This is a genomic window from Loigolactobacillus jiayinensis (genome assembly GCF_003946445.1).
Classification (GTDB): domain Bacteria; phylum Bacillota; class Bacilli; order Lactobacillales; family Lactobacillaceae; genus Loigolactobacillus; species Loigolactobacillus jiayinensis.
The window spans coordinates 1-96,476 of the sequence record NZ_RHOF01000004.1 but is presented as its reverse complement, the minus strand read 5'-3'; the positions used below and the strand labels follow the sequence as shown (position 1 = coordinate 96,476).

The following is a 96,476-nucleotide window of genomic DNA, read 5'->3' as shown; positions in this document are numbered from 1 at the left end:
TCCAAAATCATTCATTACTGTGAAGTAGCGCCATGTTTCTTGCGGCACGGTTTTTGCCACAAGAATGGACATCGTCCGAAACATCGAAGATTTTGGCCCAAAATCATTCATTACTGTGAAGTAGCGCCATGTTTCTTGCGGCACGATTTTTGCCACAAGAATGGACATCGTCCGAAACATCGGAGATTTTGATCCAAAATCATTCATTACTGTGAAGTAGAGGTGACTATTTTGAAAAAGGTAGATCGGCAAGCAAAAATTGAAGAAATCATTAAGCAGCACACAATTGCCACGCAAGAGGCTTTATTAGCTGCGCTAGAAGCGGAAGGTATTCCGGCGACTCAGGCAACAATTTCCCGCGATATCCGTGAAATGCAAGTAGTCAAGGAACGCGATGCAGACGGTACGCTACGCTATACGATTTATCATAATGGTGAAAAAACGGAGGCTGAGCGGTTGGACGAATCGATCGCTGAAGTCGTCGCGGCGGTTAAGCGAGTGGAATTTGTCAATGTTATTCATACAGCCCCCGGCAATGGTAACTCGTTAGCGGCGATTCTTGATGACCTCGCATTTCCGCAAGTGACAGGAACGTTAGCTGGTCACGATACGATTTTGATCATTAGCCCAGATCGTGCCAGTGCGGAATACATTAATGACTACTTTACGCAACGAATGATTGTGGAATAGAATATAAAATTAGCAAAGCTGCTCACTGAGGTAGCTTTATTTTTTTGGTCAAAAAAGCGACCAACTAATAACGGTGGTCGCTTAAGGCAATGACGATAGCTTAGTCAACGTCAAAGAAGCTGGCGGGTACTGGTGCAGTCACTTCAACTGGCGTAAAACTAAATGGCAGCAGTAGCCGCATTTTGGCTGAATGTAAAAATAGACGTGGATAAGCGGCGGCCTGCGGATCATATAAAACATCGCCAACTAAGGGATGACCAAGGTAGCTAAAATGGACGCGGATTTGGTGAGTGCGGCCTGTTTCCAACTGAATGGCCAGTAACGATTTATCGGCAGTTTCTTGTAAAACGCGATAATGGGTAGTGGCAGCTAGTGCGTTAGGCCCATCGACTTGGCGCTTACGCTTATCCAGCGGGTCACGGCCAATTGGTAGACTGATCGTACCACTAGCTGGTAAATGACCATGCACCCAAGCACGGTATTGACGCGTGATGCGCTTGCTACTGATCAAGCGATTCAAAATTGGCAGCACCACTGGATTTTTGGCAACCACGATGGCACCGCTAGTATCGCGATCAAGTCGATGCACGACGTACGCTGGTGTGCCTAAATAAGCAGTGACGTGGTTCATTAGGCTATCGTGTTCGTCGGGCCGATTGGGGTGTGTTTTGACGCCGATTGGTTTATTGACGATCAATAAATCGTCATTTTCATATAGAACATGGACTTGGCGTGCATCACCGCCGACATAATGAGGCAGTGGGGTGCTAAAATCACTACTGCAAAAAGTTAGCGCCACGTCATCGCCGGTGGCCACCGCGGTATGCACGGATTGATATTGACCGTTGATCGTCACCGCGCGCTGGATTCGTAACTGGTGATAGATGGTTTTAGGCACCAGTAAATCGACCCGTAAATATTGTTTTAGTAAATGTCCTGCTTGCGCCGCGTTGACGGTACAGTGATATTGCCATGTTTGCATGAGTTTTTCCCTCTTTAAGTGCTAACTACGATTTTTCAGACTGCTTCTATTCTACCTAAAAAAGTCACGGCTGCCAAATTAGTTTTTTACTAGTGCTGATTCAAAAAGCGCAATTATTTTTCCGTCTAAAGACCGAGGTGCTGATACACATCTTCACCTAAACTTAAATCAGGCTTAATTTTTCGTGGGCATAAATATGCTACAATAAAATGGCGATTCAGTACATTAGTTAAACCACTGGACGTCTTTTCAGCCACTTTTTAAGTAAATGAGGAACAATATGCAAAACTTTTTAGCAACATTACGCCGTATTTTTAGCGCAATTGGCCACTTCTTAGCGCCATTTTTTCATTTCATTGCGCCTTATTGGCACGGCTTCTGGCACGCAGTTCGCCATTTCTGGCGCCGCTTTTTGATGACGCGTTGGCTGATTTTAGTGCTGCTGCTCATTTTTCTTGGGTTCAGCAGTTATTTAACTTTTTTGGCCAAGACCTCTGACGTTGAACATTTAAAAGCCAACTTACAGACGACAACGACGATCTATGATTACAAGAATCAAAAGGCGGGCTCGTTATACGCTCAAAAAGGAACCTACGTCAGCTATAATAAAATTTCCACGCAAATTCAAAACGCGGTGACCTCCACTGAAGATCGTACCTTCTGGACTAATCCTGGCTTCAGTATCAAGGGTTACGCCCGCGCGGCTGTTAGTTACGTGATCCATCACGGTCAGATCAGTGGCGGTGGTAGCACGCTGACGCAGCAATTGGCGAAAAATGCCTTGTTGACCCAGCAACAAACCCTGATGCGTAAGGCCGAAGAGCTGTTTTTATCCATTGAGATCAATAAAGTTTATAGTAAACAAGATATCATTACGATGTACCTGAATAACGCTTATTTCGGGAATGGCGTGTGGGGAGTGCAGGATGCGGCGGAGAAGTATTTTGGTAAAAGTGCCGCCGATATTGATACCGCAGAAGCAGCTAGCATGGCCGCCATGTTGCGTAGTCCTAGCTTTTACAACCCAATTGACCATCCCAAATATAATCTTTCGCGGCGTAATTTGATTCTCGGTTTAATGGTCGATAACGGTAAATTGACGACTAGCCAAGCCGCTACTGCTAAGCAAGAAGCGCTGAATTTACAGGATAATTATAATTCGACCAACGGCTATCGCTACCCGTACTATTTTGACGCGGTAATCAACGAAGCCATCAGCAAATACGGCTTGACCGAAGAAGAAATCATGAACAAAGGCTATAAAATCTATACGGCACTCAACCAAACTTATCAGCAAAAAATGGACGATTCTTTCGCTGACAGCACAATCTTTCCGGCCAATGCTAGCGATGGTACTAAGGTTGAAGGCGCCTCAGTGGCCATGGATCCACAAACAGGTGGTGTGGCGGCCGTGGTCGGTGGTCGTAATAGTGAACCCGTTTTCCGCGGTTATAACCGGGCGACACAGATCAAACGGCAGCCGGGCTCGACGATGAAGCCATTAGCGGTATACACGCCAGCACTGGAAAATGGGTACCACTATGATTCTGAGTTAACCGATAAAAAATTATCTTACGGTTCAAATCACTATACGCCAACTGATTACGGTAATAATTATGCCGGCAAAGTACCCATGTATAATGCCCTTGCGCAAAGCTTAAATGCCCCAGCAGTTTGGTTATTAGATCAAATTGGTGTGCAAAAGGGCGTTGAATCCGTAAAAAACTTTGGCATTACTTTACCAAAAAGTGATCAAAACTTGGCCATGGCGCTAGGCGGCTTGAACATTGGGGTTTCACCTTATCAAATGGCTGGTGCGTACGCGACTTTTGCCAATCAAGGCAAGCGTCCTAGCAGTCATTTTATTACTAAAATTGTGGACGCCAGCGGTAACGTGATCGTCGATAATACGGAAACCAGTGCTAAACGAGTGATGACAGCTACAACTGCCAAAGAGATGAATAGCATGATGCTAGGCGTCTTTGACTACGGCACTGGGACCTCAGCTAAACCAACCGGCTATGATGTGGCAGGTAAAACTGGCAGTACCGAAGTTCCCGATAGTTATGGCTTCGGTACCAAGGATCAGTGGGTCGTCGGTTACACGCCGGATATTGTGGTGGCCACTTGGATTGGTTTCGACAGCACTGATAGCAGTCATTTTCTAGCTGGGATCAGTGAAGAAGGCGTGGCGAAAGTTTGGCAGTCAGAAATGAACAATATTTTACCGGAAACTGCGGGCACAAAGTTCAGCACGAAGGACGCTAAAACGCGGGCTAGTGCAGAACAAACGACTAATTCGTCAGACGTGTGGAGTCAGGTTAAGGATGGCGCCACGAAGGCCAAAGAGAATCTAAATTCGGCGACCACTAAAGCCAAGAGTTGGTTCGATTCAGTCAAAGGTTTGTTTGGCAATTAAACGCACAGACGTTCGTTTCTGGCTAGGAAAACGGTTCAGAACATGCTATACTATTTGAAGTAATGTTACGAGTGTTTGGAAAAGCAGCTTACTTGGCTAATGCTCAGAAGCTGAACGCTTTTGCCAACACTCTGCATAATCTAAAATTAACGGAGGCCCAACATGGCAGTCAAGGTGTACGATACAGCAAACAAATTAGAAGGCGAATTACGACAGATCGATGAATTTGTTGCTTTGCAAGCAGCATACGATGCAATGAAACAAAACAAAACCGCCTACGACATGTTCAAGCAATTCCAAAAAGTTAATATTGATTTACAACAAAAACAAATGCAAGGTCAAGAATTGGCTGATGCCGATATTGACAAAGCACATGATTTAGCAGGCAAAGTCGGCGAATTCAAAGAAGTTCAAGCGTTAATGGAAAAAGAAAAAGCCATGAGCCAAATTATGGATGACTTAAACCAAATCATTACTAAGCCAGTCCAAGAATTGTACGCTAATTAATCAGTGCCTTAAAAAGTAATCTGATTGTGCCAATTCAAGGTTAAAAGAATAAGATTGGCGCAATTTAGGTCGGTCGCGCGGGACGAATAGTCGGGCAGTATGCTGACTAAGCGCTCGCCGGCCGATTTTTTTATAAGTGGTGTCGGTTGAGAAAACTCGGTAGTTTAATGCCGCGCTGAATCAACGACTTGGACGCCACAATTTTTTGAATTTTCATAGAAATACGAAAGGAAGCGCGGCAATGAAATTTATTCATGCAGCGGATCTTCATTTAGATACACCGTTTCTCGGCTTGCGCACAGCGCCGGCAGAATTATGGCAACAGATCTATGACGCTACTTTTACCGCGTTTGCTAAAATTGTCGACGCTGCGTTGGCTGAGCAGGTTGATTTTGTCTGTTTAGTGGGCGATTTATACGATCGTGCAGAGCGCAGTATTCAGGCACAACTTTTCCTGCAAAAGCAGCTGCAGCGCTTGGCTGATGCAGCGATTCCGGTGTATTTAAGTTATGGTAATCATGATTATGTGGCCGATACAACAGCGGAGCTACCTTTACCGGAAAATACACATATTTTCCCCAGTACTGGCGCCACCTTTACCTTAACGACTAAGGCTGGCCAGTCGGTGGCTTTAAGTGGCTTTAGCTATAGTCAGCGGTGGGTGGAAACGGATATGACGCCACAATTCCCCGTGAAAGCCAATACTGACTTTCATATCGGCTTACTACACGGCAGTCAAAGTGGTGTTGCCAGTGCCCATGCGGTTTACGCGCCGTTTAGCCTCACGGAATTGAACCAAAAACACTATGATTATTGGGCGTTGGGCCATATTCACCAACAGCAAATCTTGCAGGCACAGCCACCAATTGTTTACGCTGGTAATCCACAAGGGCGTAATCCAAACGAAGCTGGCGCGCGTGGTTATTATTTAGTCAGCCAAAAGGGCACGCAGTTGCAGCCCACGTTTCACGCAGTAGCGCCAATTCAGTGGCAGACCTGCACCGTTTCCGTTGCTGGGGCGGTGCGTTTGACGACGATTATTAATGCCATCGAACAAGCCGTGGCCAAATTAAAGCAGCCAGAAGCATTATTGTTACAAGTGGTATTGACCAATGCTGAGCAGCTAAGCCCAGCGTTATTAAAGCGCATCGAAACTGACGAATTATTGAGCTATTTACAAAAGCAGCCGTTAAAACAGCCTTGGCGCTGGCTCTATGCCTTGAAGCCACAAATTGCCAGTGAGCTGAATTTTAATCAGCTAGATCAAACCTACTGGCAGGCGAGTGCGCAAAAAGTTTTCTCGGCGGCGAACATTGCGCAGGTTGCGCAGCCGCTGAATCAAGCTGATTTTTTGGCAGCAGAATTGCGGCAGCCTGATTTACCTGCTAGTTTACAGGCGCAAGTATTAAGCCTGTTACAGGAAAATAAAGCGACAGTAGGTGATGACGATGCGGATTGAAGCAGTTGATATCTTCGGTTTTGGTAAGTGGTATGATCAACATTTTGACTTTGATCCACAACTGCAAGTGTTTCAAGGTGCGAATGAAGCTGGTAAATCAACGTTAAGTGCCTTTATTGACGGTGTCTTATTTGGCTTTGCCACCAAAAAGAAACCCTATGCGCAGTATCTCCCTAAAAGTGGTCACAGCTATGGCGGCCAGATCACGGTGGTGCAGCACGGCCAGCGCTATGTGGTGAAACGCGTAGCCGGCCGTGCGGGGGGCGAGGTCACAGTGACTGATGCTGCAGGGCAGCAACATGACGCCGCCTTTTTACAGCAATTATTGGCGCCAATCGATGGCCCACTTTTTCGGCAAATTTTTCGGTTCAATCAGCAAGATCTGCTGGCAATTTTTCAACTCCAGCAAGCTGATTTAAGTCGCCATTTATTGACTGTTGGGGCTGCCGGTAGTCAAGAATGGCTTGGTTTAGCTCAGAAATATCGGCGCGAAGCAGCACGCTTGTACAAGCCACGGGGGCGCGTTTGGCCATTAAATCAAGCATTGAGTAAATTAGATGAGCTTAACGCTAAATTAGCCAGTGCCCAAGCCACGTTACCTGCTTATTTGACCCAGCAGCAACAAGTTGACCGGCAAAAAGCGGCGGTGCAAACGTTAGGCCAACAAATTAGTGCCAGCCGTGCTAAGGTGAGTGCCTTAACGCAGCTACAAGCAGCGTGGCCTAATTATCAGGCTTGGCAAACGGTGCGCCAGCAAATCGCCCAACAACCTGCGGCATTATCACCGCAAGTGTATCAGGACTATCAAGCTTTGCAGCAAAAACGTGCTAGTAGTCATGCGGAACTGCAGCAATTGGCGGCTAAATTAAATGCGGTCACTGATCAGCAGCAGTTGGCGCCGGCGTTTTTATTTTACCAGCAGCATCAGGCGGAATTTGACGCGCAATTGGCGCAGGTGGCCGACGTTCAAACTGCGGTGCAAGTCAGTGCACAACTGCAACAACAGCAGCAGGATCTACAAGAAGAAAGCCAGCAGTTACAGGTGCAATTGGGGACTAAGCAAGCGGTGCAGCCGTTAAGTGAGTTGGATTTCACCCAAGCACGAAATAATCAGCAACAACGGCAAAAATTACAGCAACAAATTCAGCAACGACAACAAGCACTGCAGCAACAGACAACACAAAATCAGGTGCTAGAACAACAAGTCGCGCATCTGGAAGGGCAGTTACAGCAGCCGCAAAGGCGCAGTCAACGCTCAAAACAGCAACCGACTTATTTAGTTTGGGGCATTGTTGCGGTCATTGGTTTGTTTTTACCTGGTTGGTTGAAATTAGTGACTGTAGTTGGTTTAGCGCTAGGTGGCTGGCAATTTCAGCGGCAACAACAAGCGCCAGCAACAACTGATCCAGTGCAACAACAATGGCAGCAAGCATTGGCTGAATTGGATCAGCACCAAGCCCAACTAGCGGCATTAACCCAGCAGCAAACAACGGCGCAAGGTAATTTAACGGCGTATACGGCGGCCTGGGAGTCATTAAAAGCGCGCTATGGGTACGCTGATTTAAGTGACGATGTCATTTTGAATCATCAACACGACCTGCAACGGCTACTGGCCTGTCAGCAGCAAAACCAAGAATTAGCGCAACGGCAAAGTGACGCCACTTATCAAATTCAGCAGTGGTTAGCTGGCTTTAATTTTGCCCATGATTGGTTGCCACTGGCTGCAGCTGAACCAGCAGCGGCGATTGCGCAGGCGACTAATTTTGTGACGGCGCAACAGCAGCAATTGGCTGATTTACGTGATGGCGATCAAAATTATGCCTATTATCAACAACAGACGACGCGGGTGCAACAAGCCATTGCGGGCATTGATCAGCAGTTACATCAGCTGTTAGCCCAACATGATTTAGTCAGTGAGCATGAATTAAAACAGCGGCAACAAGCCGATCAGAGTCAGCAGCAGTTAGCTGAACGCGAACAAGTATTAGCAACGCAAATTAGTGCTGATCTACCAAATTTGCAGCATTACGCTGATTTGAATGTATTGACCACGGAATTGCAAACGCGCCAAACTGAACTGCAGCAACAACAAAGTCAGTTGGACACAGCGCAACGGCAATTAACCACTGGCCAAACGCAATTGACGCAACTAGCTAGCGATGGCAGCTATCGGGTGTTACGCCAACAAGTCGCGCAGCAAGAAGCGGAAATTAGTACTCTAACGCAGCGCTGGTTAAGCTATCAATTAGCGGCGCAGTGGATCGAACAAACTTTGAGTCAAGCGTCGCAGCAACGTTTGCCGGCAATGTTAACGCTAGCGGAAAAATATTTTGCCATTTTAACGCAACAGCGGTATGTTAGAATAAAATTAACAACCACTCAAATTACCGTAGTGCGTCAAGATAAGCAACAATTTGCCGTTGGTGAATTATCGCAAGGGACTGCGGAACAGTTATACGTGGCGTTGCGGTTAGCTTTTGCTCAAACAATTAGCGACGTGCAGCGGCTGCCATTAGTGATCGACGATAGTTTTGTTAATTTTGACGCAGCACGCCAGCAACAAGTCCTAACACTGCTAGCCGAATTAAGTCGTACGAATCAGGTGATCTATTTCACGGCGCAAACGGTGTCGCCACAAGTCGGACAAGTGACGGTGCTGACAGCGCAGTGACGCAGCACACTTAGCAGGCATTTTATGGCCCACGGCTAACCGCTAATGTTCGGCAGTAAAAATCATTTTACTGATGTCACATACTTTCTAAATGAAAAGGAGGCCATCTTGTGGCCGATAAACAGTTGTACGATTATCAAAATAATGAAGAAGTTGCTTTATTTGTGTTGATCAAAGGCGCGGAGGTTCGTGTGGCCAAAAACGGCAAGAAGTTTATTGCCTTCACCTTTCAAGACACTTCAGGCTCGATTACCGGCAAGTTTTGGGATGCCAGCGACGCCGATATTGAGTTGTTTCAAGCCGGCGAAGTTATTTTCTTAAGCGGCAAGCGTGAGCTGTACCAAGGTAAGCCGCAAATTAAAATTTATAAGTTGCGCGTGGCGACGCCGGATGAAAATGAGCATGTAGCTGATTATTTGCCTAAGGCGCCACTTAGCACCAGCGCTTTGCGTGAGGAATTAAATCAAGCTATTTTTGAGATCACCAATGCAAATTGGAATCGGGTGGTGCGCTGGATCATGGCGCGGCATCAGGAAGAGTTTTTGGAATACCCAGCCGCTAAAACCAATCATCATGCGTTTAAAGGTGGCTTGGCTTTCCATACGATCACGATGCTACACTTGGCTAAGGCCGTCGCGGATGAATATCCAGAAATCAAGCGGTCATTATTGTATGCCGGCGTCATTTTACATGATATTGGTAAAACCGTTGAGCTTACTGGTCCAGTGGCGACACAGTACACGGTGGCAGGAAATTTACTCGGTCATATTGTCATTGTGGACGAAGAAATTGTGCGTGCTTGTGTGGCGTTGAAAATCGACGCCGCTAGCGAAGATATGCTGCTATTACGGCATGTGATTCTAGCGCACCACGGCTTACGTGAATATGGTTCGCCAGTGGAACCAGAAGTGGTTGAGGCGGAGGTGCTGCATCAAATTGATAATTTGGATGCCTCGATGCAAATGATGACTACCACATTACGCCATACCGAGCCAGGCAGTTTTTCTGAACGGATTTTCGGGATGAATAACCGTAATTTTTATCAACCAAACGAAGAATAAAATGACAGTGACGTAGTCGGTCACTGTTTTTTCAATACTTAGAATAGGGTCGTGGCGGATTAATGCTTGAACATAGAATCAATTTGGCGTTGGAATGGGTGATGTTTGCTGTAATGGCGTTGGTTTTTGGTGGCGCACTGCTGTCGCCTAATTTAAACCCACAGTTATTAGCTATCAGCGTGTTAGTAGTTCTCCTTGTTGGCGGGGCTTACTGGTGGTTACGCCAGCGGCCGCACCTAAAAGCCAAGCTGAGCTGGCCTCAGGGTTGGCGCTTTTTACGGTCTAAATGGTGTTTAGCAGTGGTGGCTATCGTTTATCAAATTACGTTGGTGTACGGTTTGGCCAGCGATACTGGCTTTGATACGGGTATTGTACGTTGGGCAGCAAGCACTAAATCAATTGTTGACGGCAGTTATCTATCGAACTATTTTTCGAATAACCCTAATAATTTAGGCTTGATGTTTGCTGAACGCGGTGTCTATCATTTAACGCAATTTTTTGGCTTAACCAATTTTTTAATTGTTCTAGTCATAATCAATCTGATATTGGTTGATTTAGCAATTATTCTGATTGGTTTAACGTTACGGCATTACTTGCAGCGGCGGGTAGTTTGGCTATTATTGCCCGCAATTTTCCTGTTAACGCCGTGGATTTTATTGGTCTATAGTGATACAGTGATTCTGCCTTTTGTTGCGGGGAGTATTTTTTTACTGGATCGTTTGCTCACACAAAGTCGGACACAACAACCCTTACGCAATTCACTAGGTTTAGCGCTTTTATTTGGGGTTGTCTTTTGGGGCGCCTATATTTTAAAACCGAGCGCGTTGATTTTGGGGATCGCAGTTGCGTTAGAGTTGGCGCTAGTTGCTATTTTCAACTATCGGCGGCTTGATTTTAAGCGCTTGGCTATTTTGTTAGCCGCCGGGTTAGTCAGCTTTGGCTTATGTCAAATGGTGAGTCAACACGCTTTGCAGCAACAAACGTTTGTACCGCTGCACGATAATTTAACTGAATTACCGAGTCACTACATCATGATGGGGATGAACAAGGGGACCACTGGCTCCTATTCGCAAAGTGATTTTTTGTATAGCACTAAATTCACGACAAAAAAAGCGCAACAAAGCGCTAATATCAAAGTCATCAAACAACGATTGCATAAGTTTGGCTTTGGCGGCTATCTAAAATTTTTAGTCGTTAAAAATTATGCTAATACCAGTGATGGGACGCTGGGCTGGCTATTTGAAGGCGAGTTCTTCTCTAAACCTAATTTAAAGCAGCATGCTTTTTTGCGCAGTTTTTATTATCCATTTGGTACGCGTTTACGTTATTATCATACTTTTGCGCAATTGATCTGGATCATATTGTTGGCTGGTGTGCTGTTAAGCTTTTGGGATCAGGCCTTTTTTGCCCGCAGTTTACGCTTAGCCTTTTTTGGCTTATTGCTATTTTTACTGCTATTTGAAGGCGGCCGATCACGGTACATGATTCAATTTATGCCAGTGATTTATAGTTTAAGTGTAATCGGCTGGTTTCAATTACCACCAATGATAGCGGCGTATAAAAATAAGCGTACGGCATAATTTTACGATTCTTTCTGAAGTATGGCTGCCTTATTAACTCGTAGGCAGATTTAGTTTGGTTCCATTCCACCTTGGCAGCGTTCGAGCATTATTTTGTGAATTAGGTTAAATATTTAGATAGCTAAATTAGGATTACCTGACAACTGTTTGTAATTCGTAGTTTTAAAGTAGATTATATGCGCATAAAAACACCAGTAAAACAGTCAGAAAACTGTTTTACTGGTGTTTTGTATTCTGACTACCACTAACTCTGCCACTTAAATAATCAATAGTTGAACGCTCAACCGTTGCCTGCTGAAATGGAGTCGCCAGTGGACCAGATGTGTCGATAGTTCTTAATGGTGGGTTGTACCATTTAGAACTATGCGTGGCTGGCGAGATCCATTTTTCCGTCTGCTTTTGCTTTTTATTCAGGAAAAATTAGCTCGCCAACACGCCACTCGTTCCGTCCACTGGCGACGGAATGGAAGCTAACTTACTCAGCTTGTAGACAAAGTTCAGAAAGAACCAATTTTACTTATGTCGTACGCTTTTTTAAGCCCAGCCAAGTGCACGCACGATGGCCATAGCCACAATGCCAACCACCACGATGGCCAGCAAACTTTTGGTGACGATAGCCGTGACTAACGCCGGTAAAGTAGCGAGGGCGTTGCCAACGTTTAAGCTCGGTAGATGGCCAGGGTGGGCGTTGAACAAGTTCTCTACGACTAAGGCCGTCATAATTGCCACCGGCACGAAGGAGAGAAATTCCACCAACCAGCGAGGCAGTTCAAATTGCTTGACCAAGACAAAAGGAATGACCCGGGAAAGCCAGGTGACAGCGCCGCAACCAATAATTGTCCAAAAAACATAGCCAGTTAACGCCATTTTGCCACCACCATTCCAAAAATACAGCCCAAAATTGTGCCCCCGAGTAAAGCAAAATTAGCGGACAAGAAAATCAGGAGCACATAAACTGCGACAGCCACGAAGGCGACCACTAATAATTGCAAACTTAATTTTTTGCTACGGTCACTGACCATTTGTAAATAAAGCAGACCCAGAAACATGGCCACTAAGGCGAAATCTAAGCCGAATGCTTTAGGGTCAGTGATCAGATTACCGATCAGCGCACCAGCTACGGTGGCGGCTGCCCAAACTAAATAAGCGACCACGTTGGCGGTATTAAACCACACTGGCGTTAATTTTCGGTCAGTGTCATTGAGTTTGTTCATCCCTAAGGCAAAAGTTTCGTCTGTCAGTAGCGAGCCGATCCCCACGTTGGTCGCTAATGAATATTTTTTGAAATATTGCGCCATCGAGGTACTCATCAAAATCATCCGTGAGTTGACCAAAAAAGCTGAAAAGATAATGGCGGAAATTGGGCTGCCTGCCAGCAACATGCTGGTAATAATAAATTGTGCTGAACCTGCATAAACCACCAAGGACATCAGTAACACGGTCCACAGCGACAAATTACTGGTACGGCTGACCACGCCAAACGCCAACCCCACGCCGATATAGCCGAAAGTGGTGGGGACAACGTCATGCAAGCCACTACGAAAAGTTAATTCTGGACCCATTTTTTCACTCCTCAACAATAAATAGTTAAGTTCTAGTTTAAACTAAATTAGAAAATGATTAAAGAACTAATTGTAATTAGGTTAAGGGTAAACAAAAAGCGCGACGAACAATGACTGTTCGTCGCACTTTTTAAAGTATTAATTTGATGCACTTGAGCTAGCCGCACTTGAAGATGCGCTAGATTCACTTGAGCTTGATGCTGCGGAACTTGATTCAGATGAGCTAGACTCACTTGAGCTAGATTCACTAGAACTTGATTCAGAAGATTCGCTGCTCGAAGAAGCGGCTGAGCTACTTGAGCTTGCTTTGGTTAACTTAGTGTAACCAGATAAAACGTCTTTCAAATCGTCATCCTTGATCTGAACATTACCCTTCTTCAAGACCTTAACGATCACATTGTGTAAGACAGTGCTGTCTTGCATATCAGCAGTGTAGATTTGTGCTTTCAATGTTGCTTCGTGTGACTTCATCGTGCCTTTACCAGGGTTCTTAATCATACGGATAACATGGTAACCGTATTGTGTCTTGACTGGTGTTGCAGTGTAATCGTCTGTCTTAAGTTTGAAGGCAGCCTTCTTGAAGGTTGAATCCAAGCTCGTGTCAGTCGAATCGAATGCTGGCAACTTACCGGCGTCAGACTTAGTGCTAGTATCAGTTGAATACTTCTTAGCTAATTTCTTGAAATTAGCAGCGGAGTTATCCTTCTTCAACTCAGCAATGATCGTTTCAGCAGTGGACTTTTTAGCAACCAAAATATGTTGAACAGTGACTTTTGGTTCGTAAGATTTCCATTGTTTCTTCAACTGCGCATCGGTAACTTTGACGTTATCTTTAACAGCTTGTTCTAATAATAAGTTAGAACGTAGATTTTGCTTGAAGCTTGAAGCAGTCATATCGTTTTGCGATAAGACAGAACTGAATGATGAACCGTATTGGCTCTTATAAGAATTGTATTGTTTAGTGACTTTGGCTTTGGAAACCTTGTCACCATATTCCTTCTCCAATACTTTATTCAAAATTAATTGCTGTAAAACTTGTTTACCACTGGATGATGTCTTCATTTCATTATAATAATCATCCTGGGTAACGTTACCACCAGAAGTTGTTGCAACAGTTTTGTTACCGCAGCCCGCTAGAGTGACGGCTAGTAAAACGCCCACAATGGACAATAGCCATTTTTTCCGCATGCATAGCACATCCTTATAAAATATTTTTCTGAAACTCACAAGCCTTAATATACCATAATCATCGCCAAAATTGAAACATCGCTTGATTTCTTCATGAAAACTTCAACAAATCACAGGCAAGGCATAACTGCAACTTATAAACATGACTAAAAAATAATGGGCAGTAGCGATTTAAGCGTGGTTAAAAAAGAGTGCAAAAAAAGCTCAACGCAAAATTAATTACTTAAAATTAATTTTGTTATGGGCTTTTTTGCACTAACAATAGCGCTAATTAAACTAGCTTGATATAAATGACTAGTTAATCGGTTGGTTGCTCGGGCATAGCGGCGCCAATATCTTTTTGCAGCTGTTCGCTGGCGTCCTTAGCGCGTTTGATCCGTGAGTCGCTTTGAAAATTGAAATCGTCAAACAGTTGTTGTAATTCTTGTACCGTTTGGGCGGCATTACCACTGCCTTCTTTGGCCAGCACTTGAGCAGCCTGGCGTAGGCGCGCTAAGCTGTCGTTAACCGCTAAAGCGCCTTCGGTTACGTCGTCCACGTAATGCTTGATCTGTGCTTGGGTTTCGCGGCCACTACGTTTAGCGGTAAAAAGCGCGTAGACGCCGCCGACCGCAGCACCAAGTAATAAACCAGTACTAAAATGTTTCATCTGCAAACCTCCTTGCATGATTAAGTTGAACGTGTATTAGTCAGTTTGTAATTGTGCGCTGATCTTTGCGGCAACGGCTTGGAGCTTTTCTGATGTGTAAGCAGCGCTATTGTCCGCGAAGGTCATCCCAAAGCCTTCAGTCGCTTGATAGCGGGGGATTAAATGGAAATGGGAGTGGAAAACAGATTGAGAAGCGACTTTCCCATTGTTATTGATAATATTCATGCCAATGATTGCGGGATCACTAGCCTTGATGGCACGGGCAATTTTAGGGATGCGGCTGAACACTTGCGCTGCCAGCTCAGCGTCGTAAGCAAAAATATCAGGGACGTGGGTTTTTGGAACGACTAGTGTGTGCCCCGGTGTTGCTTGGGTCAAATCAAGAAAGGCCTTAACCACGTCGTCTTCGTAAACGACCGTGCTGGGAATTTCGTTTTGAATAATTTTACAAAAAATGCAATCTGCATCATATGCCATAAGGAAGTGCCTTCTTTCGTTATTTACCTTCATGCTACCATAATAAGCGCTTAAATTGAACCAATATCATTAGCGGTATATGCTATAATTGTTGGTAAATTAATTGCGGCGTTGTTATACAAAAAGGTCCGCAAGTAAAACGAAGGAGCCATGTTATTTTATGAGCTTAGAAGTTGAACATTTAACTGGGGGCTACTCACACGTTCCCGTTTTGAAAGATTTGAACTTTACAATTCCTGAACAAACGGTGGTTGGTTTGATTGGCTTAAACGGTGCTGGTAAATCAACGACGATCAAGCACATTATTGGAATTTTAACGCCGCAAAAGGGCACGATCAAATTAAATGGGGTCACCTTAAGTGGCGAACCAGAAACGTACCGCAAGTCATTGGCCTTTGTGCCGGAAACGCCAGTCTTATATCCAGCGCTAACCTTGCGTGAACACATTGAACTGACGATTATGGCCTATGATTTGGATACGAAAAAAGCTTGGCAGCAAGCTGGTGATTTGTTAACGCGCTTTCGGTTAGACAAGCGGCTCGATTGGTTCCCCGCCAACTTTTCCAAAGGGATGCAACAAAAGGTGATGATTGTCTGTGCATTTATTGTGCCAGCAGCGCTCTATATTATTGACGAACCGTTTACCGGATTGGATCCGTTGGCCATTCGTGATCTGTTGCAAGTGATCGAGCAGCAGAAAGCCCGTGGTGCTGCCGTGTTGATGTCGACGCACGTGTTAGCCACCGCACAGCAGTACGCTGATTCTTTTATTTTACTAAGTGATGGTGAGATTCGGGCGCAAGGGACGTTAACTGAGTTGAAGCAGCAGTTCGGTATGGGGGCTGGTAACTTGGATGATATCTACTTCAAGATGATCGATGAGGTAGCGCAATGAAACAGTTATGGCAACAGCGGGTACAGCAGCATCATAAGGAGATGCTGAAGTATTCGCGCTACGTTTTTAATGAATTTTTTATGATCGCCATTTTTATTTTTATCGGGGCGCTGGCTTACAGTTATTCCAATGTGCTGGATACGTTAACTGGGCAGTTGTGGTGGGCTAAGCCGCTGATTTTGGTGATTTTATTGGTTTTGCTGAGTTTTGGTCATTGGGCAACGTTGCTGCAGGACGCGGATACGCTCTTTTTGTTACCAAAAGAGCCACAGTTAATGTCGTATTTGTTGGCGGCGCGGCGCTATAGTTTATGGCTGCCAGCCGCGGCGTTTGCGCTTGGCCTAGGGGCGTTGTTGCCGTTTCAGGCGGTGGCAACTAACTTAGTGCCCATTGATGGTTTGGCTATTTTTGTGGTCATGGTGGCACTTAAGGATAGCCAATTTTGGTTACAGCTGTTGGCGAGTTATCAGCGTTTTCAGCGGTGGCAGGTGCCTTTTTACCTGATTGCGGCCAGCGTACTGGCGCTGAGTTTATGGTTAACACCGTTAGCTGGCGTGCTGGCAATGGTCATTATTGAAATTGGCCTACGCTGGGCGATTCCGCGCTGGTTAGCCACCGCGATTTTCCAATGGCGTGCTGCTGTGAAAAATGAAAATTCGCGAATGCTGCAGTTGTACCGGCTGATCAACTTATTTACCGATGTGCCGCAATTAAGCGGTAAGGTTCACCGGCGGGCGTATTTGGACCCACTGTTGCGGTTATTTAAAGGTAGTCAGCAGCGGACGTTCGGCTATTTGTATTTACGTGAATTTTTCCGGGGAACTGAATATCTTGGCCTATATTTGCGGTTATTAGTGCTAGGTGCGGTGATTATTTGGTTTATTCCGTTATGGTGGGTGGCGGCAATTGCTGGTGCCATTTTCCTCTATTTAGTTGGATTTCAGCTGTTACCGTTTTACCAAGTTTTTAACGAAAATTTATTAGCGCATTTGTACCCAGTACCACAGGTCAGTAGAATACGGTCATTTCAGCATTTAGTGCAAGGTTTATTATTGGTGCAAGCCCTAATTTTTGCGTTGGTAATGTTGGTTAATCACAGTCTAGTGCAGTGGTTATTGTTTACGCTTGTTGAATTGGCGGCTGTTTTCCTCTTGACCTTAGTTTATTTTCCCCGGCGTTTACAACCGGAAAAATAAGGACATCGGCGCTTGACGTTAGTTTTGCCGACCAGTAAAATAGTGAGTGGAATGATTGAACACTTCAGTCATTTTTTAACGGCAAGGTGTTTAAAAAGTCGTTTTTTTAATCTAGTGAGCTTGATTCATTATTGGTTACTGTAGTTCATAGCGGACGGCGTTTTAAACAGGCGCTTAAAAGGGGGTGTGGCGATGGATTTTGATTTAGATGCAGGCTGGCAAATTCAACCAGCTGGTGGTAGTACCGGAGCCGCCTTCATTGGCACCCGCGCTCAGGAGAAAGTTTTTCTGAAGCGTAATACGTCACCGTTTTTGGCCGCCTTATCGATGGAAGGCATTTCGCCACGGTTGATTTGGACCAAACGGATTTCTAGTGGTGATGTGTTAACGGCGCAAGAGTGGCTCAACGGGCGGACGTTAACTCGGCAAGAAATGAGTGACACTGCGGTGGCTAAATTGCTGGCGCGGGTGCACCACTCGAAACTCTTAAAAAAGATGTTACAGCGGGTTGGCGGTTTAACCGTCACCTCGGATCACTTTTTACAACAATATTATTTAAATTTATCCTCGGATCTGCGTTTACATCCGCTATTGAAGCAGGTGTTGACTTATTTGATTCAGAACAAGCCAGTATTTGATCCAGAACAACTGGAAGTCTGCCATGGGGATTTAAATCATAAAAATTGGCTATTATCTGAACAGAAACGCTTATACATTGTCGATTGGGATGATGCTATGTTTGCTGACGCGGCCTTCGATTTAAGCACGGTTTTGTGCCAATATGTGCCGCGAGCGCAATGGTCACGCTGGTTATGCGATTATGGCATGACCAGTGATAATGACATCATTCAGCGAATCGAGTGGTATGGCTTTTTAAATCTATTATTGATCGTTAAGCGTTTCTTCAATGAACAGCGTTATCATGAAATGAATCAGGCACTACTCCAACTGCGTGAGTTATTTGATGCGCGAACAGGACAATAATGGTATAGATGGGGCCGGGGCGGTAATGTGGTTACGTTCCAGCCTTTTTCTGTGACGTGCTACCGGCTGGCTTTTTAGGTGGTTAAGCACCAACTAGTAAAAAGCGACTGCACCGTGGGTTGATCAACGGGCAGTCGCGCGATTGAAAAATTTAAGCTAAACGTGGCCTAAACGGCAGGTGGTACGCAGAACGTCGGCTGCCGTTTAGGCCACGTACTAAAGAAAATGAGGTCAAGTATGCGTTTAAGAAACAAACCGCGGGCGGCAGGCGAAATTGCCGCTAATCCCCAATATATGACAACGACACCAATGGATTTTAAGGGCCAGTGGCAACGTAAATTTGCCCAGAAGCAGCCGCTTAGTATTGAGGTTGGTTCCGGCAAAGGGCGCTTCATCGTTGAAATGGCCAAAGCTTATCCTGAACGCAACTTTATTGGCATCGAGATCCAGCCGTCAGTGGCCATCATGATTTTAGAAAAGCAATTGGTTGAACAATTGCCTAACTTGTATTTGATTCAGGCTGATGGCGGCGACTTAACTGACTTCTTTGCGGCAGGCGAAGTCGCGCAAGTCTATTTGAACTTTTCGGATCCTTGGCCCAAAACACGCCACGCTAAACGACGGCTGACACATCGCTTATTTTTAGCTATGTACCAGACAATTTTGCAGCCAGCGGGGCAATTACAATTTAAAACTGATAATCGGGGGTTATTCGAATTTTCGTTAATCAGCTTTAACCAGTTTGGGATGCAATTTAATGAGCTATCGTTAGACTTGCATGCTGACGACGCCCCCGATAATATTGAGACAGAGTATGAACAACGGTTTAGTCAAATGGGTCACCCGATCTATTTGATTCAAGCACAGTTTAAAGCGTCAACCAGTGACCAGCCAGCAACTGACCGTTAGTGGCGATCACAAAGCGGTATTCGTGATCGGCTTGGCGGATACCGCCGCGATAGGCCCAGTGCTGCTGGTAGCGTTGCGGCTGAAAATCGATCCAAGAGCCGCTGATCGGTGCTTGCTGACTAAGTTGGTGTTTGACCTTTTTTAACAGTTTGTCAGGTTGTGCACCGCGGTAACGACGCCAAAGTAGTCGGCTGATGACGCTGCTGGTAAAGAGCAAGGCACCTCCGGCAACTAATTTTGTGGTTGTTTGATTGGACATAAATGAACCTCCGTTGATTTTTGGGATTTAGTCAAATTATAGGCTGGAGATGGAAGCGGTGCAACAATATCAAACCATTTTAGTTGGGCTGGACGGTAGCCAACCGGCAGCTGCAGCCTTAACTAAGGCAATCACGCTTGCTAAACGTGAGCGGGCAGGGTTACATTTAGTGCATGTGATCGAGTATTCACCGCAAGTTGGGGGAACGGCTGCCTTAGTTGCTCAGGCGCACGCCAAAGAGCAGGCCACCTTTACCCAAGTTTTAGCAACGGCGCAGCAACAAGCATTGACCGCTGGGGTTGAAAAAGTGACCACCGCAATGCTGACTGGCAGTGCGCGGACGCTTTTAGCCACCCAGACGGCGACTTTGATCATTGTCGGCCAATCGGGGCAAACCGCCATCGACCGTTTTATGCTAGGGTCGTTTGCTGAAACCATCGTCCGTGAAGCAACCGGCGATGTGTTAGTGGTGCGCAATCAAGCCACCCATAAAATAAATAACTAGTGACAGTGAACCGTGAGAGGAAGAGCAATGTTAATTTCAAGTTTGAATTCGGCAGCTTTTGCTGATACGTTAATTTTAATCACCGCCGCAGATACGGCTAATAATCAGGCTACCAAGCAACAAGGCGATGTGGTGCGCATTTATGATGAAACAACGGACCAAACGTTAGGCTATAATATTTTTCATATTAGCCAATATTTACCTGGTTTAACCGGTAACGGCCAAGTTTTCTTGAGTGGCGCGCAAGTGAGTCAGTTGAATCAATTATTGACGACTAATGGTTTTGCTGCTGATTTAGCTGCGGATCTAAGTCCTAAATTTGTCATTGGTTACGTTAAAACGTTGACGCCACATCCTGATTCTGATCATTTGAGTGTCACTGAAGTTGACGTGGATCATGGCCAAACGTTGCAGATCGTCTGCGGCGCACCCAACGTTGCTCAAGGTCAAAAAGTGGTTGTCGCCAAAGTTGGCGCGATGATGCCGAACGGGCAGATTATCTGGCCTGGTGCCTTACGTGGTGTGACCAGTGACGGCATGATCAGTGCTGCTCGTGAGTTAGCTTTACCCAATGCACCTAAAAAACATGGCATTTTAGTGATGCCTGCAGACATCCCAGCGGGAACGCCATTTGATTTTGACCAAGCAGCCAAAGTGGTTGCGGCACAAAATGCGGCAGAATAACGTGACTGACTTAATGACGTGCGTACAATTAGGCACGTCGCTACATAGAAGAAAGGGGTAGTTGTGTGGAACATTATGATGGACCTGTTTTTTTACGGCGCCAGCAAAAAGCTAGCTCAGTTAAGGTACCCCAGCGGCAACAAACGGCGCGGGTAGCTGCAGCACCAAGGCCAGTAGTGGCACCAAAACGCCGTGCAGCACAAGCGCATCCAGTCCAGCGACCAACAGTTGACACGCATCGTTTTACACCGAAGTATATTCCACAGCCGCAACAGCCACGCCAATCTAGTGATGAGGAGCTGCGTTTAGCACAGCGTGTGCAAGCGCTAGCGAAAACAACGGATAGTTACTTACTATTTAGCACAGCGGCGCCGGTTGAAACAGTGGCGGCACCTGAAGTTGCGGCGGCGCCAACCTTTTTGCTTGCTACCGAACCAGAAAGTACGCTGGCAGTAACTGCAACCGCAGCTAGTAGCGATGCGGCAGCGGTGACTAATCCTAGCCAGTCAGTGGCAGTAGGGGAGCGCACCAGCACTGAAGCTAGCGCTGAAGTAGAAGCTAGTACTGAGGCTGAAGCCAGTAGTGCTGTAGCAGAAGCTAGTACTGAGATTGAGGCTAGCACTGTAGATGAAGCTAATACTGAAGTGGAAGCTAGCACTGCAGACGAAGCTAATACTGTAGACGAAGCTAGTACTGAAGTAGAAGCTAGTACTGAAGTAGAAGCTAGTACTGAAGTAGAAGCTAGTACTGTAGACGAAGTTAGTGCTGAAGTGGAAGCTAGTACTGCAGACGAAGTTAGTGCTGTAGCAGAAGCTAGCACTGAGGTTGAACCTAGTACTGAAGCAGCATCTAGTGCTACTCCTGAAGGCACTACGGCAACTAATTTCGCTGAAGTAGATACAGAAGCGGTTAATTTAGTGTCCCCTGAATCTGCTGCCGTAGCCGAAATAGATAGTGAAGCAGCAAGCACGACGACTGCCGCCACCAGCGAAACACCAAGTTGGCGCCATGTGGTCGCTGCTGTAGTTGCTAATACGCCACCTAGTGCGCCAATCAAGCCAGCGTCACCGGCAGCGGCTCAAACTGCTTCAGCGGCGCCGGCACCGACGATGCATCAAGCCGCCAATACCGTTGGCGACAGTCATGATGCAAAGCCGCAATTGACGATCAAGGAACAAGCACCGCTGGACGATCAGCATTATCAGTTGCCGCCATTTTCCCTTTTGCCGGAGCCGGTGAAGGACAGTAGCAGTGAAATGAAGGCGTGGGTCGAGCAACAGCGTGTGGCGTTAAATGAGACGTTAAAAGCGTTTAACGTGCAGGCGACGGTTAGCCGTTGGAGCATTGGTCCTGCGGTTACCCAATTTGAAATCAGCTTATCGCGTGGCGTTAAAGTCAGCAAAATCACCAATCTAAGTGACGATTTGAAGTTAGCATTAGCGGCCAAAGATATTCGAATCGAAGCGCCAATTCCCGGTAAATCGACCGTTGGGATTGAAATTCCTAATTTGAAATCACGGCCGGTGATGTTGTCTGAAGTGGTGGAATCTGCTAAGTTCCAAGAAAGCAAATCACCTTTGACCGTGGCGTTAGGCGTCGATTTGTTTGGTCAACCGATGATCACCAATGTAGGTAAAATGCCGCATGGCTTGATCGCCGGGGCAACAGGCTCTGGTAAAAGTGTCTTCATCAACAGTTTGTTGTTGTCGATCTTGTTTAAAGCCAAGCCCAGTGAGGTCAAACTGTTACTGATCGATCCTAAAGCTGTCGAATTAGCACCTTATAATGGCTTGCCGCATTTGTTATCGCCAGTGATTTCAGATCCTAAAGCGGCGGCGGCAGCGTTGAAGTGGGCCGTCGATGAAATGGAAAATCGTTATACGAAATTGGCGGCAGCTGGTGTCCGTAATTTGGAGCAATTTAATGCGAAAGCGGACGCGCGCAAGGAATACGGCTTGAAAATACCATATATTGTTATCATCATTGATGAATTAGCTGATTTGATGATGGTTGCTTCCAGTGAAGTGCAGGATTATATTGTCCGCATCACCCAAAAGGCGCGGGCAGCTGGCATTCATTTGCTAGTGGCAACGCAGCGGCCTAGTGTTGATGTCGTCACGGGGACAATCAAAAATAACATTCCGACGCGTATCGCCTTTATGGTTTCCAGTCAAATTGATTCACGAACGATTATTGATCAAGGCGGCGCTGAGCGGCTATTAGGTCGCGGTGACATGCTGTATTTAGGCAATGGCCAAAGTCAGCCAATTCGGATTCAAGGGACGTATGCGGAAAGTGAAATCGACCCAATTGTTGATTTCGTGAAGCAACAATTACCACCGCATTATTTATTTGAACCTGATAGCTTGCTGGAAAAAGTTGAGGCCACCGAGAATCAAGATGAGCTGTTTCCAGAAGCACTAGCCTATATTGCTGATGAAGCGCAAGTTTCAACCTCAAAATTGCAGCGGGTGTTCTCTATCGGTTATAACCGTGCGGCTAATTTGATCGATACGCTGGAGCAACGCAAGTTAATTTCACCAGCTAGTGGATCGAAGCCGCGGGATGTTTATTTTACACCGGAAGATTTAATTAAATATCAAGAGAGTAAGCAAGCAAATTAAAGTTGATCATGATGAAAAAGGGGATTTTTGTAGTGGATAACAAGACGATTTATCATTTTGTCGGAATTAAAGGTTCAGGCATGAGTGCTTTGGCCATGATTTTGCATGACCAAGGCTATCAAGTTCAAGGTTCAGATATCGAGCAATATACATTTACGCAACGTGATCTGGAAAAGGCTGGCGTTAAAATGATGCCGTTCGCTGCGGAAAATATTCATGCCGGCTTGACCATCGTCGCCGGAAATTCCTTTGAAGATACGCATCCTGAAATTCAAGCAGCCAAAGCGCTCGGCTTGCGCATTCTCCATTATCCTGAATTGTTAGGCGAATTATTGGCGGGCCATACTAGTATTGGTGTTGCTGGCGCTCATGGTAAAACCAGCACCACTGGGTTATTAGCCCATGTGCTTGGTGGCATTGCGCCAACTAGCTTTTTAGTTGGTGATGGTACTGGTAAGGGGATCAAAAACTCGCAATTCTTCGTGTTTGAAGCTGATGAATACCGGCGTCATTTTCTTGCGCAGGCACCAGATTATATGATCATGACCAATATCGACTTTGACCATCCAGATTACTATCATGGTATTGATGACGTTTTTGACGCTTTTCAAACTGAAGCTAACCAAGTTAAAAAGGGCATCTTCGCTTGGGGTGACGATCCAGAATTGCGCAAGTTAAATGCTAAGGTGCCGGTTTATTATTATGGCACCAGCGAACGCGATGATTTCCAAGCGCGGCATATTCTGCGGACAGTTAAGGGCTCTGAATTTGACGTTTATTATCATGACGAAAATCTTGGCCATTACGTGATCCATTTATTCGGCGAACATAACGTTTTGAACAGCTTGGCGGTCATCGCTGTCAGCCATATGGAAAATATTGCTCATGCAGAAGTTGCGGCAGAATTATTATCGTTCCAAGGCGTTAAACGGCGTTTTTCCGAACGTAAAATGGCGGATATGACCATTATTGACGATTACGCGCACCATCCATCTGAAATCAAAGCTACTTTGGATGCGGCCCGGCAGAAATATCCTGACAAAAAAATTATTGCCGTTTTCCAGCCGCATACGTTCTCACGGACAATTGCCTACATGGATGACTTTGCCACTAGCTTAAGCTTAGCTGACGTGGTTTATTTAACGGAAATTTTCAGTTCGGCGCGCGAACATGAGGGTAAAGTTTCTAGTGCTGATTTAGGGGCCAAAATTACTAAAGGCGGCACGGTGTTACATTTGAACAATATGTCACCATTATTGGAATACCACGATGACGTGGTGGTCTTCATGGGTGCCGGTGATGTACAAAAGTATGAAAAAGCTTATGAATCCTTGTTAAGTGATTCGAGTTTGAAGAATAACTAGCGCTAAAGTGTTCGCCTAACAAATTAGTGGCTGAATTCGCACAATTTGTTATAATGTTGATTAAGGGATGGTGAATAGTGGATGAGTGTAGCTTACCCAATTGGTAAAACAATGGCGACAATCAAGGAAGGCGACAGCTTAACGGTGACGCAAGCCATTGAAGAGCGTGATATCTTTTTGTACCTTGGGTTGACCAATGATAATAATCCGTTATTTACCCAAACCGATTACGCTGCGCAAACGGATTACCAGCAAACGGTGGTGCCGCAAATTTTATTAACGGGGATCATGACCAGCGCGATTTCCAAGCATTTGCCGGGGCCTGGTAGTAATATCGTCAATATTTCAGTTAACTTTATCCGGTCGGTGCAACATGGCGCAACGCTAACTTTTAGTTTTAACGTCATTCGGGTGGATCAAGCGCGAGAGTTGGTGACCATCGCGATCGCAGCGGAAAACGTTAAGCAGCAGCGGGTATTAGACGCTGTGATTTTAGTGGCACCACCTAAAGGTGCGGCCACTAAGTAAGTGTGAGGTCACTCAGAGAGGGAGTATACAATGCAAGAACAACCAAGAACTGTGATTGTTAATGAAGCCAGTCTCGGCCAATATTTGACCAAAGTTTATGGCTACATGAGCCTAGGCGTGGCCGTTTCTGCTTTAGTTTCATTTTTAGCACTAACGATTTATCGGGTGCAATTTGCGACTTTGATCGGGAATAATCCGCTAATGTTATATGCGCTGATTTTTCTTGAATTAGCCTTCGTAATGGGGACTAGCTTTAAGGCCAGCCGTGGCGGTGCATTGTCCTTTGTTCTATTCATGGCGTTTGCGGTGGTCAATGGCCTGACGCTGGCCTTGACCTTGTCCTATTACAGTGTTGCCAATATCACCACTGCATTTGTGGCGGCGACGGCAACCTTTGGCGCAATGGCGCTGTATGGTTCGCTGACCAAACGGAGCCTAGCCGGCATTGGCCAGATGGCGTTTGCCGCGTTGATTGGGTTATTGGTGGCCACGTTAGTTAACATCTTCTTGCGCAATCCAATGGTCGATTACATCTTTTCCTTTATCGGTGTGATCATTTTCATTGGTTTGACCGCTTGGGATAGCCAACGAATCAAATTAATGTATACGCAAAATGTTGGCCGAACCGACTTAAATGGGTTGGCGATCATGGGTGCCTTACAGTTGTACCTTGATTTCATTAACTTGTTCCTGTTCTTCTTACGGATTTTCGGTATCGGTGGCAGCAGTAACGATTAAAAATAATCAGAGCGTGTGTCATAAGTAAAATGCGCTTGTGAAGTATGGCTGTCCTATTAACTCGTAGGCAGGGTTAGTTAGGTTCCATTCCGGCGCTGGCGTATGGAACGCGTGCGACTTGAACTCGGCGGGTCTGTGCCGTAGTTCAATCGACAACGGGAAGTACGTTCTGTTTGGCAAATAAGTGCTAAATTCAATACTTGTCAGACAATGTTGGGAAGAACGAGCGACAGTGATAACGTCAGCGCCTCCATTTCACCTTAGCAGCGTTTGAGCATTATTTTGTGAATTAGGTTAAACATTTAGATAGCTCAATTAGGACTACCTGACAGCTGTTTGTGATTCGTAGTTTTAAAGTAGGTTGTATGCGCATAAAAACACCGATAAAACAGTTTTCTAACTGTTTTATCGGTGTTTTACGTTCTGATTCCACTAACTTTGCCACTTAAACAATCAATAGTTAAACGTTCAACAGTTGCCTGCTGGAATGGAGTCGCCAGTGGGCCAGATGTGTCGATAGTTCTTAATGGTGGTCTGTGCCATTTAGAACTATGCGTGGCTGGCGAGATCCATTTTCCCGCCTGCTTTTGTTTTTATCTAGGGAAAATTAGCTCGCCAACGCGCCACTCGTTCCGTCCACTGGCAACGGAATGGAACCAAACTAACTCTGCCTACAGCCCAACTTCAGGAAGAACCAGTGAAATTATGTTGCAGTCTTATTTTTATTGCCGAGCATTATCGCTTAAACGTGTGATATAAAACGCTATAACCCGTTCTTAACAACACTGTTTAGCAAGTATCAGCAACTAGCACTTATCTACTAAACAGTGCGTGCTTCTCGTTGTCGATTGAACTAAGCCAAAGTGCGGCAAGTTCAAGTCGCGTGCTACACGTTAAATTTAAATTCAGACTCAGCAAAGTGCGGTGATTTTTGTTAGAATATAAGGTAGCGTGAACGAAACGAATTAATGAGGAGCAAAACATGGCAGACGATAAACATTTATTACTAATTGACGGCAATAGCGTGGCTTTTCGGGCGTTTTTTGCCTTACATTCACAAATCAACACGTTTGTTAATCACAATGGCCTGCACACCAACGCTATTTATGCGTTCAATACGATGCTGGACATTGTGCTAAAAACCTTTGAGCCCAGTCATGTGCTGGTGGCATTTGACGCGGGTAAGACGACTTTTCGGACGGCCAAATTTGACGATTATAAGGGTCAGCGGGATAAAACACCTAGTGAGTTGTCGGAGCAATTACCGCGCTTACGCGATTTGTTGGCGGCTTATGGTATTTGTTCGTACGAGTTAGTCAATTATGAAGCGGATGACATTATTGGCACGTTGGCGCAAGAAGCTGCGGCGAAGGGCTTTACCGTTGATATTGTGACTGGGGATCGTGATTTGACTCAATTGGCTACGGCGGCAGTGACGGTCAACGTTACGGTTAAAGGGGTCAATCAGTTGGAGGCGTATACGCCAGCGCACGTCGCCGAAAAATTAGAATTAACGCCGCAGCAGATCATTGATATGAAAGGCTTAGCCGGTGATACGTCGGATAATTATCCGGGTGTGACCAAGGTCGGCGAAAAAACGGCGATCAAGTTGTTGAAGCAATTTGACAGCGTTGAGGGTATTTATGAAAATTTGGATCAATTGAAGCCTAGCAAAATGAAGGAACATCTGATTGAAGATCGTGAGCAGGCCTTTTTAAGCAAAGACTTAGCGACGATTCGGCAAGATGCGCCGTTGACCATTGGGCTAGCTGACTTGGTCTATCAAGGCCGTGATGTGGCGGCGTTACGTGATTTTTATACTGAAATGGATTTTAATTCGTTCTTGAATAAATTAGCTGATCCGGCGACGGAAAAAGCCCGCGCTGCAATTGAATTTCAATCGTTGACTGCGGCTGATGTGCCAGCGATTTTAGCGAGTTTTACCGGCCCAGTAACGTTCTACTTGGAAATGTTAGCCACTAATTACCACACGGCGCCGTTTGCGGGTTTTGTTATTGGCCAAAAGGGGCAGTGGTACGTTAGCACTGACGTTGATTTATTGAAGTTACCTGCGTTTGCTAAATTTTTAGCGGATCCGCAGCAGGCTAAGTTGGTATTTGACGTTAAACGCACCTATGTTGGCTTAGATCGGCTGGGCTTAACGCTTGCTGGCACCAGCTTCGACCTGTTATTGGTGTCCTATTTGTTGAACCCTAACGACAGTGGCAATGATCTCGGTAAAATCGCGCAGTTGCACCAATATCGTGAGGTCGCTACCGACGAGGAAGTCTACGGTAAAGGCGCTAAACGTGCGTTGCCTGAGGACTTACAAGTTTTGTTCCAGCATTTAGCGCAAAAAGCGCAAGCCATTGAGCAGTTGCAGCCACAATTGGACCAGCAACTAGAAGAAAACGAACAAGATGGCTTATTCACGGAAATGGAATTACCCTTGGCCATTGTTTTGGCGCAAATGGAAATCGCCGGTATTCGCGTGGATCCAGCGCGGCTGAATACGTTGCGCAAAAACTTTGCTGAACGGATCGCCACGTTAACTAAAAAAATCTACGCTGAAGCTGATGAAGAATTTAACATTAATTCTTCCAAGCAACTAGGTGAAATTTTATTTGAGAAAATGAATTTGCCAGTGATCAAGAAGACGAAAACGGGCTATTCCACCGCGGTGGGGGTTTTGGAACAATTGAAGTCCGTGGCGCCGATTGCCAGTGACGTGTTGGATTATCGGGGCTTGACTAAGCTGCAATCGACCTACGTGGATGGCTTGCTTAAAGTGATCCATCCTGACGACGGCAAAATTCACACCACGTATTTGCAGACGTTGACGGCAACGGGCCGCTTGTCGTCGATTGATCCCAATTTACAAAACATTCCAGTGCGGGATGAAGATGGCCGCCAAATTCGACAAGCTTTTGTCCCGCGTGAAGCTGGCTGGCAGATTTTTGCCGCCGATTATTCGCAAATTGAACTTCGTGTGCTGGCGCATATTTCTCATGATAAAAACTTACAGGCTGCTTTTAGCGAAGGGGCGGATATTCACGCCAGTACAGCTATGCGGATTTTCGGCTTAGCGAGTGCGGCGGAAGTGACACCCAATATGCGGCGGCAAGCGAAGGCGGTTAACTTTGGAATTGTTTACGGCATCAGTGATTACGGCTTGTCGCAAAACTTAGGCATTACCCGGAAGCAAGCACAGGCCTATATTGACAGTTATTTCCATGAATACCCTAATGTTAAGCAATATATGGAAGATATTGTGACGGCAGCTAAGAAATACGGCTATGTTGAAACGCTGTTCCACCGGCGCCGTTATTTGCCTGATATTCATTCGAAGAACTTTAATTTGCGGTCATTTGCTGAACGGACGGCGATGAATACACCGATTCAAGGTAGTGCGGCGGATATCATCAAAGTGGCGATGCTGAACATGCAAAAAGCTTTGCAGGCGCATGAGTTGCAAGCAACGATGTTATTACAGGTGCACGATGAACTTATTTTTGAAGCGCCAGCAGCGGAGATCGCAACGCTGGAGCAGTTGGTGCCGCAAGTCATGGACGCGGCGGTTAAGTTGGAAGTGCCAATGAAGGTCGGTTATGGTAGCGGGCCAACTTGGTACGATGTTAAAAAAGGTTAGGTGAGCAGATGCCAGAATTACCAGAAGTTGAAACTGTTCGTCAAGGCTTACGTGGCCTGATTCTGCATAAAACTATCGCTAATGTCGAAATTCGCTGGGGTAAGATCATCAATGGCGATAGTGCGCAATTTGCTAATGATCTAGTGGGGACAACCTTTCAGGAAGTCGATCGGCGCGGCAAGTACTTGCTGTTTCGGCTTAGCGATAATTTGACGCTGGTGTCGCACTTGCGGATGGAAGGCAAATACCGCGTGACACCACAAGCGCAACCGCTGACTAAGCACACCCACGTGATTTTTAATTTTACTGACGGCACGGCGCTACGGTATTTAGATACGCGTAAATTTGGCCGCATGACTTTAATTAAAACGGGCACGGAAAATCAAGTAGGTGGTTTGAAAACGCTAGGCCCTGAGCCCACGGCCGCTGCTTTTACCGTTGCTGACTTTACCCAGCGGTTACACAAGCATAAGAAGGCAATCAAGCCCACGCTGCTGGATCAAAATGTGGTGGCTGGCCTGGGCAATATCTACGCCGACGAAGTGTTGTGGCTCAGTGAGATTCATCCGTTGCAGCCAGCCAACACGCTGACAGCAGGTCAAATTCAAAGGTTGCACGACAACATTATTACTGAGCTGGCCAAAGCCATTCAGGCCAAAGGGACGACGATTCGCAGTTACACTGATGCGTACGGCGCAACTGGTGGTTTTCAGTTGTCGTTGCACGCGTACGGCCGTGAAGGTGAACCGTGTGAGCGCTGTGGTGTGACGATCGAGAAAATCAAGGTGGCGCAGCGTGGCACCCATTTTTGCCCGCATTGTCAAGTGTTACCAGAAAGTGTGGTCAACGCCTCATGAGCTTAATTTTAGGGTTAACCGGTGGCATTGCCAGTGGTAAATCGACGGTGAGTCGCCAATTAGCCAAATATGGGTACCCCATTGTGGACGCTGACGTGATCGCACGCCAAGTCGTTGAACCGGGCACCATTGGCTTGCGCTTACTGACGTCGCTATTTTCACCTGCTATTTTAACGGCGGACGGTGGCTTAGATCGCGCTAAATTAGGTCAAATTGTTTTTGCGGATCGGCGCCAATTAGCCCAACTAACGGCGATTACAGGGCCGCTGATTCGCCAAGTGATCAACCAACAATTGGTGGCGTTAAAGCATGCTGGTCAGCCGTTGATCGTGTTGGATGTGCCCTTGTTATTTGAAGGTCACTACCAGCAAAATGCTGACGTCACCATGGTGGTTTACGTTAACACTGCCGTCCAATTGCAACGCTTGATGGCGCGCAATCATTTAACGGCAGCAGCAGCCAAACAGCGAATCGCCAGTCAATGGCCGCTGATTGCCAAGCGCCAGTTAGCCGATGTTGTGGTCGATAACGATCAGACACTTGCCGCGACCCAGCAACAAGTGGTAGACTTCTTAACACAATATGATTTACAGAAATAAGGTGGGGCGCTGGCCTGACCTTATTTCTTTTGTGAACTTACTGGCTAAAATCGTGTTTTTAGGCAATTGAATGGTATAATTTTTATAAGCAATAACTTGTAAGCTGCGTTCTATTTTTGAAGAATATTAACGATTTGATGAACAATAAAAATAATTTAGAACTGATACAGTAAAGGAGTGTCGAAATATGCAATGTCCGCGCTGTCACCACAATAGTTCACGCGTTGTTGATTCGCGGCCGACTGATGAAGGTCGCGTGATCCGCCGCCGTCGTGAATGCGAAAATTGTAATTTTCGCTTTACCACTTTTGAGCGAGTCGAACAAACGCCATTATTGGTGATTAAGAAAAACGGCACCCGTGAAGAATTTAATCGTGAGAAAATTTTGCGTGGCCTGATTCGTTCGGCGGAAAAACGGCCGGTAACGATGGAACAAATGACGCAGATCGTTGATGACGTTGAAAACAAGATCCGCGCGTTAGGCGAAAATGAGGTAGCTTCACAAACGATTGGGGAGTACGTTATGACCTTGTTGGCCGATGTGGACGAGATCACCTATATTCGTTTTGCCAGTGTTTATCGGCAATTTAAGGATGTTAATGTCTTTTTGAAGGAATTAAATGATATGGTTGATCGCGATAAGCAAACAGGTAAGACTGACGATCAGCAAACTGGAAAATAATAAAGCATGCGCGCCGGTTATTTCAGGTGCCATGCTCGTCACAATAACACGACAAGTATTAACGGCTAAACAGTCTAACTGCGGTATGGCGTATATTTAGATACGCGCCAAGGTTTAGCTTATTGTTTAGTTAATACTGCGCAATAGTATAAGCGCCTTTTGCAGCACGCTCAAAGGAGGTGTCACTGATGCAAGACGCATTTTTTAAGTTAGATCCGCGGGATGGTTTTGCGGTTACGGCCGCTGACTATCTGTCTGATTTTGATCGGCAAGTGCTGACTTATTTGTATCAGCCGCTGATGGGGACAGGGGCGTATAGTCTGTATTTGTTGTTATGGACGCAACCGACTACGGTACAGGTGCAGCCGCACAGTGCGCTGTTAGCACTGTTAAACGTTGATCTACCAACGTTATATGACAGTCGGATTCGGCTGGAAGCGTTAGGTTTGGTCAAGACCTATCAGCAGGTCACCGCGGCGGGGCGCACTTTTACTTATGAGTTATACGCGCCGCAAGCACCCACGGCCTTTTTCACGGATGATTTATTAAGTTTATTACTTTATGATGCTGTCGGTGAGGATCGTTTTGACCAAATGAAAGCTCAGTTTCAGCTACATCCAGTCAAGGCTAGTGCTGGCTGGGAAGAAGTTAGCTTAAGCTTTTTAGATGTTTTCCATGTGAATTCACAGTTATTAGCGCAACCACCGGCAACAATTGCGGAGGCAAAGTCAACGTTTCAAACGACCACCCAAGCAAATCAGCCACAATTAGATCAGCGGGCGACTGCCGATTTTGATTGGCCTTTTTTCAAGCAACAATTGCAGGCTAGCTTCGTTTCGGTGCGTGAGTTGGATCATTATCATGATCAATTACTAACACTACATGCGTTGTACGGCTTAACTGAGTTGGAATTAGCGCGGTACGTTAATGAAAGTATTGATCTGAATACCAATAAGTTGGATTGGTCGGCGTTGAAACGTTTAGTGGCGCGGCAACCAACTAAGGTGGCACCCACCACGGCACCGGCGGCTACTAATGAAGCTACAGCCACAACCACGACGCAGACTGATTTGTCCAAAAACGATCAGCAGTTGATCGCGGTGAGCCGCCAATTAGCGCCGGTGACCTTTTTGACGCAATTGAAGCAGCAACAAGGTGGGTACGTCACCGATAGCGAGCAGCGGGTGCTGGAACGGTTGACGAGTCGGCATGTGTTCGCTGATCCTAGCATTATCAATATTTTAAGTCATTACGTTATTAGTGTCCGCAAAATGCCAACACTGACGCAAGCGTATGTGGACGGTGTGGCCAATGGTTGGTTGCAGCATCATGTGACCACGCCGGAAGCCGCGATGAAAGAAGTGAAGTCCTTTTACCGGCAGAAGCAAGCGCCGAAACGTAATAGTCGCACCAAGCAACCACTGCGTAAGGAAACACTGCCGGATTGGGCTAAAGATGGCTATCAGGCGCCGAAGCAAAAGGTAACGGCGGCGCAACGTGCAGCGGTGCAGAAGCGTTTGGCAGCATTACAAGACAATAAGGATGGTGAGTAGCGATGGAAGATATGGGCAAAAATTTGCGTATTTTAATGGATAAGAAGGACTTAAATCGGCATTATGATGAGCTGATGGCTAAAGTCATGCGTGATCCTGCGGTACAACAGTTCATCGCCGCTCATCGTGAGCAACTTGATCAAGCGATGATCGATCGTTCGGCGGCTAAATTATATGAATTTGTCACCGAAAATAATAAATTTAAAGCCAAGCAAACCTCACTTGCGCCCGGCTATCAACCGCGGCTGCTGCTTAACCATCATTTTATTGATGTGACCTATGAACCAACGGCAGAACTGGTGGCGGCAGAGCAGGCTAAGGCGTTGCAGTCACGGGTGCGCTCAATCAGCATGCCGAAGAATATTCGCGACGCGCGGCTAAGTCAGTTCTACCAAGATGACGATCGTTTTGCGGCTTTGGATGCGGTCACCTTATTTTTAGATGATTACACGAAGACATCGGCTAAGTTCCACCAAGGGCTGTACTTGTACGGTAATTTTGGGGTGGGTAAAACTTATTTGTTAGGGGCGTTGGCGCATGAGCTGGCCTTACGTGGCTTTCAAACCACGCTGGTTCATTTTCCCACCTTTGCTGTGGAAATGAAAAATGCCATTGGCCAACAGGATTTGACGCCGAAATTAGAAGCCATTAAGCGGTCACGGATCTTGATGATCGATGATATCGGCGCGGACTCAATGTCCAGCTGGATCCGTGATGATGTGCTCGGCGTGGTTTTGCAATATCGGATGCAGGAAGAATTGGCGACCTTTTTCTCGTCGAATTTTTCGATGCAACAGTTGGAGCACGAACATTTAAGCGTGACCCAGCGTGGCGAGCAGGAACCGTTAAAGGCTAAGCGAATTATGGAGCGGGTGCGCTTTTTAAGTCGTGAAGTGGAATTGTTAGGCCAAAATCGACGCTTACAGCCATAATCGCGGAAAGTAGCGGCATAAATTTCCGGTAGCGACTTGAATTTTTGACAGGGATATGGTTCAATTGACTTATCAAAGCGGAAAGATACCGCGACTAAGTTTGTTTTTCAGAGAGGCAAGGGGGCTGTAACTTGCTAAACGGTTTAGGCGCGACCACTTTCCAAGAACTCTATGCAAAGTAGGGTCGGTTCGTTACCGTTAATAACGCTAATGAGGAAGTGTTGACGCACTTCAAAACTGGGTGGAACCACGAAATTTTCGTCCCTGAGGTCTATTTGATCTCAGGGACTTTTTTTGTGGTTAATATTTTAAGGAGGCCAAATTAATGGCAGAACTGAAGTTAACGTTCCCCGATGGCGCAGTCAAAAACTTCGCCGCAGGAACAACTGTTGCTGATGTTGCAAAATCAATCAGTACGAGTTTAGGTAAGAAAGCAATTGCTGGTAAGTTAGATGGTCAATTAGTTGATTTAACAGCACCTTTAGCTAAGGATGGCAAAATTGAGATCGTCACGGCTAAGGATGATGCTGGGTTACAAGTGCTCTGGAATACGGCTAGCTTAGCACTAGGCGCGGCCTTGCATGATTTATTCCCAGCCATGACTTTTGGCGAACATGCCTTAACGGAACACGGTTTTTATTACGATACGGATAACGAAGCTAAGCCAGTTTCCGTCGATGATTTAACGGCCATCAACGATCATTTGGCCAAAATCGTCGCTGACGGCGATCCAATTACACGCGAAGTTGTTGCGAAGGCTGATGCGTTGGCTAAGTTTGCCGCTGATCCTTACAAGACTAGCTTGTTAAATGCCAGTGATGCTGATGAAGTTGTGCTTTATCATTTAGGTGACTTCACCGATTTTGGCGAACAAGGCGTCTTACCTGATACGCATTTGCTGAAAGTTTCTAAGTTATTGTCTGTTGCCGGCGCATACTGGCAAGGCAAGTCCAGCAATAAAATGTTGCAACGGGTTTACGGCACAGCCTTCTTCAGCCAAAAGGAAATGGAAGCTGACGATGCACGTCGCCAAGAAGCCCATGACCGTGATCATCGAGTAATCGGTAATCAGTTAGATTTGTTCTTCGTTGACCCTAAAGTCGGCGCAGGACTACCTTACTGGATGCCAAAAGGCGCCACTATTCGGCGGACGATCGAACGTTACATCATTGACAAGGAAGTTGCCAACGGTTACCAACACGTTTACACGCCTGTTTTGATGAACTTAAACGCTTATAAGACGTCAGGCCATTGGGAACATTATCGTGAAGACATGTTCCCACCAATGGACATGGGTGAAGGCGAGCAATTGGAATTACGGCCAATGAACTGCCCTAGCCATATCCAAATTTATAACCACCATATCCGCAGTTACCGTGAATTACCATTACGGATCGCTGAATTAGGGATGATGCATCGTTATGAAAAATCTGGTGCTTTATCTGGTTTACAACGAGTACGGGAAATGACTTTGAATGATGGCCATACCTTCGTTACTTTGGATCAAATCGAAGACGAATTTAAGGCAATTTTGAAATTAATGATTTCCGTTTACGCTGACTTTGATATTAGCGACTATTCATTCCGTTTAAGCTACCGCGATCCTAACAACACGCAGAAGTACTTTGACGATAATGAAATGTGGAACCGTGCGCAGACTATGTTGAAAGCCGCTATGGATGATATGGGCTTGCAATATACTGAAGCAGAAGGCGAAGCAGCTTTCTACGGTCCTAAACTTGACGTTCAAACCAAGACGGCTTTGGGTAATGAAGAAACGTTGTCGACCATTCAATTAGACTTCATGTTGCCAGAACGCTTTGACTTGAAGTACGTTGGCAGCGATGGTGAAGAACATCGGCCAGTGATGATCCATCGTGGCTTGGTTTCAACGATGGAACGTTTCACAGCTTACTTAACTGAAATGTACAAAGGGGCCTTCCCAACTTGGTTAGCGCCAGTTCAGGCCGTTATCATTCCAGTTAAAAACGACTTGCATATGGATTATGCTAAACAGATCAAGTCGCGGATGGTTGCCCGTGGGTTACGGGTTGAAATCGATGATCGTAACGAAAAAATGGGTTACAAGATTCGTGAAGCTCAAACCCAGAAGATTCCGTATACCTTGGTTATTGGTGATGAAGAAATGAGTCACGCCAGCGTCTCAGTTCGCCATTATGGTGAAGACAAAGGTATTGCCCAAGACGCTAATATTTATATTGACGCCATGGTTGCCGAGGTTGGTAACTACAGTCGCAGCGGTAAATTAAAGGGTACCGAAGCAAATGTAGCTCAACAGCTTGACAAAGATAATAAGTAATCGTATAATTTAGCTTATTGAGAATTAAAGCAGAAGCAGCCCGCTTCTCGCCTAAGCTGACTAAAATGTCTCTGGGCAGATATGAACGGAACAAATCAACTATTGGTTTGTGGCGGGGTCTGCGTAAGTGGGCTCCGTTTTTTTCTGCATTTTTCTCGAAATTTTTGGAGGTGAATAGCCATAGCAAAAGACATGATGGTCAATGATGGGATTCGCGCACGTGAGGTTCGTTTGATCGCTGAAAATGGTGACCAACTAGGCGTTCAGAGTATGACCGAAGCATTGCGAATTGCCGACCAAGCTAATTTGGATGTTGTTCTTGTGGCCGCCAACGCTAAGCCACCGGTAGCGCGGATCATGGATTACGGTAAGTATCGTTTTGAATTGCAAAAGAAACAACGCGATGCCCGTAAGAAACAAAAAATCGTTAGCATCAAAGAAGTCCGCTTAAGTCCAACAATTGATCAGAATGATTTTGAAACCAAGTTGAAGAATGCGCGTAAATTCTTAGCTAAGGGTGACAAGGTCAAAGCATCAATTCGTTTCCGCGGTCGTGCAATCACGCATAAAGAAATTGGCCGTGAAGTACTTAAGCGCTTGGCCGATGAGACCAAAGATGTTGCAACAGTTATCGCTCATCCTAAGATGGACGGACGCAGCATGTCAATGATGTTGCAGCCAATCGCAGAAAAGCAATAGGAGTGCGTTAGGGAGCGTTCAGACTTTGAACGCTAAGTAACTCAGGCAAGCAGCTACACGCAGTGGCGGGCTTACCTGACAGTGCTAGGCAGAAAAGCCTGCTTCCTAGAACACGTTCTATCAGGTATAACTTCATCAATCATGGTGAAGCGCACCGTACTAAATTTGTTTGGAAAGACTGTGGCGACAGTTTTTCGCCACCGTCTTCTGTAGGGAGGAAGATTAATTATGCCAAAACAAAAAACACATCGTGCATCAGCAAAACGTTTCAAGAAAACCGGTAACGGCGGCTTGTTACGCCATCACGCTTACACGAGCCACCGTTTCCATGGTAAGACTAAGAAGCAACGTCGTTTCTTAGCTAAACCAGGCATGGTTTCCGCTAGCGATATGAAGCGGATCAAACAAATGCTATCCCAAATGAAGTAAGATAGCATCAACAATTTAATTTTTAGGTAACTTCGTGCTCCTAAGTTTTCACTATAGTGAAACGCCGAAGTATTTGAGGAGGAATTTCAATGCCACGTGTTAAAGGTGGAATAGTGACGCGCAAACGTCGTAAAAAGGTTTTAAAATTAGCTAAAGGTTATCGCGGTTCAAAGCATCGTTTGTTCAAAACAGCAAACACCCAAGTAATGGTTTCGTACCGTTATGCTTTCCGTGATCGTCGTCAAGTTAAACGTGATTTCCGTAAATTATGGATTGCGCGTATCAACGCAGCAGCACGTTTGAATGACATTAGCTACAGCAAATTGATGCACGGTTTGAAACTTGCAGGCATCGACATTAACCGCAAGATGTTATCTGAACTTGCGATCAGTGACGCTAAAGCATTTTCTGACTTAGCAGAACAAGCAAAAACAGCTATTGCTAAATAGTAATTGGCTATAAAAAAAGTTGTGCTCAGCGCGAGCACAACTTTTTTATTTACTTCATGACAATAATTTTGCCGGGACGATGGCGTTGTTCTAATAAACGCTGCCCGGCTTGCACGCCGGCTAGATCGAAGCCTAGTTGAGCGGCAACTGGTAACTGCAGTTGTTGCTGGCGGTACAAGGCCATTAAATAGGCTAACGCAGGGCGATCACGGAACCCTTTTTCAGGCTGAAAAGCTAGCGTGGCCACGTCAGTGTCGCTGTCCGTCAGTTGGTTGAGACTAACGTACTGGCCGGCGGTGGCGACGTGGGCGAGGCCGACTGCCTGAGCACGGCCGCCGTTCACCGCGTTGACAACAATATCAGCGCGGACAGGACTAGTGGCAAAGTCGGCGGTGCTGATAAATTGATCGACACCGAGTTGCCGCACATAAGCTGCGTTGGCTGCGCTGGCAACGCCGGTAACGTGGGCGCCGCTTGCTTTGGCAATTTGCACCAGCAGACTGCCGACGCCACCGGAAGCGCCTTGTACCAGTAAGCTTTGCGTTGGTTGCAGTTGTAACTTGACCACCAATAAGTTGTAGGCCGTGATACCGACGGAAGGTAGGCCGACCACCGCACTCAGCGGCGTTTGCGCCGGCACTTTAACGATTTTGTTATGGGAAATGGCGATTTGTTCGGCATAAGCGCCGAGATTGCTATGGCCTAAAACCACATCGCCGACTTGGTAATCAGTGACTTGTTCACCGACTGCGCGAATCGTGCCGACGACATCACTACCGGGGACGATGGGAAAAGGTAGCGGCCGGGCGGTGGCTTGCTCACCGCGGCGCAGCGCTGCATCATACGGATTAAGCGCAAAACCAGCGACGTCGACCAAAACGCGGACTGGCGTTAATTCAGGGGTTGGTTGGGTGAGGCTTTCAAAAACGTCAGCGTCCCCAAACTGGTTAAAGCCAAAACTTTGCATTAAATCAATCCTTTCTAATTTACCTGCTAACGACTTTGGCTTCAGCATACGGCAAAAGCGTGCGGGTGCAAAGAAATTAGCTTTTACGGGTCCAAATTAAGGGGATTTGCGCTGGCACTACTTTTTTCGATCTACGCGGGTGCAATTTAGTCAGCTTTCCCTTATAATGGATTGTTGAGATGTAAAACGATATAGATGTTGAGAGGTTATTATGTTTTTAGACTATAAACCGACTTGGATGGTGGCCAAAATCACCCAGCTAACGGCGGCCGATTTACGGCGCCAAGGAATCAAAGCGATTCTGACTGATTTGGATAACACATTGATTGCTTGGGATAATCCGACTGGCACCACGGAAATTAAAACGTGGATCCAACAAATGCAAGCCAGCGGTATTCCAGTAGTGGTTGTTTCCAATAATAGTGCTGCGCGGATCAGTCGCGCCGTGAAAAGCTTGAAGGTGCCATTTATTGCGCGGGCCTTGAAGCCTCTATCAATCGGTATTCGCCGCGCCAAGGTACAACTGAAGTTATCCAACGACGAATTGATCATGGTGGGGGATCAATTGATCACCGATATGATCGCCGCTAATAATAGTGGGGTTCGGGCTGTTTTAGTCCGGCCCTTGATCAAAACCGATGCTTGGAATACGCGAATTAATCGATTTCTTGAAAAGTTTTTAATGCGTCGCTTACGGCGGCGTCATCCTGAGTTACAGTGGAAGGAGCGTTTAGATGGCTGAGACAGAAACAGAGCCATTATATTGTATTGGTTGTGGGGCACAGATTCAAACGACAGATCCTGAGGCTGCTGGTTATACGCCAGCTTCAGCGTTAGAAAAGGGCTTAGCGTCAGGGGAAGTTTATTGTCAGCGGTGTTTCCGCCTCCGTCATTATAACGAAATTTCCGATGTCCGCTTAACTGACGATGATTTTTTGAAATTATTGACGCAGCTCGGCGATACTGATGCTTTGATCGTTAATGTGATCGATATTTTCGACTTTTCCGGCAGTATTATTCCCGGCTTACACCGTTTTGTCGGCCATAACCCAGTTTTGTTAGTGGGGAATAAGGTCGACGTGTTACCCAATTCAGTTAAGCGCAATAAAGTGCGGCGCTGGTTACAGGAACAGGCCCATGCTGTTGGTTTACGGCCAATTGACGTGCTGCTGACCAGTGCTAAAAATGGGTATGATCTAGATGAGTTGTTGGCGGCGATTGACAAATATCGTGCTGGCCGCGATGTCTACGTAGTTGGGGTCACCAATGTTGGTAAATCAACGTTGATCAACCAAATCATCAAACGGACTACCGGCACCCAAGACTTGATCACGACCTCACGTTTTCCGGGAACAACATTAGATAAAATCGAAATTCCGTTAGACGATGGCCATGAGTTAGTGGACACCCCCGGGATCATTCATCGTGAACAGATGGCTTACTACTTGGGTCCCAAGGATCTCCGGCTCGTTGCACCGCAAAAACCGATCAAGCCTAAGACGTTCCAGCTAAATAGTGAACAAACGCTCTTTTTAGGTGGTTTGGCGCGGTTTGATTATGAACGCGGTCCGCATACTGGCTTTACGCTGTATTTAGATAATAATTTATTGGTTCATCGGACTAAATTAAGTAACGCCGATGACTTCTACCAACGCCAAGTGGGTAAATTACTTCAGCCACCGCGGCCAAATGAAGTAGGCGACTTTCCAGCTTTGGCACGGATCCAATTTACACCCAAGGTTAAAAGTGACCTAGTCTTCGCCGGGCTGGGCTGGATCACCGTCCCTGCAGGCATCACCGTCAGCGGCTGGGCACCAGAAGGCGTGGCGGTCACTATTCGGCCCGCTTTGATTTAATGGCTGCGGTTGGGCTGAAGTGAACAATATGAACGGCTTGTTTGGGCAACTCTAACTGAAACGTGCCAAAAAAGGCATGTTGTTCCGCCTAGCTACGCTTGGTGAACGAGCCACTTCGTGTCTCTTATCATCAAGCTAGGCTAATGCTCACAACATGAACGCCTTTTTTGGCACTCTTAACGGAAACGTGTTGGAAAAAGCAGCTTCCTGCGCTTAGCTACGCTAGTCAAACGCTCCACTTCGTGTCACTTATTGTCTAGCTAGGCTAATGCTCAGAAGCTACCCGCTTTTTCCAACACTCTAGAAAGGATTTCTTTATGACTTTATCTGGTAAACAAAAGCGCTTTTTGCGTGCGCGGGCTAATCGTTTGCGTCCTGAGTTTCATGTCGGTAAGAACGGCATTAACGCGACTTTTTTGGCGCAGGTTGATGATAGTATTGCGCGGCATGAGTTATTGAAAATTAATTTATTACAAAACACTGATTTAACGCCGGCCGAGGTGGCTGCTGAATTGACTAACCAAATTCCTAATTTGGAGGTTCCGCAGATTATTGGCCGGGTTGTCTTGGTCTACCGCCCAGCATTAAAGGAAAAATATCGGCGGTTATCGTTGCAAGTTGCAGCATTATCTAAGTAAGAAGGTGGCATTGAAACCGTGAGAACGTTAACCCAACCAGTGATCACAGTAGAAATGAAGGAAGAAATTCTTAAGAATACGCCGCATAAGCAAGTTGGCATTATGGGTGGTACCTTTAACCCACCGCATTTAGGCCATTTAGTGATGGCTGAATCGGTGTGTTCGCAATTAGGCCTGGATAAAATTTTATTCATGCCCGATGCGCAACCACCGCATCAAAATCCGAAGACGACGATTGCTGCTAAGCATCGTGTCGCAATGGTTGAGCGGGCTATTGACGGTAATGCGCATTTTGACCTTGAGCGAGCAGAAATTGATCGCGGCGGCGTTAGCTACACCTATGATACAATGGTCACGTTGAAGCAAAAGCATCCTGATACTGATTTTTATTTCATTGTTGGTGCTGATATGGTGAAGGATCTGCCTAACTGGCATCGTATTGATGACTTATTGAAATTGGTGCAGTTCGTTGGTGTTAAGCGGCCTGAATTTCCAGCTGAAAGTCGTTTCCCGGTTTTGTGGGTTGACGCACCGTTGCTGGATATTAGTTCGTCGCTGATTCGCCAGCGGATCGCCCAAGGCTGCTCGGTGCGTTATTTGGTGCCAGATGCAGTCCTTGATTACATTGAAGAAGAAGGCTTATATCGTGAAAAACACTGATATTGATTATCCCCAGACCTTGGTTCCTTTGTCCCGCGCTGATTTGTTGGCGCGACTGCATGCGCAGTTAAGTGACGGTCGCTTTGCCCACGTTCAGCGGGTTGAGCAGACGGCCATTAAGCTGGCGCAGCAGTACGGCGGGGACGTGCAACGGGCTGGCTTAGCCGGATTGGTGCACGATTATGCAAAGCAACGGCCTGATGCTGAGTTTAAGCAGCTCATTCGGCAACAGCGGTTTGACCCTGACTTATTGACGGCTAATAATGGCATTTGGCATGGTGTGATCGGCGCGTATCTGGTTGAACGTGAGCTAGGTATTCACGACACCCAAGTCTTGAATGCGATTCGGCGGCACACGATCGGCGCAGTAGAAATGACGACGCTGGATAAGATTATCTTCGTCGCTGATTTTATTGAGCCTGGGCGTGATTTTCCCGGTGTTGACCAAGCGCGAGCGGCTGCTGAAGCAAGCTTAGACGCTGGTGTGCGTTTTGAAATCACTAACACGTTGAAATTTTTAATCGCAAAACAAGTCAATATTTATCCGAAAACGATCGATACCTATAACGCGTGGGTCGCAGGCCACTAAGCAGGCGCCAACGCTTAAGGTCACCGGCGTGCCTTGCAAGCAGACGGTATTTGAAAACAAACAATGGCGGTAATCAAATGAGACGATTACCTTGAAAAGGAGCACTATTTTGAACAGTAAAGAAATTTTAGAGATCGCTGTCCGTGCGGCAGATAGTAAACGCGCAGAGGACATTGTTGCACTTGATGTCCGAAAAGTCAGCTTGTTGGCTGATTATTTTGTTGTTTTACAAGGCACTTCGAAGCGACAAATGGATGCCATTTTAGAAGAAATCGCTGATCAAGAAGAACAAGCTGGCGTCGCTGTTCGCCGGGTTGAAGGTAAAAATTCCGCTAAGTGGGTATTGATCGACCTTGGCGACGTGGTCGTTAACATTTTCAATCCAGAAGAACGCGCTTATTATAATTTGGAAAAATTATGGGCTAATGCAGGTAGCGTTGATGTCACTAAGTGGATTGAAGCAGAATGATTTACCAGACTTTTGCGACATTATATGATGAAATGATGGACACTGACCTTTATGATCAGTGGCTTTCTTTTGTGGCTCAAAATGCCGGTAAAAAGCAGCCGAAGACGTTAGAGCTGGCTTGTGGAACGGGTATTTTAGCCACGAAATTAGTTCAAGCGGGTTATCCGGTGACGGGCTTTGATCTATCCGGTGATATGTTGACCTTGGCGGAACAACACGCATTAGATGCCGGCGTTGAACTGCCGTTATTACAAGGTGATATGCGGGATTTGACGGAATTAGCCACCTATGATCTAGTCACGTGCTTGGACGATTCGTTGTGCTATATGCCAGATCTGGCGGACGTCACCACTGTTTTCCAGCAGGTGGCGCAGCATCTAACGAGCGGCGGCCGTTTCTTATTTGATATGCATTCGTTATACCAAATGGACGAGTTGTTTCCTGGTTATATGTACAATTATAAAAACGAAACCACGGCCTTTATGTGGGCCAGTTATTTTGGTGAACAGCCGCATTCAGTCGAGCACGATCTGACCTTCTTTGTTTGGGATGAAGCAATCGGCGGCTACCAAGCGTTAAGCGAATTGCATCACGAACGGACCTATCCGTTGGCAGATGTTAAACAAGCTTTGACGCAAGCGGGCTTTAAGAATATAACGGTGAGCGCTGACTTTGGCCAAAGTGCCGTTGCCGCTGACAGTGTGCGCTGGTTTTTTGCGGCGGAAAAAGCCTAGCGTGGTCGAAAAGAAAAGCGTGTGGTATAAGCCAGTGAACGTCTGCGTGTGCGGTAAGTAGGCGTTGGTTTATGGCGCACATTTTTTAGTTGCAACAGGTTAAGTTGAGGTGAAGCGGGATGAAGGCAGTCGGTTTAGTTGTTGAATATAATCCGTTGCATAACGGGCACTTGTATCATTTGCAGGCCGCGAAGCAGCGTTCAGGCGCCGATGTAGTGGTGGCGGTGATGAGCGGCAACTTTTTGCAACGCGGCGAACCTGCCATTTTGGATAAATGGACGCGGGCACAGGCAGCGTTAGCGCATGGCGTTGATCTAGTTGTGGAGTTACCGTTTGCCGCTGCGGTGGCGCCGGCGGATCGCTTTGCTAGCGGCGCCATCAACCTGTTGGCGGCACTGCAATGCGACAGCTTGGTTTTCGGCACTGAGAATACGGCTATCGACTATCAGGCAGTTGGCCGTCAGTTGGCGACGCTACCGAACTTACACGAGTATTTTCGCGATTACCAACAAACTTACGCTATGCAACTGAACCATTTTTATCAAGCGACCTTGCACCTGAATATCGATAGTCCCAATCAGTTGTTAGGCTTAAGCTACGCCACGGCCAACGCCAAATTAGCGCGGCCACTGCAGTTGCTACCACTGGCGCGTAAAAACGCCCAGTATCAAGATACGACACTCAATGGCACCGCGATTGCCAGTGCCACGGCCATCCGCCGCCTTGCCCTAGGCCAAACTACGGCGTCACAAGCTATCGCTACGGTGGTGCCGCCAGATATTGCCCAAGCGCTGCAGCAACAAAAATTGGTGTCGTGGGCGGACTTTTTTCCTTATTTACGTTACCGTATTTTAAGCACGCCCACCGCCGAACTTGGTCAGCTTTACCAAATGACGGAGGGCTTAGAGTATCGTTTTCATAGCGTGATCAAAAACGTGACTAATTTTCCGGAGCTACTACGGGCGCTGAAAACAAAGCGGTACACGTATACGCGTTTACAGCGCTTATGCTTGTACGTTTTGCTAAATATTCACACGCCAGCGATTCGCCAAGTTGAGCAGCAACCATATATCCATTTACTCGGCTTTAGCCAGCGCGGTCAAACCTATCTGCACCAAATCAAAGCGCAACTGGACCGCCCATTAATTGCCCGCGTCAGCCAGAAAATTGGCGCGGAAGCAGGCTTGCTTGGTCTTGAGGTGCGCGTAGATGATGTGTACGCTCAAATCAATGGCCACGAACAAAACTTCAATCGTCCGCCATTACGGGCAAAATAAAAAGCAGCGGTTGCCCGCTGCTTTTTTAAACTTGTTTTTTATATTGGCGTTGATCAGCTTTAATTCCTGCCAAAACATATTGTGCTGGATCATGACTTAAATCTAGTTCGACGGTACTGCCGTCAGTTGGCAGTTGCTGATTAAATAGTTGTTCGTAGGTGGGAACATCAACTTGTTGTCGTGCCGCAAACATTGCTTGATGCTGTTCAGGCATAAGTGCTTGCTTGAAATTAGCTTGCAAAATACCACTATAGAACTCACTAACCGCACCAGAGCCATAACTAAACAGTCCTAACCGATCACCTGCTTGCAAAGTTTGTGTCTTTTCTAATAGAGATAATAGGCTGAGGTAGAGTGAGCCAGTGTAGAGATTGCCAACAATTTGGTTATAAGCGCGTGAATCTTCAAAATTAGCACTCAGTCTTTGCTGGGTGAGTGCATCTGCTTCGGGTAAAACAGCACGCAGCGCCTTCAACCCCATTTTAGTATAGGGTAAATGAAAGGCTAATGCCGCAAAGTTAGCTAGGGTCATACCAGTTTGTGCTTGATAGGTATCGAACACTTCTTTGAAAAAGTCAACGTACATATGGCCAGAGTAGTGACCATCAACCTTGGCTTCGGTAGCGTAATTTGGCCGCCAAAAGTCCATGATATTTTCAGTTAAAACGGTACTGTCATCTTCCAACGCTAAAATTCGTGGCTCTTTACTGATGAGCATTGCCACGGCACCGCCACCTTGAGTGGGTTCACCGGCGTTACCGATACCATAACGGGCAATATCACTAGCGGTGATCAAAACTTTTTTATCAGGGTGTAAGGCAATATAGCCTCGCGCCAGTTGTAACGCCGCTGTTGCTGAATAGCAGGCTTGTTTGACCTCAAAAGCACGAACTTGTCTTGGTAGGCCTAGCAAACTTTGTAGGTAAACGGCGCCTGATTTAGATTGATCAATGCCGGATTCAGAGGCAAAAATAACCGTATCGATTTGTTGCCGATTTGTCGGTGTCAAAATTTTAGCCGCGGCATTAGCAGCTAGGGTGACACTGTCTTGGGTTGGCGGGATGACCGCCATTTTTTTTTGGCCAATACCGATTAAATACTTATTGGGGTCTTCATTGCGTGCAAGTGCTAACTCGGCCATATCGACAAAATATTGCGACGTTTGGAAGCTGATCTGATCAATACCAATTTTCATTACTGGAAAACTCCTTGCTTTAGCTGGTAATTTATTTTAAAACTGATGTTCAGTTTATGTAGTTTATTCTTGAGAAGCCGGGTTCTGTTCTTGCACATGCGTATGCTTATGGTGCAGCGCGGCTTTGCGTTTAGCCGTTTTTTGGGTCAATAAAATAGCTATTGCTAATAGAATCAGTGGCAGTAGGGCCACTGATGGTAGCAACCAAAAAATGAGAAAAGCACCAATGCCAGCAATATTTGCTAATAACATGGCAGGAATATGGAAAGCGCGAAAATAGGAAATTAAATGCAGGCCTAAACCAATCCAAGTGAAAATCGTTAAATGGTCAAATAAGGCCGTTCGCGCGGAAAAAAAGTTGGTGACGTGCAGTACTGGTAGCACATGACCAATACCTAAGACTGCACAACTGAGCAATAAGAATAACATAAATAACGTATCATAGAAACCCGGTAATTTAAGTAGGGAAATTTTCACAGCAACCACCTCTGATTTATGAAGATGAATTTACTATTTTAGTATAGCAGAGATTAAGTTATGTGAAAAATTTTTGCCTTAAGTTTTAGTAAAAGCTGCCGCGGCCTACAGTTAGAATTGATAGCGTTTTAAATTTCAGTGAGCGTTTTCAGCCTCTGGCACATCTAATCGTGTTATACTAAAAATAATTAAAACGATGAGGAGTGATTTGATGGTAGAAAAAACATTTACTCAAGCTGAACTGGCACAATATGATGGTACGAATGGGAAACAAGCTTATGTTGCCGTAGACGGTGTGGTTTATGATGTTACTGACGTTAAACCGTGGGCAGGAGGCAAGCACCATGGTCACACTGCAGGTCACGATGTTTCAGAAGAAATTACACATGCACCACATAAAAAGTCAGTTTTAGAAAAATTAACTGCAGTCGGCAAATATACCGGCTAAGGCAAAGAAGGTTACAACATAATTTCACTTATGTTGTAGCCTTCTTTTTTGGTGCATATTATCTGCTAAGGGCCGTAAAACAGTTGCAGATTTGATATAAAAGGTGGCAAAATTGTTGTCGGTTTTCCTACTTTTTTTGCAGTTTATGTGCTTGAATCAGTTAATTTATGTCAGTACATTTTGTCAAATATCGTGGCAGCCGGTTGCGGTACCGCGATATTTGGCTTTTTTTATACATTGGTAGAATCAATATTCGGTCCAGTAATCAGCATGACGCACTGATTACTAAGTACAAATTTTTGCAACGATTTTTCGTTAATATATATTATTTTAAAATAAAAAGAAAAATTATTGCAAAAATTGAGACGGCATGATACATTGTAAGCGTAAACAAACGACAGGAGGTAGAAATTATGGTATCTGTTACAACGATTATCTTATTAACGCTTTATGTTACCATTGCTGTCCTTGACCAAATATCAATGCAATTAGGGCCTTATTCACCGTTATTTGGCGGCGCTATTACTGGATTAATTATGGGTGACTTAACAACAGGGTTGGCGGTTGGTGCAACCTTACAATTGATGACTTTAGGGGTAGCCACATATGGTGGCGCCACCGTACCTGATTTTTTAACAGGATCAGTTATGGGAACTGCTTATGCAATTATTGCGAGTAAAGGTGTGGCTTACGGAATTGGTTTAGCTGTACCAATCGGGTTATTGATGACTCAATTAGATATTTTAGCGCGGATGAGCAACACTTTCTTCCAACATCGGGCGGATAAATTTGCGAATGAAGGAAACTACCGTGGAGTTGAGCGGCAAAATATTTATGGGATGATTCCTTGGGTGTTATCACGTGCGGTGCCGGTGATTGTGGGCCTTGTTTTCGGTCAAAGCGTAGTCACTGCGATCAATAACTTTATTCCACAGTGGTTTATGCAAGGGCTTGAATCAGCAGGGATGATCTTGCCAGCAATGGGGATCGCGATTTTGATGCGTTATCTACCACTTAAAAACTACTGGCCGTTTTTCATTATTGGTTTTGTTCTAATGGCTTACTTCAGTAAATCATTTTCAATTTTGGGTGTTGCTTTAATTGGTTTAGCAATGGCTGGGTTGTACTTGATGTTTGGTACTAAGCCATCAGCGCCAACCAGTGGTTCACAAAATACCAAGCCAGCACCAGCGGCGACCGACCCAGACTCGACTGATCTATACGCGGAAGAAGAGGTGGAATTCAATGACTAAATTAGATAAAAAAGACATCAAAAAGGTTTATTGGCGTAATCTTTTCGGCTTGCAATGGGGCTGGAACTACGAGCGGATGCAAGGCCTCGGTTATTCGTGGGTCATGATGCCCGTGATCAAGAAGCTGTATAAAGATAAGCCAGAAGATATGAAGACTGCTTTGAAAACACATTTAGGTTATTTTAATACGAGTCAGCCAATGTCACATTTGATTATTGGCGCTGATATTGGGATGGAAGAAAAAACTGGTATGAAGGATGCGGAAGCCATCGTCGGATTAAAAACGGGGTTAATGGGTCCGTTAGCTGGGGTTGGTGACACACTATTTCTAGCTATTTTCCGAACAATTATTTTTTCCATTGCGGCTTATATGGCACAATCTGGTTCCGCAGTTGGGTTATTTATCCCTGTTGTTGCCGGAATCGCGATTCTGGCTGTCCGGTATTGGTTCACTGACGTTGGTTATAAGCAAGGGGCACGATTGGCCACTGACTTCGCGGATCGTATGAAGACTTTGACGAATGCTGCTGCAATCTTAGGTTTGACGGTTGTTGGTGCCTTGATTCCAGCAGTTATCACCTATACTTTAGATTTGAAATATCAAATGGGTAAGGTCACATTGAACGTGCAGGATATGTTAGATCAAATCATGCCAGCCTTAATTCCCCTTTCGATTGTCATGGTGTCATATTGGCTGTTAGGTAAGAAGAAAATGAACTCAACTAAATTGATTTTTGTTTTGATCGGTTTGGGGATGTTGCTTGGTAATCTAGACAACATTTTCGGTGCAATTGGTAGCTTGTTCTAAAGCACTGGGTTCTAATAGGCAGTTCAAGCTATTATCCAGCAGCAAGGGAGGAATATTTTATGGCAATTATTCATGCACGAATAGATGAACGGCTGATTCATGGTCAGGTGGCAACGGTTTGGACGCGGTTAAGTGGTGCGGAACGAATCGTGGTCGTTAACGATAAAGCCGTTAAAGACGACATGCAGATCGGCGTTTTAAAAATGGCGCGACCTCAAGGCATTAAGCTGACGATCATGTCAGTGCGGCGGGCAATCTATACTTTTTCACAGGGGCGTTACGCTGATGAAAAAATCTTTTTACTCACACAAAATATTCAAGATATGGCGGCTTTGATTGCGGGTGGCATCAAAACAGAGCAAGTTAATGTCGGTAACATTGCGCCGCATGAAGGCACTAAACAAATTAAGGCGTCCGTTTATTTAAATGAGCAAGATATTGCGGATGTTAAGCTGATGATCGAGCAAGGGGTTAAGGTGACAGCGCAAATGGTACCGACAGAAAGCGATGCGTTGATCACGACCTTTATTAAATAATTGGCAACTTAAGTTTTTAATGAAATAGTTGCAAGCATATTAGTGGCTGCGAGCTAATAAACAACCGTAAAAATAAAGTAGGTGATGACAATTTTATTTGATCGAATTGAACAACAATATAGCACCATGAGTAAATCACAACAGCATATCGCTAACTATTTGCGTCAACATCCACAACAGTTTGTTGATTCTTCCACCCATGAGTTAGAGCAGCATGTGGGTGTTTCTGCCTCAACAATCGTTCGTTTTGTTCAGTCATTAGGTTACGCTGGCATGGACGAGATGCGGGTTTACTTGGTACAACAGATTCAGCACAATGAGCAATCAATTGATTTGGTGATCAAACCGGAGGACGATGCACAAACGCTGACCATGAAAATGCAGCAACTGTACCGCGATGCCGCGGAAACACTACACGAAACGCTGGATAACGGTGAATTAACAAAGGCAATCAGCACGTTACGCCAAGCCAAGCGCATTTATCTGTTTGGGGTTGGAACTTCCGGATTAGTTGCTTATGATCTGTATCACCGGTTAAATCGTTACGGTAAAACTAGTTTTTATGATACTGATGCCCACATGAATTTAGAATTTTCCACGCAAAGTACAGCTGACGATGTTATTTTAGCAATTTCCTACTCAGGAATCACTAAGGAAGTAGTCGTTGGGGCACAGGCAGCGCAAAAACGTAATACACCGGTGATCAGCATCGTGAGCAATCTTGATTCACCGCTAACTAAGCAGACTGATATAACTTTACAAATTCCACAAACTGAGCATTTAGTCCGGCTGGCTTCGATTTCATCACGGATTCATTCAATGATCGTTACCGATATTCTTTTCAGTGGTATCATTCAAAAACAATTGCCAGAAATGTAGGATACCATTATTAAATCTAACGAAATTGTTTCTCGGCTTAAGGATAAGACCGGTAATTAAAACAGAGTGGAGGAAGGCAAGTGGCTAAATTAACGACGGAACAACGAAATCCTAATACGATGCAGATCGATCAATTAAAGGGTACTGAAATTGCTAAGTTGATCAATCAAGCGGATCATAGCGTTGCGACTGCCATCAGCACGCAAAATGACGCAATTGGCCAAGCAATCGAAGCCATCACCGCGCGTTTCCAGACTGGCGGCAGAATTATTTATATGGGCGCCGGCACATCAGGACGATTAGGTGCTTTAGATGCCATCGAATTGACACCGACATATGGTGTTGCCCCTGAGCGCGCATTTGGACTACTAGCAGGTGGTCAAAAAGCGATGTTTGCGGCAGTTGAAGGGGCTGAGGATTCAAAAAAATTAGCTGTGCAAGATCTTGAACGGGTTAAGCTGAATCAAAATGATACGGTTATCGCACTAGCTGCCAGTGGCCGCACACCATACACGATTAGTGCCTTAACCTATGGTAACAAAATTGGGGCGCTAACTGTTTCCATTACTTGCACAGCCAGCAATCAGATGACTGATTTAGCGCAAATTGCCATCAATCCAGTGGTTGGTCCCGAAGTGGTCACTGGTTCCACACGGATGAAGGCTGGCTCAGCACAAAAAATGGTGCTTAATATGCTGTCAACCGGCGTTATGATCCGCATGGGCTACGTCTACGAAAATTTAATGATCAATGTTCAACCAACTAATGAAAAATTAGTCCACCGGGCCAGCGGTATTCTGGCAACTATTTTGTCATTAGATGATGCGGCTGCAGGGCAACTGCTGGCTGCGGCGCATAACAACGTTGCTGCTGCAATTGTGATGGCTAAAGCTAACCAGGATTACACGGCTGCCCTCAAATTGTTGGCGGCTAATGACAACCGCGTAGGAAACATTATTTGACCTAGCACATCGTGGAAAAGTGCTTTTTCACCGCACAATTAGTGGTGTAACGGCGGCCGCACACCGCTTAGCTGTGAAATCATAGCGGCTTGATTGCTGAATTTAAGCAAGCCGGATTGGTGAAGCAGCTTTTTTTAATAGCATTCTAACGCTAAGGTTCAAATAAAAGGTACTGGAGCGTAATTTCACTCGGCACGGTAACGCTATTTGGAGGTGAACGAATGCCACTACTAGGTATTATTTATTTTCTGGTGATCATTGTCGCTAATTCTTTAGGCGCCATTTCCGGCATGGGTGGTGGTGTCCTGATCAAACCAATTTTTGATCTCATCGGCGTGGATAGTGTCGCCGCAATCTCCTTTTATTCTGCAGTAGCCGTTTTTGTCATGTCGATCACAGCCACGATCAAGCAACGCCAAAATGGTGTTAAATTAAAAGGCAGCTTCATTTCTTGGCTCGCAGTTGGCGCTATTATTGGTGGTATAGCTGGTAAAAATTTATTAACTGTTCTGTTGCGCGTAACTGTTGAAAAAAATGTGTTGAGTGTGCAAATCAGCATAACGATCATCACCATTTTATTTGCTTTTTTTAGCACACGCTATGGCTGGCGTAGTTGGCAACTTACCGGTTGGTACTGGTCTTTAGGCTGCGGCTTACTTTTAGGTGGTTTTGCTAGTTTTCTCGGCATCGGCGGTGGACCAATTAATGTAGCGTTATTAATGCTGATGTTTGGCTTGCCGATCAAGGAAGCAACGCTGTATTCATTGTGTACGATTTTCTTTTCCCAAGGTTCAAAATTGGTTAGCCTGATTGTCTCTGATGAATTAAGTCTGATCAATTTAGAGTTGCTCTGGTTTATCATTCCAGCCGCGCTGCTCGGGGGTTACGTTGGCTCACTATTTAGCAAAATATTGTCAGATGATAAAGTGACGCTAGTATTTCAAGGGATGCTTTTAGTGGTTATTTTGATCAATACGTATAACGGTATTAGATTATTTATCTGATGTGGTCTAATGGTAAGCTTGCGTTCAGTTGGATGCCAGATGAGGCAACTAAGCGGTATTCTTTTGACTGTAAGCATATTAATGAGGCTTAACGCTGGACGTTAGGTCTTTTTTTACGCTAATCATCAGTGTAGCCAGGCTAGATTAGTAACTTGCTCACACGATGTACACAACGACCACTTAATTTAATTGTCGGTCAAACGTCTAAACGACAGTTTTGTACAGGGGCCTGTTTGCACAGCAGCGGCACCCATTTACTAACTTTTTCAGAAATAACCAACAAATCCCTAGCAACTAGGCTCAGTATCGGCTATAATCGAACCTGCAGCTGAATTGCTGATCAAGCTAATCGAAAGCCGTTGTTTTTGCCGCTAAACACCGTGATACCGGCGCTGACTTCTGTAAAGTAAATTAGGTTGACAAAGATTTTCTGGAAAGTTATAATTATTCTCGTTGCATTAGGAGGAAACTTCAATGAAATGGTCTTTACTTGAATTAGAAAAGTATCAGCAAGAGCCTTTGCCACTTGCGGACACGCTTGATTTGAAGGCAGATTTGCTGAAGCGTGATCCACAAATTATTGACGTCAGTCCGATCGCGGTTTCTGGTTTAGTTTCACTAGATCAGAGCACGATCACGGCGCACGTTGTGGTAACGGGAACGTTGACACTACCGTCAACTCGCTCATTGAAGCCAGTTGCGCTGCCATTAGATTTTGAATTTACTGAAATCTACGTGCCAGCCGACCAGCGTAAGTTAGCGGAGGAAGATCAAGCGGACACCGTGATCGTTTTAGAAAACGAGACCCTTGACCTTGATTCAGCGGTGGTGGATAATATCTTGCTGAATGTCCCGATGCAGGTGCTGACGCCTCATGAACGTGAGGACGAAGCAGATATGCCTAAAGGTAACGATTGGGAGGTCATCTCTGAGGATGATTACGACCAGTTACTGGAAGCGCGTAAACAACAAGGTGATCCACGTTTTGCGCAACTAAAAGGTTTATTCGATGAATCAACCGATAAGTAATGTGAAACGATAAATATTTTAAGGAGGTGGAATTTAATGGCAGTACCAAAAAGAAAGACTTCCAAGACGAAGAAACGTATGCGTCGCGGACACATTAAATTAGCAATGCCTAACTTAAGCGCATGCCCTAATTGTGGCGAATTGCGTGTATCTCATCACGTATGCCCAAGCTGTGGCTTTTATGATGGCAAACAAGTTATTACAACAGGTAAGAGTGCAGACTAATAGACCTGTTTAAAAAGCATTAGCGGCCATGGCGCTAATGCTTTTTGTTTACGCTAAATTAGGGGATGTGAAGTAGGTGTGGCGGTCTGAAAGTAGTCATTTTTAAAGATAAACTTTTATGCAGTGAGGGCAGCGTTTAGCGCCGCTGGGTTCAAACGTCATGTTCAGCATCGGCGATATTTTGCTGATTAAGCTGGAGAATGCGTAGGCGCTGTTGCAGCGTTGTGAGCATATAATGAGCAATCAGTTGGTCAAAATCTGCCGACACACCATTTCTGGCCTTTTCTAAAGCCAGCATATAGGCGTCGCGAGAGGCTTTCGCTGGCTGGACATTAATGACTGGATAACCGGCTTCCGTGAGTGCAAGATTCATTAATAAGCGGGCGGTGCGACCGTTACCGTCAATAAAAGGATGAATCGCTACGAAACGCTGGTGCAGGCGAGCTGCATAGATGACGGGATGCAAGCTTTTTTGCGTTTCATTAGCCCACGTGATCAAGGCGTCCATTTGGGGGCGAATACTGAATGGATCAACATAGGGATGATTTTCTAAACCATTTGGCCACACGGTGATTGCCCGATAAACACCAGCATCAGCTCTGTTTTCAGCAGTTTGTAGCGTGGCTAAGCGATTCAAATCGCGAATGATTGTTTGGGTCAAGGGTTGCTGACGTTTGGCTAGGTCTAGCATATATTCGTAAGCTTGATTAAGATCTAGCACTTCAAGAATATCTTTGACGGCAGCACCATGGATCGTCAGGCCCTTATTAAGAATCGAAGCAGTCTCAAACTGATTTAGCTGATTGCCTTCAATCGTACTGGAGGACCATACGTGTTCGATGCGAATATTTTTTTCAAGTTGAATAACTTGAGCTTTAGATAGCGGTCGATAATGATCGATTTGCGTTTTTAACTTGGTGATCGTAACTAGCAATTCAGTTAATTTCTGCATTGATTTCACCCCATTTATAAGTGGTCATTTTCTATAGTATACTGAATTTAGATCATTGGCGCTAGCTAAGTTAATGTTAGCTTGGTAGCTGAACCATTTTGCTAATGCTCAGCCGCTGAGCACTTTGGCGGAAACGTGGTTGAAAAAGTAGCGGCCTGCGCTTAGCTACATAAATCGAACGATCCACTGCGTGTCTCTTATCGCTTTATTACGCTAATGCTCAGCCGCTGAGCACTTTTTCAACCACTCTACTTTTATTTCTTGCGCTTTTTTGATAGGATAGAGGTTGTTAAATAGATACAAGGGGGCACAAAGAAATATGGAAAAGCAAACACCACAAATTGGTGTCGTTGGTATGGCGGTCATGGGCAAAAACTTGGCTTTGAATATTGAAAGCCGCGGTTATACCGTCGCCATCTACAACCGAACAAGTTCTAAAACCGAAACAGTGGCTAAGGAACATGCTGATAAAAAATTAGTGCCAAGTTACAGCATTCAAGATTTCGTTGCCTCATTAGAGAAGCCACGGCGGATCATTTTAATGGTCAAAGCCGGTGCTGGTACTGATGCCGTCATCAAGGAATTAGTTCCATTATTAGATAAAGGCGACGTTTTGATCGATGGTGGTAACACCTTCTTCAAGGACACGATCCGCCGTAACACTGAATTAGACAAATCTGGGATCAACTTCATTGGTATGGGTGTTTCCGGTGGCGAATTAGGCGCCTTAAAGGGGCCTTCAATGATGCCTGGTGGTCAAAAGGAAGCTTATGACCTTGTTGCACCTATCTTTGAACAAATGGCTGCTAAAGCCGAAGACGGCGCTCCTTGTGTCACTTACATTGGGCCTAACGGTGCTGGTCATTACGTTAAAATGATCCATAACGGCATCGAATACGGTGATGAAGAATTGATTGCTGAAAGTTATCACGTCTTGCATGAATTAGTCGGCTTATCCGTTGACGAAATTGCAGCGATTTTCAATGACTGGAACAAAGGCGAATTGGACAGCTACTTGATTGACATTACCGCTGATATTTTGACGCGTAAGGACGATCTTGGTACTGGCAAGCCAATCGTTGATGTTATTTTAGATCGGACAGCTAACAAAGGTACTGGTAAGTGGAGTTCCGCCAATGCACTAGAGTTAGAAATTCCACAATCATTGATCACAGAATCAGTTTACGCACGTTACATCTCAATGATGAAGGACGAACGCGTTAAGGCCAGCAAGGTATTACCTAAGCCAGTTGGCAAGGTTGACTTTGACAAAACTGAAGTCGTTGAAATGATCCGTAAAGCCTTGTACTTCAGCAAGATCATGAGTTATGCCCAAGGTTTCGAACAAATGCGCATTGCTTCTGACCATTATGATTGGGATCTAGACTACGCTAACATTGCCCGTATCTGGCGTGCTGGCTGTATCATCCGCGCCCAATTCTTGCAGAACATCACGGATGCTTACGAAACAGATCCTAAGTTGCAAAACTTAATGTTAGATGATTACTTCTTGAACATTACGAAACAATATCAAGAATCAGTTCGTGACCTTGTTGGTTTAGCCGTTAAAGCCGGCGTACCTGTACCAGGTTTCGCAGCTGCCATTTCTTACTTTGATTCATACCGTTCAGAACGCTTACCAGCTAACATCATCCAAGCTGAGCGTGATTACTTCGGTGCCCACACTTACGAACGGACAGATCGTCCCGGTAGCTTCCATTATCCATGGTACGAAGAACAATAATTTTAGCGCAAAACACAAAGCCATTTTGACTTTGTGTTTTTTTATACCAAATGAGAATTCACTAAACGCCATTACAGTCAGCAGTGGTAGCTTTTTTAGCGAAACAATGGTAAAATTACTAGCTGTATGAGAATTGTCATTAAGCGATTTTAAACGTAAATATAATTAAGTGAGAATTAACTAAGGTTCTTTTGAGGAGTTGTGAGACCTAATGAGTAAAGTTCTAATTATTGAAGATGAAAAAAACTTAGCCCGCTTCGTTGAGCTTGAATTGCAACATGAAGGCTACGAAACGACGGTCCATTATAATGGCCGGACTGGCTTAGATGCTGCGTTAAACAGTGACTGGGATGCTATTTTGCTAGATTTAATGTTGCCTGAATTAAATGGTCTTGAAGTCTGCCGGCGAGTACGGCAGGTTAAGAACACACCAATTATCATGATGACAGCCCGTGATTCCGTGATCGACCGTGTTTCTGGCTTAGACCACGGCGCTGACGATTACATTGTTAAGCCTTTTGCCATTGAAGAATTATTGGCACGGCTACGGGCTTTATTGCGCCGCATCGATATTGAAGGCGAACAAAATAACGCTAAGCAAACCACCGTTTCTTACCGCGATTTAACTATCGAAAAGGAAAACCGGGTTGTTAAGCGTGGCCAAGACACAATTGATTTAACCAAGCGTGAATATGAATTATTATTAACGTTAATGGAAAATGTCAACGTGGTGCTAGGTCGTGACATTCTATTAAACAAGGTTTGGGGCTACGAAAGTGAAGTCGAAACTAACGTGGTCGATGTCTACATCCGTTATTTACGTAACAAAATCGACCGTAAAGGCGAAGATAGTTACATTCAAACGGTTCGTGGCACTGGGTACGTGATGCGCTCGTGATGACCAACCCAGCAAATGATCCTAATCAAGTAAAGCGGGCTCGACGCTTCTCCCTCAGGTGGAAGTGGGCGTTGGGTGCCGCTTTTGGTATATTCATTGTTTTTGCTGTTTTCGCAATTTTACTATTTAGTCGTTTTACCGCCATTATGATGAACCAAGAAGAAACGAATTTAAAGGATACCATGACCCTGGTGGTGGAGCGGCTGAACAATCAGTCCAACACGCTGACCAATAAAACCGTGCTGCCGTACTTGCGGCCTGATTTGGCCACGGCAGCCGACCCGGTACCAGAAAATAAAACGCGGGGCAAAGATAACATTTACACGGATTCGATCATCGTTAAGTTGGCGCGCGAAGACGTAACGGTGACGATTTATAATCCTGCCGGTAAGGAAGTTTATGCTTCCCGCAATATTTCAACTAAGTTTAAGCAGACCAAGGCAATCGATGTTTCCCGCGAAAAAGTGGGCAGCCAAGATGGCTTTATTGGGCGGCGGCCGATTCGCTCGCGGACAAGTGGGCGGATCATCGGCTATGTTCAGGTCACCAGCCAGCTGGGCACGTTGCACAAAGATCAGCATCAGTTACTGGTAGCTTTTTACGTGCTCGGTGCATTTGCCTTTCTGGTTAGTGGGGTGCTCGGTTATTTATTGGCGGTTTATTTCCTGAAGCCGATCAAGGCAATGACGGAAACCATTGATATTATCAATCAGGAACCGCAGTCAGTTGAACGGATCGCCGCCCCGCAGCGTAATGATGAGCTGGCGGATCTAACCAATCTATTCAACGATATGCTGGATCGCATGCAGCGCTACATTGAGCAACAAGAAGAGTTCGTCGAAGATGTTTCCCATGAATTGCGGACGCCAGTGGCTATTATCGAAGGTCACATGCAGATGCTTAATCGCTGGGGCAAGGACGATCCGGAGATTCTAAGCGAATCGATCAGCGCTTCACTGCAAGAAATTACACGGATGAAGAGTTTGGTTCAGGAAATGCTGGATCTGTCCCGCGCTGAGCAGGTGGACATCCATTATCCGAATGCGATGACCGATGCCAAAGAGGTGGCCAACCAAGTTTTCGGCAATTTCAAGTTGATCCATCCAGAATTTACCTTTACGCTGGACGACGATTTAAAGGCACCAACAGTTATTAAAATTTATCGCGATCATTTTGAACAGATTTTGATCATTTTAATGGACAATGCGGTGAAATATTCGCAAAAGCGGCAAGAAGTGCATTTGTCGATTTCGCGTGACGAACGCAACGTTGAAATCGCCGTGCAGGACTTTGGTGAAGGTATTGCGCCAGAAAATATCGACCGCGTCTTCAACCGCTTTTACCGCGTGGACAAGGCGCGCAGTCGTGACAAAGGCGGTAACGGCCTTGGTTTGTCGATTGCCCAACATTTGGTCGAAAGCTATCACGGTGGGATCCGAGTGGAAAGCGTTTTGGGCAGCGGTGCGATTTTCCGCGTTTCGTTCCCAATCGTTAAAACGTTAGAACCAGGCGAATCACTGCTAGATCTAGAAAATAAAACCGGCAACACACCAACGCCGGATGCATAAAAAAAGCATTTCAACTGGGCGGTAATCCGCGCGTTGAAATGCTTTTTGTTTAGTTATGATGTTGTTGTTTACCCGCGTTACGATTGCGCTTTGGCTTCGCGGCTGCTGCAGACGTTACCGTCTTTGGCTTAGGCTTGACCACTGCTTTTGCAACCGGCTTCGGTGGATTCTTTTTAATTTCTTCCGCCACTTCAGCTTTGATCCGTGGCATGTAATAGAAGTTGGTGATCATCGTTTGGAAAATCGCCAAGATCCCACCAGCAAAGAAGTACAGGCCTAAGCCGGCTGGGGAAACTAGGGCAATGAAGAAGGTCATCGCTGGACTCATTAACATCATCGTCTTCATTTGCTTCTTCTGACTTTCGGGCAGGCCAATCAAGGACAAGTAGCCTTGCAGCACATAAGTTAAGCCAGCTAAAACAGCGACGACAATATTGGTTTGGCCTAAGCTAATGCCTAAGAACGTACTCTTAAAAATTGCGGGACTATATTGGATCGCCATGTATAAGGCCGAGAATACCGGCAACTGAACCAACATCGGTAAACAGCCGATTCCACCAGTCATGCTGACGCCATTTTCTTTCATGGTGGTCATCATTTCCTGGCTTAAAGCCGCCTTTTCCTCAGAGGTCGTTGCGGCAGCTTGACGCTTTTGAATGTCATCTAATTGGGGCTTGATGGCTTCGCGGCGGTGTTGCTGCTTCAAGGTGCTCTTGGATTGACTGAGCATCAATGGCAACAAAACCAAACGCACGATCAAAGTGATCAGCAGAATTGCCCAACCATAATCAGGGGGATTACCGAATAACTTGGCCATCCAAGTGATCAAATGTTGCATTGGCAAACCTAACCAATGATAAATCGGCCCGTAAATAAAGCCGGTTGGCGGCGTACGGTGCGTTTGGGTATTGGTACATGCAGACAGTAATAAGGTTAATACCGTGAACAGTCCACCGTAACTAAGTAGACGTTTTATTCGCTTCATGTGTTGGATTAAATTCCTTTCTACAAAGAGCGCGGCAAACTAAGTTTATGCCGGTTCATTTTTAATAACATTAGCTGTATTTACTAGCCAAATCGGCCAATAAAGTCTTCTACTACTATACTTGAATGACCGGCATTTTTCAATCAGACTTTAGACCGTGGCGCAAAATAAGTTACCGCGGTTTTAATTAGTGACAGCGAAGTCGCGGTAAACCTTATCATCAGCCAGTTCAGTTAAATCAACGCGCGTCACTTTGGCGTAGGGCGAAGGACCATTTTTGATTGCCTTAATAAAGGCCGCAATTGCCTGCTCATCACCACGAGCCTCAATATAAACCGTGCCATCCAGCAAATTGCGCACGATTCCAGTCACACCAATCTTATCAGCCACCATTTTAGTTAAATAACGAAAACCAACGCCTTGCACACGACCAAAAACAGTTAAACTTACACGACGCATATTGAATACCTCCTTTTAAGAGTGTCAAAAAAGGCGCCATGTTTTGAGCATTAGCCTAGTAAGGCAATAAGACCCATGAAATGGGACGTTTGACTTGCGTAGCTACTACTCCGCAAACAAGGTGAGCTATTTGCATAAACCGCAAATAGCTTTAATGCTACGGACGTTGTCCATTCAACTAAGGCGAAGATCGCCAAGTTGAAACATGGCAAGCGCAGGGAGCTGCTTTTTCGAACACGTTTTCGCAAATTCAGAGCGCTGGGAAAAAGCGCCTAGTTACTACTCCGCAAACAAGGTGAGCGGTTACCACAAATCCCAGTAACACTACAAATGCTGCCTATATTTCCATTGACAGCCCGCCTAATTCTGAACGCTACTTCATTATAGGCAATTTTGCGCGTAAGTACCAGTGTAGCGCTAGCGACGGACGTGTTATAATTAAATTAGTGCGCTGGACTAAATAGCTTAGCGCGCACACTAAAATTACAGTCACAGAGGAGTTGCACCATGACGCTAATTACCAGTTCAAAAAATGATTTGATCAAAACTTTGCATAAATTAAACCGTAAAAAAAATCGAACCGAGCAACAACGTTATTTGATCGAAGGGGTTCATTTGGTGCGTGAAGCGTTAGACGCGCAAACACCAATTGAAATGATCTTGGCCACCGAAGACTTTAAGCGTGTGACTTGGGTGCCCGCCTCGATGTCGATCTATTGGCTCAAGCCGGAAGTCGCGCAAACGCTGAGCGCCACGGTGACCACCCAAGGTATTTTCGCGGTGCTACCATTACCAACGGAAAAGTTGCCGCAAAGCTTCAACGGCACGTGGTTGTTGCTCGATGGCGTGCAGGATCCTGGCAATATTGGGACGATGGTGCGAACCGCTGACGCAGCTGGCTTATCCGGTGTCGTTTTAGGCGAAGGCAGCGCTGATTTGTACAGTGATAAAGTGTTGCGCGCCATGCAAGGCAGCCATTTTCACATCCCAATATATCAAGGCGACTTGAATGACTGGCTAACCGCTTTAAAAGCGGCGCAGGTACCGATTTACGGCAGCGAGTTGAACCCAGCGGCCGTGGATTTTCATACGGTGCCGGCGCAACCAGAATTTGCCTTGATCATGGGTAATGAAGGCAACGGGATGCAAATTGACTTGTTGGCACAAACCGAGCAGAATCTCTATATTCCGATCCAAGGCCGCGCAGAATCGCTGAACGTGGCGATTGCCGCCGGAATATTACTGTTTCAACTCAAAAATTAAGAATAGATTACGTTCAGTGTGAAAAACTAGCCAAGCGGGAAAAAATAGGTTATTCTAACGATGTTAGTAGTTGTGTTGTCAAATTATTTAAATTGATGTTTAAAATTGGTTTAACGTAAACGCGCCTAAAAAGCAGTTTTCTATGCCGATTTAGGCTGGTGTTCAAAATTTTAACGCTTTTTGCGGCACACTCTAGTTTGAGATCCTTTTAATCTGTCGTTGTGCTAAGCCACGTGCTTAGTTGATTTTATAGAAGAAAGGCAGCCATTGAATGACCAAAAAACTTAACTGGCAAGACGATCAAGCATATGTAGATGAAATTGCGGATTTATTGGCCACCGACGCGGTTCAGCGCCTCGCCAACTACACGCAGCACCATTTTTCCAACCGTTTGGAACACTCACTGCATGTTTCTTATCGCAGTTACTTAATCGCTAAAAAAATGCACTTAGATACCCGGGCAACTGCACGTGGTGGTTTATTACATGATTTATTTTATTATGATTGGCGAACCACTAAATTTGATATGGGCACCCACGCCTACGTGCACCCGCGGATCGCTTTGCGTAACGCTGAAAAAATAACAACATTATCTAAAAAAGAAAAAGACATTATTATCAAGCATATGTGGGGCGCAACGATTGCACCACCACGGTATATGGAGAGCATGATCGTTTCACTTGTTGATGATTATTGCGCTATTGACGAATTCGCGCTACCAGAATTGCAAAAATCTAGCCGCGGATTGAAACAACGTGTGTTGAAGTTAACCGCGAAAATTAGTGAATAACAAAAAGATTATGACCATTTAAGGCCATAATCTTTTTTGTTATGCTTTAAACTAGCGGCCGGTTATCAAGATCTGTCCGCACCGTCAACACGTCAGTAGTGGCATTACGGGTCACATAATCGGTGACGGACCCTGTTAGCGTGCGGGTGAGGGCGTTTTTACCAGTTGCCGCCAAAATAATCAAATCAATTTGGTGATCAAGCTTGAATTCATGGGCAATAATTTTTTTCGGATTACCGAAGCGGATGTGAATGTCGCAATCCGTCACGCCCAGTTGAGCAGCTTCCTGCTGTAAAACCTGCAGATAATTCTGTGTTTGCGCGAAAATCTTTTGCGTGAAACTATCATCATCGGGCACTGGCCGAAAATCATAATTTTTATTCCAAATATCCAGTACATTGAGTAATAATAGATGCCCCTGATTCAATTTGGCAATGCGGATTGCTTTAGTAAAGGCCTGTTGTGCTTGGGGTGAGCCATCAACAGCGACTAAAATGTCGTGATAATTTTGTAACATTCAACGATCCCTCCTAGCAAGTACAAAATATGAATTCATTACCAATTCAGTATACCATTTTTCTGAAAAGTAATGAAAGCTTTATCATAAGAATCAATTTTTACTGCTAGTGGGCGTGGTACAGCTGCTGTTATGGTGGCCGCTACCCATAAAACTTTTCGTCAACGCTATGTGCCAGTTAAGATCAAGTAGTTTTCTGAAAGCACCTTTACCAATTAGCTGAGCAAATAAATGACATTTATTCTGCTAAGGATCAGGATTAATGCGCACGAGAGCCACTTTTTACAAAAGCCTATTTTGCCGCTGTTCACTGCACTATTTAAAAATAAGCTATCAATTGGACTTACTTCTAGTAAGTGTGCTAAACTACTTGCGAGGTGAGAACTATGACAGAAAAAGCGGTGACTGACTGTCAGACTAAACAATTTCAATTATGCCCGAAATTTCAGAAAACATTTACGATTTTAGGCAAGAAATGGAATGGTTTGATCGTTGATGTCTTATTAGAAGAAGGAACTCAGCGCTTCAAAGACCTAGCACAAAAAGTGCCTAAGTGCTCTGATCGTGTCTTGGTTGAGCGCTTGAAAGAATTAGAACAAGAAGGCATTGTGACGCGGCGTACCTACGCTGGCTCCGCCCTGATCGAATATGCCTTGACGGAACAAGGTCAAGATTTAAAACAAGTAATGGATGCCGTCCACGGCTGGGCTGATACTTGGTTGGACGCTGAAGAATGCGTCAAGGAATTAGCCTAAGCTATTGACGCACAAGGTCGGTATGTTAGAATATACCAAGAAAGACGTTGATGGAAAATAGTAATCGGTAGCAGTCAGTTCAGAAAATCGCACGCTTGTTGAAAGGGCGATCACGACTGCACGGTGAATTCACTTCCGGAGTCGACTTTGGGCGTAAACACAAAAAAAGTTCCGGCACAGACCGTTATCCTGGCTTGAGTGTGTAAGCAGCTTATTTGCTTATGAACTAGGGTGGTAACGCGATGCCTCGTCCCTTGAATTTAGGGATGGGGCTTTTTTTGTACCCAATTTACGAAAAAGAATAGGAGTCTGATTTATGAGTAGTCTGCAAGATAAGTTAAATGCATTGCGCGAACAAGGCATCAAAGAAATTGAAAAAAGTGACGATCTCAAGCAATTAAACGATATTCGCGTTAATTTGCTCGGTAAAAAAGGACCAATCACAGAAGTTTTGCGCGGCATGCGCGATTTATCCAAGGAAGAACGGCCTGCAGTCGGCAGTTTTGCCAACAAAGTCCGCGACGCGCTGACTGAATCGATCGAAACGCGCAAGCAGGCCTTAGAAGCGGCTAAAATTGAACATCAATTGGCGCAAGAAAAAATTGACGTCACCTTACCCGGCACACCAGTTAAGCAAGGCACGCACCATGTGATCATGCAAACGGTAGAAGATCTAGAAACTGTTTTTCTCGGTATGGGCTTCAAAGTGGTGCTCGGTTATGAAGTCGAAGAAGAACTATATAACTTTGAAAAATTGAACATGCCCAAGGATCATCCGGCGCGCGATATGCAGGATACTTTTTACATCAACAAGGATATTTTAATGCGCACCCACATGTCACCTGATGAAGCACGGACACTGGAACAACACGACTTCGCCACCGGCCCAATGAAAATGGTTGGTCCTGGGCGCGTTTATCGGCGCGATACCGACGACGCCACCCACTCCCATCAATTCTTCCAAATGGAAGGCCAGTATATTGGCGAACATGTGACGATGGCTGACCTAAAAGGCACGCTCACTTATGCAATTCGCCAGTTCTTCGGCGCTGAACGCGAAGTACGTTTCCGGCCCAGCTATTTCCCATTTACTGAACCTTCCGTTGAAGTCGATATTTCCTGCTTCAAATGTAACGGCGCCGGCTGTGACGTCTGCAAACAGTCCGGCTGGATCGAAGTTCTCGGTGCCGGCATGACGCATCCCAACGTCTTAAAAGCCGCTGGCGTAGATCCAGCTAAGTACGGCGGCTTCGCCTTTGGCCTCGGCATTGATCGCTTTGCCATGCTGAAATACGGCATTGACGATATTCGCCAGTTCTACCAAAATGATATCCGCTTCCTCAGTCAGTTTACTGAGGAATAGGGTAGTTGGTGAAGTGCGGAAATGAGCGCTGTTTTTACAGTACGCTTGAGTTAGCGTAAACGTGTTCGAAAGTCGCAGCTTCCTGCGCTTGCCATGTTTCAACTTGGCGGTCTTCACCTTAGTTGAATGGACAATGTCCGTAGCATCAAGGATTTTCGGAACGAAAATCATCTACTGTTGCGGAGTAGTAGCTAGGCTAATGCTCAGAAACTGACCGCTTTTTTTACAGCACTCTAGCATAAACGTGTTCGAAAAAGCAGCTTCCTGCGCTTAGCTACGCTAGTCAAACGCTCCACTTCGTGTAGCTTATTGTCTAGCTAGGCTAATGCTCAGAAGCTGACCGCTTTTTCGAACACTCTGAAAGAGAGGATTTTATCTTTATGAAAATTTCGTATAATTGGTTAAAAGAATATGTTGATCTTGCCGTGCCGGCTGAGGAGTTGGCTAATAAAGTGACTTTAACGGGGATCGAGGTCGATGGGGTCAAGCATCCTGATGCTGGGCTTAAGAAAATTGTTGTCGGCTACGTTGAATCGACTAAGCCGCATCCTGATTCTGATCATTTGCAATTGTGTCAGGTGCAGATCAGTCCTGAGGAAACGGTACAGATCGTTTGTGGTGCGCCGAACGTGGCGGCTGGGCAAAAGGTGATCGTGGCTTTGCCTGGTTCACGGATCGCGAACAATGAAAAAATTAAAAAAGGTAAGTTACGCGGCGAAATTTCCAATGGCATGATTTGTGCCTTGCAGGAAATTGGTTTTAGCGACGACGTTACGCCGCAAGTTTATGCCGATGGGATTTATGTTTTGCCAGCTGACGCCGAAGTTGGCCTGCCGGTTTATAGCTATTTAGGCATGGATGACGCTATTTTAGATTTGGAAATTACACCGAATCGCGCCGATGCTTTAAGCATGCGCGGCACAGCACATGAAGTGGCGGCTATTTATGGCGAACAAGTTCATTTTCCCGCAGTTAACTTAACGGAGAGTGACAAGAAAGCCAGCGACGTGTTGCAGGCTAAAGTGGTGGATCCCACCGATGCGCCTAGCTATAACTTGCGCGTCATCGAAAATGTCACCATCAAGCCAAGTCCATTGTGGCTACAACGGCGTTTATGGAACGCTGGCGTGCGGCCAATCAACAACGTGGTCGATGTGACTAATTTGATCATGCTAGACTACGGCCAACCGTTGCACGCATTTGACGACGCTAAAATTGGCGGCCAAACGATCGAGGTGCGCCGCGCGCAGGCCGACGAAACATTAACGACTTTGGACGGCAACGAACACGACTTGACCACTGACGATATCGTGATCACAAATGGCACCGATGTATTGAATTTAGCCGGCGTAATGGGCGGCTTGGATTCGGAAATCACGGACGCCACCCAAACGGTTATTTTGGAAGCCGCTGTGTTCGAACCAACGCATATTCGCAAAACCGCGCAACGCTACAACTTGCGCAGCGAAGCCTCATCCCGCTTCGAAAAGGGCGTCAACACCGACGACGTGCTCAACGCCTTGGACAACGCGGCGAGCTTGATCGCTGAATTAGCGGACGCAACCGTGCTAGCTGGCCGTTTATCCCCGACGGCTTTGCCAGTTAAAAAGGTTACCGTTAACGTGACGACTGAACGGATCAACCAAGTTCTCGGCACCGCGATTACGACGGCAGAAGTTAAGGCAATTTTTGACCGGTTAGGCTTTGGCGTGACGGAAACAGCAGGTAGCTTTACGGTCACCGTACCAGCACGACGCTGGGATATTGCTATTGACGCTGACTTAATTGAAGAAGTGGCACGCCTGTACGGTTATGACCGCATGCCCGAAACGCTAACCGCCAGCGCCTCAACTCCAGGCTTGTTGACACCACGGCAGAAGTTGATTCGCCATTTGGAACACACGTTGGAAACAACAGGCTTGAGCCAAGCACTAAGCTACGCGTTGACCACTGCCGATAAAGCAGCCGCCTTCCGCTTAACGGGTAGCCAACCAACCAGCGTGGATTGGCCAATGACTGTGGACCATACAACGTTACGGATGAATTTGATCAGCGGCTTGTTGGACGATCTTGCCTATAACGCTGCTCGCAAGCAACAAAATGTCGCTTTGTACGAACAAGGCCGCGTCTTCTTGAAGCAACACGCCACCACCGTACGTCCCCACGAATTGGAATATTTAGCCGGCGCCATCACTGGTGACTGGCAAGCGGCAGCATGGAATCAGACCGCACAGCCTATCGACTTTTATCAAATTAAAGGCATCGTGGAAACTGTTTTGGCTGATTTCCATTTGACGGCGACACCAGAATTTACGGCAACCGCGCGCCATCAGGACATGCACCCTGGCCGGACCGCTGATATTTTAGTCGGCAGCCAAATCGTTGGTTTTGTTGGCCAAATTCATCCGCGAGTGGCTAAGCAATACCGTTTATCCGCAACTTATGTGTTCCAATTAGATTTAGAACAATTATTAGCCTTAGACAGTCAAGCGGTGGTTTACCAACCCGTTTCACGCTACCCAGCCGTTACCCGTGACGTGGCGTTAGTCGTGGACGCAGCAACAACCAACGCTGCCTTAGAAGCAACGATCCAAGCTCACGGTGGTGCGTATTTAACCAACGTCCAATTGTTCGACCTCTACGCTGGCCAGCATATTGACGCCGGCAAGAAGTCATTGGCTTACACCTTGACTTATCAAAACCCTGATGACACCTTAACCGACGACCAAGTTAACGCCGCCTTTGCCAAAGTAGTGACTGCCTTGCAAGACGAACATGACGCAACAATTCGATAAGCAACTTTTGTGAGTGCGGCGTAGCAGGGGGGCGTGCTCGAAAGCGGCTGGTTAATCATTCTGCAGCGGAAACGTGGTTGAACAGGCAGATTTCTGCGCTTGCCATGTTTCAACTCGGCGGTCTTTGCCTTAGTTGAATGGACAACGCCCGTAGCATCAAAGGTTATTAGCGTTCTTTGCTAATAAACTACTCTGATTGCGAAGTAGTAGGCTAATGCTCAGAAGCTAGGCGCCTGTTCAACCGTAATCTAGAGCTTGCGGCAGCGGAAACGTGGTTGAACAGGCAGATTTCTGCGCTTAGCTACGCTAGTCAAACGCTCCACTTCGTGTAGCTTATTGTCTAGCTAGGCTAATGCTCAAAATCTATGCGCCTGTTCAACCACTCTTTGCGATTTTCTTAATTTGTCGATGTGCAGGTGCATTTAAGTCCAATTTTTTGTATAATGTGTAAGGCATTGTACAATTATTGCCGGTCAGTTATTTGTGTGAGCAAGCACAGTTAGTGACTGATCAAGTTTGGATTAGAAATAAGGAGGTTTTGCTTTGGCTAATCGTGGCGATAAACAGCCTGACCATCAAAGTAAAGACAAGCAGCAACTTGAACTTGATGCTGAGAAATTAGCGGAGGAGCGGGTGGCTGAGAAAAAAGTAGTCGATAAAATTGTTTATTGGATCGTTGGCCTGTTAGTTTTATTGGTCGTGGTTATTGGGTTACTGGGGATGAATTATGTTCATTCATCGCTGCAGCCATACGATAAGGACAACAATAAAACAATCGTGGTCAAGATTCCAATTGGGGCGACTAACAAGCAGATCGGCGCTATTTTAGCAAATGAAAAAGTAATTAAAAGCGCGATGGTCTTTAATTATTACGTTAAAGCGCATAATTTTTCGGAATTTCAAACCGGATTTTATAATTTAAAACCATCGATGCCATTATCGGAAGTGACGAAAAAGCTCTCCGATGGCGGTAGTCAAACTAGCCAGTACCGTGTCCTCGTCAAAGAAGGGGCGACCACGGAACAAGTTGGTGCGGCAGTCGCTAAGGCAACGCATTTTTCCAAGAAGCAATTCTTAGCCTTAATGAAAGACCAAACATTTATGCAAAAATTGGCGAAGAAGTACCCCAAGTTATTAAGCTCGTCGATGGCGCAAAAAGAGGTCCGCTATCACCTAGAAGGTTACTTATATCCGGCAACTTATGACTATTATCAAGGCATGAGCTTAAAGGAATTAGTCACTGATATGGTGGAGAAAACCAATCTGATCATGACGCCGTACTACAAGCAGATTGCGGCTAAAGATTTAACGGTGCAAAAGGTGTTGACGCTAGCGTCGTTAGTTGAACGTGAAGGCAATACCTCGACTGACCGCGCCAAAATTGCCGGCGTATTCTTTAACCGAATTGACGCCAGCATGCCATTGCAATCCGATATTTCGGTTATGTATGCACTGAATACGCATAAAACACATTTGTACAACAAAGATCTAGCGGTGAAATCACCGTATAACCTGTACAAAAACAAGGGTTATGGTCCAGGGCCGTTTAACAACCCAAGCAAAGACTCGATCCAAGCCGTTTTGAACCCAACGGAACGCGCACAAGATTATCTCTACTTTGTGGCCAATTTGAAGACCGGTAAAGTGTACTATTCACAAACCTTTGAAGAACACACGAACACCAATAGCGGGATTCAAACTAAGAACGGTAATAATAACTAGCTTAAGGCAGTCAGGATAACTCTTGACTGTTTTTTGCAGTATCAAATCGTGCTAATTTTGGAGGATGAATCATGACGGAGTCACAATCCGCAAAACCAATCGTCATTGGCGTCACCGGGGGCACTGCCTCAGGCAAGACCACCGTTTCCCACGCTATTTTCGATCATTTTGCTGATAATTCAGTTTTATTATTGGAACAAGATGCTTATTACAACGACCAAAGCGACATGACCATGGCCCAGCGCAAGGCGGTCAACTACGATCATCCACTGGCCTTTGATACAGCGCGGTTGATCAGTGATTTGGAAAAATTATTACATTATCAGGCCATTGAAAAGCCCGTTTATGACTATAAATTATTTAATCGCAGTCAAGCGACAATTTTGCAGCAGCCTAAGGACGTGATCATTCTTGAAGGAGTTTTAATTTTGGATGATCCGCGCCTGCGGGATTTAATGGACATCAAAGTATTCGTCGATACTGATGATGATGTCCGCGTGATTCGACGAATCGAGCGCGATATGCACGACCGCGGCCGTTCGCTGGAAAGTGTCATCAAGCAATATTTGACTACGGTTAAACCAATGTATCATCAGTTTGTGGAACCAACCAAGCGCTACGCTGATTTGATTGTGCCCGAAGGTGGCGAAAATCAAGTTGCCATCGATTTATTAGTCACCAAGGTGCGCTCGATTTTAACGCAACGAGGTAAATAATTTCAGTTTAGGTTATTTACAACTGTACAGTAGCGTGGTACGCTTATTTGAATATAAATTTGTCGGCGGGAAGTGCGCGGACGAAGACTCAGCTACCGTGTAAATTAGTTAGCGGCGGCTGTTTATTATAGGAGGAAATGGAACATGGCAGAACAAGAATTTCAAATGACTGCAGAAGGTAAAGAAAAATTAGAAGCAGAATTAGAAGACTTAAAAGTTAATAAGCGCCCCGAAATCGTTGAGCGAATCAAGATTGCCCGCGGTTTTGGCGATTTATCAGAAAATTCAGAATACGAATCAGCTAAGGATGAACAAAGTTTCGTTGAAGGCCGTGTGGCAACCATCGAAAATATGTTACATTATGCTGTTGTTGTGGATAACAATGCAATTGCGGCCGATGAAGTTGCCGTGGGTAAAACGGTTAGCTTTGTTGAAGTGGGCGATGACGATGAAGAAAGCTACACCATTGTTGGTGCGGCTGAATCAGATCCCTTTGCCGGCAAGATCAGCAATGACTCACCAATTGCCAAGGCGTTGATCGGCCAACATACCGGCGACCAAGTCACGATCACAACTCCAGGCGGCGATATGCAAGTTAAGATCACCAAAGTAACTGACTAAGCTGGCGCATTGAGCCAGAACTGAACCTAGCCATATATTGACTATTTTGGCTAGGCGAATAGCGGCAACGAATGGATGGGATGATGGTGCAAGCCACCACGCCCATCCATTTTTGTTTGACCGTAAATCAGTCTAAAGGCTGATTGGATTTACGACTAAAGCAAAACGCCAAAACGCGAGGTAACGTGTATACTAAGTTTAATCAAAGCGTACCAAATATTTATGCGCACCTTGCACGGCTACCGTTGCCGTCAAAATAAAGTAGCCATTTAAAATCAAACTGGGTCAGGCGCCTGCTGTCACTGCGGCCGCCTGCCATAAAAATAAAAAGTCATGCGACTTAAAAAAAGGAGGGCGCAATTTGCGACGACTTGGACCTTGGCGTATTTTCTTGATCATTGAAGCCATGTTATTGATCACACTGGGCTGGCAATTATTTTCCCATGCGCCGTCGTTAGTTTTTCTAGTATTAGGGGCGCTAAGCCTGCACGTTGCCAATAAAAGCAAGCAGCGGCGCTTTTTAACTAGTTTTTTCTGGCTCTTCGGTATTTTAGCAATCACGATCACTTTACTGACTAATCCCACAATTTGGCTGATGTTGATCGTTGGTATTTTCTTTGCTTTAACGCAAGGCTATAATTGGCGTGGCCAGCAGCAGTATTTACGCTGGTTACCTTGGAATAAGAAGGCCTTTCATGCGGTAAAAACGCGCGAACCAAATACTCACGCCGGTGAAAGTGTACGTACCAGCTGGTTTGGCAATCAAACGATTGGTAATGACGTGTTTGAATGGCAAGATATTAATTTGGTGTTGGCCGTGGGCGATACGATCGTGGACCTGGGCAACACCTTGCTGCCTAAGGCTGAAAATACGATCGTCATTCGTAAAGGCATCGGCCGCACGCGAATTTTAGTGCCAGTGGGAACCGCCGTGATGCTGGATCACACGGCTTTGGTCGGTAATGTGACCTTTAATAATAAGCAATACAAAATGAATAATACAGCGTTGAAACTTTATAGCGAAGATTATGATGACAATCAACGGCGGATCAAACTGCTGACCAATGTGTTTATTGGTGATTTAGAGGTGATCTTCGTATGAGTAGACGCTCACAAGGCTTTATATTTGCGATAACAAGTTTGTTATCGTTTCTTTTGCTGAACGCGTTATTTTATTCCTATTTTTACGCGGTCAACCAAGCGGACTGGCTAAGCACGTTATTTACGGCGCAGCTAATGTACATCCCACTGTACGTTTATCTGATCGTTGGTTCGTTACTGATCGGCGCGGTGATCACAACGATTTTTTATTTGCTGATGCACCAACAATTGCGGCAAATTGAATCCAAATTAGCACTACTAGGCAGTGGCCAGTATGAGGCGGACATTTTTCAACACGTCAGCGCCCAACCAACTGCCTTTGATCTCGATGCTAGTGTTGAACGCCTGCGCCAAAAAATGATCAGCTTGCAGCAAGAAATTCAGACCTACAGCGATCGCCCGCAACTGGTGGATGGCGCCAATAAGGAAGAAATTCTGACCCAAGAACGCCACCGATTGGCCCGCGAATTACACGATTCCGTCAGCCAACAGTTATTTGCCGCAATGATGCTACTATCGGCGTTAAATGAGATTGCTGGCAAGCCAGACAAGGCGGCGCAGCTGAATCAACAATTGAAGCTCGTTGAAAAAATCATTAACGAAGCCCAATCAGAAATGCGTGCGTTGCTGCTACATTTGCGGCCAATCAGTTTGGAAGGCAAGTCGCTACGCCAAGGAATTATCCAACTACTGAAAGAATTGACCACCAAAATTCAATTGAACATGCAGTGGGATATTGGCGACGTTAAGTTATCCAGTGGCGTGGAAGACAATTTATTCCGCATCGTCCAGGAATTGCTCTCCAACACATTACGGCATTCCCAAGCGAAGTCACTTGAAGTATACTTAAAGCAAGTTGAACAAATGGTCGTTTTAAAAGTCGTCGATGATGGCATCGGTTTTGATATGCAAAAAAGCGATCACGCCGGTAGCTACGGCCTCAATAATATTCGAGAACGAGCGGCTAGTATTGGCGGCACGGCGAAAATTATCAGCTTTCCCAAGCAAGGCACTAGTGTAGAAATTCGCGTGCCGCTAATACATGGCGAAAACACCGAAAAATAAGTTAGACGTTGGAATGGCAAATAGGGAGTGGATGTTTTGATAAAAGTATTGTTAGTGGATGATCATGAAATGGTGCGCATCGGCGTGGCCAGTTATTTAGGTGTACAGGATGATATTGAAGTCGTCGGTGAAGCCGAAAACGGCCAGGTTGGTTATGACAAAGCCATGGCGTTACGCCCAGACGTGATTATGATGGATCTGGTGATGGACGTGATGGACGGCATTGAAGCCACCCAAAAAATCATGGCAGCGTGGCCAGAAGCGCGGATTTTGATCGTCACCAGCTTTATTGACGATGAAAAAGTTTATCCCGCCATCGAAGCTGGCGCTAAAAGCTATATTCTGAAAACCTCTACCGCAGCAGAAATTGCCGACGCGATCCGCGCTACCAACAACGGCGAATCCGTATTGGAGCCCGAGGTCACAACGAAAATGATGCACCGCCTGACCCAGCGGCCAGAACCGAATTTGTATGAAGATTTGACCAAGCGCGAAACTGAAGTGCTGAAGCTGATTGCCCAAGGTAAAAGCAATCAAGAAATCGCTGACGAATTATTTATCACCTTAAAAACCGTTAAAACCCACGTCTCCAATATTTTATCAAAATTACAGGTCGACGATCGCACCCAAGCGGCAATCTATGCCTTAAAGCACCACATTGCTGAATGAGCCCCAAGTAGCAATCAAACGATAAAAAGCCGGTAAGACAGCCTTTAAGCTGCCTTACCGGCTTTTTTTTAACATCTTAAAACAAATGCTTCCGCGCTTGCCGTTTACGGTAGCGGTAATAAGCGTACAGCCCATCAACACTAAGCGTTGCGCCAGTGATGATCAAGCCCATGGTCAGATACGGTGGCCAATAACTGAGACTAACGGTATGACTACCTTTGCTCAGCGGAATGGCGATAAATGTATCTAGCGCGCGCTTGAATTTAACTGGTTTTTGATCAACGGTGGCGTGCCAGCCAGCCGTAGCCGGAATCGTGGTCATCATCACTTGGTGCTTTTTGGTGATATTGATGTGGCCACTTAAATGGATGTTTTTATTCTTGGTCAACTGCCACTGTGACGCCTGCAGTTGTCGAATTCCCCGACTGAACGTTGGCGTATCAAAATGATAAAGCTGGAAGTCCTTGAGCCAAACCTCGTCTTGATTCAAGGTGATCGTCACGGTGACTGGCTTGCCTTTTTCAGCCGCGGCTAAATCGATCAGGACGGTATCGCGGAAGGTATCGTACTGGGTGACCGCCTTGCCGTTCACGCTAAAACTAACTGCCTTACTATTTAAGTTGGAGCCAATCGATAAATAGTACGGATCGTTGGTTTGCGGCGTAAAGGTGTAAGTGATCGTGCCTGCTTTGCCTTTATCGATTTTGCGATAAGTCTGGGTCAGTGGCGCCTTACGCTGCTTAACGTTGTTGTAGTTGACCGTGGCAAAAAGTTGCGGGAGAAATAACGACGAATACCGCTGCGAGCCAGTTAAAGCGTTCATCACGTTGGACTGATAAACGGTAGGGTAACTGGTGTTGGTCTGCGCCTTGAGAATTTGATCTGACGCCGCAAAGCCAAGGTTCAGCGCGTACGGATTTTTGTAGATCGTCACCTGTTTGGTGTGGTCAATTTGATTGTAATAACTTAGATCAGGCTTATCGGTTAAGGCAGGCAACAGCGGATTGCTGGTTCGCGCCGCCGATTCCACCCAATTATCATTGCGTGCTAAGTAGTATTTAATGCCCAAGAAGGCATCGGTAAATAGGGTCCCATTGGAGTAGGCGATGAAGCCATCACCCGCAGGCTGGCCGATTTCGCCCATAAAGTTAGGAATTCTGGATTCAAAGGTGGAGCTAAAATGCGACGCGCTATTATAGCCGGCTTCCATGGAATCATTTTTAGTGCGCATAAAGGTTTTTTCCAGCCGATAAAAGTCAGTTGTGGTGGTGTGCTGCTTGGTCTTATCCACCGCCTTAACCAGATCCGCCGTGTAGTCAGCGTAATCTGATTGGGTCACGTAACTGATTTGATTCAAGCTCAGAATCGCATTGGTGCCCATTTCCACAGCGACAAGCAGTAAAATTGTCCACGGTAGCAGTGGTGAGGTCGAGTCCTTGAATAGCAAGAGCACCACCGCAATCACGCTGAATAATAAGGTCAGCTCGATTGCATTTTGCGTCAAATAAGTAAAGTTTTTAACGTTGATCCAGACATAGACGATGCCAGCACCTAGCAATACCACCAACACAATAGCACTGGGGATGTGCAGCTTGGTCAAGTTTTTTAAGCCAATTGCGGCCAACCAAACCAGCCAAAAACTGACGACAAATGAGAAGCGGTACGGGTACCAAATTGGAAATTGCATCCCATGCCACAACAGATCTAACGGTTCGTAGCACAAGGATAGGCCTAAAAAGCCAGTGACTAAGGCCGCCGCAATCCGTTCCCGCCACGGAATCGTCCTTATGCCGAAGTACAGCAAGAAGCCGCACAACACCAGTGAACCGACAAACAGGTTAGGAAAACCAGTTGGCATTTGGTCAAAGTTAAAGGCGCCGACAACAAATTTGGAGATCATTTTAATGGGGGCGTACTCGAATTTCCAGTGAATTTTGGTGACGGTATATTGGCCTTTACTTTGGGTCAGCGAGTACAGTGTTGGTAGCAAAACTACCGCCGCGGCCGCCGCACCCAGCAGGGAACCGATGGCAAACTTAAGGAACACGCCACAGGTTTGACGCCAACTTTCAAAATGCCGTGCCAGCGCCCACAAAATGTACGCCACCAAGAACAGACAGATCATGTAACTCATATAGTAGTTAATGATCAGCATCGCCGCCAGCATCAAGCTGTAACCGAGATAACTGGCGCCGTGAAACAGCCGCTCGATCATCAAAATAATCAACGGCAAGAACACCACCGCGTCCAGCCAAATCAAGTTAAGTTGATTGGCCACCATCCAGCCCATTAACGCATAACTGGTCGCAAAGGCCGGCAAATACAAGTCGCGGGCAGTATCAGTTTTTTTCAGCAACCAAGCAAAGCTCAGCCCAGCGCAGCCATATTTCATTAACGTCACCAGCATGATCCCCGCCGTCAACGATTTACCTGGGGTTAATAATAGTAGTAAATTAAACGGGCTAAACAAATAATAGGCCCAAACTCCCAGCATATCGCCGCCAATTGCCTTACTGAAGGAGTAAAGAACTTGGCTAGGATGATGCAGTAACGTATCGCGATAAAACGCAAAAAAATCAATATATTGCTGACCTAGATCGACGGTCAGTAAGCTACTGTGGCCAAAGGGAAACATTTGCCGTGCCGCAAAATAGCCGCCCATGATCAAAAATGGTAGCCAAAAACTAAGTAGCAGTGGATAGTGCCGTTTGGTAAAGCTAATCAGTCGTGTCAATCTTTCCACCTCAACATTTTTCTTCTATGTTTAAAAGCATAAGTTATGCCGTCGCCGACTGCAAGTTTTTCCGCCATTTCTTAAGCAGGGTTTATGAAATTAACGGCCGATAATTAAGTGAATCTTAGCTTTTACGCGCTTTAAAATCGTTAAGCGATATGCTAGTATTAATAAGAGTTGTGTGAGTACAGTCTAGAGTGACTAAGCGACACACCCTAATTAAAGCGAGCTTAGTATAGAGGAGAAATCGGCAGTGAAATTTTTGCGGAAAAAATCTAATCGACCAGCTAAAAATCAGTCGAGTATTCCTTTTCGACTGAATTTTTTGTTATTTATCGTGTTCATATTATTTGCGGCCTTGATTGCGCAATTAGGTTATTTGCAGATTCTGTATGGCTCTAAATTTGAAGCCGAAGTTGAAAAAACTGATAAAACCACCGTGACCACTACGGTACCGCGGGGCATGATCTATGATTCCAATGGTCGGGTAATGGTCGGTAATAAGGCTAATAACGCGATTAGCTACACCAAGGATGCCAACGTGTTGTCCACAGACATTTATAAAATTGCTAACCGCTTGACCGGCTATATTAGCGTGAAGGTAGGCACATTGAGTCACCGGGATAAGGTCGATTACTACTTGGCCAATGCGGCTAATTTGAAGAAAATCTACAACAACTTACCCCATAGCCAAAAAGTGGACGCTAACGGGGACTCTGTTGATGAAAAAGTACTGTATAAGCGAGAAATGGCGGCCGTACCAGCCAGTGATCTGAAATTCAGTAGCAAACAAAAGCAAGCCGCACAGATTTTTAAAACGATGAGTGGCGCTTATCAATTATCCACGATTTATATTAAGAATTCTGACGTCACCGAAAAAGAAGTCGCTGAAATCAGTGAACATTTAACTGAATTACCCGGGGTCAACATTGCCTCAGACTGGGAACGCTCGTATCCAAACGGCGATTCGATGAAGAGTATTTTTGGTGGTGTTTCTTCGGAATCATCTGGCTTACCTAGCGATGAATTAAATAAATACTTAACTGAAGGTTATTCCCGTAACGATCGTGTCGGGACCAGCTATCTAGAAGAACAATATGAAAATATCTTAAAGGGCACCAAAGCGGAAACGCAGGTCACCACCGATGCCAACAATAAAGTTACCAGCAGTAAGAAGCTTTATTCTGGTAAAAAAGGTGGCAATTTAGTGCTGACCGTCAATTCCACCTATCAAAAACAAGTGGAAGCTAGCTTGAAGAGCGTCTTCAATACCGCTAAATCAGCTGGGATGACCCAGTATTCTAATGGGGCGTACGCCGTGGCAATGAATCCGAAAACTGGGGCAATTTTGGCAATGGCTGGTTTAGGTTATGATCCGAAAACAGAGAAAACCACCGATGATGCGCTTGGCGTGATCAATCAAACCTTCACAATGGGCTCAGTTGTAAAAGGCGCCACGGTCCTTGGGGGCATGATGGATGGTGTGATCACACCAACCGATAACACCCTTAGTGATACGCCGCTGTACTTCTCAGGTGGCTTAGTCAAAAAGGCGGTTTACTCTGCGGGGACGTACAGCTCATTGAACGCACAACAAGCGTTGGAAGTTTCTTCCAATATTTACATGATGCGCCTAGCCATGAAGGAAGGTACCGCTAAATACACCGCCAACCAGTACTTCAGTATGAACAAGTCTATTTTTGCCAAGGAGCGCGGTTACTTTAATCAATTTGGCTTAGGTCTTAAAACTGGGGTCGATTTGCCCGGCGAAGTTAGTGGCTATACTGGGCCAACAACTGACGTGGTCAAGGCACTTGATTTAGCTTATGGTAACTTTGATCAATACACTGTCATGCAGTTAGGGCAGTACGTGTCAACGATTGCCAATAATGGGTACCGGATGAAGCCATATATGGTACAAGCAATTCGTAATACCAATAGTGATGGTACATTAGGTAGCATTGAATCAACCACCACGCCAACCGTTTTGAATAAAATTGGTGCCACGCAGGATGAGATCAATGTCGTCAAGGAAGGTTTCTACAACGTTACCCATGGTAGTATGGCGTGGGGGACGGCACATTCACTGAAGAGCTTTACCCCAGCAATCGCTGGTAAAACAGGGACGGCGCAAACCTTCTATTATGACTCATCGAATCCGAATAATGCTAACCCACCAGAAACGCTGACGTCTAGCTTTGTTGGCTACGCGCCAGCTAGTGACCCAACGATTGCGGTGGCCGTCGTCTTCCCTAATATTTCAACCAATGCGGACAGTGCGCATTATAATACGGAAGTCGCCGAGCAAATGTTTACCAATTACTTCAAGGATACTGGCGTAACAACGTCAACTGGAACGACTAGCACAACAACGTCTACCAGTTCCTCGAGTTCAAGCACAACCAACTAAGTTTAACCGTCATAAAGTCGTAGCCGTCACTGGTTGCGGCTTTATTAGGTTTGCAAGTATTAAAAATTAGTTACAGCTAAGGAGTTTATTTTATGCAAATTAATCAGGCTATTTTACACATTGTTGATCCGGCCACGGCAACCGCCTATTATTCAGAGCAGGTTTTAGATCTAGCTGAAGCTGGTATCGCGCAGTACATTGAGCAGTTGTGCACGCGCTTTTTGCGCCGCGATAATCAAAATGGCACCTTGCCGGCAGCCAATCCAGTGTTGCAACTCTGCCAGCCTACTGGTGACTTTATCACTGTCAGCCAGCAATTAGCCCGCCGCTTTTTTGACTTCACCTTGCAGCATAGCGACATTGTCAGCGGCGACTTATTGTTGGCCCAACTGACGGATAATGAGCGGGATTACTGGGCAATTTTGAAATTAAATCAGCGCCAGGATTTTATCCATTATTTGAACTACGATGAACAGGCGGTAGCCAATCAAATCGTTTTAAATCAAGCGGTTTTGCCGGCAGTCGGCCAAGCAATCACAGAAGGGGTCATGATCGACCAAGCTAGTGGTCAATATTTTTTGGCTGATAAAGCTTATGAAATTGATGGCGAGAAGCGGCCGTATGTTGCCAGCGACTTTTTGCAAGTGACCGCGGAACCCACGCTGACCTCCAGCGTGAAGCAAGTGCGCCAAGCCGTCAACACGGTGGCGGAGAAGTTTAATCAAGACCCAGTCACCGTCACCGCGGACCTCAAACAGGCCGTTTATCAGAGCTTAAGTGACACCAACACGTTAGACGTCGATTACGTCAGTGACCAAGTCTTCAAAGAAAATCCAACGGCCAAGGCTGAATTTGAACAACAAGTCACCGCCGCCAAGGTGCCACGGCAAAAGGCGGATTTGACCCATAAATTCGAGGCCAAAGTCAGCAAGCAAAAATTCAAACTAGACAACGGCATTGAGTTGATCGTGCCAGTAGACATTTACCAAAACCGCGATTTGATTGAATTTGTTAATAATCCTGACGGTACGATCTCAGTTTTATTGAAGAATATCAACGCCATTCAAAATAAGTTTTAAGCAAAAAATAGCACTACTGACAGCAATTTGTCAGTAGTGCTATTTTTAATTATGAACCACAACTTTGGTGCCAAATGGGATATAGGTGTTGATCCATTTAGCATCCGCAATCGTTAAACGAACACAGCCGTGGGAGGCTTTTTGACCTAATTTTTTTGCTTCAGTGACGTTATATTTTCCAGCAGCGTCAGTTGGTACGCTGTGGAAAAGATAGACCCCGTGGCCGGACCAAGACGTCCAATAATTGGCGCCTTCGTTCAAACTACGATTGAAAAAGCTAGCCCCGCGTTCCGCCTCAATGGTGAAGGTGCCATTTGGGGTGGTATTATCCAACCCAGTGGACGCATACATCGTGTACAAGACTTTGTTGCCGTCCTTAACGTAAACGCGTTGCTTGCTTTGGGAGACCTCTAACCAAGCCTTAGGATGCTGCTTCAAATCAGGGTACGCTTTTTTCTCTGACGGTGCGTGCCAATCGATCGTCTTTTTTGTTGCCGTTGTTTTATTGGTGGCTTTGGCCGCTTTCGTTGTCGTTTTTTGCTTGGTCGACGACTTGACGGTCGATTCAACTTGTGGCGCCATTACTTGCTTGGCGCTGACCACATGCCGATAACCTAGGCCCAATAAAATAACTGCCAAAACGACAATCAGCGCTAATTGCTGCATTTTAATGAATCGCTTCATGAATTAATCGCTCCAATAACAATGATTCTCGCTTAAGACCTATCATACCTGACTCCCATGCTGAACGCAAAGAAGAGGGGGCAAAATTAATATTTCAATTTGATTGCAGAAATGACAGCGCACGCAAACCCGTTTCCGCTGGTCAAATACAGCTAGGCAGTACCGAAACCGTCCAACAAGATAACACCAGCAACGATTAGTACTAAACCGATAATGCCAATTGCATTCAAGGGTTCATGCCATAAGAAAATTGAAATGACGGTGGTTAAAATCAAGCCGAGGCCAGCCCAACTTGCGTAAGCTAGGTTCAGCGGCACCGTTTTGATCGATAATGAAAGAAAATAAAAACAAACGCCATAGGCAATCAGTGTCCCTAAAGTCGGTAGCCAGTGAGTAAACCCCGCTGATACTTTGAGTAAATTAGTGCCAATCAGTTCACCGATAATTGCAACGCCTAAATAAATGTAACCTGTCATTGTGTCTGCCTTCTTTTCCCCAAATAATAGCCTATCCGGCGTTACTTACTTACGGTAATTGGAATCAAGTAAATAACGCTCTACAGACGATACTAAAACACTTTTTTGATTGGTACAACTGAAAAGGCTAACTTTCTTTCAATTATTTTTTCAAAATAGACACTAAATGCAAGCCAGCTGCTTAATCAAAGCAAAATTGCTTAGCTGGCTCAATTTTCAGTTTAAGCAGCGAGACAAAATAGTTGCGTTTTAAGCAAGTGTGGCCTTAAAGTGTAGCTAGCAAGCGGCGTAGTTGGCTCAATTTAAGTGCTTAAAACGTTTTTAAATGAGGTGAGCAGAATTGACATTGACTAGCAAGTATGATGTGCAATATGGCCCAAATTTGACATTAGATTGGTACCAATTGGCAAACCAGCCAGCAAAGGGTATCATAATCGATATTCATGGTGGTGGCTGGTTTCAAGGCGATAAGGCCAAAGAGGCTGATTTAGCGCAGTGGTTGGCACAGCAAGGTTATTTAGTGGTGGTGCCGAATTATCGGTTGGCACCGGCGGCTCATTTTCCAGCACCAATCGCAGACATGGAGCGACTGTATCAGTGGGTCCAAACGCAGCTGCCCGCTTTGCCAGTGGCTGCACTAGGTGGCTCGGCTGGCGGTAATTTGGCGGTTGAATTAAGCATCAAGCATGGCTTGCCGGCAATTTCGTTATCCGGTATTTTGGACATTGATCATTGGTTGGCCACCCATCAGGCGGTGGTGGCAACGGCCGCACACGCCGCCAGCGCGGATACTGCCAGTACGGCCATTGATCAAGCTGGCGCCGATGATTCATTTTATAAGTGGTTTATCAGCAATTATTTAACGCCTGACCAAGCCCGCGCGGCAACGCCTTATCACCGGGTGAACGCTCAGAGTGGGCCGCTGCTGCTGATCAATTCATTGTCTGAGTTTGTGCCGACCTCTGGCGTGCTGCAGCTAAGTCAACAATTAATCCAATTTGGCCTACCTGTTGAAACTATTTTCCTAGCCGGCACGCGGCACGCCAAAGGCTATTTGCCGGACGTGCAGGCGAATATATTGGCGTTTTTGACGCGCTATCTCGGGTAGGCTAGTTGGGCTTTATGGGCGCTTTTGAAAATTAGTCGTGGAATTAACTCATTTAGCTTAGGCCGCAAGTAAACCGCGTTATAACACCTAAAAGCTGCTAGGGCGCAGCTTGAACCCTGTCAAGTAAAAATTCTTTACATTATTTGGTAAAAGGACTAGCCAAGGTTGCTAAAAAATGATAAACTAATACTCGTTTGAGACGAAGGTCGAAAAAAATATAAATATCAGGGAGGATTTCAATTATGCGTGTCAACATTACGATGGAATGCACAGATTGTCATCATCGCAACTACTTAACTAGCAAGAATCGTCGTAACAATCCTGATCGGTTGGAATTAAATAAATATTGCCCAAACGAACGGAAAGTTACGTTACATCGCGAAACTAAGTAATGCCGATTATGCGTTTACTTGGCGTGTCTGGGTAAACGAATGTACAACCGTGATTGCCGATGAAGCTTTGGCGTGCGTGCAGGTAAGTTCGGGCTAATCCCCGAGCTTATTTTTTTAGGAACGGTATTTGCGGGGAGAGTGATTGAATGGAAAAAGCAGCCTTGCGCCAAACGTTGATCAAGCAATTGGCCACACTGCCGACTAAGCAACAAGAAGAAGCTCAGTTGCAGCAACAATTATTTGCATTGCCACAATGGCAACAAGCTAACACCGTGGCGGTGACGCTGAGTCAAGCGCTTGAGGTCAATACACAGCCGATCATCACAGCTGCCCTAGCTACTGGCAAAACAGTGTACGTGCCCAAGGTCATGCCAAAGCGGCAGCTCGCCTTTTTACCGTACACACCAAATGTACCGTTGGTTAAGAGTAAGTTTGGCCTGCAGGAGCCTGTTTTTCAGGCTGACCGCGTGGCAACTGAGTTTGATCTGCTACTTGTGCCCGGCCTTGCGTTTACTGCAGCTGGGCAGCGCCTTGGTTTCGGTGGTGGCTACTATGATCGTTTCTTGGTGCAACATCCACAAGCAACGGTTAGTTTGGCGCTGACACCACAATTTTACGCGACGGCTGATTGGCCGGTGGAACCATTTGATATTTTAATAGATCACGTTATTACCGTGAAGCAGGTGAATACATGCAACGACAATTAAGACAGTTACGCAATGGCCCGTATATGATGTATCTATTTCTCGGGTTACAGATTTTAATGTATTTAGTGCTGACCTTATTTGGTGGTAGTCAAAATGGTAACGTGCTGGTATTTTTTGGTGCTAAAGTTAACAGTTTGATCCAACAAGGTGAGTGGTGGCGGTTGATCACGCCGATTTTCTTGCATAGTGGTTTGACCCATATCGCCGTTAATTCGATCACGCTGTACTTTATCGGCTTACAAATCGAGTCGTTATTTGGCCATTGGCGCTTTACCGTGATTTATTTACTAAGTGGCCTAGCCGGCAATATCGCCAGCTTTGTTTTCAACACAAGTATTTCGGTTGGTGCTAGTACGGCGTTATTCGGCTTATTCGGCGCCTTTTTCATGTTAATGGAAACTTTCCGGCAGAATACCGGAATTCGCGCAATGGGTCAGCAATTTGGCTTATTTATTTTCTTAAACCTAGCCTTTGATCTTTTTATTCCTGGGATTGATTTAGCCGGTCACGTTGGCGGCTTGCTCGGCGGCTTTTTAATCGCTAATTTGGTTGGGGTGCCTAACATGCACGCCGTTTCCAATTGGCGGCGAATCGTCGCCGGCATTGTTTTCATTGCGGCCAGCGGCTTTTTCCTTTATCTGGGTTTTACTAACTGAACTTTCACTGATATAATTGTGGGGTTATTGCAAAATGAAAACATTATATGATGTTCAACAATTGTTGAAAAAATACAATATTTACGTGTATGTCGGTAAGCGACTCTGGGATATTGAACTGATGGCAATTGAGTTAGATCATTTATATGAAGCAGGCGTCGTCGAACATGACACCTATCTGCGGGCAAAAATGGTACTAGAACACGAACATCGCATTGAAGAACGACATGAAAAACAAACTGGAGGCAGCGAGCGACATGGATAAAAAATTGATTGGTGTCGATTTAGGCGGCACAACGACCAAATTTGCGATTCTAACAGTGGAAGGCGATATTCAACAACGCTGGAGCATTGATACTAATATCTTAGACGAAGGGGCACATATCATCCCTGATATCATTGATTCGATCAATCATCACTTGAAGTTATATAATATGACGGCCAGCGACTTTGCCGGCATCGGTATGGGTTCACCGGGCACGGTTGACCGTGCAGCTGGCACAATTATTGGGGCTTACAACTTGAACTGGAAAACTTTGCAACAAGCTAAGCGCGATATTGAAGCTGGCACTAGTATCAAGTTTGCCATTGATAACGATGCTAACGTTGCGGCGTTAGGTGAACGCTGGCAAGGCGCCGGCGAAAACGACGATAACGTGGCTTTCGTTACCTTAGGCACAGGTGTTGGCGGTGGGATCATCGCTGATGGTCATTTATTACACGGCACAGCTGGTTCAGCTGGTGAAATTGGTCATGTAACCATCGATCCAGAAGGTTACTTATGTACTTGTGGCAAAAAAGGTTGCTTAGAAACTGTTGCGTCAGCGACAGGTGTTGTCCGTGTTGCGCGGGATATGGCTGAAGAATATGCGGGTACATCGCAATTGAAGCAGATCTTAGATGATGGGAACGAAATTTCATCTAAAATCACGTTTGACCTAGCTAAGCAAGGCGATCCATTGGCTAAAATGGTTGTCGACAAGGTTGCCAAATACTTGGGCATTGCTTTAGGTAACGTTGGTAACACACTGAATCCTGCCTTCATCGTTATTGGTGGTGGCGTTTCGGCAGCCGGCGACTTCTTGTTGGATCAAGTGCAGGCTTACTTTAATGAATATACTTTCCCACAGGTTCGCGATACGACTAAGCTCAAGCTAGCCGCATTAGGCAATGTTGCCGGCGTTATCGGCGCTGCTTCATTAGCATTAGAATTTGTTTAAAGTACAGGTGTCGGTGACGGCACAGTAAGTTATTTTTGGGGAGGTTCGTTTGGTCATGTGGAATTTAATTTTAGAAATTATCGTTATTGCTTTCCTAGTTTTCTTAGCTGGGCAACAAATTTACTTGATGGTCCAGCGCAAGCGCGTTGGCACTGAATTAGATGAGGAAGCTTTTAACGCCGGCATGCGTAAGGCGCAGATCATTGATTTACGTGAAAGTAAATATTTTGATTCTGGCCATATTTTAGGCGCACGTAATCTGCCGTATTCACAACTAAAACAGCGTTATGGCGAGATTCGGCCTGATCTACCCGTTTATTTTTATGATCAAGGCCGCACGTTGAGTACGCGCGCTGCCATTCAATTACACCGCAAAGGTTATCAGCATATTTTCTGGTTGAAGCGCGGTTTTCAAGATTGGAAAGGCAAAACCAAGCGTAAATAGCAAATTTCAAGGTTGGCGCAATCAAATGATTGTGGTCAACCTTTTTTGCTGAAGTCAAATGACGCGCCGAGGAGGTACAGTAAATGACACGCCGAGGAGGTACAGTAAATGACACCACAAAAACTTATTTTGATCGTTGGACCGACTGCAGTGGGGAAAACGGCGTTGAGCATTGAGCTAGCACACCAATTTGCCGGCGAAGTGATTTCCGGCGATTCGATGCAGGTTTATCGCCAGCTGGATATTGGAACTGCCAAAATTCAACCGGCGGAAATGCAGGGTGTACCGCATCATCTATTGAATATTCGCGCCATGACTGAACCGTTTACCGTCGCTGACTTTCAAGCGCTAGCCCAACAGGCGATTACCACGATTGTGCAGCGTGGCCACCAACCCTTTATCGTGGGCGGTACTGGTTTTTATTTGCAGTCCTTGTTACGCGGCTATCAGCTCGGCGGTGCAGCTAGTGCGGCTAGCCAAGCGGTGCGGGACAAGTGGCAACAAGTGGCGGCAACACAAGGGGTGCAAGCACTGCAAACGGCGCTGGCACAAGTCGACCCTGTTAGCGCAGCAAAAATTCCGGCTGGCGATAGCCGCCGCTTGATTCGGGCACTAGAAGTTTTTGAGTTAACGGGTCAGCCGATTTCGGCGCAAACCGATGCGGTTAACGCGCAATATCAACCCTTTATCATTGGCTTGACCACCCAGCGGCAGCAGTTGTATCAGCGGATCAATTTACGGGTTGAGCAGATGCTGGCCGCCGGTTTATTGACCGAAGCAAAATTAGTTTACACCCAGCGACAACAAGCACCGCAAGCCAGCAAGGCAATCGGCTATAAGGAATTTTTCCCGTACTTTGCCGGTGACATTGATTTGCCAACAGCGGTGGCGCAGGTGCAACAGAATTCGCGCCATTTTGCCAAGCGCCAGTTAACTTTTTTCCGCAATCAAATGGCAACGCACTGGTACGATTTATTAGCACAGCCAGAACAATTAGCACAAATCAAAGCTGACGTGGCGGCGTTTTTAGCCGAATAAATATTTAAGGAGTCTATCATGGAAGAAAATTGGCAACACATCGATCCTAAGTTACAAACATTGGTTGAACAGGTCGATCAACAAATTCAACCGCAATTGGCTAAAATCAGCCAGCGCGTGTTATATAATCAGCATAAAGTTTTAGCCGCTTTTCGGGAACATAAAGTGGCTGCGACGAGCTTTGCCGGCACCACCGGTTATGGGTACGACGATGAAGGCCGTGATCAGCTGGATGCCGTCTATGCCCAAGCATTTGGTGGCGAGGCGGCGATCGTGCGGCCACAATTTGTTTCTGGCACTCACGCCATTGGCACCGCCTTTTTTGGTCTTTTACGCCCTGGTGATGAATTATTGTATTTAACTGGCATGCCCTACGATACGCTACAAGAAGTCATCGGCGTAGCGGGCAACGGTATTGGTTCGTTAAAGGAATTCGGCATTAGTTTCGATTACGTGCCACTAACGGCTGCTGGCAAAGTTGCGCTAGAGCAGATTGCGGCCCATTTGACACCGCAAACTAAGGTCGTTGCAATCCAACGGTCACGGGGTTACGCGAGCCGTGATAGCTTTACCGTGGCAGAAATTGCAACAATGATCAAGGCCGTGCGCCAATTAGCGCCGGCGGTGACCATTTTTGTCGATAACTGCTATGGTGAATTTTCCGAAACTGAAGAACCTTTGGCGGTGGGGGCTGACTTAATGGCCGGCTCACTAATCAAAAATCCCGGTGGGGGCTTGGCTAAAACTGGCGGCTACGTGGCGGGACGGCGTGATCTCGTCGAAAAAGTGGGCTACGCACTGACGGTGCCGGGGATCGGCGCTGAAGAAGCTGCTACACTACACAGCCTAAGTGACATGTTCCAAGGTTTCTTTTTAGCACCGCATGTGGTGGGTGAAGCCATCAAAGGCGCTATTTTCACCGCGGCGTTACTGGAGAAATTGCAGCTTGATGTCCACCCAACTTGGCAAGCACCACGCACGGACTTGATTCAAACGGTGAATTTCGGCAACGCAGAGGCGATGGTCACCTTTGCTCGTGCAATCCAGCAGTTCTCGCCGATCGACGCCTACGTTGAACCGATTCCCAGCGACATGGCCGGTTATGAAGATCCCATCATTATGGCTGCCGGCACCTTCGTCCAAGGCGCCAGCGTTGAACTGTCTGCCGATGGGCCACTACGGCCGCCTTACACGCTGTATATCCAAGGTGGACTAACTTTTGAACACGTGAAGTTGGCGATCACTGCGGCGGCTAATTCTGTCTTTTTTACCGCAAAATAAAAGTGACAAAAGCGTCTCAGTTTGGCTGAGCGCTTTTTTGGTTGCTTAAAGTGGCGATGTTATCTCATTAACAAAATCTATGTTATAAAACATAACATATCCGGTTGACAAACGGTTGCAGGCTTGCTATGATTGGATTGTCTTTTAAAGGAGGGTCGCTATGAAAGAGAAAGAATTACGGCGTTCATTATCTGTTTTCCCGATTGGTACAGTCATGAAATTAACCGATTTAACGGCACGGCAAATTCGCTATTACGAAGAGCAAGAATTGATTCGGCCACAGCGCAACGACGGTAACCGGCGGATGTATTCGCTGAATGATATCGATGTGTTGTTGGAAATCAAGGATTACTTGGCTGAAGGCATCAATATGGCTGGCATTAAGCATATTTATGATATGCAAGCACAGGCCAAGCAAAAAAAGCAAGCTGATTTAAAACGCCCAGTCACCGATGAAGATGTGCGCCGTATTTTTCACGATGAATTGGTACAACAAGGTCGATTTAATAATGATGAACAAGGCCAATCAACGCTTTTTCATACGCATAAGCCGCTTTAAGGACGCGCATAAGGTGAGATTGATTTGGTGACAAAATTGAAGGAGCGATGATCATGGCTAAAAAGAACTACACTAAAGATGAGATCCGTAAAATTGCACAAGATGAAAATGTCCAGTTTCTCCGTTTAATGTTTACCGACATTAGCGGTGTGATCAAGAACGTTGAAGTCCCAGTTGATCAGCTGGACAAAGTGCTGGATAACAAAGTGATGTTCGATGGTTCTTCAATCGACGGTTTTGTCCGCATTGAAGAAAGCGATATGTACTTATACCCTGACCTAAATACTTGGATGATCTTCCCTTGGGGATCCGAGCATGGTAAGGTCGCCCGGCTAATTTGCCGGATCTATAACACGGATGGCACACCATTTAGTGGCGATCCGCGTAATAACTTAATTCGCGTTCTCGATGAAATGCGGGCAGCTGGCTACACTGATTTCAACATCGGCCCAGAACCAGAATTCTTCTTGTTCAAGCTAGATGACAAAGGTGAACCAACGTTGCAATTAAATGATAAGGGTAGCTACTTTGATTTTGCCCCAGTTGATCTTGGTGAAAATTGCCGCCGCGATATCGTGTTGGAGCTAGAAAATATGGGCTTTGAAGTCGAAGCAAGCCACCATGAAGTCGCACCTGGCCAACATGAAATCGACTTTAAGTATGCCGATGCTTTAGCTGCCGCCGATGATATTCAAACCTTTAAGTTGGTGGTTAAAACAGTTGCCCGCAAGCACGGTTTACATGCCACCTTTATGCCAAAACCATTGGATGGTATCAACGGTTCTGGGATGCATATGAACATGTCGTTATTCCACGATAAAGGCAATGCGTTCTGCGACAACAAGGGTGAGATGCAATTGTCCACCGAAGCTTATTATTTCTTAGCTGGTTTGTTGAACCATGCCCGGGGCTTAACTGCAATTGCCAATCCAACAGTTAACTCGTATAAACGCTTGGTACCAGGCTTTGAAGCTCCAGTTTATGTGGCTTGGTCTGGTAAAAACCGTTCACCATTGGTCCGTATTCCAGCTGCGCGTGGCTTATCTACTCGTTTGGAATTACGCAGTGTCGACCCAACGGCTAACCCATATTTGGTTATTGCTGCTATGTTAGAAGCCGGCTTAGACGGCGTTCGCAACAAAATCGAACCACGGCCAGCCGTTGATCGTAACATTTACCGAATGGACGAAGATGAGTTGAAGGCTAATCACATCACTGATCTACCATCAACGTTGCACAACGCCTTAAAAGACTTGCAAAAAGATGATGTTTTGCGCGCCTCATTGGGTACCCATTTGTACCAAAGCTTTATGGAGTCCAAGCGCTTAGAATGGGCTTCTTATCGCCAAGTCGTTTCACAATGGGAACGCGATCAATATTTGGAATTATATTAAAAATTAAAGCTAGCGCCGCCGGTAAACCGTTTTTAACGCTGTTTGCCGGTGGCGCTTTTTTTACTGTCAATTAAGCGCACCAAACAAGCCGACTAACCTGTCCAAAATAGTGCCGTTAAGTTTTGTTTAAGCTTAGATTACTATACTGGGGGACATTAAACGTGTCCCTTTCCTTTTTGGCGTACTTTGTTATGACCGCGGCTAACCAGTTGACCCACGATTTTAAATGATAAAGCACATTAGTGACAATCAGCGCAGGATGTCACTAATAGCGCGGTGAAGACTGGGTCACAGAAGGAGACAGGGCCATTTTAAAGCATTATCGGCTTAAGCAAAAATATCGGCGGTACTTATATCATTGTGGTTTCGTTGTTGGTGGATTAATTTTGGTGACGGTTGGTCTTTTATTCTGGCGGTCGGCTAGTGCTGACCCAGTAGCTGGCCAACAGAACCAAAGTAAAACGGCAACAGCATCGTCGACTAATACTGTTGCCACGGCGGCAACAAAGCAGCGCACGATCATTACAAAGAACCTCCAAAATTATTTAAAACAAGTCACTGCTGATGGAGACGCCAGCGTTAGTTTCTATAGCTTGGCCGCCACAAACAATTCAGCCGCAGATACGACTAAAAATCAGTTAATTTATGGTGACGGAAAAATTAACGTCGAAAGTAATGCGACAACAAGTGAAACGCCGGCCAGCACCTATAAACTATTTATCGCGGCATATTTATTTTACTTGCGGCAAAGCGGTCAGTTTAGCTGGACCAGTACCAATCGCAGTGGCTTTTACCAGATGATCGTGAATTCCAGCAATGACTTTCCCCTAAGTATTCGCGCTGAATACGGTACAGCAAGTATTAACGCCTTTATCAAAAGCCAAGGCTGGACTAGCCCAGTTTTCCGCAATGAGGAGGCAACCAGCACGACTAGCCAAAGCCTACGTGCGCTGTTGCAGAATCTAGCTGCTGGTACTGGCGCGTTTAGCAATGCGCAGGATCAACAGTACCTATTGTCATTGATGAAAAAGCAAATCTATCGTGCTGGCATTCCTGCAGGTGTGGCCACAGTTGATCAAGGGGCCACGGTGGCGGACAAAGTCGGTTTTTTGGATGATGTGAATAATGACGCAGCAATTGTCACGACGAGCACGGGCCAGCGCTATATATTGGTGATCATGACGCACGGCCACAATCAGGCAACCTTAGATTTTTCGCGGATCAAAGCCATCGCGGCAAGGGTGCAGCAAATCGTCTATGGGACCAACGCGGGCACTGAGCTAAAAAATTACAGCGCAGACTAAGGCGCAACAGCATGATACCAGCTTGTTTCCTGTATCTGGGGCACAAGCTATTTTTATTGAATAAAAAGCGCCAGCAACTGAATTAGTTGCCGACGCTTTTTTGCTGCCTTAATGCTTCGTAAACGGAATATCTAATTGACAAGCATTTAAATCTAATTGGTAGGTTGCTACGGTTTGTGGCCGCAACGTCATCCCCATGTCGCTGGCGTAAACGATCACACCGAGCTGATGGCCAGCGGCGACTTGAAAATGAGTTGGCTGCAGGTCAAAATTCACAGTGTAAAAGGTATTGGGCACAACCGGTAAATTGGTGGTATTACTTTGCCGATTTTGCAAATTAATGTGGCCACGAGTGATCACTTTGTAGTCAGTGGCGGGTTGTAATTTGAATTCAACTAAATCGTCGGTTTGCCCAGCAGGCGTCAAACGATAACCGTGGCGTTCCACCAGATCAGGGGTGGCGCCTAAGCGTTGCGCTTGACCGTAGTCGACAACTAGCACGCTGAGCAGCCCAGCTGGCTGGTCAACGGCCGCCTGCAGCGTTGCCGTGATACTACCATCGATCACTAGCGACTGCGCTAACGGCACTGTTTTAAGCCGCAATTGATTAGCGGCATAAACAGAGGGTTCCTTGGTGAAATCATCACGCCACTGCACCTCATCACGGCCACGCTGCTCAAATAACCGCCGATTATCGTCTTTGAAACTAACAAACGCCGCATCAGTTGGCTCATCCAAGGTCAGTGCCGCGGGCGTAAAATGATACAGCTGCCGCTTACGATCGGCGGAGGCCCAATCATGATGCCCACGCCACGTTGCCGCCTGCAAATTATCCTGAATCATCACGTTCGGCAACACATCCGGCGCCGCATTAGCCACACCATACAATTCATAGCTTAACCACAAATTCAGCATATCGCTAAAGTCCAACGACGGCATATTATTGATGTAAATATGCTGGCCTTGGTGCAAAATTAACTTCCGCTGCACGCCAGTTGGTTTTAAGGCTTGCCAGATTTTTTCAACGTTACGCGGCTTTACGTTCCAATCGTTTAGCCCGTGAACTAGAACCACGTCAGCCTTGACGTGCTCTGCCTGATCGCGGTAGTTACGCGCCGCCCAAAAATCGTTATAGTTGCCAGTTTGCCGCTCTTGACCCACACGCAGTTGCTGCAATTCATCAGCAAAAACCTGCTGTACTTTAGCGTAGTCGGCGGCATCTTTTTGCCGCGAGAAACAGAGATCAGCCAGCACATCAGTATCTTCGCCTTGGCAATCAATCGGGGCAACGACTAGGCCGTTGTCACGATAATAATCGTACCAACTAGAGATCGCTGCTTCAGCAATAATGGTCTTCAAACCAGCTACACCAGTGGTCGCTGCGGCGATAGCTAAGGTGCCGAGATACGACTTACCAGTCATGGCCACGTTGCCGTTACACCAGCTAGCCTTGATCTCAATATTATCGGTACGATTGGTGAACGCGCGGCGCTTGCCGTTGAGCCATTCAATGATTGCGATGGTCGACACTGTTTCAGCGACTGAGCCGCAAGTACGGATACCATCTGAATCACGGGTGCCAATACCGCCAGCGTAAACGCTGGCAAAACCGCGGGCCAGCATATAATCGTTGAGCGAATAAACCTGGTTAGCGGTGGCGTGCTGTTCAGCCTGCTCAGCATGACCGTTAACCGGCCGCGGGGCGGGGATTGGCGGTGTTGCCACTTTGGCCGCCGCAACGGGGTCAGTTTTTACCGCTAATTCTTGATCAACAGTATGCAACTTAGCAGCCACATCATTGATCCCTTTAAAATAAGGGTTGGCCGTGTACAGCGCCGGAATTTTCAGGCCAGCAGGTACACGGGGGCGTAAAATGGTCGTTGCCAACAAATCACGTTTGCCGTCTTGGTCAGTATCCAGTGGCGCTTCAACGTAAACGACCTCTTTGATCAGATCATCAGTAGCAAATACGGCTTGCGCCTTGCCATTGAAGAACAGCGGCCGTGGCCCTGTGTAAGCTGCAAAAAAGCCACGGTTGGCTAAGTCGTCTAAGTAGGTCAGGCCTAACTTAGTGTGCGTCGTCAACAATAGGTAAATATCCGTCAGTAAAGTGGTGTTATCTAACGGCGTCGCCACGTTAAAGGCCAAGTGGCTCGTCTTCATAAAAGCGATTGGATCAGCGAGCTGGAATTCAGTACCGACCTCAAACCCCAGCAACTGCAGCGCAACATTGTAAAATTGCGTGGCCGTTAGTGCGGTCGGTTGGGCTAAAAAGGCACTCACCGTTAACTGTTCATCTAAAACTAACTTAGCGAGTGCTTCATTTTGACTAGTTTCCGTGATTGCTTCAGGAAAGCAGCAACGAAGAAAATGCGCGAAATTAGTGGCTAATGGCGCCGTGGTTGCAGTAGCAGCGAATAAACCAATGGCTTGCAATTCAGTTAATGCCTGCTCAGTGTCAACATGAATTTGTGCGAACTGATTAAATTTCATATGAAAACCTCCAATAATGATCTTGCCTCTATTATTGAATAAGCCACGCTAAAACACAAACGCAAAATTAGGTGTTATCTAGGCGTGTCTGCTATAATTAGTAGGAATTTTAACGAAGGAATGATGACATATTCAAAAATTAACTAATGAGCAGTGGGCCTGGCCAGATGAAGCCGCCTTTTTACCGGCATTTGCGGCGGTGTATCGCCAAGTCGATCCAAGCGTGGTCACTGATTTTGATCGTTACGCGGTAAATTTTCCCACCCGTAAAGAAATCATGCAGCACTATGGAAAAAGTTGGTACGCGCTGAAACGCGCCGCGGGCCTAGGCTTTTTGCCGCAACAATTATCGGCCGGTGAGCTGTTGAATATGGCCAGCGAAATCTTCGCAGACGAACCAGTGAGCTTGACCTCACTGCAACAATACGGCATCACCACAGCCTTATTAACCGCACGTTTTGGCAGTGTCGAACAAGTTTTCAAATTATTAAAAGTAACCCCAGCTGATTAGTTACGGTAAGTTACTAGTGCTAAATACACAGCGTAAATGATGCGATAATTGCAGTTCTGGTTACCGAGCCGCATTTCAGTCATGCTGCTGACAAATGTAAAGTCGATCGAACAGCCTAGCTAGCCAGTAAAATGACTTGTTGACACTATGGCTGAGTTTCTTTATAATTAATCCTGTTATTGTCTCGATAGCTCAGCTGGATAGAGCAACGGTCTTCTAAACCGTAGGCCGTGGGTTCGAATCCCACTCGGGGCATTTTAGACTAACCTAAATAAGTTTAACTGGATGAGAACCTTGCTAAATTAATCTTTAGTGGGTTCTTATTTTTGATTAAGCTGTAAAGTGAGGTAGAAAAATGACTTTTGAAGGAGTCGTAACTGATATTGTCAAAACCATCAAGCACCGTCAAGCACAACCAACGGGCGCGCAGTTAGCATTACCAGTAACATTTACCCATGAACATAAAATTGCTGCCGGCTGTATTGTTTTTATTGTTGAACCTGATGGCAGTTATCAGGCGCGCCAATTTGATGTGCGTTTTCCGGATATTGACGCCGCTGTACAGGCAATTTATCATGCCGCTTATTTTGAATGTGACGCTGATTCTGATCAAATGGAACCACTAATTGCCGCAGTGAAACAACAATTAACGGCTTAATTGTATTAAATCAGCAAAATGATTTGCAACTTGACGGATTTATTGGTATGCTATTAGCGTTGTAATTGTGGCTGCCACAGCTACAACCGCTCGGAACAAGTTTAAGTCGGGTAACCGCACTTGGTTTCGGCGAGTCTAAGACGAGGAGGTGCAGCATATGTACGCAATTATCAAAACTGGTGGTAAACAACTTAAGGTCGAAGCAGGTCAAAAGATCTGGATCGAAAAGTTAGATGCTCAAGAAGGCGATGAAGTCACTTTTGACGACATTGTTTTAGTTGGCGGTGAAGGTGAAACTAAGATCGGCACACCAACAGTAGCAGGCGCAACCGTAACTGGTACGGTTGAAAAACAAGGCAAGGAAAAGAAAGTTGTTACTTACAAGTACAAGCCTAAGAAGCATAGCCATAACAAAGTTGGCCATCGTCAACCATACACACGTGTATTGATTAACGCAGTTAACGCATAATTAAAGAGTAGGTGGTTATATGATTCAAGCGCAATTTGAACGGGATAGTGATGGTATTATCCATTACTTCCAGTTGACGGGGCACGCTGATTCAGGGCCTTATGGTAGTGATATTGTGTGTGCAGCTGTTTCGGCAGTTGCCATTGGTGCAGTTAACGGTATTCAGCAACTGGCGGCAATTACGCCCAAGGTTAAAGCTGATTCGGATAACGGCGGTCACCTTGAATGTCGCTTACCGCAGAATCTGAATGCGGATCAAGCTAACACAGCTCAAATTATCTTAGCTAATTTCTTGCTAAGCTTGGAAAGTATCGCTGAGAATTACTCTGATTATGTCACAATTAAAAAATAAAAAACTAAACGCAGGAGGTGCACGGATATGTTGAAAATGGATCTACAATTCTTCTCCCATCATAAAGGGGGCGGCTCGACTTCTAACGGTCGTGACTCTGCTGGCCGTCGTTTAGGCAGCAAAAGTGCTGACGGTCAAACTGTTACAGGCGGTTCGATCCTCTATCGGCAACGCGGCACAAAGATTCACCCTGGTGCCAATGTCGGTATCGGTGGCGATGATACCTTATACGCATTAACTGATGGCGTTGTTAAATTTGAACGCTTCGGTCGCGATAAGAAGAAAGTTTCTGTTTACCCTGCAGAAGCCGCAGCTAAATAGTTCATTAAGTAAGTACGGAACCTATTTGTTTGGTTCTGTGCTTTTTGGCTCTTTGTCAAATCCTGTTGATAGCTAATTTTAGGCAGAACTGGAAGT

94 protein-coding genes, 1 tRNA gene, 1 pseudogene and 2 other annotated features are annotated in these 96,476 nt (G+C 45.8%); of the genes and pseudogenes, 78 read left to right on the top strand and 18 right to left on the bottom strand.

Annotation, left to right across the window (positions count from 1 at the left end; genetic code table 11):
* Positions 1-231: 231 nt before the first annotated feature.
* Positions 232-690, top strand: a complete 459-nt coding sequence (gene argR, locus EKM80_RS02435; RefSeq protein WP_125551533.1) for an arginine repressor — start codon at positions 232-234, stop codon at positions 688-690.
* 100 nt (positions 691-790) lie between these two features.
* On the opposite strand, the gene EKM80_RS02430 is transcribed toward argR, so the two are convergent.
* A complete protein-coding gene (locus EKM80_RS02430; protein ID WP_125551532.1) occupies positions 791-1,672 on the bottom strand; it encodes an RluA family pseudouridine synthase in 882 nt (293 codons plus the stop codon).
* 280 nt (positions 1,673-1,952) lie between these two features.
* Here EKM80_RS02430 and EKM80_RS02425 point away from each other — a divergent pair, with 280 nt between their 5' ends.
* The 6 genes from EKM80_RS02425 (at position 1,953) to EKM80_RS02400 (ending at position 11,369) form a co-directional block, all read left to right on the top strand.
* Positions 1,953-4,091, top strand: a complete 2,139-nt coding sequence (locus EKM80_RS02425; RefSeq protein WP_125551531.1) for a PBP1A family penicillin-binding protein — start codon at positions 1,953-1,955, stop codon at positions 4,089-4,091.
* Positions 4,092-4,253: 162 nt separating this feature from the next.
* Complete coding sequence (locus EKM80_RS02420; protein ID WP_125551530.1) at positions 4,254-4,598, top strand: YlbF family regulator; 345 nt, start codon at positions 4,254-4,256, stop codon at positions 4,596-4,598.
* A gap of 241 nt (positions 4,599-4,839) precedes the next feature.
* Positions 4,840-6,057, top strand: coding sequence for a metallophosphoesterase family protein (locus tag EKM80_RS02415; protein ID WP_125551529.1), 1,218 nt, complete (start codon positions 4,840-4,842; stop codon positions 6,055-6,057).
* Complete coding sequence (locus EKM80_RS02410) at positions 6,047-8,728, top strand: ATP-binding protein (RefSeq protein ID WP_125551528.1); 2,682 nt, start codon at positions 6,047-6,049, stop codon at positions 8,726-8,728. Before EKM80_RS02415 ends, EKM80_RS02410 begins: the two co-directional genes overlap by 11 nt.
* Before the next feature lie 110 nt (positions 8,729-8,838).
* Positions 8,839-9,789 carry a 3'-5' exoribonuclease YhaM family protein gene (locus tag EKM80_RS02405; protein ID WP_125551527.1) on the top strand — a complete coding sequence of 317 codons (951 nt, stop codon included), beginning with the start codon at positions 8,839-8,841 and terminating at the stop codon, positions 9,787-9,789.
* Positions 9,790-9,851: 62 nt separating this feature from the next.
* Entirely contained in the window at positions 9,852-11,369 is a 1,518-nt protein-coding gene (locus tag EKM80_RS02400; RefSeq protein WP_125551526.1) for a glycosyltransferase family protein, read from the top strand.
* A gap of 534 nt (positions 11,370-11,903) precedes the next feature.
* On the opposite strand, the gene EKM80_RS02395 is transcribed toward EKM80_RS02400, so the two are convergent.
* The 5 genes and pseudogenes from EKM80_RS02395 to EKM80_RS02375 all read right to left on the bottom strand — a co-directional run bounded on the left by EKM80_RS02395 (position 11,904) and on the right by EKM80_RS02375 (position 15,245).
* A complete protein-coding gene (locus EKM80_RS02395) occupies positions 11,904-12,236 on the bottom strand; it encodes an AzlD domain-containing protein (protein WP_125551525.1) in 333 nt (110 codons plus the stop codon).
* Positions 12,227-12,931, bottom strand: a complete 705-nt coding sequence (locus tag EKM80_RS02390) for an AzlC family ABC transporter permease (RefSeq protein ID WP_125551524.1) — start codon at positions 12,929-12,931, stop codon at positions 12,227-12,229. Before EKM80_RS02390 ends, EKM80_RS02395 begins: the two co-directional genes overlap by 10 nt.
* Positions 12,932-13,222: 291 nt before the next feature.
* A pseudogene (locus EKM80_RS02385) lies at positions 13,223-14,119 on the bottom strand (peptidylprolyl isomerase PrsA); the annotation flags it as partial.
* Between the two features lie 298 nt (positions 14,120-14,417).
* On the bottom strand, positions 14,418-14,768 hold the full coding sequence (locus tag EKM80_RS02380) for a YtxH domain-containing protein (RefSeq protein ID WP_125551522.1): 351 nt from the start codon (positions 14,766-14,768) through the stop codon (positions 14,418-14,420).
* A 36-nt stretch (positions 14,769-14,804) separates the two neighbouring features.
* Positions 14,805-15,245 (bottom strand): HIT family protein, encoded by a 441-nt coding sequence (locus EKM80_RS02375; protein ID WP_125551521.1) that lies wholly within the window; start codon positions 15,243-15,245, stop codon positions 14,805-14,807.
* Between the two features lie 160 nt (positions 15,246-15,405).
* Here EKM80_RS02375 and EKM80_RS02370 point away from each other — a divergent pair, with 160 nt between their 5' ends.
* The 4 genes from EKM80_RS02370 to trmB all read left to right on the top strand — a co-directional run bounded on the left by EKM80_RS02370 (position 15,406) and on the right by trmB (position 19,229).
* Positions 15,406-16,140 carry an ABC transporter ATP-binding protein gene (locus EKM80_RS02370; protein ID WP_125551520.1) on the top strand — a complete coding sequence of 245 codons (735 nt, stop codon included), beginning with the start codon at positions 15,406-15,408 and terminating at the stop codon, positions 16,138-16,140.
* Positions 16,137-17,336: an ABC transporter permease gene (locus EKM80_RS02365; protein WP_125551519.1), complete on the top strand. Its 1,200-nt coding sequence runs from the start codon at positions 16,137-16,139 to the stop codon at positions 17,334-17,336. Before EKM80_RS02370 ends, EKM80_RS02365 begins: the two co-directional genes overlap by 4 nt.
* Before the next feature lie 192 nt (positions 17,337-17,528).
* A complete protein-coding gene (locus tag EKM80_RS02360; RefSeq protein WP_125551518.1) occupies positions 17,529-18,320 on the top strand; it encodes a phosphotransferase family protein in 792 nt (263 codons plus the stop codon).
* A 237-nt stretch (positions 18,321-18,557) separates the two neighbouring features.
* Positions 18,558-19,229: a tRNA (guanosine(46)-N7)-methyltransferase TrmB gene (gene trmB / locus EKM80_RS02355; RefSeq protein WP_125551517.1), complete on the top strand. Its 672-nt coding sequence runs from the start codon at positions 18,558-18,560 to the stop codon at positions 19,227-19,229.
* On the opposite strand, the gene EKM80_RS02350 is transcribed toward trmB, so the two are convergent.
* Complete coding sequence (locus tag EKM80_RS02350; protein ID WP_125551516.1) at positions 19,189-19,488, bottom strand: hypothetical protein; 300 nt, start codon at positions 19,486-19,488, stop codon at positions 19,189-19,191. The genes trmB and EKM80_RS02350 overlap by 41 nt on opposite strands.
* A gap of 58 nt (positions 19,489-19,546) precedes the next feature.
* Here EKM80_RS02350 and EKM80_RS02345 point away from each other — a divergent pair, with 58 nt between their 5' ends.
* The 16 genes from EKM80_RS02345 (at position 19,547) to rplT (ending at position 38,100) form a co-directional block, all read left to right on the top strand.
* A complete protein-coding gene (locus tag EKM80_RS02345) occupies positions 19,547-19,993 on the top strand; it encodes a universal stress protein (RefSeq protein WP_125551515.1) in 447 nt (148 codons plus the stop codon).
* Between the two features lie 27 nt (positions 19,994-20,020).
* Entirely contained in the window at positions 20,021-20,677 is a 657-nt protein-coding gene (gene ytpR / locus EKM80_RS02340; RefSeq protein ID WP_125551514.1) for a YtpR family tRNA-binding protein, read from the top strand.
* A 65-nt stretch (positions 20,678-20,742) separates the two neighbouring features.
* Positions 20,743-23,301, top strand: coding sequence for a DNA translocase FtsK (locus EKM80_RS02335; protein WP_125551513.1), 2,559 nt, complete (start codon positions 20,743-20,745; stop codon positions 23,299-23,301).
* Positions 23,302-23,333: 32 nt separating this feature from the next.
* The gene (gene murC / locus EKM80_RS02330) at positions 23,334-24,665 is read left to right on the top strand and encodes a UDP-N-acetylmuramate--L-alanine ligase (protein WP_125551512.1); all 1,332 of its coding nucleotides are present in this window, start codon (positions 23,334-23,336) and stop codon (positions 24,663-24,665) included.
* Between the two features lie 81 nt (positions 24,666-24,746).
* Positions 24,747-25,193 (top strand): MaoC/PaaZ C-terminal domain-containing protein, encoded by a 447-nt coding sequence (locus EKM80_RS02325; RefSeq protein ID WP_125551511.1) that lies wholly within the window; start codon positions 24,747-24,749, stop codon positions 25,191-25,193.
* Positions 25,194-25,223: 30 nt separating this feature from the next.
* Positions 25,224-25,931 (top strand): Bax inhibitor-1/YccA family protein, encoded by a 708-nt coding sequence (locus EKM80_RS02320; protein ID WP_125551510.1) that lies wholly within the window; start codon positions 25,224-25,226, stop codon positions 25,929-25,931.
* Between the two features lie 982 nt (positions 25,932-26,913).
* Complete coding sequence (gene polA, locus EKM80_RS02315) at positions 26,914-29,580, top strand: DNA polymerase I (RefSeq protein ID WP_125551509.1); 2,667 nt, start codon at positions 26,914-26,916, stop codon at positions 29,578-29,580.
* Positions 29,581-29,588: 8 nt separating this feature from the next.
* Positions 29,589-30,437 carry a DNA-formamidopyrimidine glycosylase gene (gene mutM / locus EKM80_RS02310; protein WP_125551508.1) on the top strand — a complete coding sequence of 283 codons (849 nt, stop codon included), beginning with the start codon at positions 29,589-29,591 and terminating at the stop codon, positions 30,435-30,437.
* Positions 30,434-31,036, top strand: a complete 603-nt coding sequence (coaE, locus tag EKM80_RS02305) for a dephospho-CoA kinase (RefSeq protein ID WP_125551507.1) — start codon at positions 30,434-30,436, stop codon at positions 31,034-31,036. The genes mutM and coaE overlap by 4 nt, the downstream gene beginning before the upstream one ends.
* Positions 31,037-31,223: 187 nt before the next feature.
* Complete coding sequence (nrdR, locus tag EKM80_RS02300; protein ID WP_125551506.1) at positions 31,224-31,718, top strand: transcriptional regulator NrdR; 495 nt, start codon at positions 31,224-31,226, stop codon at positions 31,716-31,718.
* A gap of 188 nt (positions 31,719-31,906) precedes the next feature.
* On the top strand, positions 31,907-33,271 hold the full coding sequence (locus tag EKM80_RS02295; protein WP_125551505.1) for a replication initiation and membrane attachment family protein: 1,365 nt from the start codon (positions 31,907-31,909) through the stop codon (positions 33,269-33,271).
* A 2-nt stretch (positions 33,272-33,273) separates the two neighbouring features.
* Positions 33,274-34,203, top strand: coding sequence for a primosomal protein DnaI (gene dnaI, locus EKM80_RS02290; RefSeq protein ID WP_125551504.1), 930 nt, complete (start codon positions 33,274-33,276; stop codon positions 34,201-34,203).
* A gap of 325 nt (positions 34,204-34,528) precedes the next feature.
* Positions 34,529-36,523, top strand: a complete 1,995-nt coding sequence (gene thrS, locus EKM80_RS02285; protein WP_125551503.1) for a threonine--tRNA ligase — start codon at positions 34,529-34,531, stop codon at positions 36,521-36,523.
* Positions 36,524-36,697: 174 nt separating this feature from the next.
* Complete coding sequence (gene infC / locus EKM80_RS02280; protein ID WP_318531393.1) at positions 36,698-37,222, top strand: translation initiation factor IF-3; 525 nt, start codon at positions 36,698-36,700, stop codon at positions 37,220-37,222.
* A 228-nt stretch (positions 37,223-37,450) separates the two neighbouring features.
* Entirely contained in the window at positions 37,451-37,651 is a 201-nt protein-coding gene (gene rpmI / locus EKM80_RS02275) for a 50S ribosomal protein L35 (RefSeq protein WP_010011013.1), read from the top strand.
* A gap of 89 nt (positions 37,652-37,740) precedes the next feature.
* Positions 37,741-38,100, top strand: a complete 360-nt coding sequence (gene rplT, locus EKM80_RS02270) for a 50S ribosomal protein L20 (protein WP_125551502.1) — start codon at positions 37,741-37,743, stop codon at positions 38,098-38,100.
* A 49-nt stretch (positions 38,101-38,149) separates the two neighbouring features.
* Here the strand turns inward: rplT and EKM80_RS02265 are convergent, their stop codons facing one another.
* Positions 38,150-39,067, bottom strand: coding sequence for an NADP-dependent oxidoreductase (locus EKM80_RS02265; RefSeq protein ID WP_125551501.1), 918 nt, complete (start codon positions 39,065-39,067; stop codon positions 38,150-38,152).
* 211 nt (positions 39,068-39,278) lie between these two features.
* On the opposite strand from EKM80_RS02265, the gene EKM80_RS02260 reads away from it, so the two are divergent.
* The 8 genes from EKM80_RS02260 (at position 39,279) to EKM80_RS02225 (ending at position 45,290) form a co-directional block, all read left to right on the top strand.
* The gene (locus tag EKM80_RS02260) at positions 39,279-39,809 is read left to right on the top strand and encodes a YqeG family HAD IIIA-type phosphatase (protein WP_125551500.1); all 531 of its coding nucleotides are present in this window, start codon (positions 39,279-39,281) and stop codon (positions 39,807-39,809) included.
* Positions 39,802-40,923, top strand: a complete 1,122-nt coding sequence (yqeH, locus tag EKM80_RS02255; RefSeq protein WP_125551499.1) for a ribosome biogenesis GTPase YqeH — start codon at positions 39,802-39,804, stop codon at positions 40,921-40,923. The genes EKM80_RS02260 and yqeH overlap by 8 nt, the downstream gene beginning before the upstream one ends.
* 317 nt (positions 40,924-41,240) lie before the next feature.
* Positions 41,241-41,561 carry a YhbY family RNA-binding protein gene (locus EKM80_RS02250; RefSeq protein ID WP_125551498.1) on the top strand — a complete coding sequence of 107 codons (321 nt, stop codon included), beginning with the start codon at positions 41,241-41,243 and terminating at the stop codon, positions 41,559-41,561.
* A gap of 54 nt (positions 41,562-41,615) precedes the next feature.
* Positions 41,616-42,221 (top strand): nicotinate-nucleotide adenylyltransferase, encoded by a 606-nt coding sequence (locus EKM80_RS02245; protein ID WP_164509488.1) that lies wholly within the window; start codon positions 41,616-41,618, stop codon positions 42,219-42,221.
* Positions 42,208-42,810: a bis(5'-nucleosyl)-tetraphosphatase (symmetrical) YqeK gene (gene yqeK, locus EKM80_RS02240; protein WP_225418788.1), complete on the top strand. Its 603-nt coding sequence runs from the start codon at positions 42,208-42,210 to the stop codon at positions 42,808-42,810. The genes EKM80_RS02245 and yqeK overlap by 14 nt, the downstream gene beginning before the upstream one ends.
* A 106-nt stretch (positions 42,811-42,916) precedes the next feature.
* The gene (gene rsfS / locus EKM80_RS02235) at positions 42,917-43,279 is read left to right on the top strand and encodes a ribosome silencing factor (protein WP_164509487.1); all 363 of its coding nucleotides are present in this window, start codon (positions 42,917-42,919) and stop codon (positions 43,277-43,279) included.
* Positions 43,276-44,013, top strand: coding sequence for a class I SAM-dependent DNA methyltransferase (locus tag EKM80_RS02230; protein ID WP_125551494.1), 738 nt, complete (start codon positions 43,276-43,278; stop codon positions 44,011-44,013). Before rsfS ends, EKM80_RS02230 begins: the two co-directional genes overlap by 4 nt.
* 119 nt (positions 44,014-44,132) lie before the next feature.
* Positions 44,133-45,290, top strand: a complete 1,158-nt coding sequence (locus tag EKM80_RS02225) for a nucleotidyltransferase (protein WP_125551493.1) — start codon at positions 44,133-44,135, stop codon at positions 45,288-45,290.
* Positions 45,291-45,315: 25 nt separating this feature from the next.
* On the opposite strand, the gene EKM80_RS02220 is transcribed toward EKM80_RS02225, so the two are convergent.
* Positions 45,316-46,485: a hydroxymethylglutaryl-CoA synthase gene (locus EKM80_RS02220; RefSeq protein ID WP_125551492.1), complete on the bottom strand. Its 1,170-nt coding sequence runs from the start codon at positions 46,483-46,485 to the stop codon at positions 45,316-45,318.
* A gap of 63 nt (positions 46,486-46,548) precedes the next feature.
* Complete coding sequence (locus EKM80_RS02215) at positions 46,549-46,962, bottom strand: hypothetical protein (RefSeq protein WP_125551491.1); 414 nt, start codon at positions 46,960-46,962, stop codon at positions 46,549-46,551.
* Positions 46,963-47,173: 211 nt separating this feature from the next.
* On the opposite strand from EKM80_RS02215, the gene EKM80_RS02210 reads away from it, so the two are divergent.
* The 9 genes from EKM80_RS02210 to rpmF all read left to right on the top strand — a co-directional run bounded on the left by EKM80_RS02210 (position 47,174) and on the right by rpmF (position 54,106).
* Positions 47,174-47,410: a cytochrome b5 domain-containing protein gene (locus EKM80_RS02210; protein ID WP_125551490.1), complete on the top strand. Its 237-nt coding sequence runs from the start codon at positions 47,174-47,176 to the stop codon at positions 47,408-47,410.
* 413 nt (positions 47,411-47,823) lie between these two features.
* Positions 47,824-48,663, top strand: coding sequence for a PTS mannose/fructose/sorbose/N-acetylgalactosamine transporter subunit IIC (locus EKM80_RS02205; RefSeq protein ID WP_125551489.1), 840 nt, complete (start codon positions 47,824-47,826; stop codon positions 48,661-48,663).
* A complete protein-coding gene (locus tag EKM80_RS02200) occupies positions 48,656-49,471 on the top strand; it encodes a PTS system mannose/fructose/sorbose family transporter subunit IID (RefSeq protein ID WP_125551488.1) in 816 nt (271 codons plus the stop codon). The genes EKM80_RS02205 and EKM80_RS02200 overlap by 8 nt, the downstream gene beginning before the upstream one ends.
* Positions 49,472-49,530: 59 nt before the next feature.
* Positions 49,531-50,007 (top strand): PTS system mannose/fructose/N-acetylgalactosamine-transporter subunit IIB, encoded by a 477-nt coding sequence (locus EKM80_RS02195; protein WP_125551487.1) that lies wholly within the window; start codon positions 49,531-49,533, stop codon positions 50,005-50,007.
* 84 nt (positions 50,008-50,091) lie between these two features.
* Positions 50,092-50,886, top strand: coding sequence for a MurR/RpiR family transcriptional regulator (locus EKM80_RS02190; RefSeq protein ID WP_125551486.1), 795 nt, complete (start codon positions 50,092-50,094; stop codon positions 50,884-50,886).
* Positions 50,887-50,966: 80 nt separating this feature from the next.
* Positions 50,967-51,848: an N-acetylmuramic acid 6-phosphate etherase gene (gene murQ, locus EKM80_RS02185; RefSeq protein ID WP_225418787.1), complete on the top strand. Its 882-nt coding sequence runs from the start codon at positions 50,967-50,969 to the stop codon at positions 51,846-51,848.
* A 221-nt stretch (positions 51,849-52,069) separates the two neighbouring features.
* Positions 52,070-52,852 (top strand): sulfite exporter TauE/SafE family protein, encoded by a 783-nt coding sequence (locus tag EKM80_RS02180; protein WP_125551485.1) that lies wholly within the window; start codon positions 52,070-52,072, stop codon positions 52,850-52,852.
* Positions 52,853-53,326: 474 nt separating this feature from the next.
* Entirely contained in the window at positions 53,327-53,881 is a 555-nt protein-coding gene (locus EKM80_RS02175; protein WP_125551484.1) for a YceD family protein, read from the top strand.
* A gap of 36 nt (positions 53,882-53,917) precedes the next feature.
* A complete protein-coding gene (gene rpmF, locus EKM80_RS02170) occupies positions 53,918-54,106 on the top strand; it encodes a 50S ribosomal protein L32 (RefSeq protein WP_125551483.1) in 189 nt (62 codons plus the stop codon).
* A 151-nt stretch (positions 54,107-54,257) separates the two neighbouring features.
* Here rpmF and EKM80_RS02165 read toward each other — a convergent pair whose 3' ends face one another.
* Positions 54,258-55,058, bottom strand: coding sequence for a Fic family protein (locus EKM80_RS02165; protein WP_125551482.1), 801 nt, complete (start codon positions 55,056-55,058; stop codon positions 54,258-54,260).
* A 319-nt stretch (positions 55,059-55,377) separates the two neighbouring features.
* Between EKM80_RS02165 and gndA the strand changes: the two genes are divergently transcribed.
* The 3 genes from gndA to EKM80_RS02150 all read left to right on the top strand — a co-directional run bounded on the left by gndA (position 55,378) and on the right by EKM80_RS02150 (position 59,268).
* Positions 55,378-56,802 carry an NADP-dependent phosphogluconate dehydrogenase gene (gene gndA, locus EKM80_RS02160; RefSeq protein WP_125551481.1) on the top strand — a complete coding sequence of 475 codons (1,425 nt, stop codon included), beginning with the start codon at positions 55,378-55,380 and terminating at the stop codon, positions 56,800-56,802.
* A gap of 211 nt (positions 56,803-57,013) precedes the next feature.
* Positions 57,014-57,700: a response regulator transcription factor gene (locus EKM80_RS02155; protein WP_125551480.1), complete on the top strand. Its 687-nt coding sequence runs from the start codon at positions 57,014-57,016 to the stop codon at positions 57,698-57,700.
* Positions 57,700-59,268 carry a HAMP domain-containing sensor histidine kinase gene (locus EKM80_RS02150; RefSeq protein ID WP_125551479.1) on the top strand — a complete coding sequence of 523 codons (1,569 nt, stop codon included), beginning with the start codon at positions 57,700-57,702 and terminating at the stop codon, positions 59,266-59,268. The genes EKM80_RS02155 and EKM80_RS02150 overlap by 1 nt, the downstream gene beginning before the upstream one ends.
* Positions 59,269-59,317: 49 nt before the next feature.
* Here the strand turns inward: EKM80_RS02150 and yidC are convergent, their stop codons facing one another.
* Together yidC and EKM80_RS02140 are read right to left on the bottom strand one after the other, a co-directional pair.
* Positions 59,318-60,253 (bottom strand): membrane protein insertase YidC, encoded by a 936-nt coding sequence (yidC, locus tag EKM80_RS02145; protein ID WP_125551478.1) that lies wholly within the window; start codon positions 60,251-60,253, stop codon positions 59,318-59,320.
* Positions 60,254-60,436: 183 nt separating this feature from the next.
* Positions 60,437-60,712: an acylphosphatase gene (locus EKM80_RS02140; protein ID WP_125551477.1), complete on the bottom strand. Its 276-nt coding sequence runs from the start codon at positions 60,710-60,712 to the stop codon at positions 60,437-60,439.
* A 507-nt stretch (positions 60,713-61,219) separates the two neighbouring features.
* Between EKM80_RS02140 and EKM80_RS02135 the strand changes: the two genes are divergently transcribed.
* Positions 61,220-61,975 (top strand): TrmH family RNA methyltransferase, encoded by a 756-nt coding sequence (locus EKM80_RS02135; RefSeq protein WP_125551476.1) that lies wholly within the window; start codon positions 61,220-61,222, stop codon positions 61,973-61,975.
* 271 nt (positions 61,976-62,246) lie between these two features.
* The gene (locus tag EKM80_RS02130) at positions 62,247-62,765 is read left to right on the top strand and encodes an HD domain-containing protein (protein WP_125551475.1); all 519 of its coding nucleotides are present in this window, start codon (positions 62,247-62,249) and stop codon (positions 62,763-62,765) included.
* A gap of 46 nt (positions 62,766-62,811) precedes the next feature.
* Here the strand turns inward: EKM80_RS02130 and EKM80_RS02125 are convergent, their stop codons facing one another.
* The gene (locus EKM80_RS02125) at positions 62,812-63,282 is read right to left on the bottom strand and encodes a universal stress protein (RefSeq protein WP_125551474.1); all 471 of its coding nucleotides are present in this window, start codon (positions 63,280-63,282) and stop codon (positions 62,812-62,814) included.
* A 386-nt stretch (positions 63,283-63,668) separates the two neighbouring features.
* Here EKM80_RS02125 and EKM80_RS02120 point away from each other — a divergent pair, with 386 nt between their 5' ends.
* The 9 genes from EKM80_RS02120 to EKM80_RS02080 all read left to right on the top strand — a co-directional run bounded on the left by EKM80_RS02120 (position 63,669) and on the right by EKM80_RS02080 (position 74,089).
* The gene (locus EKM80_RS02120; RefSeq protein WP_125551473.1) at positions 63,669-64,037 is read left to right on the top strand and encodes a winged helix-turn-helix transcriptional regulator; all 369 of its coding nucleotides are present in this window, start codon (positions 63,669-63,671) and stop codon (positions 64,035-64,037) included.
* Between the two features lie 38 nt (positions 64,038-64,075).
* Positions 64,076-64,295, top strand: a binding site (T-box leader).
* Positions 64,296-64,353: 58 nt separating this feature from the next.
* Entirely contained in the window at positions 64,354-65,400 is a 1,047-nt protein-coding gene (gene pheS / locus EKM80_RS02115; RefSeq protein ID WP_125551472.1) for a phenylalanine--tRNA ligase subunit alpha, read from the top strand.
* Between the two features lie 380 nt (positions 65,401-65,780).
* A complete protein-coding gene (gene pheT / locus EKM80_RS02110; RefSeq protein WP_125551471.1) occupies positions 65,781-68,195 on the top strand; it encodes a phenylalanine--tRNA ligase subunit beta in 2,415 nt (804 codons plus the stop codon).
* A 543-nt stretch (positions 68,196-68,738) separates the two neighbouring features.
* Positions 68,739-69,917, top strand: a complete 1,179-nt coding sequence (gene mltG / locus EKM80_RS02105) for an endolytic transglycosylase MltG (RefSeq protein ID WP_125551470.1) — start codon at positions 68,739-68,741, stop codon at positions 69,915-69,917.
* Positions 69,918-69,988: 71 nt separating this feature from the next.
* Positions 69,989-70,633, top strand: a complete 645-nt coding sequence (udk, locus tag EKM80_RS02100; RefSeq protein WP_125551469.1) for a uridine kinase — start codon at positions 69,989-69,991, stop codon at positions 70,631-70,633.
* A gap of 144 nt (positions 70,634-70,777) precedes the next feature.
* Positions 70,778-71,254 carry a transcription elongation factor GreA gene (greA, locus tag EKM80_RS02095; RefSeq protein WP_125551468.1) on the top strand — a complete coding sequence of 159 codons (477 nt, stop codon included), beginning with the start codon at positions 70,778-70,780 and terminating at the stop codon, positions 71,252-71,254.
* Between the two features lie 361 nt (positions 71,255-71,615).
* On the top strand, positions 71,616-72,356 hold the full coding sequence (gene liaF, locus EKM80_RS02090) for a cell wall-active antibiotics response protein LiaF (RefSeq protein ID WP_125551467.1): 741 nt from the start codon (positions 71,616-71,618) through the stop codon (positions 72,354-72,356).
* Positions 72,353-73,420, top strand: coding sequence for a sensor histidine kinase (locus EKM80_RS02085; RefSeq protein ID WP_125551466.1), 1,068 nt, complete (start codon positions 72,353-72,355; stop codon positions 73,418-73,420). Before liaF ends, EKM80_RS02085 begins: the two co-directional genes overlap by 4 nt.
* A 36-nt stretch (positions 73,421-73,456) precedes the next feature.
* Entirely contained in the window at positions 73,457-74,089 is a 633-nt protein-coding gene (locus EKM80_RS02080; RefSeq protein WP_125551465.1) for a response regulator, read from the top strand.
* Between the two features lie 76 nt (positions 74,090-74,165).
* On the opposite strand, the gene EKM80_RS02075 is transcribed toward EKM80_RS02080, so the two are convergent.
* Positions 74,166-76,823, bottom strand: a complete 2,658-nt coding sequence (locus tag EKM80_RS02075) for a YfhO family protein (RefSeq protein ID WP_225418786.1) — start codon at positions 76,821-76,823, stop codon at positions 74,166-74,168.
* A 253-nt stretch (positions 76,824-77,076) separates the two neighbouring features.
* Between EKM80_RS02075 and EKM80_RS02070 the strand changes: the two genes are divergently transcribed.
* Together EKM80_RS02070 and EKM80_RS02065 are read left to right on the top strand one after the other, a co-directional pair.
* Positions 77,077-79,233 carry a peptidoglycan D,D-transpeptidase FtsI family protein gene (locus tag EKM80_RS02070; RefSeq protein ID WP_125551464.1) on the top strand — a complete coding sequence of 719 codons (2,157 nt, stop codon included), beginning with the start codon at positions 77,077-77,079 and terminating at the stop codon, positions 79,231-79,233.
* Positions 79,234-79,325: 92 nt separating this feature from the next.
* On the top strand, positions 79,326-80,312 hold the full coding sequence (locus EKM80_RS02065) for a nucleoid-associated protein (RefSeq protein WP_125551463.1): 987 nt from the start codon (positions 79,326-79,328) through the stop codon (positions 80,310-80,312).
* Between the two features lie 45 nt (positions 80,313-80,357).
* Here the strand turns inward: EKM80_RS02065 and EKM80_RS02060 are convergent, their stop codons facing one another.
* Positions 80,358-80,996, bottom strand: coding sequence for a L,D-transpeptidase (locus EKM80_RS02060; RefSeq protein ID WP_125551462.1), 639 nt, complete (start codon positions 80,994-80,996; stop codon positions 80,358-80,360).
* A gap of 152 nt (positions 80,997-81,148) precedes the next feature.
* Positions 81,149-81,472, bottom strand: a complete 324-nt coding sequence (locus tag EKM80_RS02055; protein ID WP_125551461.1) for a DMT family transporter — start codon at positions 81,470-81,472, stop codon at positions 81,149-81,151.
* Between the two features lie 340 nt (positions 81,473-81,812).
* Here EKM80_RS02055 and EKM80_RS02050 point away from each other — a divergent pair, with 340 nt between their 5' ends.
* From EKM80_RS02050 to EKM80_RS01995, 12 genes are all read left to right on the top strand, one after another.
* A complete protein-coding gene (locus tag EKM80_RS02050; protein WP_125551460.1) occupies positions 81,813-82,580 on the top strand; it encodes an alpha/beta hydrolase fold domain-containing protein in 768 nt (255 codons plus the stop codon).
* 242 nt (positions 82,581-82,822) lie between these two features.
* Positions 82,823-82,972: a 50S ribosomal protein L33 gene (rpmG, locus tag EKM80_RS02045; protein ID WP_010011044.1), complete on the top strand. Its 150-nt coding sequence runs from the start codon at positions 82,823-82,825 to the stop codon at positions 82,970-82,972.
* A 146-nt stretch (positions 82,973-83,118) separates the two neighbouring features.
* The gene (locus tag EKM80_RS02040) at positions 83,119-83,679 is read left to right on the top strand and encodes a 5-formyltetrahydrofolate cyclo-ligase (RefSeq protein WP_125551459.1); all 561 of its coding nucleotides are present in this window, start codon (positions 83,119-83,121) and stop codon (positions 83,677-83,679) included.
* Entirely contained in the window at positions 83,664-84,335 is a 672-nt protein-coding gene (locus EKM80_RS02035; RefSeq protein WP_125551458.1) for a rhomboid family intramembrane serine protease, read from the top strand. The genes EKM80_RS02040 and EKM80_RS02035 overlap by 16 nt, the downstream gene beginning before the upstream one ends.
* A 34-nt stretch (positions 84,336-84,369) precedes the next feature.
* Positions 84,370-84,600 (top strand): YqgQ family protein, encoded by a 231-nt coding sequence (locus EKM80_RS02030; protein ID WP_125551457.1) that lies wholly within the window; start codon positions 84,370-84,372, stop codon positions 84,598-84,600.
* A complete protein-coding gene (locus tag EKM80_RS02025; protein ID WP_125551456.1) occupies positions 84,593-85,555 on the top strand; it encodes an ROK family glucokinase in 963 nt (320 codons plus the stop codon). Before EKM80_RS02030 ends, EKM80_RS02025 begins: the two co-directional genes overlap by 8 nt.
* Positions 85,556-85,610: 55 nt before the next feature.
* Positions 85,611-86,000, top strand: a complete 390-nt coding sequence (locus EKM80_RS02020; RefSeq protein ID WP_125551455.1) for a rhodanese-like domain-containing protein — start codon at positions 85,611-85,613, stop codon at positions 85,998-86,000.
* A 108-nt stretch (positions 86,001-86,108) separates the two neighbouring features.
* Positions 86,109-87,038 carry a tRNA (adenosine(37)-N6)-dimethylallyltransferase MiaA gene (miaA, locus tag EKM80_RS02015; RefSeq protein ID WP_125551454.1) on the top strand — a complete coding sequence of 310 codons (930 nt, stop codon included), beginning with the start codon at positions 86,109-86,111 and terminating at the stop codon, positions 87,036-87,038.
* A gap of 18 nt (positions 87,039-87,056) precedes the next feature.
* Positions 87,057-88,319, top strand: a complete 1,263-nt coding sequence (locus tag EKM80_RS02010; protein ID WP_125551453.1) for a methionine gamma-lyase family protein — start codon at positions 87,057-87,059, stop codon at positions 88,317-88,319.
* Between the two features lie 160 nt (positions 88,320-88,479).
* Positions 88,480-88,878, top strand: a complete 399-nt coding sequence (locus tag EKM80_RS02005) for a MerR family transcriptional regulator (RefSeq protein WP_125551452.1) — start codon at positions 88,480-88,482, stop codon at positions 88,876-88,878.
* 53 nt (positions 88,879-88,931) lie between these two features.
* A complete protein-coding gene (glnA, locus tag EKM80_RS02000) occupies positions 88,932-90,272 on the top strand; it encodes a type I glutamate--ammonia ligase (RefSeq protein WP_125551451.1) in 1,341 nt (446 codons plus the stop codon).
* Positions 90,273-90,661: 389 nt separating this feature from the next.
* On the top strand, positions 90,662-91,576 hold the full coding sequence (locus tag EKM80_RS01995) for a serine hydrolase (protein WP_164509485.1): 915 nt from the start codon (positions 90,662-90,664) through the stop codon (positions 91,574-91,576).
* 108 nt (positions 91,577-91,684) lie between these two features.
* Here EKM80_RS01995 and EKM80_RS01990 read toward each other — a convergent pair whose 3' ends face one another.
* Positions 91,685-94,069: a Xaa-Pro dipeptidyl-peptidase gene (locus tag EKM80_RS01990; RefSeq protein ID WP_125551449.1), complete on the bottom strand. Its 2,385-nt coding sequence runs from the start codon at positions 94,067-94,069 to the stop codon at positions 91,685-91,687.
* A 199-nt stretch (positions 94,070-94,268) separates the two neighbouring features.
* On the opposite strand from EKM80_RS01990, the gene EKM80_RS01985 reads away from it, so the two are divergent.
* The 6 genes from EKM80_RS01985 (at position 94,269) to rpmA (ending at position 96,380) form a co-directional block, all read left to right on the top strand.
* Positions 94,269-94,580, top strand: a complete 312-nt coding sequence (locus EKM80_RS01985; protein WP_225418785.1) for a hypothetical protein — start codon at positions 94,269-94,271, stop codon at positions 94,578-94,580.
* A gap of 181 nt (positions 94,581-94,761) precedes the next feature.
* Positions 94,762-94,835, top strand: a tRNA-Arg gene (locus EKM80_RS01980).
* A 100-nt stretch (positions 94,836-94,935) separates the two neighbouring features.
* Complete coding sequence (locus EKM80_RS01975) at positions 94,936-95,238, top strand: hypothetical protein (RefSeq protein WP_125551448.1); 303 nt, start codon at positions 94,936-94,938, stop codon at positions 95,236-95,238.
* Positions 95,239-95,312: 74 nt separating this feature from the next.
* Positions 95,313-95,385 (top strand) — a sequence feature (ribosomal protein L21 leader region).
* Positions 95,386-95,395: 10 nt separating this feature from the next.
* Positions 95,396-95,707 (top strand): 50S ribosomal protein L21, encoded by a 312-nt coding sequence (rplU, locus tag EKM80_RS01970; protein ID WP_125551447.1) that lies wholly within the window; start codon positions 95,396-95,398, stop codon positions 95,705-95,707.
* Positions 95,708-95,726: 19 nt separating this feature from the next.
* Positions 95,727-96,059 carry a ribosomal-processing cysteine protease Prp gene (locus EKM80_RS01965; protein ID WP_125551446.1) on the top strand — a complete coding sequence of 111 codons (333 nt, stop codon included), beginning with the start codon at positions 95,727-95,729 and terminating at the stop codon, positions 96,057-96,059.
* Positions 96,060-96,086: 27 nt separating this feature from the next.
* The gene (gene rpmA / locus EKM80_RS01960) at positions 96,087-96,380 is read left to right on the top strand and encodes a 50S ribosomal protein L27 (RefSeq protein ID WP_125551445.1); all 294 of its coding nucleotides are present in this window, start codon (positions 96,087-96,089) and stop codon (positions 96,378-96,380) included.
* The last annotated feature ends 96 nt before the right edge of the window (positions 96,381-96,476 follow it).

What these genes read in the sequence shown, in the direction of transcription:
- EKM80_RS02430 (WP_125551532.1), bottom strand. Translation starts at nt 1,672, where the DNA reads ATGCAAACATGGCAATATCACTGTACCGTCAACGCGGCGCAAGCAGGA.
- EKM80_RS02425 (WP_125551531.1), top strand. Translation starts at nt 1,953, where the DNA reads ATGCAAAACTTTTTAGCAACATTACGCCGTATTTTTAGCGCAATTGGC.
- EKM80_RS02420 (WP_125551530.1), top strand. Translation starts at nt 4,254, where the DNA reads ATGGCAGTCAAGGTGTACGATACAGCAAACAAATTAGAAGGCGAATTA.
- EKM80_RS02415 (WP_125551529.1), top strand. Translation starts at nt 4,840, where the DNA reads ATGAAATTTATTCATGCAGCGGATCTTCATTTAGATACACCGTTTCTC.
- EKM80_RS02410 (WP_125551528.1), top strand. Translation starts at nt 6,047, where the DNA reads ATGCGGATTGAAGCAGTTGATATCTTCGGTTTTGGTAAGTGGTATGAT.
- EKM80_RS02400 (WP_125551526.1), top strand. Translation starts at nt 9,852, where the DNA reads ATGCTTGAACATAGAATCAATTTGGCGTTGGAATGGGTGATGTTTGCT.
- EKM80_RS02395 (WP_125551525.1), bottom strand. Translation starts at nt 12,236, where the DNA reads ATGGCGTTAACTGGCTATGTTTTTTGGACAATTATTGGTTGCGGCGCT.
- EKM80_RS02390 (WP_125551524.1), bottom strand. Translation starts at nt 12,931, where the DNA reads ATGGGTCCAGAATTAACTTTTCGTAGTGGCTTGCATGACGTTGTCCCC.
- EKM80_RS02380 (WP_125551522.1), bottom strand. Translation starts at nt 14,768, where the DNA reads ATGAAACATTTTAGTACTGGTTTATTACTTGGTGCTGCGGTCGGCGGC.
- EKM80_RS02375 (WP_125551521.1), bottom strand. Translation starts at nt 15,245, where the DNA reads ATGGCATATGATGCAGATTGCATTTTTTGTAAAATTATTCAAAACGAA.
- EKM80_RS02370 (WP_125551520.1), top strand. Translation starts at nt 15,406, where the DNA reads ATGAGCTTAGAAGTTGAACATTTAACTGGGGGCTACTCACACGTTCCC.
- EKM80_RS02365 (WP_125551519.1), top strand. Translation starts at nt 16,137, where the DNA reads ATGAAACAGTTATGGCAACAGCGGGTACAGCAGCATCATAAGGAGATG.
- EKM80_RS02360 (WP_125551518.1), top strand. Translation starts at nt 17,529, where the DNA reads ATGGATTTTGATTTAGATGCAGGCTGGCAAATTCAACCAGCTGGTGGT.
- trmB (WP_125551517.1), top strand. Translation starts at nt 18,558, where the DNA reads ATGCGTTTAAGAAACAAACCGCGGGCGGCAGGCGAAATTGCCGCTAAT.
- EKM80_RS02350 (WP_125551516.1), bottom strand. Translation starts at nt 19,488, where the DNA reads ATGTCCAATCAAACAACCACAAAATTAGTTGCCGGAGGTGCCTTGCTC.
- ytpR (WP_125551514.1), top strand. Translation starts at nt 20,021, where the DNA reads ATGTTAATTTCAAGTTTGAATTCGGCAGCTTTTGCTGATACGTTAATT.
- EKM80_RS02325 (WP_125551511.1), top strand. Translation starts at nt 24,747, where the DNA reads ATGAGTGTAGCTTACCCAATTGGTAAAACAATGGCGACAATCAAGGAA.
- EKM80_RS02320 (WP_125551510.1), top strand. Translation starts at nt 25,224, where the DNA reads ATGCAAGAACAACCAAGAACTGTGATTGTTAATGAAGCCAGTCTCGGC.
- polA (WP_125551509.1), top strand. Translation starts at nt 26,914, where the DNA reads ATGGCAGACGATAAACATTTATTACTAATTGACGGCAATAGCGTGGCT.
- mutM (WP_125551508.1), top strand. Translation starts at nt 29,589, where the DNA reads ATGCCAGAATTACCAGAAGTTGAAACTGTTCGTCAAGGCTTACGTGGC.
- coaE (WP_125551507.1), top strand. Translation starts at nt 30,434, where the DNA reads ATGAGCTTAATTTTAGGGTTAACCGGTGGCATTGCCAGTGGTAAATCG.
- nrdR (WP_125551506.1), top strand. Translation starts at nt 31,224, where the DNA reads ATGCAATGTCCGCGCTGTCACCACAATAGTTCACGCGTTGTTGATTCG.
- EKM80_RS02295 (WP_125551505.1), top strand. Translation starts at nt 31,907, where the DNA reads ATGCAAGACGCATTTTTTAAGTTAGATCCGCGGGATGGTTTTGCGGTT.
- dnaI (WP_125551504.1), top strand. Translation starts at nt 33,274, where the DNA reads ATGGAAGATATGGGCAAAAATTTGCGTATTTTAATGGATAAGAAGGAC.
- thrS (WP_125551503.1), top strand. Translation starts at nt 34,529, where the DNA reads ATGGCAGAACTGAAGTTAACGTTCCCCGATGGCGCAGTCAAAAACTTC.
- rpmI (WP_010011013.1), top strand. Translation starts at nt 37,451, where the DNA reads ATGCCAAAACAAAAAACACATCGTGCATCAGCAAAACGTTTCAAGAAA.
- rplT (WP_125551502.1), top strand. Translation starts at nt 37,741, where the DNA reads ATGCCACGTGTTAAAGGTGGAATAGTGACGCGCAAACGTCGTAAAAAG.
- EKM80_RS02265 (WP_125551501.1), bottom strand. Translation starts at nt 39,067, where the DNA reads ATGCAAAGTTTTGGCTTTAACCAGTTTGGGGACGCTGACGTTTTTGAA.
- EKM80_RS02260 (WP_125551500.1), top strand. Translation starts at nt 39,279, where the DNA reads ATGTTTTTAGACTATAAACCGACTTGGATGGTGGCCAAAATCACCCAG.
- yqeH (WP_125551499.1), top strand. Translation starts at nt 39,802, where the DNA reads ATGGCTGAGACAGAAACAGAGCCATTATATTGTATTGGTTGTGGGGCA.
- EKM80_RS02250 (WP_125551498.1), top strand. Translation starts at nt 41,241, where the DNA reads ATGACTTTATCTGGTAAACAAAAGCGCTTTTTGCGTGCGCGGGCTAAT.
- EKM80_RS02245 (WP_164509488.1), top strand. Translation starts at nt 41,616, where the DNA reads ATGAAGGAAGAAATTCTTAAGAATACGCCGCATAAGCAAGTTGGCATT.
- EKM80_RS02230 (WP_125551494.1), top strand. Translation starts at nt 43,276, where the DNA reads ATGATTTACCAGACTTTTGCGACATTATATGATGAAATGATGGACACT.
- EKM80_RS02225 (WP_125551493.1), top strand. Translation starts at nt 44,133, where the DNA reads ATGAAGGCAGTCGGTTTAGTTGTTGAATATAATCCGTTGCATAACGGG.
- EKM80_RS02220 (WP_125551492.1), bottom strand. Translation starts at nt 46,485, where the DNA reads ATGAAAATTGGTATTGATCAGATCAGCTTCCAAACGTCGCAATATTTT.
- EKM80_RS02210 (WP_125551490.1), top strand. Translation starts at nt 47,174, where the DNA reads ATGGTAGAAAAAACATTTACTCAAGCTGAACTGGCACAATATGATGGT.
- EKM80_RS02205 (WP_125551489.1), top strand. Translation starts at nt 47,824, where the DNA reads ATGGTATCTGTTACAACGATTATCTTATTAACGCTTTATGTTACCATT.
- EKM80_RS02200 (WP_125551488.1), top strand. Translation starts at nt 48,656, where the DNA reads ATGACTAAATTAGATAAAAAAGACATCAAAAAGGTTTATTGGCGTAAT.
- EKM80_RS02195 (WP_125551487.1), top strand. Translation starts at nt 49,531, where the DNA reads ATGGCAATTATTCATGCACGAATAGATGAACGGCTGATTCATGGTCAG.
- EKM80_RS02190 (WP_125551486.1), top strand. Translation starts at nt 50,092, where the DNA reads ATGACAATTTTATTTGATCGAATTGAACAACAATATAGCACCATGAGT.
- EKM80_RS02180 (WP_125551485.1), top strand. Translation starts at nt 52,070, where the DNA reads ATGCCACTACTAGGTATTATTTATTTTCTGGTGATCATTGTCGCTAAT.
- EKM80_RS02175 (WP_125551484.1), top strand. Translation starts at nt 53,327, where the DNA reads ATGAAATGGTCTTTACTTGAATTAGAAAAGTATCAGCAAGAGCCTTTG.
- rpmF (WP_125551483.1), top strand. Translation starts at nt 53,918, where the DNA reads ATGGCAGTACCAAAAAGAAAGACTTCCAAGACGAAGAAACGTATGCGT.
- EKM80_RS02165 (WP_125551482.1), bottom strand. Translation starts at nt 55,058, where the DNA reads ATGCAGAAATTAACTGAATTGCTAGTTACGATCACCAAGTTAAAAACG.
- gndA (WP_125551481.1), top strand. Translation starts at nt 55,378, where the DNA reads ATGGAAAAGCAAACACCACAAATTGGTGTCGTTGGTATGGCGGTCATG.
- EKM80_RS02155 (WP_125551480.1), top strand. Translation starts at nt 57,014, where the DNA reads ATGAGTAAAGTTCTAATTATTGAAGATGAAAAAAACTTAGCCCGCTTC.
- EKM80_RS02150 (WP_125551479.1), top strand. Translation starts at nt 57,700, where the DNA reads ATGACCAACCCAGCAAATGATCCTAATCAAGTAAAGCGGGCTCGACGC.
- yidC (WP_125551478.1), bottom strand. Translation starts at nt 60,253, where the DNA reads ATGAAGCGAATAAAACGTCTACTTAGTTACGGTGGACTGTTCACGGTA.
- EKM80_RS02140 (WP_125551477.1), bottom strand. Translation starts at nt 60,712, where the DNA reads ATGCGTCGTGTAAGTTTAACTGTTTTTGGTCGTGTGCAAGGCGTTGGT.
- EKM80_RS02135 (WP_125551476.1), top strand. Translation starts at nt 61,220, where the DNA reads ATGACGCTAATTACCAGTTCAAAAAATGATTTGATCAAAACTTTGCAT.
- EKM80_RS02130 (WP_125551475.1), top strand. Translation starts at nt 62,247, where the DNA reads ATGACCAAAAAACTTAACTGGCAAGACGATCAAGCATATGTAGATGAA.
- EKM80_RS02125 (WP_125551474.1), bottom strand. Translation starts at nt 63,282, where the DNA reads ATGTTACAAAATTATCACGACATTTTAGTCGCTGTTGATGGCTCACCC.
- EKM80_RS02120 (WP_125551473.1), top strand. Translation starts at nt 63,669, where the DNA reads ATGACAGAAAAAGCGGTGACTGACTGTCAGACTAAACAATTTCAATTA.
- pheS (WP_125551472.1), top strand. Translation starts at nt 64,354, where the DNA reads ATGAGTAGTCTGCAAGATAAGTTAAATGCATTGCGCGAACAAGGCATC.
- pheT (WP_125551471.1), top strand. Translation starts at nt 65,781, where the DNA reads ATGAAAATTTCGTATAATTGGTTAAAAGAATATGTTGATCTTGCCGTG.
- udk (WP_125551469.1), top strand. Translation starts at nt 69,989, where the DNA reads ATGACGGAGTCACAATCCGCAAAACCAATCGTCATTGGCGTCACCGGG.
- greA (WP_125551468.1), top strand. Translation starts at nt 70,778, where the DNA reads ATGGCAGAACAAGAATTTCAAATGACTGCAGAAGGTAAAGAAAAATTA.
- EKM80_RS02085 (WP_125551466.1), top strand. Translation starts at nt 72,353, where the DNA reads ATGAGTAGACGCTCACAAGGCTTTATATTTGCGATAACAAGTTTGTTA.
- EKM80_RS02065 (WP_125551463.1), top strand. Translation starts at nt 79,326, where the DNA reads ATGCAAATTAATCAGGCTATTTTACACATTGTTGATCCGGCCACGGCA.
- EKM80_RS02060 (WP_125551462.1), bottom strand. Translation starts at nt 80,996, where the DNA reads ATGAAGCGATTCATTAAAATGCAGCAATTAGCGCTGATTGTCGTTTTG.
- EKM80_RS02055 (WP_125551461.1), bottom strand. Translation starts at nt 81,472, where the DNA reads ATGACAGGTTACATTTATTTAGGCGTTGCAATTATCGGTGAACTGATT.
- rpmG (WP_010011044.1), top strand. Translation starts at nt 82,823, where the DNA reads ATGCGTGTCAACATTACGATGGAATGCACAGATTGTCATCATCGCAAC.
- EKM80_RS02040 (WP_125551459.1), top strand. Translation starts at nt 83,119, where the DNA reads ATGGAAAAAGCAGCCTTGCGCCAAACGTTGATCAAGCAATTGGCCACA.
- EKM80_RS02035 (WP_125551458.1), top strand. Translation starts at nt 83,664, where the DNA reads ATGCAACGACAATTAAGACAGTTACGCAATGGCCCGTATATGATGTAT.
- EKM80_RS02030 (WP_125551457.1), top strand. Translation starts at nt 84,370, where the DNA reads ATGAAAACATTATATGATGTTCAACAATTGTTGAAAAAATACAATATT.
- EKM80_RS02025 (WP_125551456.1), top strand. Translation starts at nt 84,593, where the DNA reads ATGGATAAAAAATTGATTGGTGTCGATTTAGGCGGCACAACGACCAAA.
- EKM80_RS02020 (WP_125551455.1), top strand. Translation starts at nt 85,611, where the DNA reads ATGTGGAATTTAATTTTAGAAATTATCGTTATTGCTTTCCTAGTTTTC.
- miaA (WP_125551454.1), top strand. Translation starts at nt 86,109, where the DNA reads ATGACACCACAAAAACTTATTTTGATCGTTGGACCGACTGCAGTGGGG.
- EKM80_RS02010 (WP_125551453.1), top strand. Translation starts at nt 87,057, where the DNA reads ATGGAAGAAAATTGGCAACACATCGATCCTAAGTTACAAACATTGGTT.
- EKM80_RS02005 (WP_125551452.1), top strand. Translation starts at nt 88,480, where the DNA reads ATGAAAGAGAAAGAATTACGGCGTTCATTATCTGTTTTCCCGATTGGT.
- glnA (WP_125551451.1), top strand. Translation starts at nt 88,932, where the DNA reads ATGGCTAAAAAGAACTACACTAAAGATGAGATCCGTAAAATTGCACAA.
- EKM80_RS01990 (WP_125551449.1), bottom strand. Translation starts at nt 94,069, where the DNA reads ATGAAATTTAATCAGTTCGCACAAATTCATGTTGACACTGAGCAGGCA.
- EKM80_RS01975 (WP_125551448.1), top strand. Translation starts at nt 94,936, where the DNA reads ATGACTTTTGAAGGAGTCGTAACTGATATTGTCAAAACCATCAAGCAC.
- rplU (WP_125551447.1), top strand. Translation starts at nt 95,396, where the DNA reads ATGTACGCAATTATCAAAACTGGTGGTAAACAACTTAAGGTCGAAGCA.
- EKM80_RS01965 (WP_125551446.1), top strand. Translation starts at nt 95,727, where the DNA reads ATGATTCAAGCGCAATTTGAACGGGATAGTGATGGTATTATCCATTAC.
- rpmA (WP_125551445.1), top strand. Translation starts at nt 96,087, where the DNA reads ATGTTGAAAATGGATCTACAATTCTTCTCCCATCATAAAGGGGGCGGC.